100 protein-coding genes and 1 riboswitch are annotated in these 115,343 nt (G+C 53.4%); of the genes, 48 read left to right on the forward strand and 52 right to left on the reverse strand.

The features are described 5' to 3' along the window. Positions 1 to 106: 106 nt before the first annotated feature. Both ACKC9G_RS06440 and ACKC9G_RS06445 read right to left on the reverse strand, forming a co-directional pair. Positions 107 to 595, reverse strand: a complete 489-nt coding sequence (locus ACKC9G_RS06440) for a GNAT family N-acetyltransferase (RefSeq protein ID WP_411404113.1) — start codon at positions 593 to 595, stop codon at positions 107 to 109. A gap of 84 nt (positions 596 to 679) precedes the next feature. After that, the gene (locus ACKC9G_RS06445; RefSeq protein WP_411404114.1) at positions 680 to 1,096 is read right to left on the reverse strand and encodes an Lrp/AsnC family transcriptional regulator; all 417 of its coding nucleotides are present in this window, start codon (positions 1,094 to 1,096) and stop codon (positions 680 to 682) included. Positions 1,097 to 1,301: 205 nt separating this feature from the next. Between ACKC9G_RS06445 and yjeH the strand changes: the two genes are divergently transcribed. Continuing rightward, entirely contained in the window at positions 1,302 to 2,591 is a 1,290-nt protein-coding gene (yjeH, locus tag ACKC9G_RS06450; RefSeq protein ID WP_411404115.1) for an L-methionine/branched-chain amino acid transporter, read from the forward strand. 91 nt (positions 2,592 to 2,682) lie between these two features. Here yjeH and ACKC9G_RS06455 read toward each other — a convergent pair whose 3' ends face one another. Further along, a complete protein-coding gene (locus ACKC9G_RS06455) occupies positions 2,683 to 3,150 on the reverse strand; it encodes a YbjN domain-containing protein (RefSeq protein ID WP_411404116.1) in 468 nt (155 codons plus the stop codon). Between the two features lie 110 nt (positions 3,151 to 3,260). Beyond that, positions 3,261 to 5,579 carry a heavy metal translocating P-type ATPase gene (locus tag ACKC9G_RS06460; RefSeq protein WP_411404117.1) on the reverse strand — a complete coding sequence of 773 codons (2,319 nt, stop codon included), beginning with the start codon at positions 5,577 to 5,579 and terminating at the stop codon, positions 3,261 to 3,263. Between the two features lie 217 nt (positions 5,580 to 5,796). Here ACKC9G_RS06460 and cadR point away from each other — a divergent pair, with 217 nt between their 5' ends. Both cadR and ACKC9G_RS06470 read left to right on the forward strand, forming a co-directional pair. Beyond that, on the forward strand, positions 5,797 to 6,270 hold the full coding sequence (gene cadR, locus ACKC9G_RS06465) for a Cd(II)/Pb(II)-responsive transcriptional regulator (RefSeq protein ID WP_411404118.1): 474 nt from the start codon (positions 5,797 to 5,799) through the stop codon (positions 6,268 to 6,270). A 36-nt stretch (positions 6,271 to 6,306) separates the two neighbouring features. Beyond that, the gene (locus ACKC9G_RS06470; RefSeq protein ID WP_411404119.1) at positions 6,307 to 6,807 is read left to right on the forward strand and encodes a DUF3429 domain-containing protein; all 501 of its coding nucleotides are present in this window, start codon (positions 6,307 to 6,309) and stop codon (positions 6,805 to 6,807) included. Positions 6,808 to 6,867: 60 nt separating this feature from the next. Here the strand turns inward: ACKC9G_RS06470 and ACKC9G_RS06475 are convergent, their stop codons facing one another. From ACKC9G_RS06475 to ACKC9G_RS06490, 4 genes are all read right to left on the reverse strand, one after another. Next, the gene (locus ACKC9G_RS06475; RefSeq protein ID WP_411404120.1) at positions 6,868 to 7,407 is read right to left on the reverse strand and encodes a YchJ family protein; all 540 of its coding nucleotides are present in this window, start codon (positions 7,405 to 7,407) and stop codon (positions 6,868 to 6,870) included. A gap of 275 nt (positions 7,408 to 7,682) precedes the next feature. Then, positions 7,683 to 7,865, reverse strand: coding sequence for a hypothetical protein (locus ACKC9G_RS06480; RefSeq protein WP_411404121.1), 183 nt, complete (start codon positions 7,863 to 7,865; stop codon positions 7,683 to 7,685). Positions 7,866 to 8,300: 435 nt separating this feature from the next. Beyond that, positions 8,301 to 9,443, reverse strand: coding sequence for a GNAT family N-acetyltransferase (locus ACKC9G_RS06485; RefSeq protein WP_411404122.1), 1,143 nt, complete (start codon positions 9,441 to 9,443; stop codon positions 8,301 to 8,303). A 37-nt stretch (positions 9,444 to 9,480) separates the two neighbouring features. Next, on the reverse strand, positions 9,481 to 10,647 hold the full coding sequence (locus tag ACKC9G_RS06490) for an MBL fold metallo-hydrolase (protein ID WP_411404123.1): 1,167 nt from the start codon (positions 10,645 to 10,647) through the stop codon (positions 9,481 to 9,483). 437 nt (positions 10,648 to 11,084) lie between these two features. On the opposite strand from ACKC9G_RS06490, the gene ACKC9G_RS06495 reads away from it, so the two are divergent. Next, entirely contained in the window at positions 11,085 to 13,349 is a 2,265-nt protein-coding gene (locus tag ACKC9G_RS06495; RefSeq protein WP_411404124.1) for an Orn/Lys/Arg decarboxylase N-terminal domain-containing protein, read from the forward strand. 67 nt (positions 13,350 to 13,416) lie between these two features. Here the strand turns inward: ACKC9G_RS06495 and ACKC9G_RS06500 are convergent, their stop codons facing one another. Further along, on the reverse strand, positions 13,417 to 14,154 hold the full coding sequence (locus tag ACKC9G_RS06500) for a DUF2076 domain-containing protein (protein WP_411404125.1): 738 nt from the start codon (positions 14,152 to 14,154) through the stop codon (positions 13,417 to 13,419). Positions 14,155 to 14,398: 244 nt separating this feature from the next. On the opposite strand from ACKC9G_RS06500, the gene ACKC9G_RS06505 reads away from it, so the two are divergent. The 8 genes from ACKC9G_RS06505 (at position 14,399) to cyoE (ending at position 22,490) form a co-directional block, all read left to right on the forward strand. Beyond that, the gene (locus tag ACKC9G_RS06505; protein ID WP_411404126.1) at positions 14,399 to 15,487 is read left to right on the forward strand and encodes an amidohydrolase family protein; all 1,089 of its coding nucleotides are present in this window, start codon (positions 14,399 to 14,401) and stop codon (positions 15,485 to 15,487) included. A 23-nt stretch (positions 15,488 to 15,510) separates the two neighbouring features. After that, positions 15,511 to 16,551, forward strand: coding sequence for a CobW family GTP-binding protein (locus ACKC9G_RS06510; protein WP_411404127.1), 1,041 nt, complete (start codon positions 15,511 to 15,513; stop codon positions 16,549 to 16,551). A gap of 223 nt (positions 16,552 to 16,774) precedes the next feature. Further along, positions 16,775 to 16,900, forward strand: a complete 126-nt coding sequence (locus ACKC9G_RS06515) for a hypothetical protein (RefSeq protein WP_411404128.1) — start codon at positions 16,775 to 16,777, stop codon at positions 16,898 to 16,900. Positions 16,901 to 17,651: 751 nt separating this feature from the next. Further along, positions 17,652 to 18,578 carry a ubiquinol oxidase subunit II gene (gene cyoA / locus ACKC9G_RS06520; RefSeq protein ID WP_411404129.1) on the forward strand — a complete coding sequence of 309 codons (927 nt, stop codon included), beginning with the start codon at positions 17,652 to 17,654 and terminating at the stop codon, positions 18,576 to 18,578. Positions 18,579 to 18,580: 2 nt separating this feature from the next. After that, positions 18,581 to 20,584 (forward strand): cytochrome o ubiquinol oxidase subunit I, encoded by a 2,004-nt coding sequence (gene cyoB / locus ACKC9G_RS06525; protein WP_411404130.1) that lies wholly within the window; start codon positions 18,581 to 18,583, stop codon positions 20,582 to 20,584. A gap of 5 nt (positions 20,585 to 20,589) precedes the next feature. Beyond that, on the forward strand, positions 20,590 to 21,198 hold the full coding sequence (cyoC, locus tag ACKC9G_RS06530; RefSeq protein ID WP_411404131.1) for a cytochrome o ubiquinol oxidase subunit III: 609 nt from the start codon (positions 20,590 to 20,592) through the stop codon (positions 21,196 to 21,198). Then, on the forward strand, positions 21,198 to 21,530 hold the full coding sequence (gene cyoD / locus ACKC9G_RS06535; protein WP_411404132.1) for a cytochrome o ubiquinol oxidase subunit IV: 333 nt from the start codon (positions 21,198 to 21,200) through the stop codon (positions 21,528 to 21,530). Before cyoC ends, cyoD begins: the two co-directional genes overlap by 1 nt. Before the next feature lie 69 nt (positions 21,531 to 21,599). Next, on the forward strand, positions 21,600 to 22,490 hold the full coding sequence (cyoE, locus tag ACKC9G_RS06540; protein WP_411404133.1) for a heme o synthase: 891 nt from the start codon (positions 21,600 to 21,602) through the stop codon (positions 22,488 to 22,490). Between the two features lie 60 nt (positions 22,491 to 22,550). On the opposite strand, the gene ACKC9G_RS06545 is transcribed toward cyoE, so the two are convergent. The 4 genes from ACKC9G_RS06545 to rmuC all read right to left on the reverse strand — a co-directional run bounded on the left by ACKC9G_RS06545 (position 22,551) and on the right by rmuC (position 27,688). Next, positions 22,551 to 23,288 carry a sulfite exporter TauE/SafE family protein gene (locus tag ACKC9G_RS06545; protein ID WP_411404134.1) on the reverse strand — a complete coding sequence of 246 codons (738 nt, stop codon included), beginning with the start codon at positions 23,286 to 23,288 and terminating at the stop codon, positions 22,551 to 22,553. A gap of 40 nt (positions 23,289 to 23,328) precedes the next feature. After that, positions 23,329 to 24,087, reverse strand: coding sequence for a polysaccharide lyase (locus ACKC9G_RS06550; protein ID WP_411404135.1), 759 nt, complete (start codon positions 24,085 to 24,087; stop codon positions 23,329 to 23,331). 24 nt (positions 24,088 to 24,111) lie between these two features. Further along, a complete protein-coding gene (locus ACKC9G_RS06555) occupies positions 24,112 to 25,833 on the reverse strand; it encodes a potassium/proton antiporter (RefSeq protein WP_411404136.1) in 1,722 nt (573 codons plus the stop codon). 184 nt (positions 25,834 to 26,017) lie between these two features. Beyond that, the gene (rmuC, locus tag ACKC9G_RS06560; RefSeq protein ID WP_411404137.1) at positions 26,018 to 27,688 is read right to left on the reverse strand and encodes a DNA recombination protein RmuC; all 1,671 of its coding nucleotides are present in this window, start codon (positions 27,686 to 27,688) and stop codon (positions 26,018 to 26,020) included. Positions 27,689 to 27,930: 242 nt separating this feature from the next. Between rmuC and ACKC9G_RS06565 the strand changes: the two genes are divergently transcribed. From ACKC9G_RS06565 to ACKC9G_RS06585, 5 genes are all read left to right on the forward strand, one after another. Further along, positions 27,931 to 29,520, forward strand: a complete 1,590-nt coding sequence (locus ACKC9G_RS06565) for an ABC transporter substrate-binding protein (protein ID WP_411404138.1) — start codon at positions 27,931 to 27,933, stop codon at positions 29,518 to 29,520. A 186-nt stretch (positions 29,521 to 29,706) separates the two neighbouring features. Further along, positions 29,707 to 30,717 (forward strand): ABC transporter permease subunit, encoded by a 1,011-nt coding sequence (locus tag ACKC9G_RS06570; RefSeq protein ID WP_411404139.1) that lies wholly within the window; start codon positions 29,707 to 29,709, stop codon positions 30,715 to 30,717. 12 nt (positions 30,718 to 30,729) lie between these two features. Next, on the forward strand, positions 30,730 to 31,635 hold the full coding sequence (dppC, locus tag ACKC9G_RS06575; protein WP_411404140.1) for a dipeptide ABC transporter permease DppC: 906 nt from the start codon (positions 30,730 to 30,732) through the stop codon (positions 31,633 to 31,635). Positions 31,636 to 31,644: 9 nt separating this feature from the next. Continuing rightward, the gene (gene dppD / locus ACKC9G_RS06580; protein WP_411404141.1) at positions 31,645 to 32,631 is read left to right on the forward strand and encodes a dipeptide ABC transporter ATP-binding protein; all 987 of its coding nucleotides are present in this window, start codon (positions 31,645 to 31,647) and stop codon (positions 32,629 to 32,631) included. Further along, positions 32,628 to 33,605 (forward strand): peptide ABC transporter ATP-binding protein, encoded by a 978-nt coding sequence (locus tag ACKC9G_RS06585; protein WP_411404142.1) that lies wholly within the window; start codon positions 32,628 to 32,630, stop codon positions 33,603 to 33,605. The genes dppD and ACKC9G_RS06585 overlap by 4 nt, the downstream gene beginning before the upstream one ends. Positions 33,606 to 33,667: 62 nt before the next feature. On the opposite strand, the gene ACKC9G_RS06590 is transcribed toward ACKC9G_RS06585, so the two are convergent. After that, positions 33,668 to 34,525: an alpha/beta fold hydrolase gene (locus ACKC9G_RS06590; protein WP_411404143.1), complete on the reverse strand. Its 858-nt coding sequence runs from the start codon at positions 34,523 to 34,525 to the stop codon at positions 33,668 to 33,670. A gap of 319 nt (positions 34,526 to 34,844) precedes the next feature. Between ACKC9G_RS06590 and ACKC9G_RS06595 the strand changes: the two genes are divergently transcribed. The 9 genes from ACKC9G_RS06595 (at position 34,845) to ACKC9G_RS06635 (ending at position 47,263) form a co-directional block, all read left to right on the forward strand. Beyond that, positions 34,845 to 35,429 (forward strand): FMN-dependent NADH-azoreductase, encoded by a 585-nt coding sequence (locus ACKC9G_RS06595; protein ID WP_411404144.1) that lies wholly within the window; start codon positions 34,845 to 34,847, stop codon positions 35,427 to 35,429. Positions 35,430 to 35,600: 171 nt separating this feature from the next. Beyond that, the gene (locus ACKC9G_RS06600) at positions 35,601 to 36,533 is read left to right on the forward strand and encodes an AEC family transporter (protein ID WP_411404145.1); all 933 of its coding nucleotides are present in this window, start codon (positions 35,601 to 35,603) and stop codon (positions 36,531 to 36,533) included. Between the two features lie 173 nt (positions 36,534 to 36,706). Then, on the forward strand, positions 36,707 to 39,073 hold the full coding sequence (locus tag ACKC9G_RS06605; RefSeq protein ID WP_411404146.1) for a putative bifunctional diguanylate cyclase/phosphodiesterase: 2,367 nt from the start codon (positions 36,707 to 36,709) through the stop codon (positions 39,071 to 39,073). Between the two features lie 724 nt (positions 39,074 to 39,797). Further along, positions 39,798 to 41,429, forward strand: a complete 1,632-nt coding sequence (locus ACKC9G_RS06610; RefSeq protein ID WP_411404147.1) for an ABC transporter substrate-binding protein — start codon at positions 39,798 to 39,800, stop codon at positions 41,427 to 41,429. A 141-nt stretch (positions 41,430 to 41,570) separates the two neighbouring features. Then, positions 41,571 to 42,491, forward strand: coding sequence for an oligopeptide ABC transporter permease OppB (oppB, locus tag ACKC9G_RS06615; RefSeq protein WP_411404148.1), 921 nt, complete (start codon positions 41,571 to 41,573; stop codon positions 42,489 to 42,491). A 9-nt stretch (positions 42,492 to 42,500) separates the two neighbouring features. Further along, positions 42,501 to 43,421, forward strand: a complete 921-nt coding sequence (gene oppC / locus ACKC9G_RS06620; protein ID WP_411404149.1) for an oligopeptide ABC transporter permease OppC — start codon at positions 42,501 to 42,503, stop codon at positions 43,419 to 43,421. A gap of 30 nt (positions 43,422 to 43,451) precedes the next feature. Next, positions 43,452 to 44,423, forward strand: a complete 972-nt coding sequence (gene oppD / locus ACKC9G_RS06625) for an oligopeptide ABC transporter ATP-binding protein OppD (RefSeq protein ID WP_411404150.1) — start codon at positions 43,452 to 43,454, stop codon at positions 44,421 to 44,423. After that, positions 44,420 to 45,397, forward strand: coding sequence for a murein tripeptide/oligopeptide ABC transporter ATP binding protein OppF (oppF, locus tag ACKC9G_RS06630; protein ID WP_411404151.1), 978 nt, complete (start codon positions 44,420 to 44,422; stop codon positions 45,395 to 45,397). Before oppD ends, oppF begins: the two co-directional genes overlap by 4 nt. 282 nt (positions 45,398 to 45,679) lie before the next feature. Further along, the gene (locus tag ACKC9G_RS06635; protein ID WP_411404152.1) at positions 45,680 to 47,263 is read left to right on the forward strand and encodes an ABC transporter substrate-binding protein; all 1,584 of its coding nucleotides are present in this window, start codon (positions 45,680 to 45,682) and stop codon (positions 47,261 to 47,263) included. A 260-nt stretch (positions 47,264 to 47,523) separates the two neighbouring features. Here ACKC9G_RS06635 and ACKC9G_RS06640 read toward each other — a convergent pair whose 3' ends face one another. From ACKC9G_RS06640 to ACKC9G_RS06695, 12 genes are all read right to left on the reverse strand, one after another. After that, positions 47,524 to 48,096: a nuclear transport factor 2 family protein gene (locus ACKC9G_RS06640; protein ID WP_411404153.1), complete on the reverse strand. Its 573-nt coding sequence runs from the start codon at positions 48,094 to 48,096 to the stop codon at positions 47,524 to 47,526. Positions 48,097 to 48,294: 198 nt separating this feature from the next. Further along, a complete protein-coding gene (locus ACKC9G_RS06645; RefSeq protein ID WP_411404154.1) occupies positions 48,295 to 48,762 on the reverse strand; it encodes a molybdenum cofactor biosynthesis protein MoaE in 468 nt (155 codons plus the stop codon). A gap of 2 nt (positions 48,763 to 48,764) precedes the next feature. Then, positions 48,765 to 49,013: a molybdopterin converting factor subunit 1 gene (gene moaD, locus ACKC9G_RS06650; protein ID WP_411404155.1), complete on the reverse strand. Its 249-nt coding sequence runs from the start codon at positions 49,011 to 49,013 to the stop codon at positions 48,765 to 48,767. Between the two features lies 1 nt (position 49,014). Further along, positions 49,015 to 49,500: a cyclic pyranopterin monophosphate synthase MoaC gene (moaC, locus tag ACKC9G_RS06655; RefSeq protein WP_411404156.1), complete on the reverse strand. Its 486-nt coding sequence runs from the start codon at positions 49,498 to 49,500 to the stop codon at positions 49,015 to 49,017. Positions 49,501 to 49,541: 41 nt separating this feature from the next. Next, positions 49,542 to 50,777: a gephyrin-like molybdotransferase Glp gene (gene glp / locus ACKC9G_RS06660; protein WP_411404157.1), complete on the reverse strand. Its 1,236-nt coding sequence runs from the start codon at positions 50,775 to 50,777 to the stop codon at positions 49,542 to 49,544. An 18-nt stretch (positions 50,778 to 50,795) separates the two neighbouring features. After that, entirely contained in the window at positions 50,796 to 51,311 is a 516-nt protein-coding gene (moaB, locus tag ACKC9G_RS06665) for a molybdenum cofactor biosynthesis protein B (RefSeq protein ID WP_411404158.1), read from the reverse strand. Positions 51,312 to 51,478: 167 nt separating this feature from the next. Continuing rightward, positions 51,479 to 52,492, reverse strand: a complete 1,014-nt coding sequence (gene moaA, locus ACKC9G_RS06670) for a GTP 3',8-cyclase MoaA (RefSeq protein WP_411404159.1) — start codon at positions 52,490 to 52,492, stop codon at positions 51,479 to 51,481. A gap of 63 nt (positions 52,493 to 52,555) precedes the next feature. Next, on the reverse strand, positions 52,556 to 53,086 hold the full coding sequence (gene mobB / locus ACKC9G_RS06675) for a molybdopterin-guanine dinucleotide biosynthesis protein B (RefSeq protein ID WP_411404160.1): 531 nt from the start codon (positions 53,084 to 53,086) through the stop codon (positions 52,556 to 52,558). 38 nt (positions 53,087 to 53,124) lie between these two features. After that, the gene (locus ACKC9G_RS06680; RefSeq protein ID WP_411404161.1) at positions 53,125 to 53,667 is read right to left on the reverse strand and encodes an RBBP9/YdeN family alpha/beta hydrolase; all 543 of its coding nucleotides are present in this window, start codon (positions 53,665 to 53,667) and stop codon (positions 53,125 to 53,127) included. A gap of 209 nt (positions 53,668 to 53,876) precedes the next feature. Then, complete coding sequence (gene arfB / locus ACKC9G_RS06685; RefSeq protein ID WP_411404162.1) at positions 53,877 to 54,323, reverse strand: alternative ribosome rescue aminoacyl-tRNA hydrolase ArfB; 447 nt, start codon at positions 54,321 to 54,323, stop codon at positions 53,877 to 53,879. Beyond that, positions 54,316 to 54,651 (reverse strand): DUF2288 domain-containing protein, encoded by a 336-nt coding sequence (locus ACKC9G_RS06690; protein WP_411404163.1) that lies wholly within the window; start codon positions 54,649 to 54,651, stop codon positions 54,316 to 54,318. The genes arfB and ACKC9G_RS06690 overlap by 8 nt, the downstream gene beginning before the upstream one ends. Before the next feature lie 8 nt (positions 54,652 to 54,659). Beyond that, positions 54,660 to 55,367 carry a hypothetical protein gene (locus tag ACKC9G_RS06695; RefSeq protein WP_411404164.1) on the reverse strand — a complete coding sequence of 236 codons (708 nt, stop codon included), beginning with the start codon at positions 55,365 to 55,367 and terminating at the stop codon, positions 54,660 to 54,662. Between the two features lie 431 nt (positions 55,368 to 55,798). Between ACKC9G_RS06695 and ACKC9G_RS06700 the strand changes: the two genes are divergently transcribed. Beyond that, positions 55,799 to 57,106 (forward strand): SH3 domain-containing protein, encoded by a 1,308-nt coding sequence (locus tag ACKC9G_RS06700; protein WP_411404165.1) that lies wholly within the window; start codon positions 55,799 to 55,801, stop codon positions 57,104 to 57,106. A 382-nt stretch (positions 57,107 to 57,488) separates the two neighbouring features. Continuing rightward, a complete protein-coding gene (locus ACKC9G_RS06705) occupies positions 57,489 to 58,316 on the forward strand; it encodes an SH3 domain-containing protein (protein WP_411404166.1) in 828 nt (275 codons plus the stop codon). A gap of 139 nt (positions 58,317 to 58,455) precedes the next feature. Here ACKC9G_RS06705 and can read toward each other — a convergent pair whose 3' ends face one another. Continuing rightward, entirely contained in the window at positions 58,456 to 59,106 is a 651-nt protein-coding gene (can, locus tag ACKC9G_RS06710) for a carbonate dehydratase (protein WP_411404167.1), read from the reverse strand. Positions 59,107 to 59,228: 122 nt separating this feature from the next. On the opposite strand from can, the gene ACKC9G_RS06715 reads away from it, so the two are divergent. Next, the gene (locus ACKC9G_RS06715; RefSeq protein ID WP_411404168.1) at positions 59,229 to 59,999 is read left to right on the forward strand and encodes a molybdate ABC transporter substrate-binding protein; all 771 of its coding nucleotides are present in this window, start codon (positions 59,229 to 59,231) and stop codon (positions 59,997 to 59,999) included. On the opposite strand, the gene ACKC9G_RS06720 is transcribed toward ACKC9G_RS06715, so the two are convergent. After that, positions 59,996 to 60,433 (reverse strand): GNAT family N-acetyltransferase, encoded by a 438-nt coding sequence (locus ACKC9G_RS06720; RefSeq protein ID WP_411404169.1) that lies wholly within the window; start codon positions 60,431 to 60,433, stop codon positions 59,996 to 59,998. The two genes, ACKC9G_RS06715 and ACKC9G_RS06720, sit on opposite strands and share 4 nt — an antisense overlap. 230 nt (positions 60,434 to 60,663) lie before the next feature. Beyond that, positions 60,664 to 60,843, forward strand: a riboswitch (cobalamin riboswitch). A gap of 82 nt (positions 60,844 to 60,925) precedes the next feature. Between ACKC9G_RS06720 and ACKC9G_RS06725 the strand changes: the two genes are divergently transcribed. From ACKC9G_RS06725 to ACKC9G_RS06740, 4 genes are read left to right on the forward strand one after another with little or no spacing between them, the layout of a single operon-like run. After that, positions 60,926 to 62,812 (forward strand): TonB-dependent receptor plug domain-containing protein, encoded by a 1,887-nt coding sequence (locus ACKC9G_RS06725; protein WP_411404170.1) that lies wholly within the window; start codon positions 60,926 to 60,928, stop codon positions 62,810 to 62,812. After that, a complete protein-coding gene (locus ACKC9G_RS06730; protein WP_411404171.1) occupies positions 62,799 to 63,737 on the forward strand; it encodes an ABC transporter substrate-binding protein in 939 nt (312 codons plus the stop codon). The genes ACKC9G_RS06725 and ACKC9G_RS06730 overlap by 14 nt, the downstream gene beginning before the upstream one ends. After that, positions 63,734 to 64,723: a FecCD family ABC transporter permease gene (locus ACKC9G_RS06735; protein WP_411404172.1), complete on the forward strand. Its 990-nt coding sequence runs from the start codon at positions 63,734 to 63,736 to the stop codon at positions 64,721 to 64,723. The genes ACKC9G_RS06730 and ACKC9G_RS06735 overlap by 4 nt, the downstream gene beginning before the upstream one ends. After that, positions 64,720 to 65,478: an ABC transporter ATP-binding protein gene (locus ACKC9G_RS06740; protein ID WP_411404173.1), complete on the forward strand. Its 759-nt coding sequence runs from the start codon at positions 64,720 to 64,722 to the stop codon at positions 65,476 to 65,478. The genes ACKC9G_RS06735 and ACKC9G_RS06740 overlap by 4 nt, the downstream gene beginning before the upstream one ends. A gap of 16 nt (positions 65,479 to 65,494) precedes the next feature. On the opposite strand, the gene ACKC9G_RS06745 is transcribed toward ACKC9G_RS06740, so the two are convergent. The 3 genes from ACKC9G_RS06745 to ACKC9G_RS06755 all read right to left on the reverse strand — a co-directional run bounded on the left by ACKC9G_RS06745 (position 65,495) and on the right by ACKC9G_RS06755 (position 68,575). Beyond that, entirely contained in the window at positions 65,495 to 66,646 is a 1,152-nt protein-coding gene (locus tag ACKC9G_RS06745; RefSeq protein WP_411404174.1) for an enoyl-CoA hydratase/isomerase family protein, read from the reverse strand. Positions 66,647 to 66,717: 71 nt separating this feature from the next. After that, complete coding sequence (locus tag ACKC9G_RS06750; protein WP_411404175.1) at positions 66,718 to 67,239, reverse strand: nucleoside 2-deoxyribosyltransferase; 522 nt, start codon at positions 67,237 to 67,239, stop codon at positions 66,718 to 66,720. A 100-nt stretch (positions 67,240 to 67,339) separates the two neighbouring features. Beyond that, positions 67,340 to 68,575 carry a thiolase family protein gene (locus tag ACKC9G_RS06755; RefSeq protein WP_411404176.1) on the reverse strand — a complete coding sequence of 412 codons (1,236 nt, stop codon included), beginning with the start codon at positions 68,573 to 68,575 and terminating at the stop codon, positions 67,340 to 67,342. 917 nt (positions 68,576 to 69,492) lie between these two features. On the opposite strand from ACKC9G_RS06755, the gene ACKC9G_RS06760 reads away from it, so the two are divergent. The 9 genes from ACKC9G_RS06760 (at position 69,493) to ACKC9G_RS06800 (ending at position 78,221) form a co-directional block, all read left to right on the forward strand. After that, a complete protein-coding gene (locus ACKC9G_RS06760) occupies positions 69,493 to 69,945 on the forward strand; it encodes a MerR family transcriptional regulator (RefSeq protein ID WP_411404177.1) in 453 nt (150 codons plus the stop codon). Positions 69,946 to 70,019: 74 nt separating this feature from the next. Beyond that, positions 70,020 to 71,189 (forward strand): isovaleryl-CoA dehydrogenase, encoded by a 1,170-nt coding sequence (locus tag ACKC9G_RS06765; protein ID WP_411404178.1) that lies wholly within the window; start codon positions 70,020 to 70,022, stop codon positions 71,187 to 71,189. A gap of 14 nt (positions 71,190 to 71,203) precedes the next feature. After that, the gene (locus ACKC9G_RS06770; RefSeq protein WP_411404179.1) at positions 71,204 to 72,808 is read left to right on the forward strand and encodes a carboxyl transferase domain-containing protein; all 1,605 of its coding nucleotides are present in this window, start codon (positions 71,204 to 71,206) and stop codon (positions 72,806 to 72,808) included. A gap of 41 nt (positions 72,809 to 72,849) precedes the next feature. Then, entirely contained in the window at positions 72,850 to 73,653 is an 804-nt protein-coding gene (locus tag ACKC9G_RS06775; RefSeq protein WP_411404180.1) for an enoyl-CoA hydratase-related protein, read from the forward strand. Further along, positions 73,650 to 75,749, forward strand: coding sequence for an acetyl/propionyl/methylcrotonyl-CoA carboxylase subunit alpha (locus tag ACKC9G_RS06780; RefSeq protein ID WP_411404181.1), 2,100 nt, complete (start codon positions 73,650 to 73,652; stop codon positions 75,747 to 75,749). Before ACKC9G_RS06775 ends, ACKC9G_RS06780 begins: the two co-directional genes overlap by 4 nt. A 33-nt stretch (positions 75,750 to 75,782) precedes the next feature. Further along, positions 75,783 to 76,685 (forward strand): hydroxymethylglutaryl-CoA lyase, encoded by a 903-nt coding sequence (locus ACKC9G_RS06785; RefSeq protein WP_411404182.1) that lies wholly within the window; start codon positions 75,783 to 75,785, stop codon positions 76,683 to 76,685. A gap of 110 nt (positions 76,686 to 76,795) precedes the next feature. After that, positions 76,796 to 77,401: a hypothetical protein gene (locus tag ACKC9G_RS06790; protein WP_411404183.1), complete on the forward strand. Its 606-nt coding sequence runs from the start codon at positions 76,796 to 76,798 to the stop codon at positions 77,399 to 77,401. Positions 77,402 to 77,587: 186 nt separating this feature from the next. Next, positions 77,588 to 77,884, forward strand: coding sequence for a hypothetical protein (locus tag ACKC9G_RS06795; RefSeq protein WP_411404184.1), 297 nt, complete (start codon positions 77,588 to 77,590; stop codon positions 77,882 to 77,884). 130 nt (positions 77,885 to 78,014) lie between these two features. Beyond that, positions 78,015 to 78,221: a hypothetical protein gene (locus ACKC9G_RS06800; protein ID WP_411404185.1), complete on the forward strand. Its 207-nt coding sequence runs from the start codon at positions 78,015 to 78,017 to the stop codon at positions 78,219 to 78,221. Between the two features lie 82 nt (positions 78,222 to 78,303). On the opposite strand, the gene ACKC9G_RS06805 is transcribed toward ACKC9G_RS06800, so the two are convergent. Both ACKC9G_RS06805 and ylqF read right to left on the reverse strand, forming a co-directional pair. Beyond that, positions 78,304 to 78,882, reverse strand: a complete 579-nt coding sequence (locus tag ACKC9G_RS06805) for a hypothetical protein (RefSeq protein ID WP_411404186.1) — start codon at positions 78,880 to 78,882, stop codon at positions 78,304 to 78,306. Continuing rightward, positions 78,879 to 79,796, reverse strand: a complete 918-nt coding sequence (gene ylqF / locus ACKC9G_RS06810) for a ribosome biogenesis GTPase YlqF (RefSeq protein ID WP_411404187.1) — start codon at positions 79,794 to 79,796, stop codon at positions 78,879 to 78,881. Before ylqF ends, ACKC9G_RS06805 begins: the two co-directional genes overlap by 4 nt. Positions 79,797 to 79,992: 196 nt before the next feature. Between ylqF and ACKC9G_RS06815 the strand changes: the two genes are divergently transcribed. Next, positions 79,993 to 80,502, forward strand: a complete 510-nt coding sequence (locus ACKC9G_RS06815; protein ID WP_411404188.1) for a glycine cleavage system protein R — start codon at positions 79,993 to 79,995, stop codon at positions 80,500 to 80,502. A gap of 420 nt (positions 80,503 to 80,922) precedes the next feature. Here the strand turns inward: ACKC9G_RS06815 and ACKC9G_RS06820 are convergent, their stop codons facing one another. Then, the gene (locus tag ACKC9G_RS06820; RefSeq protein WP_411404189.1) at positions 80,923 to 82,191 is read right to left on the reverse strand and encodes a methyltransferase; all 1,269 of its coding nucleotides are present in this window, start codon (positions 82,189 to 82,191) and stop codon (positions 80,923 to 80,925) included. A 123-nt stretch (positions 82,192 to 82,314) separates the two neighbouring features. After that, a complete protein-coding gene (locus ACKC9G_RS06825; protein WP_411404190.1) occupies positions 82,315 to 82,551 on the reverse strand; it encodes a hypothetical protein in 237 nt (78 codons plus the stop codon). A gap of 264 nt (positions 82,552 to 82,815) precedes the next feature. Here ACKC9G_RS06825 and ACKC9G_RS06830 point away from each other — a divergent pair, with 264 nt between their 5' ends. Next, positions 82,816 to 84,048: a DUF484 family protein gene (locus tag ACKC9G_RS06830; RefSeq protein WP_411404191.1), complete on the forward strand. Its 1,233-nt coding sequence runs from the start codon at positions 82,816 to 82,818 to the stop codon at positions 84,046 to 84,048. A 67-nt stretch (positions 84,049 to 84,115) separates the two neighbouring features. Here ACKC9G_RS06830 and ACKC9G_RS06835 read toward each other — a convergent pair whose 3' ends face one another. After that, positions 84,116 to 85,549 (reverse strand): glyceraldehyde-3-phosphate dehydrogenase, encoded by a 1,434-nt coding sequence (locus ACKC9G_RS06835; RefSeq protein ID WP_411404192.1) that lies wholly within the window; start codon positions 85,547 to 85,549, stop codon positions 84,116 to 84,118. A gap of 398 nt (positions 85,550 to 85,947) precedes the next feature. Here ACKC9G_RS06835 and mfd point away from each other — a divergent pair, with 398 nt between their 5' ends. Beyond that, positions 85,948 to 89,403, forward strand: coding sequence for a transcription-repair coupling factor (mfd, locus tag ACKC9G_RS06840; RefSeq protein WP_411404193.1), 3,456 nt, complete (start codon positions 85,948 to 85,950; stop codon positions 89,401 to 89,403). Between the two features lie 72 nt (positions 89,404 to 89,475). Here mfd and ACKC9G_RS06845 read toward each other — a convergent pair whose 3' ends face one another. Both ACKC9G_RS06845 and upp read right to left on the reverse strand, forming a co-directional pair. Next, positions 89,476 to 91,485, reverse strand: coding sequence for an EAL domain-containing protein (locus tag ACKC9G_RS06845; RefSeq protein WP_411404194.1), 2,010 nt, complete (start codon positions 91,483 to 91,485; stop codon positions 89,476 to 89,478). 163 nt (positions 91,486 to 91,648) lie between these two features. Continuing rightward, complete coding sequence (upp, locus tag ACKC9G_RS06850) at positions 91,649 to 92,278, reverse strand: uracil phosphoribosyltransferase (RefSeq protein ID WP_411404195.1); 630 nt, start codon at positions 92,276 to 92,278, stop codon at positions 91,649 to 91,651. 239 nt (positions 92,279 to 92,517) lie between these two features. Between upp and ACKC9G_RS06855 the strand changes: the two genes are divergently transcribed. After that, positions 92,518 to 93,078, forward strand: coding sequence for a hypoxanthine-guanine phosphoribosyltransferase (locus ACKC9G_RS06855; RefSeq protein WP_411404196.1), 561 nt, complete (start codon positions 92,518 to 92,520; stop codon positions 93,076 to 93,078). Between the two features lie 152 nt (positions 93,079 to 93,230). Here ACKC9G_RS06855 and ACKC9G_RS06860 read toward each other — a convergent pair whose 3' ends face one another. Next, a complete protein-coding gene (locus ACKC9G_RS06860; RefSeq protein WP_411404197.1) occupies positions 93,231 to 93,812 on the reverse strand; it encodes an OmpA family protein in 582 nt (193 codons plus the stop codon). A 512-nt stretch (positions 93,813 to 94,324) separates the two neighbouring features. Then, positions 94,325 to 95,251, reverse strand: coding sequence for a DMT family transporter (locus ACKC9G_RS06865; RefSeq protein WP_411404198.1), 927 nt, complete (start codon positions 95,249 to 95,251; stop codon positions 94,325 to 94,327). Between the two features lie 156 nt (positions 95,252 to 95,407). Between ACKC9G_RS06865 and ACKC9G_RS06870 the strand changes: the two genes are divergently transcribed. Continuing rightward, complete coding sequence (locus tag ACKC9G_RS06870) at positions 95,408 to 96,265, forward strand: prephenate dehydratase (protein ID WP_411404199.1); 858 nt, start codon at positions 95,408 to 95,410, stop codon at positions 96,263 to 96,265. A 45-nt stretch (positions 96,266 to 96,310) separates the two neighbouring features. Here the strand turns inward: ACKC9G_RS06870 and ACKC9G_RS06875 are convergent, their stop codons facing one another. The 3 genes from ACKC9G_RS06875 to nudC all read right to left on the reverse strand — a co-directional run bounded on the left by ACKC9G_RS06875 (position 96,311) and on the right by nudC (position 101,299). Beyond that, positions 96,311 to 99,313, reverse strand: a complete 3,003-nt coding sequence (locus ACKC9G_RS06875; RefSeq protein ID WP_411404200.1) for a PAS domain S-box protein — start codon at positions 99,311 to 99,313, stop codon at positions 96,311 to 96,313. A gap of 43 nt (positions 99,314 to 99,356) precedes the next feature. Next, entirely contained in the window at positions 99,357 to 100,412 is a 1,056-nt protein-coding gene (gene sohB / locus ACKC9G_RS06880) for a protease SohB (protein WP_411404201.1), read from the reverse strand. A 77-nt stretch (positions 100,413 to 100,489) separates the two neighbouring features. Further along, the gene (gene nudC / locus ACKC9G_RS06885) at positions 100,490 to 101,299 is read right to left on the reverse strand and encodes an NAD(+) diphosphatase (RefSeq protein WP_411404202.1); all 810 of its coding nucleotides are present in this window, start codon (positions 101,297 to 101,299) and stop codon (positions 100,490 to 100,492) included. Positions 101,300 to 101,577: 278 nt separating this feature from the next. On the opposite strand from nudC, the gene nhaB reads away from it, so the two are divergent. Continuing rightward, positions 101,578 to 103,086: a sodium/proton antiporter NhaB gene (nhaB, locus tag ACKC9G_RS06890; protein WP_411404203.1), complete on the forward strand. Its 1,509-nt coding sequence runs from the start codon at positions 101,578 to 101,580 to the stop codon at positions 103,084 to 103,086. A gap of 110 nt (positions 103,087 to 103,196) precedes the next feature. Here nhaB and ACKC9G_RS06895 read toward each other — a convergent pair whose 3' ends face one another. From ACKC9G_RS06895 to ACKC9G_RS06935, 9 genes are all read right to left on the reverse strand, one after another. Further along, the gene (locus ACKC9G_RS06895) at positions 103,197 to 104,753 is read right to left on the reverse strand and encodes a DUF3369 domain-containing protein (protein ID WP_411404204.1); all 1,557 of its coding nucleotides are present in this window, start codon (positions 104,751 to 104,753) and stop codon (positions 103,197 to 103,199) included. Between the two features lie 13 nt (positions 104,754 to 104,766). Then, entirely contained in the window at positions 104,767 to 106,551 is a 1,785-nt protein-coding gene (locus ACKC9G_RS06900) for an ATP-binding protein (RefSeq protein WP_411404205.1), read from the reverse strand. 154 nt (positions 106,552 to 106,705) lie between these two features. Continuing rightward, complete coding sequence (locus tag ACKC9G_RS06905) at positions 106,706 to 107,500, reverse strand: electron transfer flavoprotein subunit beta (protein ID WP_411404206.1); 795 nt, start codon at positions 107,498 to 107,500, stop codon at positions 106,706 to 106,708. Further along, positions 107,487 to 108,731, reverse strand: a complete 1,245-nt coding sequence (locus ACKC9G_RS06910; RefSeq protein ID WP_411404207.1) for an electron transfer flavoprotein subunit alpha/FixB family protein — start codon at positions 108,729 to 108,731, stop codon at positions 107,487 to 107,489. Before ACKC9G_RS06910 ends, ACKC9G_RS06905 begins: the two co-directional genes overlap by 14 nt. Beyond that, positions 108,728 to 110,671: a (Fe-S)-binding protein gene (locus ACKC9G_RS06915; RefSeq protein WP_411404208.1), complete on the reverse strand. Its 1,944-nt coding sequence runs from the start codon at positions 110,669 to 110,671 to the stop codon at positions 108,728 to 108,730. The genes ACKC9G_RS06910 and ACKC9G_RS06915 overlap by 4 nt, the downstream gene beginning before the upstream one ends. 114 nt (positions 110,672 to 110,785) lie before the next feature. Further along, positions 110,786 to 112,858, reverse strand: a complete 2,073-nt coding sequence (dgcA, locus tag ACKC9G_RS06920) for a dimethylglycine demethylation protein DgcA (protein WP_411404209.1) — start codon at positions 112,856 to 112,858, stop codon at positions 110,786 to 110,788. A gap of 1 nt (position 112,859) precedes the next feature. Then, complete coding sequence (locus ACKC9G_RS06925; RefSeq protein WP_411404210.1) at positions 112,860 to 113,402, reverse strand: DUF5943 domain-containing protein; 543 nt, start codon at positions 113,400 to 113,402, stop codon at positions 112,860 to 112,862. Positions 113,403 to 113,516: 114 nt separating this feature from the next. Next, positions 113,517 to 114,494, reverse strand: coding sequence for a dipeptidase (locus ACKC9G_RS06930; protein ID WP_411404211.1), 978 nt, complete (start codon positions 114,492 to 114,494; stop codon positions 113,517 to 113,519). Between the two features lie 263 nt (positions 114,495 to 114,757). Further along, positions 114,758 to 115,342, reverse strand: coding sequence for an NMCC_0638 family (lipo)protein (locus ACKC9G_RS06935; RefSeq protein WP_411404212.1), 585 nt, complete (start codon positions 115,340 to 115,342; stop codon positions 114,758 to 114,760). Position 115,343: the final 1 nt, after the last annotated feature.

Genomic DNA, 115,343 nt, shown 5'->3' on the forward strand with positions numbered 1-115,343 from the left:
ACGATAGGTCGTCTCTCAACGATGGGCTGCATTATACTCAGCCACTTTATGGGCGCAAGTCCCGATAATATTTTTTTCGTTTTCAGCGACTTATGTGCATTCGGCCTTAGCTGGCGAGCTGCAACGTCATTAATCGTGCGCTATCACCGTAACTGTCGCAGAGACTGGCATTGTGCACTTCTTCAAAGCCCATTTTTTGCCAGTAGGTATGCGCTCCCTGAACAGCCACCAGCATAATGCGCGAGAAACCAGAAGCCTTCGCCACCTGCAAAAGCGCCGAAGAAAGCTTGCGCCCCACCCCTTCGCCCTGAGCCGATGCACTTACCGCCATATCATGGAGATAGAGAGTATCGGTGCCAGTCACAGGGCTGAGTGCCTGATATAACTTGGGCGGTTGTTCTCCCTGCCAGGGATGCGCCAACAGATAACCGAGCACATCCTGACGGGATGAACGATAAACAAAGCAGGTGTCCGGTGATGCCTGCCACTTACTTTGCAGCACATGCAACGCTTCTGATTCCAGATCCTGATAGGCTTCATCCTGTACCTGCAAAATGCCTTCCCAGGCTGCAGGTTCAATGGCAACAACAGACACTTTTCACTCCAACAGGATCAGGGCTTTGCCAGCGGGCAAAATACCTGAGCACCTGTACATCAATGATTTAATGAGCTGGCGAACTCAGACCAGCCACTCACGCATAATCACGTGAGTTTTCACCCGCTGCGTTCCAGGAAGCTTCTCAATCAGATTCCGGATTTCGATCAGCCTGGCCATATTCTTGACCTGCAGGAAAACCAGCAAATCCACATCCCCACTGATGCTGCTAAGCCGCTGAATCTCGGGTATGACCTTGAGCGCGGTGACAAAATCCTCGCAGCTCGACTCCCGGTGAATAATCTCAAGATAAGCACCCAACTCGGCGTCCGGTTCGATAATTCTGGCATGGTATCCACGAATGACGCCCTGCTCTTCCAACTGCCGGATACGCTCACTGACCGCCGTGCGTGACAGGCTTACTCGCCTTGCGACCTCCGTCACGCTCAGGCGCGCATCATCTCGCAGCAAACCAAGAATATGTCGATCAAATTTGTCCATGCCGTTTCTTAACGCCTTTTGGTCCGCAGGCTGGCTCCAGAGTTCGCCAGCATAAACGGATTTTTACTGAAGCTCACGGGGGTTCCGGCATTTTGCCATGAACTTACGACACTATGTCGTGCATTGACGGCAGTTTGCCAGCTCCCTTTTCAGCTCGCGCTTCTTATTCTGAATGCACCAGAAGTCACTCTTCGGAATAAAGCTCATGACAACGCTCAACAAGGATATCGGCCTGATTCAGGGTATCGGTTTGCTCGCCACCTCATTACTGGGCACCAGTGTCTTTGTGGTCCCCGCCATTGCAGTGAGTATTGCCGGCGAACAAAGCAGTATTGCCTGGTGGTGCATGCTGGCGCTGATTCTTCCGGTCGCCTTTATTTTTGCCAAATTAGGCCAGCAATTCCCCAGTGCCGGCGGAGCACCTTTCCTGATTGGTAAAGCGCTGGGCAAACCTGCTGAAGCAGCCTTTGGCATACTTTTTCTGGCTGCCATCCCTATTGGTTTGCCCGTTGCCCTCGACTTCGCCCTTGGCTTTCTTCAGGCGATCACTCCCCTGACACCCGGCCTTGTACTCGCGGTGAAGCTCGGCACTCTGGCGGTCATCTGGCTGATTTGCCGTCAGCCACCTCGCCTCAGTGGCAAGGTACAAACGCTGATCGCTATCGCTATTATTCTTTGCGTACTGCTTATGCGGGCATTAGTGGCAGGCGAAACGGTGACTAACGATACCATCGCGCACTCTTCAGCCACGGCAACGAACTGGGTCGCGCTAAGCGCAGCCATGGCGGTGATGATCTGGTGCTTTGCCGGGATCGAAGCCTTTATTCATATGAGTGAAGAGTTTAAAAATCCGCACCGTGATGTACCGCTGGCACTCATCGGCGGCGTGCTGGTTGCCACGCTTATTTACCTCTTTTGCTCCCAGAGCGTCTGGCAGGTGATGGGGGCAATTACTGAACGGCAGGCAGGCAGCGCCGTACCGCACATCATGGAGGAGTTTCTGGGTTCACCCGGACTCTGGCTCACCAGCTTGCTGGGGTTTCTCGCCTGCTTTGCCTCTATTAATGCCTACACTCAGGGCTTTAGCCGGTTATTGTGGAGCATTGCTCGTGACGGCTGGCTACCCGGAAGAATCGGCCAGCTAAATCAGCATGGCGTTCCCGGCAAGGCACTGAATACCGTTATTCTGATCTGCATGACAGCAACGACCCTGACCACCGCGACAGCGATGCCCGTGTCACAACTGCTGGAGTTTGCCAACGGCATTTTTGTCCTGCTTTATCTCACCACCATGATTGCCGGAGTGGTGTTGCTTCGCGGATTCTGGCGTGCCATTGCTATGGTTGCCAGTCTGTTGTGCGCTCTGCTTTGTCTGAGCCTGGGAGCAGAACTTCTGTATGCACTTTGCGGCTTAACGCTGGCATTTACGCTGGTGTACTGGCGCCGCAGTGCCCGGGCTCGCTATCTGGCGCTAGCAGAACAACCCGTTTTGTAAGAGTTCAGCGACCTCAAAAAGCAAAAAACCGAAGCCCTGGCTTCGGTTTTTCGTTATCAGCAGGATGCCTGTGGCAGGGCCTTTGATGCGCTTAGTGCATCATCTCCGGTTCGTCTTCCTCAAGCAGGAAGTAGCCCAGACGACCGCACTCCTCAATCACCAGCTGAATACCATTCAGGGTTTCCTGAACGAAGGTGATGAACTGTTCAAAGTTCATACCAGCTCGCCAGCTGATCGTATCGCCCATCACCAGATGAGGCATGGCGTTATCATTCAGATCGACAAAGATCTTGATGTTCGAGTACTCAATGTTCAGTCGCGCCATTTCGGCAACTGCTGGCAGAATCGCAGCAGGACGAATCTCGATTTCAGAGGTCATCAGCAGAGCGCCTTCCTCAAGGAAAAGACGACACTCCATCCCCTCAATCATGGCTTCCAGCTCAGCGAAGTGATACCCATCACAGTCGCCGCAACGCTCAGTGCGGATACCCGCCTGCTCAAGCCATTGCTCCAGTTGGTCAGGGGTCAGTTCTCTGACCAGTTTTTCTGCCTCGTGCATGGCAACCTCAATTCCTTCATCAGATAACGATAACCCTACGAGGGCCGCAAGGACGCTAACAGATAGGTCGTTCTCGCGCAATTCACAATGGAGCTAAGTAGCCCTGAAGCTCAGGAAGTTCCCTTTTTTGAACTAAAACCCAGCACACGCAAGCCATTACCAATGACCAGCAGGCTCGCGCCGACATCGGCAAAAACTGCCAGCCACAGATTCGTGTAACCCATAATTGCCAGAATCACGAACAGTACCTTGATGCCGATAGCCAGCACCAGATTCTGCAGCAGGACACTATAGGTAAAACGACAGAGCCGGATAAACCAGGGCAAGTGCATGAGCTTATCGTCAAGCAGCGCCACATCCGCCGTATCCAGTGCGGTGTCTGTCGCGCCTTTGCCCATAGCAAAGCTTACCGTGGCCTCGGCAAGCGCGGGGGCATCATTAATACCATCCCCTACCATTGCCACCGGGCGCGATGCTGACAAGGCTTTAATGCGCTGCCACTTATCATCGGGCAGACACTGGGCCTGAACCTCATCGACACCGGCCTCTTTGGCAATCTGACGGGCCACTTCCGGGTTATCACCCGTCAGCATCAGGGGTGAAAGCCCTAATGACTTGAGCGCATGCACTGCCTCCCTGGCATCTTCCCGAAGCGGATCTTGTACGGCAAAGATCATCACCACCTTATCAGCGATACTTAACAGGCTGACGCTACACCCCTGCTGCTGAAACGCCTTTACCTGACTCATCACTGCATCAGGCAAGGGAGTGGCTGCATCCGCAAAAAAACGCTCATTGACCAGATACACCGGTGCATCAGTCAGCGTCCCTTTTGGCGCCTCAAGCCCTATACCTTTGAGCTGTTTGGCAGATTGAGCAACAGCCTGCTTATCATCTGAGATACTGCTGCGCTCCTGCTCTAACCCTGCGGCAATGGCGCGCGCCACTGGATGGCGAGAGCCCGCCGCCAGCTGCCAGGCAAAATGGCGCGCTTGTGTTTCATCTTCACAGAGCGCGGTTGCCTGAGCCTGCATTAATACAGGTTCGCCCTGAGTCAGCGTACCGGTCTTATCCAGCGCAATCACTTCAAGCTGGCGTGCCTCTTCAATAAAGCGACCGCCTTTTACCACCACCCCCATTCGTGCGGCTCTGGTGATAGCGCTCATCAGTGTCACAGGCGTGGAGATCACCAGGGCACAGGGACAGGCAATAACCAGCAAAACGAGCGCACGGTAGAACCATTCAAGCCAGCCACCCAACCCGAACACAGGAGGCAATATCGCCACAGCGACCGCCATCAGAGTGATCGCCGGAGTGTAAATGCGTGCAAATCGCTCGATTAACAGCTGCGCAGGCGCCTGACTGGCCTGGGCCTCCTCAACCCGATGAAGGATCCGTGATAACACGGTGTCCCCCTTTGCATGGGTCACGTCTACAGTGAGCGTACCATCGCCATTAAGACTGCCTGCGAGCGCCTCATCGCCGGAGCTAACCGTGACCGGCAGACTTTCCCCCGTGAGAGCGGCCTGATTAAGACTGCTCTCACCTTCACAAATGACACCATCCAGAGGCACACGATCCCCCGGTTTAACCCGAATACGCTGGCCAATAGCAATCTTATCCAATGGAATCACCTGCCATTGACCGGATGCAGACTGCACTTCGGCTTCCTCCGGCAACATGTCAGTGAGGGAGCCAATCGCTGATTTGGCGCTAGCCAGCGTTCGAGCCTCAATCCACTCCCCCAGCACGTACAACGTCATGACCATGGCCGCTTCTGGCCACTGGCCAATCACTACCGCGCCGGTGACGGCAATGCTCATAAGACCATTGATACTGAGCTGACCATGCCACAGCGCCAGCAGTCCTTTTTTGTAGGTCCCGAGGCCACTCAACAAAATCGCTGCCAGCGCCAGTAGCGCGCTTACCCAAGAGAACCCCGCCAGCGCCCAGTGCGCGGCTTCAGCAGCGACTGCCAGCGCTAGCGCTGCGCCCAACTTGCCGATTCCCTGCCAGCGTGAAGCCGGAGCCCGTGCGGCATCGGCGTCCTCCTGAGATTCCACCTTTGCGGGTAATCCCATGTGCTTGAGCCGCTCCAGCAGTGCCTCTTCAATCGGTTTATCCGCATGGACTTTCAACCTGCCCGCAGGAGTGTTGAATACCAGCCGCAATACGCCGTCCATTTCCTGCAAACCATGGCGAATCTGAGATTCTTCATTGGCGCAGTCCAGCGCGGGAATATGCAGCGCATACTGGTATTGACCCGGAGCGCCTTTATCGATTTCCGGCTCAGGCACTGGGTGAGCATGCCCGCAGCAGCTGTGCTCGTGCTCGTGCTCGTGCTCGTGCTCGTGCTCGTGCTCGTGCTCGTGCTCGTGCTCGTGCTCGTGCTCGTGACGATCAGCGTCGTGCATTACCGAAGATTTCATGCAACCTCCTTGATGAAAACCGCTTCCCTGTCGCCGAGCAAAAATCAGTAAAGAAGAAACTTGCGACAGAAGACATTTGCCACCAAGTAAAAACCCTGTAGCAGCTACAGGGTCAAGCAGCACTTCAGGCTTGAATTTATCAGCCCTGGTTACTTAGGAAGCTTAGTCACTTGGAAGGATTGGCTACTTGGAAAACTTGGTTACCTGGGAAACAAGAATGAGCGTTCAGGAATATAAGATTGGCGAGCTGTCCAGCCTGACGGACTGCCCCGTTGAAACCATCCGCTATTACGAGAAGCAAGGGCTTTTACCTGCCCCGGGCCGTAATCAGGCCAACTATCGGGTGTACGGCCCCACTCATTTAAAGCGGCTGCAATTTATTCTGCATTGCCGGGCACTGGATATGGCACAAGAGGAAATCCGGCAACTGGTCGATCTGCAGGAAAGACCAGAAGCACCTTGTACAGAGGTAGACGCACTGTTGGATGAACATCTGACCCATGTGGAAGCACGTATTCAGCAGCTTTCACACTTACGCGATGTCTTGCGCGATCTTCGCCGACAGTGTGACAATCTTGGCCCCGTGAGTGAATGCGCCATACTGGATCAGCTGGAACAGAGGGATTTCAGTGAAGCGTCATCACAGCAGGATGCCCATCTTGGCCATGTGCATGGCAGCCACCACAACTGATCATTCATTCATCCGGACTTTTCCACTACAGAGGTAATGCCGTTGAACCCTGAAAACCCCATCACGAGTTCGCCTGAATCTCACAAGCCGAAAAGTACGGAAGTTGCCAGTGACCTGGCCTCACAGCTCGGCTACCTTGGCCTTTTACCTTTTCTGGGCAGTGTGCTGGCGACGCTGGTCGGAGTCGATATCAGCATGACTCTTCAGGCTTTTCTGGTTTACGGTGCGGTGATTCTGTCTTTTCTTGGAGGGATTCACTGGGGCTGGATGATGAACAAGTCGCTGCCCGAACCCCAGATTCGGTTAAAGCTTGCCATGGCGCCAAGCCTCCTCGGCTGGATTGCCTTGCTGCTGCCGCCACTGGCCGGCATCGCATTGCTGGCGCTGGGATTTATCGGCTGGTGGGCATACGAAAGCCGCCTTCCTGCTGAACGCTGGTATAGAGATTTGCGCAAGCGCCTGAGCTTTGTCGTTCTGGGCTGCCACCTGATCTGGTTCCTGATGCTATGGCGAGCGACGAATCTGGGCGATTTGTAAGCGCCTTAGCCTCAATAAAAAAACGGAGCCAAGGCTCCGTTTTTAATGTGTGAATCAGATTCACTGACCACAACACTTTTTGAATTTCTTGCCACTGCCACAAGGGCAAGGGTCATTCCTTCCAGCTTTACCCGTACTCATATCTTGCCCAGCAGCTCCCTCAGGCACTATTGCTGGCGAGGCTTTCCTGAGTTTTCCTGCATGAAAAATCTCGCCATCAATGTAGCGCCAGCGCCCTTCTTCACGACTAAAGCGGGAACGCTCATGCAGCAGATGTTCCTTACCTTTATTCAGCCAATAAGCTTTGAACTCCACCTCGCCAGCATCGCCCATTTCAACCGCATCGACGATCTCAAGCTTTTGCCATTGAGTGTCACGTGCGCCCATGGATTCAGCGCTGGTGGTTGGTCGCGTGGACGGATGCCAGGTCTCCAGCAGATACTCACCCAGCTTGCCGATAGCAAACGCAGCATATCGAGAGCGCATCAGCGCTTCAGGCGTTGACGCCAGTGACTCGCTTTTGTGCAGAGGCTCGCAGCACTCCGCATAGAGGCGACCACTGCCACAAGGACACTTATTGGTGCTGGATGAAAGCTCCACCTGCCGATACCTCAGACTCCAAAGTAAAGCCAGAATGATACTTGCCTTAAAGGATCATGACGAGAAAAGAGGTAATACAGGAGATCCTGGAAGGCAGCTTGGAAAAGGTGTGGTAATAAACCAACGCTTAGAGAAAAACAGCCGAACCAAAGAGAGCTGATAGAGAAGCTTTAATGTTGAGGGATTTTGCAGCTTCCCCCGATCGGGGTGACGCTCATTAAACTACAAATCGCCTGAAGAGACGGGAGGGGGAAATCCCCGGCCGAAGCCGGAGATTAACGGGAGAAGGAAGGTGCTTTACCGAAGAAAGGAGAAGTCAGGTTACGCATGAAACTGTTCATAGTGCGGAAAGTTTCATCACGATCACGCATGGCTTCAAGCTTTTTGCGGGTTTTTGGGCTGATATCAGCACGGCCTTCAAAGTTGGATTCAACGATTTCGCGTAAGTCTTTGTTCATGATGCTCACCTTGTTTAAGAGAGAATTTACTTAATCGATGTGTGCATGGTACGAACTGGGCAGAATTCACACAATTGATAAATTTTCGCATGAATGCTTAGATTTATTCACCGGTCGCAAAAGTCACACAGCGGGTAAATCAATCTTTGGTCTAACGCATCATTTTTTAAGATGTATGAAAAATTACTACATATCCGGTTTTAGCAGCAAAAACTCTCTTTCTCAGAAAATAACCCTTTAAATTCAGATAGTTAAACATAGAAAGCAGCACGGACCGCACTCCCGCATATAAAAAAGCGACCACTCCCGAAGGCAGTGATCGCTACAAAGTGAGGAATAAAACAACCCACAGCGCTCAGGCTAAAAACTCTCGATATGAATTAAAAAACCGGCCTGGTCACTCCTTCGTGAGTTTTCGTCATGATTCTGCGTGCGCTAGCTCGCCTCAGAACCTGCGTCGTCTTGCCGGTAAGGCAGGTAGGATTTTCCCTCTTCTGCGTAAGCAAGAATTGCCGGACTTTCGCGCTCCAGGAAGTCAGCGACGGCATCATGCAGACCCTGCTGCAAAAAGTGCCATGAATAGGTGATCTGAGGCTCAAAGCCACGAATGAGTTTGTGCTCGCCCTGGGCGCCGGCATCAAAGCAGGCAATCCCTTCACGTATACACAGCTCAATTCCCTGATAGAAGCAGGTTTCGAAGTGGAGCTTGTCATACTCCTCCAGACAGCCCCAATAGCGTCCATACAAGGTGTCACCACCCACAAGGAAAAAGGCTGCCGCCACATACTTTTCCTCATGCAGGGCAAAGACCATACGGATTGCAGCCGGCAGGCTTTCTGCAAGCCGGAGAAAAAAATCCAGACTGAGATAGGGCCTCTGGCCACGCTTGAGGTAAGTCGCCGCATAAAACTGATAAAAACGCTGCCAGAGCTCAGGCGTCATCTGTGCCGACGTCAGGCACTCAAAGCGAATACCCTGCTGCTGCACCTGCTGCCTTTCTTTGCGAAAGTTTTTACGCTTGCGTGAGTTGAGCGCCGTAAGGAAATCATCAAAGTGCTGATAGCCACGGTTATACCAATGATACTGACAGCCCAGCCTTTTAAGCCAACCCGAGGACTCAAAAAGTGTCGCCGCACTCTCTTTCGGGAAAAGCACATGAGCACCGGATATCCCCTGTTTGAGCACGGTACTTTTGAGGACTTCGAGAAGTGCAATCCCGCCTTCCGCAGAGCCCAGCAATCTTGGGCCAGTCACAGGACTAAAGGGCACCGCACAAAGCAGTTTGGGATAGTAGTGACCGCCAGCCTGCTCCCAGGCATCCGCCCATTGATAGTCAAAGACATATTCACCGCGAGAATGGTGCTTTTGATAGAGCACCATCGCTGCAGTGATTTGCCCGTCTTCGCGCCACAACAAATGCGATGGCACCCAGCCCGTCTCAGCACTGGCAGCACCTGAGTCCTCCAGCGCAGCAAGAAAGGCATGTTGCAGAAAGGGATAATGCTTGGCATCTGCCAGCAAGGCATTCCAGTCTTCTGCAGCAATCTCATGGATCGAGGACAGAACCTCTACAGTCATAGCCTGGGTCTCTGATCGGTAAATCAATCAAACGTGATTATTCAGCGTTTAAGTCATAGCTCGCAGGTTCATCATCACTCATCCAGCGCCACGTGGCACCGTGATGCAGCAATTTGAAGCGAGCAGGATCAAGCTGCGCATCGGCTAATGCCGCTTTTAAATCGATGATGGGTTGATCCAGCGGCTCATCCGTCAGCTCAAACGTACCCCAGTGGATGCCTACTGCCTTCGTTGCGTGCACATCATTAAAAATCTGCACAGCTTCCGCCGGATCCACATGCTGAGACTTCATAAACCAGCGAGGCTCATAAGCACCCACCGGAATTAGCGCCAAGTCAAAGGGCCCCAACTGCTTCCCGATCTCAGCAAAGTCTGCGGAATAGCCGCTATCCCCGGCAAAGTAGACCTTTTGCTGCTTCCCCTGAATAACCCAGCCACCCCAGAGGGTTTGATTGCGATCCCCCAAGCCCCGGGCTGTCCAGTGATGGGCAGGCACAAAGGTGAGCTTAAGACCAGAGACAGCGGAACTCGTTTCTTTAGCAAGCAAGGACTGATCCAATGTCGCGTCCTGCCACCAGTCCAGCTCCTGCACGTTGGTAATCCCAAGATCGGCAAACCAGGCTTTGACACCTAGCGGCACCAGAAACAGCGGGCTACCACCCGGCTGTCTGGCCAACTGCTGAATGCTGGCCTTATCAAGGTGGTCATAATGGTTGTGCGAGATCACCACCACATCGACAGAAGGCAACTCACTTAAAGGAAACGGGACTTTTACTTTACGCTCAGGACCAATAAAGCTGACGGGGGAAGCTCTGTCGGAGAACACGGGATCTGTCAGCACATTAAAACCATCAAGTTGCAGCAAAGCCGAGGCATGTCCAATCCAGGTCACCGAAGCCTGAGTATGATTTGCCCGCAGCCACGCGGTATCCGTTTTCTCAACCGGGAAGTCATAGCCTTGCACAACCGTCTGCGGTGGCTTCGGCACACCACTTCGCCATGCCTCCCAGCGCCAGCGCATCAGCTCAGAAAAAGGCTTATCCAATATCGAACCATCAGAGTTGGTAAAACCGTCCTCAGTCCGGTGCGGCTTTTTGGGGTCAGCATGTTCAAACTGATGGCTACAGCCGCCAATCAAGAGCACAAGCGAGGCCCACAGCGCCGCCAGGGGGCGCTTTTTTGTTGTTTTAGTCACAGAGGTCATTCTTCCTTCCCTAGTTTGGCTATTGCTATTCACTCAAAGACGGCACGCACTTATTTAGCACCTCCGCGAGGCACTGAAGCCTCTGATCAAGACCCTTTGTGCGCAGAAAGCTTGTCTGTGCTAGCGTTTACCCCTACAAAAACCTATCGGCCGAGACTCTGGCAAGAGCCAGCAGGCCTAAATCCAGTCAACAGATAATTCCATACTCACGCTCAGCGGCTGAAGGACCCCGTCTTTAATTGCATCGGTTGCACTACCGGCCAGAAACCCTCCGGTCAGGACAAAAACATTAGGTAATTGGCGACTTTGGTCGCACAATGCAACCGACGCAGACCGGCCCCCTCGCATCGCCGCTGAGCAAGGTTCTGCGCAGGCCATCCGCAGTCTTCAGACACAGGCTGCGGGTGACTCTCATCATCAAGGATATGGCGTTGCACATGAAATTTCGTTTCCCTGTTGTCATCATTGACGAAGATTTCCGCTCGGAAAACATCTCCGGTTCCGGCATCCGTGATCTGGCTGACGCTATTGGTCGTCAGGGTATGGAAACCATCGGTCTGACCAGTTACGGTGATTTGACCGCCTTTGCCCAACAAGCCAGTCGGGCTTCCTGTTTTATATTGTCGATTGACGATGAAGAATTTGGCGACGGTAGTGAAGAGGCGGTGAATAACGCCCTGCGCTCGGTGCGGGAATTTATTGCGGCTGTACGCCATCGTAATACCGATATTCCTGTTTTCCTCTATGGGGAAACTCGCACCTCACGCCACATTCCCAATGAAATTCTGCGTGAACTTCATGGCTTCATTCACATGTTTGAAGACACGCCCGAGTTTGTGGCCCGTCACATTATTCGTGAAGCGAACAAGTATCTGGACTCGCTGGCGCCACCTTTCTTTCAGGCACTCATGCATTATGCCAGCGACAGCTCCTACTCCTGGCACTGTCCCGGCCATTCAGGCGGCGTTGCTTTTCTTAAGAGCCCCGTTGGCCAGATGTTCCACCAGTTCTTTGGCGAGAATATGCTGCGTGCGGACGTCTGTAATGCGGTAGAAGAACTTGGCCAACTGCTGGATCACACAGGCCCGGTCAGCAAGAGCGAAAACAATGCCGCGCGCATTTTTGGCTGTGATCACCTGTTCTTCGTGACCAACGGCACATCAACTTCCAACAAGGTCGTCTGGCACTCCACCGTGGCTCCCGGCGATATTGTTGTTGTTGACCGTAATTGCCATAAGTCGATCCTGCACTCGATCATTATGACAGGGGCCATCCCCGTCTTCCTGATGCCGACGCGCAACCACTACGGCATCATCGGCCCGATTCCCAAGAGCGAGTTCTCACCGGAAACCATCGCCAAGAAGATCGAGGCAAACCCGTTTGCTCGTAATGCGGCTAATAAAAAGCCCCGCATCCTGACGATTACCCAGAGCACCTACGACGGCGTCCTGTATAACGTCGAAGAGATCAAGGATATTCTTGGCTCGACCATCGACACCCTGCATTTTGACGAAGCCTGGCTGCCTCATGCCGCCTTTCATGACTTCTACAAAAATATGCACGCCATTGGCAGCGGCCGCCCTCGCTCAGACGACACGCTGGTCTTCGCGACTCAGTCGACGCACAAGTTGCTGGCAGGCCTTTCTCAGGCTTCGCAAATTCTGGTGCAGGATTCCAACACACGGAAGCTGGATACTCACCGCTTCAATGAATCCTACCTGATGCACTCTTCGACCAGTCCTCAGTACGCCATCATTGCCTCCTGCGACGTAGCCGCTGCGATGATGGAGCCACCGGGTGGAACCGCACTGGTTGAGGAGTCATTGCTTGAAGCGCTCGACTTCCGTCGTGCCATGCGCAAAGTCGGTGGCGAATACGGTGATGACTGGTGGTTTAAGGTCTGGGGACCAGAAACTCTTGCCGATGAAGGCATGGGGGATCGTGAAGACTGGGTCATTCATACGGATGACAAATGGCACGGTTTTGGTCAGATCGAGTCCGGTTTCAACATGCTCGATCCGATTAAAGCGACCATCATCAACCCCGGTCTGGATATCAACGGCAGCTTCGCCGATGTCGGTATTCCCGCCGCCATCGTCAGCAAGTATCTGGCAGAACACGGCATCATCATCGAGAAAACGGGCCTGTATTCGTTCTTTATCATGTTTACCATCGGCATTACCAAAGGCCGCTGGAACTCCATGGTGACTGAGCTACAGCAGTTCAAGGATGATTATGACCAGAACCTGCCGCTCTGGCGCGTCATGCCTGAATTTGCAGCAGCGCATCCGCAATATGAGCGCGTAGGCCTGCGTGATCTCTGTACCGAGATTCACAATGTCTATAAAGAGTACGATCTGGCGAAGATTACGACAGAGATGTACCTCTCCAACATTGAGCCTGCGATGACACCTGCGGATGCCTGGTCGAAAATGGCCCACCGCAAGATTGAACGCGTTGCCATCGATGAGCTGGAAGGTCGTGTCACCGCCATGCTGGTGACCCCGTATCCTCCGGGCATTCCGCTACTGATTCCGGGCGAACGCTTCAACCGCACCATCGTCCGCTATCTGCAGTTTGTTCGTGATTTCAACTCACGCTTCCCTGGTTTCGAGACGGATTGTCACGGTCTGGTCCGGGAAGAAGTTAATGGCGAAAACCATTACTTTGTCGATGCGGTTCTGGTCGACGAAGTTAAATAACCGCCCGATCCACCAAATAAAAAAGCCAGAGGTAACTCTGGCTTTTTTATTGCCTGAGCTTCAACCCTTACGTCCAGTCATCATCTCCAAAATCAAAGCCACTACCGAAGTCATCATTCCCACCACCCAGACCATAATCGTCCTGAGAACCACTATAGTCTGAGGCATCAGCCCAGTTATTGCCGTTATCCGCAAAACTGCTGTCTGCATTACTCTCTTGCTGAGGAGCTTCGTTATACACATTGACGATTTCTTCATTCATCACACTGCCATGGTGACCAAAAAGCCCACCTAAGCTCTCTGCCAGCAACATCCCCCCTGCCACACCCGCGGCGGTCTGTAAGGCACCACCGAGAAAGCTGCCACCTGCACCTTTTCCAAATCCTCCACGACCAAAAGCGCTTTGACCGGCAGACTCTGCACCTGGCTGATAAGCAGGAGCCGGGGTTGGTCTCCCCCAGGCATTGCTTGATGCGTTTGCCGCGCCCTGCGAAGGACTCGCGGCATTCTGGCTTGCTGAAGGCTGCCCGGCATTCAAACCAAAGAGACCCGATAAAAACCCACCCTGCTCTTTGGGGCGCTCCTGCAGTTGCTGCTCCAGCTCCGCAATTTTGGCTTGCGCCTGCTTGAGCGTTTCTTCTTGCACCAGCAAGACTTGCGTCATGTAGTAGCCGGCATGCCCCTGTGATGAGAGATGCTGATTAATCTTCTGCTCGGCAGCATCGTCGCGGTAGGGAGATTGCTCTGAGGCTTTTTTCAGTCGCTCGAAAAGATGGTCAATCAGCTGTCGTTCCTGAGTATTCATAGAACCCCCTTGATAAGTATCCTCGGCAGCCTTTTAAGCATTGCCGTTAGCAATCAACATGGGGGAGATCACACCGGATTTAGGTTTCCAGTTGCATCGAATTCAGGCAACACGACATGAGCCATGTCACGAAGACGACGACCAGGCAAGAAACATGTACAAAAGCGCAGGCTGTTGCAGATATTGATCAGAGAAATCGACAGAATTCAGCGCACTATACTTTAGTCAGACCTCAAGATTGTCTATGGTAGCCACTTCATCTTTGGAAGACTCCAGCATGCAGGCTTCAGATTTTTCTCGGCGCACCCTGTCACAACATCAGAAACTCGCTCCAGGCAGCAAGACTCTCGCCACAGTTGCTTTATCCGTCTTACTGACGCTGTGTATTCCGAGCGCTGACGCCCGTACTTATCACTACACCGACAGCCATCTCCACTTTGTAGACTTTCTGCAACATAGTCAGGGCACCGCAGAGCTTCTTCGAGAAATGGATAATGCAGGCATAGATTACGCCATGCTGTCAGGTCTGCCGGTGACCAAGAAATGGGATGAGCATGCCCCAAAAAAACCCCTGTACATGATGGCTGATGACGCCAGACTGTACTGGTACAGCGCAACCGACGACATTGTCGGGCGAGCGCTCGAAGCTCTACCCAAAAAACAGCAGCAGCGTTTTTATCCCTTTATCAGCGGGTTCAATCCGTCGGATCGCAATGCCGTTGACCATATTGAACGTATGCTCAATTGGTACCCGGGGCTCTGGAAAGGCATTGGTGAAGTTCTGCTTCGCCATGATGATCTGACAGCGCTTACTTATGGTGAAACTCCACGAGCAAACAGTCTGGCTATGCAACGTGTTTATGATCTGGCAGCAAAACATCACCTGCCCGTTCTGCTTCATAGCAACATCACTGCAAACTATGAGAAAACCCCGATCTATCTGGGAGAGCTTGAAGCAGCATTAGCCCATAATCGTTCGACCAAAATTATCTGGGCACATGCAGGCACCAGTGATGCGATTAACCGACAACAGTATCTGCCCTACCTTGCTGGCACGCTGGACCAGCTTCTGGCAAAAAACACCAATCTTTATATCGATCTTTCCTGGACTGTTCTGCACCCCTATCTACTGGATAGCAATAATAAGCCACGCGCTGAGTGGGTTAAGCTGGTTAAAAAGTATCCCAGCCGATTTTTTATTGGCTCTGACCTCATCGGCTATTTCACCAGCCAGGGGCAAACCCTGCAAAGCTATAGCCCCTTTCTCGATGCATTACCTGATGGTGTGGCAAAAGGACTGGCCCGCGACAATTTCCTTAAGCTCTTTCAGTGAGCTAGCCATTTAAAGAGATTTTCATGTTGCACGATATTCCCACCTATTTAATCACAGGCTTTTTGGGCAGCGGCAAAACGACACTGATCAACCATCTGCTCAGCCAAAAGCCCGAGTCTGAGCGCTGGGCTATTATGGTGAATGAGTTTGGCGAGATGGGGGTGGATCAGGCTGCATTTTCCGCTGGAGAGGATATTGCGGTTAAGGAATTACCCGGCGGCTGTATGTGCTGTGCGATGGGAGCGGCATTTCGGACCGGGCTGGCTCAATTTCTCAAAATCGCCAAACCGGATCGACTGATCATAGAGCCCACAGGACTTGGCCATCCGGAAGGGATTGTCGACGTACTGAAATCGCCACCCTACGCCAAGGTTATCCGACTTGAGACGATTATCTGCCTGCTGGACCCACGCAACCTGGCGCGTGAAGAGGTGCTTTCACACCCCCTGTTCCAAGACCAGCTAGCGATTGCCGATACCGTAGTCATTAGTAAATGCGATACAGCCCCTGTGGATTTGATCGAACTTGCCGCAGAAAGTGTGGCCCAGATGTATCCCGCAAAAGCAAAAGTTCTTAGAAGCACCAAGCACGATATCAGTATCGCATCACTCAAGCTGCAGACCCCGCTGTCAGACCGCGCACCAGATCACATCACCATGCCTGCATTCACACCCATGATTGCTTCAGAGAAACCGCTGAATCGCACACCTGCCTTGGTAATGACTCACCAGACAACAGAAAGCCAGCCTCAGGAGATGAAACGTTACACCTCACAGGCAAATGGCTTTAGCTACCTTGGATGGCAATTTCCTGCGGACTCTGTGTTTGATTTTGAGAAGCTGGAAGCATGGCTTGGGGAACTTCACCACGCCGAGCGCGTCAAAGGAATCGTGCGTATTGGTAGCGCCTGGGTTTTCTTCAATCAGCTTCGTTCAGAATTGGACTATTTCAAACAAGCCTGGCGCCAAGACTCCCGGATTGAACTGATCAGCCAAGAAAAACTCGATACCGAGGAATTAACCAGAACACTCAATGACTGCATCGTGACCGGCATCATTAAGTGACTGGCTGGCGCCCAAATGGAAGAAGAAACATAAAACAACAAATAAATAACAAAAAACGCTTTTCAGCTCACAATTTACTACTTTGAGGGCATTGGCAAGCGATCATATTTTGCTAAGGTCACTTCAAGGAAGGAATTTATCGAGTAGAAACGCCACTCAAACTGAACTTAATGGAATAGCTCAGCCCTTGGTGGTTCACTGAAGTCGCGTGTAGGAGGTTGCCATGATTTATGCAGCATTGCTGATTGGCTCTCAAGTTGTTCTTGCTTTGATTATTGCATCTGCTTTCTTTGAGCCTGATGCCCATGAATATCGTCAGACACCTGCCAAGCCAGATTCACGATACTGATAACCGCAGTTTTCTGAGTAGCTTCACACTAAGCAAAATAAACTCACTGCAACCCCAATCTTGAATAACTCGCTAGCGAGTAATAGAACAAAGGCCCGCCAAAACGGGCCTTTTGTGTTTAAGATCTAACGCCCCCACCCAAAGATGTGCTTGGAAGCACTGATAAGCCAACACAGTTGGAGCACAGGCTTGCAGTCCGAATGCATATTTCGCTGAATTTATTTCAGCCATTCCGTCAGCGAAGGAACCCAAGGATAGAAACATTTTTCCTGACTCACTACTTTTTCGCAGAAACCTCAGGCTCATGCTAGAGCCTTGCTTTTATTGAAGTTACACCTGTGCGGGCTGAGCGTTCCTATTTATTAGCATTGAGATAGCAGCGAGCATGTAGCACGCACAAAAAACACCAAAATGTGTAAATATATAGGACAATTTAAGGATACTTTTTTCAATCCCTATAGAAAATATCAACTAGTTTCAGTCTTTCGAGTACTATATTGCCCATCGAAATATATGGATGGTGGAGCGTTCTAACCTCTCCTGGCTGTTCCCTCAGCTTCTGGCAAGGTTTCTCACTCCCAAGGTACCAACCTGGACTTGGTACGACACAAAAGTAGCGGGAGTGGCCTTATCTCAATCAATGCCAACTAGCAGCAACCGGGTCTACCATCTATAACCATAACCAGTTTCCAATCCCTAAACCCAAGTTCCAATTCTGACATTACATAATGTGAGGTAATGAGGCTGTGAGATGAAAAAAAAAATTTGTCTTAGCATGGTCAAGGCATTTGGCTTGATCGCTGCGCTGTTACTCAGCGGCTGCGACAAACTTGTGCTGATGAACCCCAAAGGCCCCATCGGCCATAGCGAGAAATCGCTCATTCTTACTGCCACATGGCTCATGCTGATTGTGGTCATCCCCGTTATTATTATGACCATCGCGTTCGCCTGGAAATACCGTGCCAGCAACAAGAACGCTACCTATGCTCCTAAGTGGTCTCACTCCAATGCCATCGAAGCCGTCGTATGGCTGGTTCCATGTATCATCATTGCCATCCTGGCAACGATCACCTGGAAAACCACACATGAGCTGGATCCCTACAAACCACTAGCCTCCAATAAAGAGCCTGTACGCGTGCAGGTTGTTTCAATGGATTGGAAGTGGTTGTTCATTTACCCGGACCTGCACATTGCAACCGTCAACAAACTGGCATTCCCTGTGGATACCCCTGTTGCGTTTGATGTGACTTCCTCCACGGTAATGAACGCCTTCTTCATCCCACAGCTTGGCAGCCAGATTTATTCCATGGCGGGCATGAACACCAAACTGCATCTGATGGCAGACGAGCCAGGTAACTACCTGGGTATTTCTGCCAACTACAGCGGTGGCGGTTTCTCCGGCATGCACTTTGATGCCGAAGCTATGACTGATGGAGACTTCAACGCTTGGGTTGAGAAAGTGAAAGCATCTTCTCAGGTTCTTGATCAGGCTACTTTTGAAGCCCTCGAAGAGCCTAGTGAAGATCACGCTGTGACGCTGTACTCCAACGTCAAACCCAACCTCTACACCCAAATCCTGACTTCTTTTGGTCATAGCCACAGTATCGGTGGTGAAGGTCACACTGCAGGACATGTAGAGGCATCAGAAGAAAAAGAAACTGCGGCTTCTGAGGAATAAACATGTTTGGAAAACTAACTCTAAACGACATTCCCTACCATGAACCCATCATTGTAGTGACTGTCAGCGTCATCATCCTTGCTGGTCTGGCGCTGGTTGCAGCCCTGACCAAGTTCAAAAAGTGGGGCTACCTGTGGACCGAATGGCTCACCAGCGTTGACCACAAGAAAATTGGTGTCATGTACATCGTTGTAGCGATGCTGATGCTTATCCGTGGCTTTGCCGATGCGATCATGATGCGAACCCAGCTAGCGGTCGCCCATGACGGAGCAACCGGCTATCTGCCACCTCACCACTACGATCAGATCTTCACCGCCCACGGTGTAATCATGATCATGTTCATGGCGATGCCATTCATGATTGGTCTGATGAACGTAGTTGTACCTTTGCAGATTGGTGCCCGTGACGTTGCCTTCCCCTTCCTGAACTCTGTGAGTTTCTGGTTGTTCGTGGTTGGTGTGGTCCTGGTTAACCTGTCTCTGGGTATTGGTGAATTCGCCAAGACTGGCTGGCTGGCCTACCCACCACTGTCCGAATCGACGTACAGTCCGGGGGTTGGTGTTGACTACTACATATGGGCACTTCAGATATCCGGTATCGGTACGACTTTGACCGGTATCAACTTCTTCGTGACCATTCTGAAAATGCGTGCTCCTGGCATGAAGATGATGCAGATGCCTGTCTTCACCTGGACTGCTTTCTGTACCAACATCATCATCATGGGTGCCTTCCCTATCCTGACCGTGGCACTGGCACTTCTGACTGCTGACCGTTACTTCGACATGCACTTCTTCACCAATACTGCTGGTGGGGATCCCATGTTGTACGTCAACCTGATCTGGGCCTGGGGTCACCCCGAGGTTTACATCCTGATTTTGCCTGCCTTCGGTATTTTCTCTGAAGTTATCTCAACCTTCTCCGGCAAACGTTTGTTCGGTTACACCTCCATGGTTTATGCGACCATGGCGATCGCCGTACTGTCCTTCGTCGTTTGGTTGCACCACTTCTTTACCATGGGTTCTGGCGCGAACGTCAACGCCTTCTTCGGTATCGCCACCATGATCATCTCTATCCCAACCGGGGTTAAGATCTTCAACTGGCTGTTTACCATGTATCGCGGCCGTGTTCAGTTTACCTCCCCAGTCATGTGGACTCTGGGCTTCATCATCACCTTCTCTATCGGTGGTATGACCGGCGTTCTGATGTCTGTGCCTGGTGCTGACTTCCTGCTGCATAACTCCCTGTTCCTGATTGCTCACTTCCATAACGTCATCATCGGCGGCGTGGTCTTCGGCTATCTGGCAGGTTTTGCTTACTGGTTCCCGAAAGCCTTTGGTTTCACCCTGAACGAAAAATGGGGCAAAGGCGCTTTCTGGTGCTGGCTGATCGGCTACTACGTTGCTTTCGTTCCACTGTACGTTCTGGGCTTCATGGGTATGACTCGTCGTCTTAACCATTACAACAACCCAGACTGGACTCCATGGCTGATGGTTGCAGCGGTTGGTGCCTTCATCATTCTGGCAGGTATCATTTGCCAGCTGGTACAGCTGTTTGTTTCCTTCCGTGATCGCAAGCAGAACCTGGATCTGACTGGTGATCCCTGGAATGCCCGTACTCTGGAATGGTCTATCTCTTCTCCACCTCCGTTCTACAACTTTGCTCACGATCCTAAAGTTGAAGATCTGGATGCCTACTGGGATATGAAAGAAAAAGGTCTGGCTCACAAGCGTCCTGCTTCTTTCGAGAAAATCCATATGCCTAAGAACACTGGTGCTGGCGTCGCTATCGGCGTATTCAGCCTGCTGTTTGGCTTTGGTCTCGTCTGGTACATCTGGTGGATGGTAGGACTGGGCCTGCTGGGCACCATTGCTTCCATGATCGTACGTTCTTTCAATGACGACATTGATTACTACGTTCCTGTTGAAGAAGTGGCGCGTATCGAGAATGCTCACCACGACCTGCTCGACAAGCATGGCCGTGACAACAATCTTGCAAGCCAGGTTTGATCTCTATGTCTAGTCAAGCAATGCATCACGACGCCCATGGAGACCATGGGCACCACGATGCCGGAGCGATGAAAGTCTTCGGCTTCTGGATCTACATCATGACTGACCTCATCATCTTCGCGACCCTGTTCGCGACGTATGCGGTCCTTCACACTCACGTTGCAGATGGTCCTGATGGCAAGGAAATCTTCGAACTGCCTTTCGTGCTGGTCGAAACCTTCCTGCTGCTGATCAGCTCCTTCACCAGCGGTCTGGCAATGCTGGCCATGCACAAAGGCAATAAAGCCGGCGTGGTGAATTGGCTAATCGTTACCGCACTGCTGGGTATGGGCTTCGTGGGTATGGAAGTTTATGAATTCCATCACCTGATCCTGGAAGGTTTTGGCCCTGACAAGAGCGCCTTCCTGTCGTCCTTCTTTACGCTAGTCGGCACCCACGGTCTGCACGTGACCTGCGGTATCCTCTGGATGCTGCTGCTGATCTTCCAGATCAGCAAAAAAGGTCTGACCGATACTAACAATACCCGTCTGCAGTGCCTGAGCTTGTTCTGGCACTTCCTGGATATTGTCTGGATCTGCGTATTTACCGTTGTTTACCTGATGGGAGCGATGTAATGAGCAATCATTCCAACCACACCGCAGCAGGTGAAAGTCATGGCAGCTTCAAGTCGTATTTGAACGGCTTTATTCTGTCTATCGTCCTGACCATCGTGCCGTTTGTTCTGGTGATGTATCCATCACTGGCGACTCCGGCAACAGCACTGGCGGTCATGTTGATTCTGGGTATTGCCCAGATTCTGGTTCAGCTGATTTGCTTCCTGCACATGGGTAGCTCTGAGGCCAGCTGGAACAACATGGCCTTCATCTTCACATTGCTGATTGTTGCCATCCTGATCGGTGGCACCGTATGGATCATGTACAACATGACCATCAACATGATGCTCTGATGAAACTCCGGAAAGCAGGGTTCCTGCCCTGCTTTCCGTTTTCTTACTTCCAACGATGTGAACTCTCCAATGATTAAGCGGTATCTCCTGGTTACCAAACCCGGCATTATTTTCGGGAACCTGATTTCCGTCGCCGGTGGCTTCTTCCTTGCCTCCAAGGGACATATCGACTTTCCCCTGTTTCTAGCAACGGTCATTGGCCTGTCTTTGATCGTCGCTTCCGGTTGTGCCATCAATAACTGCATCGACCGTGATATCGACTCCAAAATGGAGCGAACCCGTAACCGCGTGACGGTAACAGGCGCTATGTCCACCATGGCTGCGCTCACTCATGGTATCGTTCTTGGCCTGATTGGCTTTGCCTTGTTAATCGCCTTCACGAATCCTGTCACCGTTTTCTTTGCTGCTTTCGGCTTCTTTATCTACGTTGTCGTCTACAGCCTTTATATGAAACGCCGCTCTGTCTACGGCACGCTGGTAGGAAGTTTATCCGGCGCAGTCCCTCCTGTTGTGGGTTACTGTGCGGTTGCAGGTCAGTTTGACACTGGCGCAGCTATCCTGCTGCTGATGTTTGCGCTGTGGCAGATGCCCCACTCCTATGCCATCGCTATTTTCCGTTTTAAAGACTATGAAGCGGCTAATATCCCGGTTTTACCCGTGATCGAAGGCATTGTGAAAGCCAAGCTGCATATCGTCCTCTGGATTCTGGCTTTTGCATTGGCAACTTTGCTGCTGGCAATCAGCGGTTATGTAGGCTTTGGCTATCTGGTTGTAGCCTGCGCTACCAGCCTGTGGTGGCTGGGAATGGCCCTGACTGGTTACAAGGAAAGTGTTGATGACCGCGTCTGGGCACGTAAAGTGTTTGTGCTTTCAATTGTTACCATCACTGCCCTTAGCGTGATGATGGCTATCGACTTTGAGCCTAGTGCCCCAGTTGCAACGTTGGCGATGCTTGGTTAAGCAACGCCTCTCTATAAAAAAACCGCCTGATGGCGGTTTTTTTATATCTGTTAATTCTTTTTATAGCCCACCAATCCCCTGCCACAAAAGCCGTAACGCCAGAAGGGTAATCGCTGCCCTGAATAAAAATTGGAAGCGTTCGTTATTCATCTTAAGTAGCAGCCTAAGCCCCATCCAGGTTCCTAATGCCCCGGCGGCAATCATCGCCATAATCAATGGCAACCAAGCCTGTAGTGAGAAACCACCCAACTCAAAGCCAACGCCTTTACTCAAATGCTGAAGAACCATCGCTGAAGAAAAGGTAGCTACTGCGACTTGGCGCTCCAGATAACGCTTTTGGATAAATGCAGCCACCAATGGACCTGTTGCTCCGACAAGAAAGCTCAGAAAAGTGGTGACAGCAGCGCCTACGCTAACTCCCCAACCCGGCAGTTTTGCCATAGCCAGTTTAGGCCCCCAGCTCAGATAGAGAATGAAGCCCGCCAGCACAATCTGAAGCCACGAAACAGGTAAAGCCAGCGAAAGCCCCACCCCTAGTGCCGCTCCTGGAATCAGCCCTAACAGAAACCAGCGAATAACTGGCCAATCGACATGCTTTCTCAGCATCCAGGCACGGTTCGCATTGGAGCCTAGCTGCACCCACCCATGGACGGGAATAAGCACCTGAGGAGGAAGAAGATTCGCCATCACAGCGATAAGTAGCGTGCCGCCACCGATACCGACAGAGGCGCTAATGAAGGAGCCGAGGAACGAAAGCCCCACCAACACCCAGAAGATGGGATCCATCGTACTTTCCACGACCTAATCCTTATTGAGTATGAAACTCGATGAGAATGATCTACCAACCGCTACGCTGAAAACCTGTATGACAGACTTCGAGGGAGCGATCGAGTGCATGAGTGGTGTAAACACCAAACTTGAAATACCCCTGAGTCTGGTCTTTTTCATAGCCAACAGGGCCGTGATAATCGAGCACACGCTTGTCATTCCACCACACCTCAACACGCCCTTCATCGTTGGCACTCCATTGAATACGGTAACGCTGGTGCAGCCATTGGTCTTTCACCAGAGACTCTTTTAAGAGCACAACCCCGGGGCCATCCTGACCTTGCTCAGCCCAGATCTGATCATTCCAGAGAATCAGCCACAACTCGTTATCAACAACGCGCAGCGACAGAGGCGGACGCTGAGATGGCCGATCATTGGTTTTACGGTCATGCCACTGCGCAAGAACCGTTCGAGGCGCACCATCAAAGCCACTTTTAGAGGGAATATAAGTGCTGAAGTCATACTCAACACGCTCATTCTGATCAGCAACGTACAGGTCACGAAGTTCAGCCCGATGACCATCAGAAATTTTCTTATCATCAGGCGCCAACTGGAAGCATCCAGCCCAAGGCTCACCAGCAACATGCTCAACCAGCTCGAATGAGTCACCATTGGCCAGACGCTTTTGGCTCCATTGTCCAACCTTACCGTCCATAAAATTACCTGGTTGCTCTGCCGCAGGCGCCTGGCTACCGATAATTTCATCCTTCGCCCATGTATTCGACATACCCAATACCAGCAGTAATGAAAGAGGTGCAATACGTCGCATCGAAACTCCTTTACTTTTTATAGGCTAGTTTTTCAGTTTTATGCCGACCAGCTGAACATCTTTACCAGAGGCGCGTTTTACCACCAGCGTCAACGTCTCAAGCTCCAGCTTATCGCCCACCACCGGCTGGCCACGGCAATGATGCTTAAGACAGTCAGACAATGTCTGCTCAGGACTCTCGTCAGGAATCGTAACGCCGTAAGCCTGTTTGAGCTCTGCGACGGTCACATCGCCATTGAGTACGAACTCGCCAAAGAACCCGACATCCTGCAAATGCTCGGAGCGCTGCTCGACACTCAGGCGCTCACTGACTTGTTCAAGATCCGCGGGCAACATCACCAGAGAAACCACATCACGCTCTTTCAATGTCAGATTCGGTTCAGGTTGCATGAAGCTTCCTTCACGGAATACCCCGGTAACATTAACCCCTTTAATGCGCAGGATTTCCTGCAAATACACCGGCACTTGCCAACGTTTACCTTCAAGACGGTAAAGATAGAGTTCATGGTCACCAGCCCCCGCGACATCAAGAGGATAGGTGCGAAGTGGCCTCAAACTCACTGGCACCTCCAAGCCCAGGCGTCGGGCAACCCAGGCAAGTGAGCTGCCTTGTAAAATGAGTGAAAACAGCACAACAACAAAAGCGACATTGAAGATCAGATAGGCTTCGTTGATCCCCGCCATGAACGGAAATAACGCCAGCACGATGGGCACCGCGCCGCGAAGCCCCACCCAGGAGATAAAAAGCTGCTCTTTCCAGCGAAAACGAAAAGGCATCAGTGATAACCAGGTGGCTATCGGGCGAGCAACAAAGGTGAGAATCAGCGCAATTAACAGCGTCCCCGGAGCCACTATCAAAAGATTCGAGGGCGTCACCAGCATACCCAGCATCAGGAATAGCACCAGTTGCGCGAGCCAGGCCAAGCCATCATGTACCTGAAGGATATCGTTGAGCACCTTCAAACGACGATTGCCAACCACCACACCGGCCAGATAAATCGCCAGAAAGCCGCTGCCACCGAGTTCATTAGTGCCAGCAAAAACCATCAGCCCTCCGGCCGTCATCAGCAGGGGATAAAATGCCAGTGTCAGCGTTGATTTTCGAATGAGGGTGGAGAGTAATAAGCCGCCCAAGCCACCAGCAACCACACCGATGCCGAACTGCTTTACAAAAAGAAGAGCACCTTCAAGCCACATTCCATGGGCCTGATCGGCACTGCTGATCAATTGAATCAGCAAAAGCGTCAGAAAGATGGCCATGGGATCGTTGCTACCGGACTCAATTTCCAATGTCGCCGCGACACGTTCGTTGATATTGAGCCCTTTCCCCTGCAGCAAGGAAAACACAGCCGCCGCATCCGTTGACGCTACCATCGTACCGACCAGCAAGCCTGTCAGAAGATCGAGTCCAAAAACCCACATGGCAGCGATACCGGTGATAGCGGCTGTAATCGCAACGCCAAGCGTCGCAAGGGATAAGGCAGGTTTTAGCCCTACGCGAAACGTCCTCACACGGGTTCTCATACCACCATCCAGCAGAATGACTGCCAGCGCGAGGTTACCTATCAGGAACGCCATATCGACGTCATTGAACTGGATGCCACCAATGCCATCCTCACCGGCCAGCATACCTACGACCAGAAATATCAGCAGCACCGGCATGCCGATACGATTAGAGAGCGGACTGAGCAAAATGCTCAGTGAAATCAGCAATGCGCCAATAAACAGGAGTGAAAAAGTGGCCATGACGTCCTTGCAAAAGGCTTAAGAATAAAACTGATTAAAGTGCGAAATACCCGCTTAATCAGGTTATTTCGCGCCGGATAGGAAAGTTTTCAGGGAAGTAAAAATGTAGCACGTTCTAAATTTGAACGTATTTACAAACTATTACCCCACGTCCACTGAGAAAGCATTCTGACTGACTTTAATGTCAGGTATTTGCCGATATCTGCTCATCAGCAGGCTTATCTGATAATGAAGGATCACTGTCTTCCTCAACACTGTCTTCATTGAAAGCATCAAGTTCAGACTGTTCCAGCAAAGAAGTAGGCATTAGGCGGCTAGGCTTGGCTCCCAGAGTCACAAATCTTTGCGCACGAGAAACGATATTCCCCCTCCCTTCAGAGAATTTGTTCATGGCCCGGTGATAAGCCGCCTGCCCTTGCTCCAACTCCTGCCCGAGCCTGAGCATATCTTCAGCAAAGCCACGCAACTTGTCGTAGAGATCTGCCGCCTGAGCGGCAATAACCTGCGCATTGCGATTCTGTTTTTCGTATTGCCAGATGTGATTAATGGTCCGCAGAACCACAAGTAGATTCGTAGGGCTGACCAACAGAATATTGTGCTCAAGACCGTATTGGAAAATCTCAGGCTCCTGCTCGATGGCCACCATAAACGCGGATTCGATAGGGATGAACATCAGTACATAATCCAGCGTACGCAGACCTTCCAGATTCTGATACTGCTTGGCACTTAAGCCTTTGATGTGGTTTCGAAGCGCCTGACAGTGCCGCTTGAGCGCATCCGCCTTGACCAGCTCACTGTCCTGAGTGTGGTAGCGCTCGTAATCCATGAGCGACACCTTGGAGTCGATAATAATGTCTTTCTCATCCGGTAAATGCACAATCACATCCGGCTGATAGACCTTACCTTCCGCATTCTTAAGCGAGACCTGCGTGTGATACTCATGCCCTTCCCGCAGCCCGGACTCACTCAATACGCGGGAGAGAATCATCTCCCCCCAGTTACCCTGAAGCTTCTTATCGCCTTTGAGGGCCCGTGTCAGGTTGAGCGCCTCCTCACTCATGCGGGAATTAAGCTCCTTCAGCGCAGAAATTTCTGATTTCAGACTACGGCGCTCAACCGTTTCCTTTTCGTAGGTGTCCTGCACTTGTCGGCGGAAATCACTCAGTTGCTCCTTAAAAGGAGCCAACACCGAATCAAGCTGCGATTTATGCTGGACGCTGGCCTGCTCCTGACTGGCAGTGAAAATCTTCTGAGCCAGGTGTTCAAACTGCTGACTTAACCGTGCTTCGGTACGCTCAAGTAATTGAATCTTTTCCTGATACTGGCTTTCCTGTAGCTGCCTCGTCGCTTGCATCTCCTGAAAAGCTGCCTGCAAATGGGCATGTTCGGACTGCAAAACTTCATGATCCTCACGCAGCTTGTCTTGCTGAATTTCCAGCGCAGAAAGGTAACGTAATCGTTCAGTTGCCGTCGCCAGTTCAGAATTCAGATCAGACTGGCGACGCTGCAGCACCTCATGGTGATCCTTGTAATCCGCGACTTGCTCCCGGGCTTCATCCAGTGCATCAGCCAGCCGTTGCCTGTCGCTTTGCAACACCACAATCCGCTCACCTTTTTCGCGAAGTTCCCGTTGTACCTGCTCCCGATAGTCCTGAAGCACACGCTTTTCCTGCAGTAGCGTATCGGCCTGCTGGGCGGTATAGCTCGCCTGCTGCCGGGCCAGACCCACCTCGCTCTGCAGTGCATCGATTTCCTGACGGCGGCGATAGCGCTCCATACCCAAACCCAGCAAACCGCCGGTAATAAACAGACCCACCGCCAAAATAATCCAGGGCCAGGGAAGAGCTACTTGCATACCACCTCATTTCCAACTAAACCCACTAAGGGCATCAAACGATACTAAGCCGTCGTACCTGAACGTTTTTCGGTTAAGTGTTTACAAAACCCGATCACTCTGTCTAGTATCTTCAACCATCGTGATCTTATCCGCGACACTACAACAAGAAAAACGCATCCTGCTATCGGCATGCCTTAAGACTATAAAAACAGTTCTTACCCTACTAAAACAGCCATCCTGTTTGACCAAGGAGTATCACAATGAAGCGAGGTTTAGCCGTATTCGCAGCCACTGCTCTGGCTGCCGCCATGGCCTCAGCCGTTCAGGCTTCGACACTGGTTTACTGTTCTGAAGGTAGCCCCGAAGGTTTTAACCCACAGTTTTACACCTCCGGGACCACATTTGACGCTACTTCAAAGAACATCTTTGACAAACTGGTCGAATTCAAACGCGGAACCACCGAAATTGAACCCGGGCTCGCTGAAAGCTGGGACATCTCCGACGATGGCACGGTCTATACCTTCCACCTACGTAAAGGAGTGAAGTTCCAGTCCTCCAAGGACTTTAAACCCACCCGTGACTTTGACGCCGATGACGTCATCTTCTCTTTTGAGCGCCAGTGGAAGAAAGACAACCCCTACCATAGCGTTTCCAACGGTACTTACGAGTACTTCGACGCCATGGATATGGGTAACCTGCTGAAATCTATCGATAAAATCGATGATTACACCGTCAAGTTCACCCTAACACGTCCTGAAGCACCTTTCCTCGCTGATATTGCCATGGACTTCGCTTCCATCATGTCCAAAGAGTATGCGGACAAGATGATGAAAGCCGGAACTCCTGAGAAAGTGGACAGCAATCCGATCGGTACCGGCCCCTTCCAGATGGTTCAGTACCAGAAGGACTCCGTTATCCGCTACGTGGGTAACAAGGATTATTGGAAAGGTGCACCTCAGATCGACAAGCTGATTTTCTCTATCACTCCCGATGCCTCCGTGCGTTACGCCAAGTTGAAAGCGGGTGAATGTCAGGTGATGCCTTATCCAAACCCTGCGGATCTGGCAGCGATGAAAGACGACCCCAATATCAACCTGATGAGCAAGCCAGGTCTGAATGTTGGCTATCTGGGTTACAACACCAAGAAAGGTCCGCTACAGAAAACCGAAGTCCGTAAAGCACTGAATGCTGCGATTAACAAAGAAGCCATTATGGAAGCGGTTTATCAGGGTGCAGGTCAGGTCGCCAAGAACCCTATTCCGCCAACTATCTGGTCTTACAACGATGACGTGAAGGATGATCCTTACGATCCTGAACTGGCGAAGAAAATGCTGGCTGAAGCTGGCTATCCTGATGGTTTTGAAACCACTATCTGGGCAATGCCTGTTCAGCGCCCCTACAACCCGAACGCTCGCCGTATGGCTGAGATGATTCAGGCAGACTGGGCAAAAATCGGTGTTAAAGCGCAGATCGTCAGCTACGAATGGGGTGAATACCTCAAACGTACCAAAGACGGTGAGCAGGATGCCTTCATGCTGGGCTGGACCGGTGACAATGGTGACCCTGACAACTTCCTGAGCGTACTGCTTGGTTGTGCTGCTGTAGGCGGTTCCAACCGTTCACAGTGGTGTAACAAGGACTTTGATGATTTGATCAATCAGGCTAAACAGGTTTCTGATCAGTCCAAGCGTGCAGAGCTCTACAAACAGGCTCAGGTCGTCTTCAAGAAAGAAGCGCCTTGGGCAACCATCGCCCACTCCTTGGTTTTCGAGCCTATCCGTAAGGAAGTGAAAAACTACAAGATTGACCCATTCGGCGGTCACATCTTCTACGGCGTAAGCGTCGAGTAATTTCGATGCTTCAGGAAAGGCATGGCAGTTCTTGTCATGCCTTTCTGTTATCTAAAAAGACTGCTTTTGCGGCATCACCTGCCCGGCAGCCTTTCTCCAGGGATGAACACTGCACGACGGTATGACGTTACCCACGTTCTGTGCACTGATTAACGAACATCCACGCTATATCAGTCGGATAAACCTATGCTGCAATTTATCCTGAAGCGCCTGTTATTGGTGGTACCCACCTTTATCGGGATCACGCTTTTGACCTTTTCTCTGATCCACCTGATTCCCGGGGATCCCATCGAGCTGCTGGCAGGCGAACGCGGGGTTTCCCCGGAGCGCCATGCTGAATTGCTCGCCCAGCTTGGGCTGGATAAGCCTATTTATATCCAGTATCTGCATTACATCGTCGGTATCCTGCACGGCGATCTTGGCACTTCCATCAGCACCCGTGACTCGGTGCTGAACGAGTTTCTGACACTCTTCCCTGCGACCGTTGAACTGGCTCTTTGCGCCACGCTGTTCGCGATCATTATCGGCTTACCTGCCGGCATTCTTGCCGCAGTGAAACGCGGCTCGATCTTTGATCACAGCGTGATGACCATCTCACTGACAGGCTACTCCATGCCTATCTTCTGGTGGGCTCTGCTACTGATGCTTATTTTCTCTGTAGGCCTTGGCTGGACGCCCGTCTCCGGACGTATGGATGTCACCTACTGGGTCGATAACGTAACCGGTTTTATGCTGATCGACTCCTTGCTCAGTGATGAGAAAGGCGCCTTTCTCTCTGCGCTCAGCCACTTGATTCTGCCCAGCATTGTGCTTGGTACGATTCCCCTGGCGGTTATCGCTCGCATGACCCGCTCCGCCATGCTTGAGGTGCTGGGTGAAGACTATATCCGAACCGCCCGGGCAAAAGGCCTGGCACCCAAGCGGGTGATCTTCATTCATGCCCTGCGTAATGCGTTGATTCCGGTCATTACCGTTATCGGTCTGCAGATCGGCACCCTACTGGCGGGAGCCATTCTGACAGAAACCATTTTTGCCTGGCCGGGTGTGGGCAAATGGCTGATCGAAGCAATTCACCGACGCGACTACCCCGTGGTTCAGGGCGGGATTCTTATCGTCGCGACCCTGATCATTGTGGTGAACCTGCTTGTCGACATTCTTTATGGCGTGGTCAACCCGCGTATTCGTCATAACAAATAACGAGATCAGCTGATGAGTGAAACAACATTACCCTCGACCGAGGAAATGAATAATCAGCCGCCCTCGCCGCTTCGCGAGTTCTGGCAGTACTTTCGCACTAACAAAGGTGCGCTGGCCGGACTGATTTTCATTGCCCTGATAATTCTGCTGGCGATATTTGCCGAGCTGATTGCTCCGCACTCGCCTTTTGAGCAGTTCCGTGACGCCCTGCTGCAACCGCCTGCGTGGCAGGATGGAGGCAGCATGCGCTTTCTGCTGGGCACCGATGATGTTGGCCGCGATATTCTTTCGCGACTGATTTACGGCGCCCGCTTGTCCTTGCTGATCGGGATCTCTGCCGTAGCCATTTCATTGAGTCTGGGAATCGTACTTGGCCTTCTCGCCGCCTTTTTCCGGGGCGCGCTGGAAGTGGCTATCATGCGTCTGGTCGACATTATGCTGGCATTGCCCAGCCTGCTGCTGGCCATTGCCATCGTCGCTATTCTTGGCCCAAGCCTGTTTAACTCCGCGATTGCGATTTCTATCGTTGCGCTGCCCCACTATGTGCGACTTGCACGTGCTGCGGCACTCTCAGAAATGGGTCGTGACTACGTCACTTCTGCACGCGTCGTTGGCGCAGGTCCGATGCGGCTCATGTTCGTCACACTGCTACCTAACTGCCTGCCTCCACTGATCGTGCAGGCGACACTGGGTTTTTCCAGTGCCGTGCTTGATCTTGCTGCCCTTGGCTTTTTGGGCCTGGGCGCTCAACCACCCACACCAGAATGGGGTTCCATGCTGGCTGATGCTCTGCAGTTTGTGCAGCGCGCCTGGTGGGTGGTGACTTTCCCGGGTCTGATGATTCTGCTGACCGTACTGGCCTTCAACCTGATGGGTGATGGCCTGCGTGATGCACTTGATCCCAAGCTTAAGCAGTAAGGAGCGACCGTGGCATTACTTGAAATTGATAATCTGACGGTCACTTTCGGCGAGGGAGATAATCCCTTTCGCGCCGTGGACCGCATCAGCTACTCCGTCGATGAAGGCGAAGTATTAGGCATTGTGGGTGAGTCAGGCTCAGGCAAGAGCGTGAGCTCCCTGGCCCTCATGGGGTTAATTGATTTCCCCGGAAAAGTCAGCGCTGAGTCACTCAAATTCTCTGAACAGAAACTCCTGAAGCTGCCGGCAAAAGCCCGCCGCAAGATTACCGGTGATGAAATCGCCATGATCTTTCAGGATCCGATGACCTCCCTGAACCCCTGTTTCACGGTGGGCTATCAGATCGTTGAAGCGCTGAAGGTGCACACCAAAGACAGCAAAAAAGTACTCAAGGCTCGTGCGATTGAACTCCTGAAGCAGGTGGGTATTCCCGCACCCGAGAACCGTTTCGATAACTATCCGCACCAGCTCTCGGGCGGGATGAGCCAGCGTATGATGATCGCGATGGCCATTGCCTGTAATCCGCGACTGCTGATTGCCGATGAACCGACAACAGCACTGGATGTCACCATTCAGGCGCAGATTATCGACTTGCTCATCACCATCCAGAAAGAACGTGGTATGGGGCTTATCCTCATCACTCACGATTTGGCCCTGGTGGCGGAAGTCGCAAACAGGGTCGTGGTGATGTATGCCGGCCAGATCGTGGAAAGCGCTCCGGCAGATAAGCTTTTTGTCACACCCCGTCATCCTTATACCCAGGCGTTACTGCGTTCATTGCCTGAACACGCGTCGGACAGTGACCGTCTGCAGGCATTGCCTGGCACCGTTCCCGGTAAGTATGACCGCCCCAAAGGCTGTCTCCTGAATCCGCGTTGTCCTTATGCAACCGACCGCTGCCGGGAGGAGGAGCCGGTGCTTGAGTCCAAGGGCGAACTCGGACGCGAAGCGAAGTGTTTCTACCCACTTAATGATCAGGGGAGCCCAAGCCTATGAGCGAGCAAGTATTACTCGAAGCCCGGGATCTCAAGCGTCATTACGAAGTGAGTCTGGGCGCCTTTAAACCGAAGGGCACCGTCAAAGCCTTGGATGGCGTATCGTTCAGCGTTGCCCGCGGTAAAACGCTTGCGGTTGTGGGAGAGTCTGGCTGCGGCAAATCCACGCTGGCCAAGCTGCTGACGCTGATCGAGCAGCCTACCGATGGTGAACTATTATTGGATGGCCAGCCCGTTCAGGGAGCCACCAAGGCCGACATCGCCAAGCTGCGCCAGAAGATTCAGATTATTTTCCAGAACCCTTACGGGTCGTTGAATCCTCGCCAGAAAGTCGGCGCGATTCTGGAAGAACCCCTGGTGATCAATACCACGCTGTCCAAATCCGAGCGTCGGGAGAAAGCGCTGGCTATCATGCGCAAGGTCGGCCTCAAGGAAGAGCACTACAATCGCTATCCGCACATGTTTTCCGGCGGACAGCGTCAGCGTATCGCCATTGCTCGCGGCTTGATGATGAATCCAAGTCTGGTCGTCGCGGATGAGCCGGTCTCTGCACTCGATGTCTCTGTTCAGGCACAGGTGCTGAACCTCATGATGGACCTGCAGGAAGAGCTTGGGCTCAGCTATATCTTTATCTCACACGACTTGTCCGTGGTTGAACACATTGCCGATGAAGTCATGGTGATGTATCTGGGGCGGATCGTTGAGAAAGGCAGTAGCGAAACCCTGTTTGCAGACCCCCGCCATCCTTATACCCGCGCCTTGCTGAGTTCGACGCCACGCCTCGACCCCAGCAAGCGTATTGAGAAGGTCAAGCTGATCGGTGAACTCCCCTCGCCGCTAAACCCACCTTCCGGCTGCCCGTTCCATGGACGCTGCCAGTTTGCCAATGACCGCTGCACTACTGAAGTGCCGCCTCTGCAGACCCTTGAGGGGCGACTCATCGCCTGTCATGGCGTCGAAGAAGGTCGCCTCTGAACACAAGGTATGCCTGTAAAAAAGCCCTGCATTGCAGGGCTTTTTTGTTTATGGGGCATGCTTCAGGGCGATGTCCTTGCCTCATTGCGAATACGAAGAAGCTGCTCCACGAAGGCTTCCGAAAACTGGGCGGGAGCCGAAATCTGCGGAGAATGGTCCGCCTCGTCAAAAACGCGAGCCTGGGCCTGCGGCAACAACGCCTGTAAATAATCGACAACGCCAATGGGATAAAACTGACTCTTGCCGCCGTACAGTAAAGAAACAGGCAAAGTGACATTAGCGACAACATCCCGCCAGTCATGACTGGTCATATCCTGCCAAAGCTCAATCAGGGCTGGTGCATACAAGGTTTTAAGGTAGTTACGCAGCTGCCGAATCGGCTCGCTGTCAGCCTTATAAGCGGCGGTAATCACTTCATTTCTGCCACGGGCAGCTAGATGCAGCGCCGCCTCAGCAAAGTCCACATACATTTCTTCAGTCAGCTGCTGATTCATCTCCTCAGAGAAGTGACCGTAGATGCTGTAGGGCCAGTCGGGCTTTACCATCAAACAGGGTGACTGGTCGACCCAGAGCAGGCCGGAGAGATGATCTTGTCCGTAAAGCCGCAGATACTGCCAAGTCAGCATAGCCCCCATGGAGTGGCCGACCAGTATTGGCTTTTTGATATCGAGCATTTCCAGCATGGCGTGCAGATCATTAGCCAGCTGGGTCAGCGTCACTTCAGTGCCGGTATGGAGCGGTTCCGGTCGATGCCCGCGCGCGCGCCAGACGTACACCTTGAAGTGCTTGGCCAACTCATCACAAAACGGAAGCCAGATATGCGGGCCGGACGTCCAGCCATGAAGAAGAACAAGGGGCTGCCCCTGACCTTCAATATGCACATCAATGGGCTCACCATCGGGCAAAATCAGCTGCTGCATAAGGGCTCCTTCATGAGGCAGGACGATGAGAAAAATGCATGAGGACTCAGCTTTTAAGCAAACCGCCAAAGCGCTACTTCCCCACTCTTCTGATAACAAGATTAGTATTTTTGTGCAGTCGCTAAAGAGACAAGGCAAGTACAGACACTTTGATGAGATTCAGCACGGGCAATAAACATTGATCAAAAAATCTGAACAGGACTGGCAAAGTATTGCGCTATCAAGCTTTTCAGCTTCTTCGCACAATGGTTTCCATCAACACATGCTTTATCACTAAAGCAGTTCTACCCACTTCAGTAACAGGTTTAGGAGAGTAACTATGGCTAAGGTTCTGGCCCTCTACAGCAGCCTCATGGGCGATAACGGTAACTCCACTGCACTGGTTAACGAATTTCTGAAGAAGTTCGATGCCAGCGACGTCACCAAGCGTGACCTGGTGAACGATGCACTGCCCCACCTGACCCTGAGCGAAATGGGTGCGTGGATGACCCCTGCGGATCAGCACACTGACGAGCAGAAAGCACTGGCTGCCATCTCCAACAACCTGATCGAAGAACTGAAAGCTCACGACACTGTTGTGGTCGGCATGCCAATGTATAACTTCGGTATTCCTTCCCAGTTCAAAGCCTATATCGACCGTATTGCACGTGCTGGCATTACTTTCAAATACACCGAGACAGGCCCTGTTGGTCTGCTCGAAGGCAAAAAAGTCTACGTTCTGTGTGCACGCGGTGGCATTTATGCAGGTACACCAAACGACAGCCAGACTCCTTACCTGAAGTCCTTCTTCGGCTTTATCGGCCTGACCGACGTTGAGTTCGTTTACGCTGAAGGCCTGAACATGGGCGAAGAAAGCAAAGCAGCTGCTGTCGACAAAGCACACACTGCGATTGCAAACATCTGATTCCTGCCGGTATCAGCTGAAACTGCCGCGCTCGTGATGTGCGGCAAAGAAAAGACACCCTGTTGCGATCCTTAAGATCAGCTGTGCAACAGGGTGTTTTACATGGTGGGTTTTACCAGCGTGGGATCAACGCGAGCCTCCTGCTACACTGCTTTTTCGCAAGGAATGGCTATGACTCTGGTAAATACTCTTATCCCGGTTTTCGCGCTGATCGGCCTTGGCCTCTTTAGCCGACACATCAATCTTTTCAGGGCTGAAGCTGCAGCCAGCTTCAATACCTTTATTCTTTATATCTGTCTGCCGCCCCTGTTCTTCTGGTCGACAGCGTCGGTACGTCTCGAAGAAATTGCCAACTTTCGCTACATCAGCGTTATCCTGATTGGCGCACTTGTCACCGGCACTCTTGCCTGGTGGCTCATTGGCCGAATGCAGCAACAGATCCCCTCAGCAAATCGGCTACTGCTTTCCCTTAGCGCTCTTAACCCCAATACGATTTACATTGGCGTCCCGCTTTTTACGCTCCTGTTTGGCCCACAGGGTACGCTCCCCATCATCATTGCCTCCTTATGCTTTAATCTGTTGATGGGGATAGCCATGACCATTCTGGACATGCTCACCCAGTCGAGCCGCTTTTCCCTGGGTACGGTGTTATACCGGCTCTTCATTAAGAACCCTCTTTTTTTACCGCCACTCATTGGTATTGCTTGGAATATTCTGCAGCTGCCAGAGCCCAAGGCATTGGCAAGCACCATGACACTACTTTCCCAGGCTACCGCCCCGGTTGCGCTTTTTACCATGGGCCTGACACTGTACGGTCAGCGCGTGCGTGGGCAGATGAAACAACTGCTGCTACTGACAGGGCTCAAGCTTGCCGTTCAGCCCATCATCATTATCGGGCTTTGTACCTTTCTGCTGCCGTTGCCGGCGCCCTGGTATGAAAGTGCCATTCTGGCCAGCGCCATGCCCACAGCGGCCATGGTGAGCGTCTTTGCCCTTCGCTATGAAAAAGAAATTGCACCGATCTCATCCACCATTGTCATCAGCACCCTGCTGGCCATTCCCGCTCTAAGCCTTTGGATGCTTCTGTTACCGCATATCACCTGAGTTTTGCTCCGTTACGGCAATACATGGGACAACGCCCCGCGGTCGATAACCCTCGACACTGTATGAATATTTTTTGATCACATTACCGTCGTGACCAGACTTAGCTGTCTATACTCCACAAGAAGCATGATCCCTATGAGTTTCGGAACTTATCTCAAGGTGGCAGGTTTTCCATGGAGCGAACGAATTGCGCAGGCAGCAGTCCACACTTCTGGCAGATCCTACTGATCGGCATCGCCGCATTAATAAGCCCTGTTAGCGCGTTTGCAGAAAGCGCCGCCAGCTCGCAGGTGCTCGCCTCTGACTCACTGTTCACCTCCAGTGTTATCAGCTGCATTATCGGCTTTGGTGCCGCCTTATTGCTTGGCCTCTGGGTCACAATTCTGCGTTATCAGATCAGACACATTCGTGCCAAGCTCTCCAGCGAATACAAAACCCGGCTTCGTACCGAGCGCCATCTGGCCAACTTCGCCAAAACCCAGCACTGGATAACCAACTTCAGTAATGTCGGTATCTGGGTCTATGACTTCGATAGTGGTCAGCTGGAAATCAACGGCATTATGTCGGACACCCTCTCACTTAAAACCATGGCCCTGCGTATTCAGCTGGAGGAAATTCTGATTGCCCTGCGCGAGCAGGACCGACAGGCCATGAAGCTATATTTTGAGGAAAAGCTGAAAGACAACAACCATATCTGTGAATGTCTGGCCTCCCATAATTCGCAAAACCGGGTGCTGTTATTCCGCGGACGACAGGACACCAGCGAAGATCATCAGCCCCGTGCCGTCGGCATTATGCTGGACGTCACCACAATCCAGTCGATAGAGCGACAGCTTCGCCAGCGTGAGCGCAGCATGGAAGTACTGGTGGCCAATATTCCCGGGGCTGTCTTCCGTCTACAGGCGAATGCCTCGCTTGATGTTGCGTTCATCTCCGCAGGTATTCAGCACATTATTGGCGCGGAAACCCTGCCCGAATCGGGGATTAATGAAGCCCCCTCTCTCAAGAGCATTGTTCACCCGGCGGATTGGTTGCATGTCCGCGATACACTTCAGAAAGCAGCAGAGACTTCCTCGGCTTTCTCCTTCAGTCATCGCGTCATGGATGAATCCGGTGAGATTCGCTGGGTGCTGACTCAGGGTCAGGGCATGTGGGATCACGACACCCATGAGGGCTGGCTTGAAGGGGTGATCTTCGATGAGACAGATCAGATTCTTAACGCCCAGCGGCTCGACTATCTTGCTCATCGTGACCCACTAACAGGCCTCGCCAATCGCTATACCTTCCATCAGCGCTCAGAACAGGCCATTAGCGCCGCCAGCCGTAATCAGCATCAGATGGCCTTTATCCTGATGGACTTTGATAACTTCAAAGCCATCAATGACAGCCTCGGCCATCCCGTGGGTGATGAAGTACTGCAGCAACTCTCCACCCGCCTTGCCGACACCCTGCGCAATGAGGAAACCCTGTGCCGAATTGGCGGCGATGAGTTTGTCGTGGTGGTGCCGCAGGTTTATGGCTCCAAGCAGTTGGTACCGCTGTTACGACGCCTGATGGAAGCCTTAAGCTCGCCAATTCAGCTATCCAGTGGACCATTAAGCCTGACGACCAGTATTGGTGTTGCTGTCTTCCCGCAGGATGGTCTTCAGGTGGCCGATCTGCTGAAAAGCGCCGACACCGCGCTCTATCGCTCCAAGACTGTCGGTAAAAATACCTATACTTTCTTCACCGAAGAGATGGGCAAGCAGACAGAGCATCGCTTCTGGCTGGAGCGAGAACTTCGCCGGGCGCTGGATGAAGACCAGCTCAGTCTGGTCTATCAGCCCCAGTTCGAGATTGAGTCTCAGCGCCTGCATGGCATCGAGGTATTGGTGCGCTGGCATCACGCAGAGGCAGGCTTTATTTCTCCGGGGGACTTTATTCCCGTGGCAGAGAGTTCAGGCCTGATTCTGCCATTGGGCTCCTGGGTGCAAGAGCATGCCTTTGCCCAGATGCAGACCTGGCTGCAGCAGGGCTTTACCCCAGGCAAACTGTCAGTGAACGTTTCCGTGCATGAAATGGGCGATCCTAACTTCCATGTTCAGGTGATTGAGCGAATGAAGCGCTTCGAGCTAAAGCCTGAACACGTGATGCTGGAAGTGACCGAAAGCATCTTTGTGGATGATAACCCCTGCCTCAAATCCCAACTGGATGCGCTGGCCGACTATGGCATTAATCTCGCGATCGATGACTTTGGCAAAGGCTACTCTTCTCTTTCCTACATTAAGAAACTGCGCGCCAGTCTGCTCAAGATTGACCAGCATTTTGTTCAGGAGCTGGGCCACAGCGCCGAAGGCGATGCACTGGTGGTCGCAATGATCAGCATGGCCAAAGCCCTGGGGTTAGATGTGCTGGCGGAAGGCTGTGAAGAGCAATACACCCTGGAGAAACTGCGTGAGATGGAGTGCGATCTGGTGCAGGGCTACCTCTTTGCCAAACCGATGAAAGCACTGGAACTACAGGAGCGTTTTCTCAGTCACTCGCAGGCAGTAAATGGCTAACGGCAGTGGGTTGAACGCTCATTTTAATGTCAGAAAACGCCCACCAATGAGTGAAGCGGTAACGCTCGTTATGAGTGCGTTCTTCTCAAAATGAGTGAATTAGTGCCTTAAAACGGCAACATCACCCTCACTACCGCTTTGATTAAGTCGATTTCTTACCGAAGAATCCCGCCAGTTTGATAGTCATCGAGTGTACTTATTACGTCATTTGGTAAATCACACTCAGGAGTCTTGTAACGGCAAGTTAAGTAAAGAACCTATTCTCCCTATAAAGCCTGCGGTTATTAGTACAGATACTATAAAAGAATGTATTAGTTGGGCTTTTCCGGATTCAACCACTTCAATCTGAATGTTAAATATTTTCACCACTTATTATCTAACCAAGCGTATAAATTCCAAAAAAGCGTCTTTGTAACAGCGTTCAAACTCAGATTCTCAACAGCGTCCTTCTTTGTGAAAGAATTGAAATATGACTGTGAATGCTACGCATCACTCATACCCTATAAGAATTTCGCATACTCAAGACTCTCATTTACTGGCATATAATATGCTTCTCTCTGCGGCAACAATCCTGTTCGGTGGTAACAGCGATGGACAGGAGTGGCCCTGACAAGACTGATTTGTAACAAGATATTGAACACCCCAAGAATAAATTGGTACAAACGGTCAAGAATATAGAGCGATGAAGCGACAGCACTCCTGCTGCCTTCGAACGGAGAACTTTATGCGATTGAAAAAACACAGCCTGGCCATGGCCATTCTTCTCAGCGCAGGGATTAGCGGATCTGTTATGGCAGCTAACGTGCCCGCGGGAACCGAATTAGCCAAACAACAGGAAATGGTTTTCAACAATGGCTCTGAACCCGCATCGCTTGATCCCCAGAAAATTGAGGGCTCTCCTGAGTCCCGCATCGCCCGCCAGCTCTTCGAAGGTCTGGTCATTCAGGATGACAAAGGCAACATCCTGCCAGGCGTTGCCAAAAGCTGGGAAGTGAACGACAACAACACCGTTTTCACCTTCCACCTGCGCGATTCCAAATGGTCTAACGGTGATCCTGTCACCGCTGAGGATTTCGTTTATGCCTGGCAGCGCGCCGTCGACCCCAAAACTGCATCGCCCTATTCCTGGTATATCGAGATGACCACCATGAAGAATGCGGCAGACATCGTAAAAGGTGATAAAAAGCCGGATGAGCTGGGCGTGAAGGCAATTGACGACAAAACGCTTCAGGTGGTTCTGGAAAAACCCATCCCCTATTTCATTCGCATGCTGGGCCACACCACCATGGTGCCCGCGCCCAAGAAAGTGATCGAAGAATACGGTGACAAGTGGACCAGCCCGGACCACATGGTCTCTAACGGTGCTTACACGCTGAAAGACTGGGTCGTTAACGAGCGCATCGTACTTAAACGCAACCCGGAATATTGGGATAACAAGGACACCATCCTCAACGAAGTTACCGTTTTGCCGGTGGCCTCAGAGAATGCGGAACTGTCACGCTATCAGTCCGGGGAAGTGGATATGACCAACGGCAGCACGCCGCTGGCTATCGAGCATTACCGTCAGCTGAAGAAAGAGATTCCTGACCAGATTCATACCACCGGACAGGTTGGCACGTATTACTACTCTTTCAACAACCTGAAAAAACCCTTTGACGATGTCCGTGTTCGCAAGGCGCTGAGCTATGCCATCGACCGTGATGTCATCACCGATAAAGTGACCGGCCAGGGTGAGATTTCTGCCTACTCCTTCGTGCCTAACATCACTGCGGGCTTCACTCCGGTTGAACCGGCCTGGGCCAAACTCACCCAGAAAGAGCGTGTTGAAAAAGCCAAAGAGCTGATGAAAGAAGCCGGTTACGGTCCGGATCACCCGCTGAACTTTGAACTGCTCTACAACACTTCCGACAACCACAAGAAAATCGCTATTGCGATTGCCTCCATGTGGAAAAAGTCCCTGGGCGTGAACGTAAGCCTGGTGAACCAGGAGTGGAAAACCTATCTGGCGACAGAGCGTGCCGGTAACTTTGATGTGGCTCGTGCCGGTTGGGTGGGTGACTACAACGAAGCTTCCACCATGCTGGATCTGCTGACCACGGCTAACGGCAACAACTATGCGAAGTACTCCAATCCGGATTACGACAAGCTGATGGCCGACTCAAAAAGCATCGTCGATGAAGCCAAGCGTAATGAACTCTACGCCGAGGCTGATGCCATGCTGAGCCGTGACATGCCGGTCGCGCCGATCTATCAGTACTCCACCACTCGTCTGGTGAAGCCTTACGTGGGCGGCTACCCCGAAGCCAACCCCGAAGACATTTTCTACTTCAAGAACATGTATATCACCAAGCACTAAGTTAAGTGCCTGAAAACCCGGTCGGACTGGTGCCGGCCGGGTTTTGCTGTACTCACAGAGAACCGGAAAAGCCTGGGTTCAGACTCAGCTTTGATGGCTCCAACGCCCCGTCAGAGGGCAGACACTTCAGGTAAAATACCGATGATTCGCTTTGTGCTTAAACGCCTGTTGGAATCCATTCCAACCCTGCTCATTCTGATTACCGTGTCCTTCGTGCTGATGCATGCGGCCCCCGGTAGTCCTTTCACTGGCGAGCGTAACCTGCCGCCGGAAATCATGGCCAATATCGAGGCCAAATACGGCCTGGATCAGCCACTTTATGTTCAGTACTTCCACTATCTTGGCAATCTGGTTCAGGGCGATCTTGGCCCGTCTTTCAAATACAAGGATTTCACTGTTAACGAACTGGTGAGCCAGAGCTTCCCTGTGTCGGCCGAAATCGGCCTGTGGGCCTTCCTTACCGCCGTCATTCTTGGTGTGCTGTTCGGTATCATCGCCGCACTCAAGCAAAATACCTGGCTGGATTACGGCGTGATGTCGCTGGCGATGACAGGGGTGGTCATCCCGAGCTTTGTGCTGGCCCCATTACTAGTGCTGATCTTTGCTGTGCATTATCAATGGCTGCCTGCCGGTGGCTGGCAAGGCGGTAAATGGATGTTTCTGATTCTGCCGGTGATAGCGATGGCCGCGCATTATGTTTCCTCCATCGCCCGCATCATGCGTGGCAGCATGATTGAGATCATGCATTCCAATTTTATCCGCACCGCACGTGCCAAGGGCCTGCCATCACGCTACATCATCTGGCGCCATGCCCTGCGTCCTGCACTCTTGCCGGTTATTTCATATCTTGGCCCGGCATTCGTCGGCATCATCACCGGCTCCGTCGTCATTGAAACCATTTTTGGTCTGCCCGGCATTGGTCAGTTGTTTGTGAACGGTTCTCTCAACCGCGACTACTCCATGGTTCTCGGTATTACCGTGCTGATCGGTGCGCTGACCATCGCCTTCAATGCCATCGTCGATATTCTCTACGCCTATATCGACCCCAAGATCCGCTACTGAGTTCACTTTATGCTAAGCAAACAGCAAAACAGTCAGGCGGTCAGTCAATTCGCCGAGCAGCTGCACTCTCCCGAGGAAGTGGAAGGTCGCAGTCTCTGGCAGGATGCGCGCCGCCGCTTTATGCGCAACAAGGCGGCTATGACCAGCCTGATTCTCCTCAGCATCATCATCATTCTGTGCCTGTTCGGCAGTTCTCTGGCGGACTACACCTACGATGATGTCGACTGGAGCAACATGCAGATGCCTCCGGCGACCGATAACGGCCACTATTTTGGTACTGACTCTCTGGGTCGCGACCTGTTCGTAAGAACACTGGTGGGAGGTCAGATCTCCCTGATGGTGGGTGTTCTGGGTGCCTTGGTCGCCATTGTAATTGGCACATTGTACGGCGCCACCGCGGGTTACATCGGCGGTCGTGTCGACTCGGTCATGATGCGTACACTGGAGATTCTTAACTCCTTTCCTTTCATGTTCTTTGTCATCCTGCTGGTGACCTTCTTTGGCAGGAATATTCTGCTGATTTTTATCGCCATCGGCGCTGTGTCCTGGCTCGATATGGCAAGGATCGTTCGCGGTCAGACGCTGAGCCTTAAAAGCAAAGAGTTCATCGAGGCGGCTCATGTCTGTGGCGTCAGCACTCGCACGATTATCCTTCGGCATATCGTGCCGAATGTGCTGGGTATCGTCGTGGTCTATGCCACCTTGCTGGTGCCCAGCATGATTTTGTTTGAATCCTTCCTCAGTTACCTCGGTCTGGGAGTGCAGGAACCGATGACCAGTTGGGGCGCTCTTCTCAATGAAGGCTCCAAAACCATGGACGTCGCGCCCTGGCAGCTGCTGTTCCCCGCAGGTTTTCTGGTCACCACCCTCTTCTGCTTTAACTTTCTGGGTGACGGTCTGCGTGACGCCCTTGATCCAAAAGATCGCTGAGCACGCCACCGGTAAGGAGTACACAACACGATGAGTCTGTTAACGGTAAAAGACCTGGAAGTGCACTTCGCCACCCCTGAAGGCGAAGTGACTGCGGTCAATAAACTGAATTTTGCGTTGGAATCGGGCGAAACTCTGGGCATTGTCGGCGAGTCCGGCTCTGGCAAAAGCCAGACAGCCTTCTCTCTGATGGGCTTGCTGGCCAAGAACGGTATCGTTCGAGGTGAAGCCATCTTTGAAGGTCAGTCAATTCTTGGCCTTAACGAGAAAGCCCTGAACAAGATCCGCGCAGAAAAAATCGCCATGATCTTTCAGGACCCCATGACCTCGCTGAACCCCTACCTGCGGGTCGGTGAGCAATTGATGGAAGTATTGAAGCTGCACAAGGGCATGAGCCGCAAGGAAGCCTTTGAGGAATCCGTGCGTATGCTCGATGCGGTAAAAATGCCCGAAGCCCGCAAGCGCATGAAGATGTTCCCCCATGAGTTTTCCGGCGGGATGCGCCAGCGTGTGATGATCGCCATGGCCTTGCTTTGTCGTCCCAAGTTGCTGATCGCTGATGAACCCACCACGGCGCTGGATGTCACAGTGCAGGCGCAAATCATGACCCTTCTGGGTGAGCTAAAACGGGACTTTAATACTGCGATTATCATGATTACCCATGATCTCGGCGTGGTCGCCGGGGTGTGCGACAAGGTGCTGGTGATGTACGCAGGCAGGACGATGGAATACGGCACCGCCAGCCAGATTTTCTATCAGCCGACTCACCCCTACACCCAGGGCTTGCTGTCTGCCATCCCACGCCTGGATGCTGATAACGCTGAGGCATTGCCCACTATTCCCGGCAATCCGCCCAATCTGCTCAAACTCCCCACCGGCTGTCCCTTCCAGGAGCGCTGCCCCCACGTGATGGAGATCTGTCGTCGTGAAGAGCCTGCACTGCTCAGTCAGGATCAACGTCAGCGTGCCTGTCACTGGCTACCCGAGGAGCTAAGCGCATGAGCGAACCTATTCTGAAAATCCGTGATCTCAAGGTGCACTTTGATATCCATAGCGGCGGCATCTGGCCCTGGGCGAAAACTCAGGCGCTGCAAGCCGTGAATGATGTCAGCCTTGATCTGATGCCGGGCGAAACGCTGGGTGTCGTCGGTGAATCCGGTTGTGGCAAATCTACCTTTGCCCGCGCCATTATCGGACTGGTCAAATCCCGTGGCGGCAGTATCCAGTGGCAAGGCAAAGAGCTGATTGGTCTGGATAACAACGGCTGGCGCGAGATTCGTAAAGACATCCAGATGATCTTTCAGGACCCGCTGGCCTCCCTGAACCCACGTATGACCATTGGCGATATTATTGCCGAGCCGCTGAAAACCTTTTACCCGAAGCTGACCCGCAAGGAAGTGACGGACAAGGTCAAGGCCATGATGCTTAAAGTCGGTCTGCTGCCCAACGTCATCAACCGCTATCCCCATGAGTTTTCCGGCGGCCAGTGCCAGCGCATCGGTATTGCTCGTGCCCTGATTGTTGAACCCAAACTGGTGATCTGTGATGAGCCGGTTTCCGCACTGGATGTGTCCATTCAGGCTCAGGTGGTGAACCTGCTTAAGTCCCTGCAAAAAGAAATGGGGCTGTCCCTGATCTTTATTGCCCATGACCTGTCTGTGGTGAAACACATCAGTGATCGCGTCATGGTGATGTATCTGGGCAATCAGGTGGAGCTTGGTCACGGTAAAGAGCTGTATGCGGCACCTCGTCATCCGTACACCAAAGCACTCATGTCTGCGGTGCCTGTTCCCGATCCGGATGTCGAACGCAATAAAGAGATCCAGTTGCTGGAAGGTGATTTGCCCTCGCCCATCAGCCCACCCTCAGGGTGCGTGTTCCGAACCCGCTGTCCGCTGGCCAAGCCCTCCTGTGCCGAAAACAAGCCGCTTCTGCGCGGCGAAGAGCGACATCAGGTGGCTTGTACTTTGGTGTGAAGGACAGGCAATAACGATTTGATAAAAACTTGGGCAGCAAGATGGGCGGTCATGGTCTACACTCTGGCCGCCTTCTCGTTGCGCCCAATTCGGCCAGGAAGGCACGAAGATTCAATGGATGTGAAATAAACAGTGACCTCAATTTTATTCCGGCGCGCATTACGACACCGATCCCTGCGATACGCGCTTGTCAGCGTATTGCTGAGTAGCCTGCCGTTTGGTGCGCTGGCAACTGCCACAGCCACAGCCACAGCAAATGGGGCAGACGCCTCTGGGGCATCAGTGCAAGAGTCCCGGCTGTCAGATCCCAAGGCTCTACCCGCAGGAACCCAACTGGCTGAGCGCCAGATGCTGACGCGCAACAACGGTGCTGAACCGGCAACGCTGGACCCACAGCTGGCAGAAGGCACCCCCGAAGCCAATCTCACCCGGGACCTTTTTGAAGGTCTGGTCATTCAGGATGCCAAAGGCAATATTATTCCCGGCGTCGCGGAGCACTGGACGGTGCTGGATGGCGGCAAAACCTACCGTTTTGATTTGCGCGGGGATGCACGCTGGAGCAACAACCAACCGGTAACCGCACAGGATTTTGTCTATTCCTGGCGCCGCGCCGTGGATCCTGCCACGGCCTCGCCTTACGCCTGGTATCTGGAAAGCGCCTCTATCCTCAATGCAGGCCCAATCAGCCGTGGAGAAATGCCGCCGGATCTGCTGGGGGTTAAAGCGCTGGATAACCTCACGCTGGAAGTCAAACTTAACACCGCCATTCCCTACTTTCTGCGCATGCTGCCTCACGCCACCCTCATGCCGGTGCCGCGTGATGTCATCAAGCATTGGGGCAACGACTGGACGCAGCCCAGTCACATGGTAAGCAACGGTGCCTTTCGTCTGATGAGCTGGACCGTCAATGAGCGCATTATTCTTGGTCGCAACCCCTATTACTGGGATAACGCCCATACGCATCTGAATGAAGTGCAGTATCTGCCGGTATCCTCTGAAAACGCGGCGCTGGCCAGGTACAAAGCCGGTGAAATCGACCTGGGTGTCGGCGCTATTCCCATCGAGCACTTTAAAAGTCTCAAACGCGAAACGCCGGATCAGGTCCACATTACCGGGCGTATCGCCACCTATTTCTATGAATTCAATACCCGTCATCCTCCGCTGAATGATGCCCGGGTGCGGCAGGCACTCAACCTTGCCATTAACCGCCGTATTATCAGCGACAGGGTTCTCGGTCAGGGACAGATTCCGGCTTATACCCTGACGCCGAATAACATCGCGGGCTTCACGCCTCATAAGCCGGCCTGGGCTGCAATGCCTTATGAGCGACGGGTGGATGAGGCACGCAAGCTGCTGCAAGAAGCCGGTATCAGTGCAGAAAAGCCACTCAGCCTGAAGCTTCTCTATAACACCGGTGATAACCACAAGAAGATTGCTCTGGCGGTGGCGTCCATGTGGAAAAAGGAACTTGGCGTCCAGACCGAACTGGTCAACGAAGAATGGAAAAGTTTTCTCGAAAGCACGCGCCATGGTGACTTTGATGTCGCCCGGGCTGGCTGGATTGGTGACTACAACGAAGCCTCAAGCATGCTGGGGCTACTCACGTCCACTCATGGTGCCAATCACAGTGGATACCATAACCCTGCCTATGATGCCTTGCTGGAACATGCACAACGCGAAGCCGAACCGACTGTCAGAAACAGCTTCTACCAAAAAGCAGAAAACCTGATCGCCCGTGATGCGCCGATTGCGCCGCTCTATCAGTACGTCACCGCCAGACTGGTTAAACCCTGGGTCGGTGGTTATGCCGATGAGAATCCCGAAGACATGATCTACTCCAAGGATCTGTATATTCTGGCCCATTAAACACTGGCGGGTAGAGACTCCGGCACCATAACGAGTCCGGAAAGTCGGAGCCTTACCGGGACACGCCTTCACGCTTTTTATGTATCCTGATCCACATCTGGAGCTGGAGCATGAACACGTCATTGATGGTGAAGATAAAACCTTCCGTCTGACCAAAGACAGAGGCACTGCTTAGCTGACGTCATAAAAAAGCCCCGGCAATATCGCAACATTGCCGGGGCTCTTACTCGCTTTACTCAATACTGTGAAAGCGTTTTATCTTACAGCGAATCTTCTTTTTTGATCTTCCACTCGCCGTTTTCCTTCACCATCTCCAGCTCTTTCACTACTTTGTCTTCGTAGTTGTTAGCCTGATAGTGCTGATCAAAACGTACTATAGCGTGGCTATCGACAATGGCGACCTGAGGCTCACCCAGTTCAATTTTGATCCAGCTTGGACGTGCCAGGGCGGAGCGGCGGCCATTTTTCCAGGCATCCAGACTTTCACCGTCGGCGGGGGTGAAATCAGTAGCGTAGTAGCTCAGGTAGTTATCTGCATTCTGGGCAGACCAGGCGGTTTTCCAGCCATCGATGGTTTTCAGCAGTGACTGATAACTGTCTTCAATCGAGGCTTTCTGTGTGGTGCTGGCAGCACCTGTCTGCTGCGCTGCTGCAGTGGAAGTTGCACCGGGGGCCGCGACTTTTTCAGAAGCTGCCTGCTGTTGGCTTAGCTGGGCTTCAGCCACCGGCGTTGCATCCGGTGCGGCCATTACAACGTTGTTATCCTGCTTGGCCATCGGCTGCGCTTCTGGCTTGACCGCTTCGCTCTTCTCGGCAACCGCGGGGGGTTTCACATCCGGTTGCTGTGGTCGCATCAGATTGCATGCGGATAAACTTAGGGCCACAACCACAACGGCTGCTGGCTTCATAACAGAGGCCTTCTGGATCACTTTTCCTTTCCCCAACATGAGCAGAGATAACTCGAATTCTGCGCCAACGGTAACCAAGAACCGCCGCCGGTTAAACCAACCAAGGGGCCATTTTACAAAAATTTACGCATTTGTCTTGGCTGACCAACGTTCTTCGCGCTCGATATCGGACTGTCTCTGCTCTACCCAGTGGCTGCCTTCGGCGGTTTCTTCCTTCTTCCAGAAGGGAGCGCGGGTCTTGAGGATGTCCATCAGCCACTCGCAAGCAGCAAAGGCGTCTTTACGATGAGCAGAAGCGACCGCGACCAGCACAATCACTTCACCAGCGGTCATGCGCCCTACCCGATGGGCAATCACCACACGCTGAAGCGCCCAGCGGCTGCAGGCTTCCTCTTCGAGGTCATGCAGTACCTTCTCGGTCATCCCGGGATAATGTTCCAGCACCAGCGCCTGAACGCCACTGCGCTCGCTAAAGTCACGCACCAGCCCGGAAAACGTTACGATAGCGCCGGTATCGCCAGCATCGCTCTCATACCAGGACGCCAGCAGCGCCTGCTGATCGATAGTGCTTTCGCCAACCCAGACACTCATGGTCAGCCTCCGGAAACGGGGGGAAAGAAGGCGACTTCATCGCCATCGGTCAGGGTTTTGCTGCGTGCAGCCATTTCCTGATTCACCGCGGCGAGCAGACTGGGTGAGGCCAGCACATCATGCCAGGGCTGACCCTGACCCTGTAGCTGCTCAAGCAGCCCTTGCACATCCAGCCCTGACTGGTACGGCCACTCAAGATCATCAAGGCCGATACGCTCACGCAGACTGGCAAAAAACAATACTTTCAGCATCTCAGGCTCCCTGCTCAGCTTGCCAGTGGCCGGATTTGCCACCGAGCTTCTCCAGCAACTTGACCTCTTTAATCACCATACCTTTGTCCACGGCCTTGCACATGTCATAGAGCGTCAGCGCGGCAACACTGGCTGCGGTGAGCGCTTCCATTTCCACACCGGTTTTACCGGCCAGCTTGGCACGCGCCTGGATCACCACTTCGTTACGCTCAGGGTGCGCCTGAAGCTCGACCTTCACGGATGTGAGCATCAACGGATGACACAGGGGAATAAGTTCCCAGGTACGTTTAGCTGCCTGAATGCCGGCAATGCGTGCGACGGCAAACACATCTCCTTTGGGGTGTTGCCCATCAACCAGCATCTGCATACAGGCCGCAGACATCACCACACTGGCCTGCGCGACCGCCTCGCGGGCAGTTTCATCTTTATGGGTAACATCCACCATGCGGGCATGGCCCTGTGCATCGAGATGAGTAAATTCAGACATGAGAAACAGATTCCACAACTAAAAAATTCGAAGGACAGCGCTTAGTCCAGCACACCATGAAACGGCAAATAGGCGACCTTCTGCCCTTTGCTTAGCGTCGACCCTGCGGGCACTTCAGCCAGACCATCAGCTCGGGCAACCGCGGAGAGAATGCCTGAGCTTTGCCCACCTGCAGGCACCACTGTTAGCTCACCATCAACAAGACGAAGACTGACGCGAACAAACTCGGTCCGCTTACCCGCTTTGGCAACCTCAAAACCCGAGGTGACCTGATAACGCGGGCTGGCCACCTTAAACTGCCCCATAGAGCGATGCAGAAAGGGCCGTGCCAATAATGCAAAGGTCACCAGCGCTGACGCGGGATTACCCGGCAAGCCGATAAAGGGCGTACTGCCGACCTTGCCATAGGCAAAAGGTTTACCCGGCTTGATCGCCAGACGCCACATCAGCAGCTCGCCTAGAGACTCTACTGCTGCTTTGACATGATCCTCCTCTCCCACCGAAACACCACCAGTGGTCATGATCACATCTGCCGATGCTCTGGCATGTTTAAGCGCCTCGACGGTGGCTTCCAACTGATCAGGAATAATCCCCAGATTCACCACCTCACAGCCGAGTGTGCGCAGCAAGCCCTCCAGCATGAAGGCATTGGAGTTATAAATCTGCCCGGCGCCAAGCGGCTCTCCAGGCATCCTGAGCTCGTCGCCCGTCGAAAAAATCGCCACTTTCAGCTGGGCAAAAACATCCACTTCAGTAATACCAACAGAAGCCAGCACGCCAAGATGCGTAGCCCCCAGGCGCTCGCCCACTTCGAACAAACGGGAGCCATGGGTGATGTCTTGCCCCTGCCGACGAATATGCTGTCCGGCCTTGAGTGCAGCATCCGCAAAGCGCACTTCACCCGTATCAGGATTAACGCTGGCATCTTCCTGCATGATGACGGCATCCGCTCCTGCGGGAATTTCCGCGCCGGTAAAGATGCGCGCCACGCTGCCTGGTTTAAGTGCTTCAGGCGCACTACCAGCGGGAATACGTGCGGAAACGAGTAAGGATTTTCCCTCAGCAATATCGGCAATCCGCACCGCATAGCCATCCATTGCGCTGTTATCGGCAGGGGGAACATCGCAGGGGCTCATCACATCATGAGCCAGCACGTGGCCTAATGCCTGCGGCAGACTGACACGTTTCACTGGCGTTACCGGCTGCGCTTCGGCAAGCAGGATATCCAGCACTTCATCCAGACTTTTCAGCGGTTGGCGAACGCAGGGATCACTCACGCAGTTCACTCCTCGTGATTAATGAGTCGGTTTGACCATTTCAACAAAATTACAGGGACGATGACGGCTGTCCAGTTGCTCACGAATGATACGATTCCATGCGGTTTTGCAGGCGCCGGTCGAACCAGGAACGCAAAATATCAGCGTGCGGTTAGCCACACCGGCCAATGCCCGGGACTGAATCGTCGACGTGCCGATCTCATCAAAGGAAATCTGGCGAAACAACTCACCAAAGCCCTCAATGTGCTTGTCAAACAAAGGCGCCATCGCCTCCGGGGTGGAGTCTCGCGCAGTGAAGCCGGTGCCGCCGGTCAGCAATACCGCGTGAATACCGGCATCGGCAATCCATTGGGAAACCACGGCACGCAACTGGTACACATCATCCTTAACGATGGTTCGGGTCGCGAGCTGATGTCCCGCCTCTTCCAGCGCGGCCACCAGCGCATCGCCCGAGGTGTCGTTGGCTTCGGTGCGCGTATCAGAGACCGTCAGAACCGCGATGGACAGCGGCGTAAATTCTTTTGACGCAGACATGAAGTAACCCCTGCCTTAATTTGAACGGTTATCAATTCAGAGAACATCAGCGCCAGCATGCGGATAAACCACACCCGCCGCCGATGGAATAGTATTGCGCAAGTTCGCCTGAAAACGGCGTAAAGCCCAAGCCTGACAGGCGCGCCCGGCAAAAACGAAAACCGGGGTCAGCCCCCGGTCATATTCATAAAGCGCAGTACCTGGGGTTCTTCCGTAAGGGAAAAATGATGCCGCTCGGGCTTGAGCGCCATGGAATCAAGCAGCGCCTGACGCAGTTTCTCCGGCTCACCGGGATAGCGACGCAGAATCGCCTTAAGATCCATCGAGTGTTCATTACCCAGACACAGCAGCAATCGGCCTTCCACCGTCACGCGCACACGATTGCAGGTAGAGCAGAAGTTGTGGCTATGGGGTGAAATAAAGCCCACACGGGTGGCTTCCTCCGGGATGCGGTAATAGCGAGAAGGCCCGCCCGTCGCTTCAGCGGAAGGAATCAGGGTGTAACGCTCCTGCAAGCGTTCCAGCAGCGCATCATTACCAAGATAGGTGTGCGCCAGATCCCTTGTGCGCACTTCACCCAGAGGCATCTCTTCGATGTAGCTGATATCGATTTTTCGATCCCGGGCATAATCAAGGAGCGCTTCCAGCTCATCATCATTTCTGCCGCTTTGTACCACGGTGTTGAGTTTGATGCGCTCAAAGCCTGCAGCACAGGCAGCATCAATACCTTCCAGCACCTGTGAGAGCTTGTCACGGCGGGTCATCTCTTCAAAACGTGCGGGTTGCAGGGTATCCAGACTGACATTGAGGCGCCTGACTCCCGCTTCTTTCATTTCTTTGGCAAAGCGCGTGAGCTGGGAGCCATTGGTGGTCATGGTGAGTTCATCCAGCCCCTCGAGGGCGCCGATCTGGCGGATCAGCCACATCACATTGGGGCGAACCAGCGGTTCTCCGCCCGTCAGCCGGATGCGTTTGACGCCCAGACTGACAAACTGTCGGGCGACTTCATAAATCTCTTCAAGACTCAGGATCTGCTCACGCTTAAGAAAGGTTGTGTCTTCGTTCATACAATAGACACAGCGAAAATCACACCGATCCGTGACTGACAGCCGGACGTAATCCACCTGTCGACCAAAGTTGTCGATAAGGCGATTCGGCGTGGTTTGCGTGTGGGTGCTCATCAATTCTTCTCAGTGCGTGCGCATAACGGGGTCAACATCACCGACCCCGGACAGATAGTACCTTTAAGGCTGACTCTGTGCTTTCTGGTAGTCGGCGTACTGCTTTTCAACAAAACGGGCAATACTGGCAGCATCGTTGATATCGAGCTGCGGCAAAGTGATTTCATCACTCTGGCAATTCCAGGCCAGCGCTATCACCGCAGGGTCAGAGACAAACAGGAAAGGATGACCAAGCTCTGTGCGGTGCAGTTCGATCTTGGGCCAGTCGCTGTAGCGGTAACCCTCCACCAGTACCATGTCCAACTGCGCAGTATTAAGGAGCGCCAGCTGGGAGCGAAGATCATTATCCGCAAAAGGCTGTTCATGAAAAACAACAGAGCGTTGAGGGGTGACCAGAATACCCTGAACCGCTCCGGCCTTGCGCAGGCGATAGCTGTCCTTGCCGGGTTTATCCAGTTCCAGGTCATGGTGGGAGTGCTTGATCACCCCCACCCGATAGTTCGCTTGCGCCAGATGGCCAACCACTTGCTCAAGCAACGTGGTTTTACCTGTACCGCTGAAGGCGGCAAATACCAGGGTAAATGGCTGAGACACGGAAAGCTCCTGCGCATCCGAAGATTGAATAACAACGATCAGGGCGCGCTGTGGTTGAGCAAATCGTTGAGGTAGTTCATACCTTCCGGCCAGTCGCCCAAGCCACTTTCGCCATTGATATGACCCGCCTCACCCAGATCCACAAAACTGCTGCCCCAGGCCAGTGCCATTTCATTGGCAAACGCCATATCGCCCCAAGGATCGTTCTGGCTGGCGATGATAGTGGTCGGGAAGGGTAAAAGGCTATGAGGTAATGGGGAAAAGTCCGGTGCAATACGTTTAAGCGCCGGTAATTCAGGATCTGGTAAAGCCACCAGGAGTGCGCCCCGCAGCGGCCTACCAATGGTGACAGCCCAATGGGCCAGCGTCAGGCAGCCCAGACTATGGGCCACAACAATGGTATCCGAGGCATCCTCAGGCAGGCTGGCATCCAGCTGCTGTACCCAGACATCACGCTTGGGATGATCCCAGTCCTGCTGTTTTACTCGCACCCAGTCAGGATAAATGTCCAGCCAGCGACTTTGCCAGTGGGCCTTGTCAGAGTCTCCCAAACCGGGATGGATAAAAACCTCATGATGCACGGCACCCTCCTTTCATATCGTCATAAACTCAGCCAGTGATTACCTCACAGCGCACGCATCAGTATTTCGATACGGCTTAAATGGCAGGTAATTTGGCAAGGCGGTTATGCAACATATATGACCGGCGGGAACAAAATTGCAAGCCAATCAAGGACAAAGACTCAGGCGACGTAGCAGAAAAATCGAAAAAATGAAGCGAAAAACAACGACTAGCGCACCCGTCCTCGCATGGCCTTGGTATCACTTCGACGCTTTTTATTATCCAGTCGTTTGCGCTTCTGGCTGTTGCTTGGACGTGTCGCCCGACGAACGGGGGGCTTGTACAAAGCCTGACTCATCAACTCCTGAAGTCGCTCCAAGGCATCTTCCCGGTTCATGGCCTGACTTCGAAAACGCTGCGCCTTAATATGAACGATGCCATCCGCAGTGATACGCTCATCGGCGTACTTGAGAACACGTTCGAGGGCGAACTCAGGCCAACCCGCATGATGCAGATTGGCCCGAAGGTAGATCGCCGTGGACGTTTTATTGACGTGCTGACCGCCCGCCCCCTGGGCCCGAATCGCGCTGATATCAATGCAACTCATGGGCAAAACCAAACCAAGATTTACCGGAATGGCTTGTGCAGCAGACAGGGAAAAACGGGAATCACTCACCCTTGAACTGCACCAATACCCAGGGTTTCACAACCACAGCCCAGAGTTCTGCATTACTCTCGGCCCATTGCGCGGCTTCACTGTCCGGCAAGGCTTCCACCACCTTGGCGTCCATCCAGCCTTTTAACGTGGCAGCATCGTCCTGGCTCATGGCCAGAGCGACATCCACCAAATCGACACCCGAAGCGACCCGAATCAAATGGCCAGTGGCAAAAAAGCGTTCGACTTCTTTCCAGGCCAGTGATGCGGTTTCCAGATTGATCTTGTGGCGCAGCAGCTCTGGATCATTGGTTGCCAGTTCAGCGTCCAGCGATTGTTCAATACTCATAACAGTCCTTAACGTTTAGCCGGGGTAAAAGCATCCAGACTAAAGGTTGTGACGCCACCACTGGCGGTCATCAGCTGACGACGAATCAGTCCGACATTGCGGGCATAGTCATCATCACGCACTTCCTGAGGAGTCACCTGCAAGCTGTAGCTGACACAATCAAAGCTGCCAGCGCCCACCTTCACCGGTTGGGAGCAGCGTTCCGCCTGCATAAAGCCGCCCTCAGTAACATAGCGCTGACGATCAGAAGCAACCGGGCGCAGGAACTCCTGAGTACGTGGATTCACTTCTGTAATCGCCGACTGATCGTAATAATCCACCGCTTCAAGCAGGCGGTCATCATCCTGAGTCAGCCAGTGGATATGGCCATCAAAGGTATAGCGATACCAAGGAGTCCCTTCAATCACCTGAATGGCATCAACCTGTGCGGTGGCCACCCGGGCGGGATTGGTCACGGAATAAGTCCAGCGATTACCCACTGCCAATGGCAACCAGCCCTGCTGAGTCAGGGACAGTGTCGCCGGATCATTAAGTACAGGTTTAATGGGCGAGGAAGGAGTCCAGTGATCCTCTGGCGCGGCAGTAGTGCCAGACGTACCGGCTACAGCGGTTGAGGTCGAGGAAGACTGCCCCGGAAAGCCTGACAGCATATCTGACTTGAGGTTACACCCCGCCAGCAAAGTAATAACGCCCAACAGAGCGACGTGTTTATACATGGCATGCGCCTCGTTGCAGTGCGCTGAAATCCCAGCCCGAATAATGGGCAACTCTCAAAGGGCGCCATCTTAGCACAATCATGACTGATCTCAGCTTTTCCAATCAGCCCGTCGACCTCGGCTCAGCGCGGGAACCAGTCGCTGAAAAGCGCTACCTATAGATGCCTTAACAGGGTTTAACAGCGGCTGCCATGGATGGGTCAGCACACCGTTAGCTTGTCGCCATAGGAATCCTGACCGTCGCCATTACGAAACCGGCAAAAGTTAGAATTTCAAACGTTACCCAAGCCTCTTTATCAGGCCAACTTGAGCGGCATGACACATTACTCTACCCTGTCGCCACTTCATTGAGGCGGGTTCTGGAAGAAGGCCTCACGGCGGCAGTCGCGCATATCGGCCGCAAGCAGTAATAACAATGACAGGAATACAGCATGCTCAAGGGTTCGGTCTCGGGGATATCGATCGCAGGGGTGGTGTTACTCAGTCTGGTACTGGCCGGGTGTAAGGCGAACCCTCCCAAACCGACCGGTGACGCCAACAACGCCGATCTCGTCAATCATGATGAAGAAACCGGCCTCTCGACATTGCGTCGTCAGAACTATCCGGATGTCGCAGATACAGCGCCAGAGTTCGCGCCTTTTGTGCTCGGTAGCACCTATGGCCAGACCGCAGAGCTGACTCTGAACCTTCTCAATGCGGACTACCAGAAAGGCCGGCTGGGTGAGATTCTGGGCCAGAGCAGTTTTGCAGATCACTATTCCCTGTCGCTTAAAACGCTGCAGGTTCTGACGCAGAACAAACCTGCTTACTGGCAGAATGCCCGTAAAACCGCCAGCATTTCGATTGAGCATCTGTTGGATAAAAGCTATCCGGCCACCGCCACCCTTCGCTACGTGAAAAGTATTCAGCCCGTCAGCTCACTGATGATGGACAACATGCCCTACTGGGTTAAGTCCGCTGAAGGCGTTAACTTGCGCACCGCGCCTTCGCTGGACTCAAAAGTTATCTCCACACTACGTATGGGCACCAGCTTTGATGTGCTAGGGGAAACATCCGATAACTGGCTGGCCGTCAGCCGTCAGGGAGTGCTTCTCGGCTATGTGTCCGCAGACTTTGCCCAGCGCATGTATTACCCGATGTCAGGCTCCGAAACTGACCTTAATAGCCTTGGCGGCCCTCTCACGAAAACCCAGCGCAGTGCCTTTGAGCTGCAGCAAGGTGACATTCTTGAAACTGCGGTCAATCTGAATATTCGCTGCCAGTTACTGGAATATGGCATCAAGACCCCTACGGTGCGTCGCATTGACCACCTTCGCCTGTGCCAGAACGCCATGGGTGCCTGGCACATGCAGGAAATACCTGACACAGGCTCTACTGTTCAGGCAGACACCGCGTCTGTATCAACGCCCGCTATCGACTCAGCAACAACTGAAAAAGCGCCATCGATTAAAGCTGAGCCAAAGGAGAAACCCGCAGAGAGCAAAGCACCCGTAGCCACAGAAACCGCGAACTCAGCGGCAGACCTAACTGAGGCTCCCAAGGTTGAAGTGCAGGCAGCGCCCGAACCTGAATCAGACAAAACAACAGCCTCAGAGACTTCCACGACACCTCCTGAGACAACAGCGAGTACGCAAACAACCGAAGATGGCGTGTTGGCCCCCGAGGTGAAAACCAGGGTACTAAAGACGGATGATGCTTCAAAAACAGCCATGCCTTCCTCGACGGAGGAGTCGCGCTAGCTGGCTCGTTAACACTTGTTAAAAAATGCAGTTACACAGAAAGCCCGGCTAACGTCGGGCTTTCTTGCATCTATATCAAGGTGTTGCTGCCTTCAGGAGCTTAGACCCACCCCAAGGAGTCATTTGTTGCTTTGGAGCGTCAATCGAGGACAAATCCAACCTATTGAAGCTCTGCCATATCGCAAACGACTTTAAATCTCTGTCGCGATGTATTTCCAAAGCAGGAGTTTTTCTGACAAAGCTGTAACAAAATATTTACTTACAACTCCTTAAAGAAAATGCCGTTTTTGGTACAATTCGCGCTCAATTTTTAACAGAACGCATTAAGTGGTCTGTTTTTTCGCTCATCACCTGAAGCGCCTACATCACAAAGGAGTGGTTGATGTCTCTTCGCACCGTCTCGATCGTCGCCCTTTCAACTCTTGCTCTCGCTGGCTGTCAAAATGGACGTCCTCAGAAGGACGAAGCAGCAGCAGCGGCAGAAGCTGCCAGCCACGTAGTTGGTCAGGAGTTTGAAGGCAATGCCTCTCATAACGTAAACAGCCTGAGCCACGTTCTGGCTTCCGGTAGCCTGAGCGCCCTGCTCTCTGATACCGATTCCGATGACCTGAACGAACTGGCTGCTGACGTTCAGAGCAGCATTTATGAAGGTAACAAAACTTCATGGCGCTCTTCTGATCGCAAAACTCGTATCAAAGTAACCGCTATGACTCAGAACTCGACTTCTCTGGCTGAGAAAGTCACCATTCTGAACAGCGTTACTGCCCCTGAATCCCTGGAACTGCTGAACGTTCCTTACTGGATCAAGTCCAAGAGCGGTGTACGTATCCGTACCGCTCCCAACACCGACTCCGCAATTCAGGACACTTTCGTACTGGGCACCACCTTTGATGCGATCGGCAAAACTTCCAATGACTGGGTTGCCATCGGTCGTAAAGGCGTTCTGGTTGGTTACATCTACTCCCCGCTGGTTGCTCTGACTCCTTACAAGGAAACCGAGAACGGCACTGACCTGAACAACTTTGCCGGCACCCTGGAAAGCAAATCCGGTTCTGTTTTCGACTTCACTGAAGAAAACACCACTACTCTGCCTCTGACTGTGACTCGTAGCTGTGCAATGCTGAATTACACCGTTACTTCCAACAAAGGCAATGCAGATCTGTCTGACGACGTATGTCAGCAGGAAGACGGTAGCTGGGCGCTGAAATAAGCGACACCTGCCTGATCTCTTCACAGAGATCTGAATGAAGAAACCCGGTGCTTGCATCGGGTTTTTTTATGCGCGGGATTCAGCCCACAAAAAAACCCGCTAATACGGGCTTTTTAACAACGAGCTTCACCAGGAAGAATCAGTCTTCGCGGGTAAAGGCGGTTGGATTCAGACTGTAGATGTCAGACACATCATCCAGAGAACTGCGGGTAACCTGCAGGTCACGCAGCAGACCATCCTCGATACCGTAGATCCAGCCATGGATAGACAGTTCCTGACCGTTGGCCCAAGCATTCTGTACTACTTTTGTGTGGCTGATGTGATGCACCTGTTCAACAACATTCAGCTCGCACAGGCGGCTCAGGCGATCTTTAACAGGCAGTGAATTCACTTCTTTCTGGTTGTGGTGGTAAGTGTCCTTGATGTGGCGCAGCCAGTTATCGATCAGACCCAGATCACCATTTTCCATGGCCGCTTTTACACCACCACAGCCATAGTGACCGCCGACGATGATGTGCTTCACCTTTAGAACGCGAACAGCAAAGTGCAGTACAGAAATGCAGTTCAGGTCGGAGTGAATTACCTGGTTGGCGATATTACGGTGAACAAAAACCTCACCAGGCAGCAGACCCAGCAGTTCGTTGGCAGGAACTCGGCTGTCAGAGCAACCGATCCAGAGGTATTCAGGGGCTTGCTGGTAAGACAGCTTTTTAAAGAAACCGGGGTTTTTACGCTCGGTTTCGGCGGCCCAATCAGCGTTATTTTTTAACAGATCCTGGATACTAGGCATTTAACAAGGCTCCTATCACTTGTGACTATCTGCAACAGCTGTCATTGCCAGCTGCCACTGCAAATACCTTTGAGATTGGTTAGGCTGTTTGCATCCAGCCCGTTAAAGCGAGTGATGCAAACATGAAAAAACTCATATTGCTGCTGATGACATTGCTCGTCATGAGCAACTCCGTTCAGGCGGCATCGGCTTCCTCGCAGGAAGCAACACAAAGTAAAGCACCCGAACTCCACATTCTTGCCTCGGATGAAATGGAGCGCCTGTTAAGCCCTCTATCCCAGTCCTTTGAAAACGAGCATCAGGTCTCTTTGGTTTTTGAAACCGCGAGTCCGCTTTCCGTCTTCAGCGATTCCCCCGGGATTAGTCACGCAGACTTGCTCCTCGGTTTTTCTGCTAAAAGCTGGATTAACCTGTTAAACCAGCAACTTGTCTTGGCAAATAGCCAGACAGTGATTGCCCATGGCCAGCTTTCCTACTGGAATCCCACCAGTCGTCACCCCAACCGACGCACCCTCAGCCAGACCAGTGTATTGGCCGTACCGAGCACGCAAGAAGACCCCTACGCCAGCGCAGCAGAAGATTTGCTCAAACGCTACGGCATGCAGCCTTTCAAGGGTCGTCTGTTCCAGCCTTTTACAGCCCTGGGAACCTATCAGCTTATTCAAACCGGCCATGTGGAAGGCGGGATAACCTCCACCGCCTTGCTGCGCTCCCATGCCACGGATCCCCGCCAATACTGGCGTATCCCCCCTGAGCTCTATCCGCCCATTGCCATTTATGGGGCAATCACTACGCAGGCGGCGCAACCTGCACTGGCGACCCGCTACCTTTCCTGGCTGACCAGCGCACCGATTCAGGAACACCTGCAAAAAGCCGGAAATCTGCTGCCTTAGGAAGCCGCTGTCTTGCGCATATCCACGTGAGGAATGCCGTCTTCAAGGTATTCCTCAGACTCTTCCACAAAACCAAAGCGGCCGTAGAATCCCACCAGATGGGCCTGGGCACTGAGCACCTGATCCTGCTCAGGAAAACGCTCTTCACACAGACGCACCACCTCCGCCATCAACTTGCCGGCCAGACCGGTGCCACGCGCGCTTTCTCGCAACACCACACGACCAATACGCGCCTGATCCGGCTCAGGAATGACACGAATATAGCCATCCAGCTGCCCGTCGGTTTCCCACAGGCAATGCAGGGATTCAGGATCAATACCATCGATATCAGGATAGAGGCACTGCTGCTCAAGGATGAATACATCCTGACGCAGCTTCAGAAGGTGATAGAGCTGAGAAGTGGTTAGTTCAGAGAAAGGGACCAGAGTCGGCACAGAGCCTCCGTCAGTAGATACCGGCTGATTAGCAGGAATAGCCGCTTGATAGCGTCATATCCTGACTTCATCAACCTCAAGTTGCGGGGCATATCATACCCGTTTACCGCCACTGCTTCATCCTTCAAGCCGTTTCAAAAAGATAGGACAGCGGAAATATGAGCAAAAGTCCTCGCTCTCTTTAGGGGTTTTCATGGCCATTTTAAGTGCGTTTTTTGTATCAATATATTAAAGTGCGCTCGTTCGTAGGTTTTGCTGGAAATACCAGTGAAGTAAACGGGAATGGGGTGTAAATCCCCGGCTGCCCCCGCAACTGTGAAGGGAAGCTGATTCGAAGACCACTGCCAGCGCGGGAAGGTGAATCAGCGTTGAACCGAGCCAGGATACCTGCCTGCGAGACGTGTCTTGTCGACGTTCGGGGTGTGATGTTGACCGATGAAACCCATCGCTGACGCGTACGTTTTCCTGATTCTGTTTTTTGGAGACTACGCCTTGAAATCCTTGTCTGTCCCCCTCGGGACGGCGCGCCGCCGTTCGTTCGCTACTCCCTTTGCCCTTTCTGCACTGACCCTGCTGATTTCCTCAACGGCCCATGCCCTGACGCTGGATGAACTGGTCATTAGCGCCAGTCGTGCACCTCAGGATGAAAACGCCGTTGGCAGCTCCGTTACCGTACTGACTCGTGAAGAGCTCGAGCGCCGCCAGATTACCCGTGTGGCAGACGCCCTCAAGGCCCTGCCCGGCGTCAATGTGATCCAGCAGTCCACTCCCGGCTCGCTGACCAACGTTCGCCTTCGCGGCCTGAGCCAGCGATTTGTGCAGATTGTTGTTGATGGCGTGCCGATTAATGACCCCTCGACCACAGACGGTAGCGCTGATATCGGCAGCCTGCTGGTGAATGATATTGAGCGCATCGAGATTGTCCGTGGTCCGCAAAGTGCTCTCTGGGGAAGCGATACTATCGGCGGTGTGGTGCACATCATTACGCGCTCTGGCGGAAAAAATCAGACTCATCTGCGTGCAGAAGTTGGTGATAACCATACCCAGACCCTGGGCATTTCAGGTCAGGGCACCTCCGGAAACGGCCGGGTGGAATACGGCTATGGCTTATCCGGTATCAATGCCCACCCATTTTCCTCGCTGGATTCCGACATGGGGAATCACGAACGTGACGGCCAGACCGGGCGTCAGGCCAGTGGCCGACTGAAATTCAACATGACAGACGACTGGGACCTGCGCCTGAACCTAAGTCATAACTTCAGCCGCCTGGACTACGATGGCTATGATCCGGTCACCTTTACCCAGACTGATAATGGTGATCGCGCGGATTCCGAAATCAACTCTGCCCGCCTGGAAACTAATTTCAGTGCGCTGGGTGGCGATCTGGAAAACCGTATCGGCTTCAGTCACTCAACCACCCTGCGTAACTACCTGAATGCTTCCGGTGATTACGACTATGATGGCTCAACCAACCAGCTGGACTATCAGGGCCAGTACCATTTTGGCATCAGCGCCCTGCCCTCACTGGATAACAGCGTCATTGTCGCACTCGAGCACAAAAGTGCAGATTTTGAGAGCACCTACAGTGATCATCAGGAAGATGACAGCGACTCCTGGGTGGCGGAATACCGTGCGGATATCGGCGATGACATTAACCTGAGCCTCAGCCACCGCGAAGACGATAACCACAACTTCAACAACACCCGCACCTCACGCGTGGCAGCGTCCTGGAACCTGTTGCCCGACACGCGTCTTCACACCAGCTATGGCACCGGCGTCAAGAATCCCAGCCTGTATCAGTTATTTGATGCCTATTCGGGTAACTCTGAGCTGACGGCACAGAAAAGTCAGGGTGGGGACATCGGTCTTGAGCAGAAGCTGGGTGACTGGGTCGTGGATGCCACCTGGTTTAGTAACCGCGTCAAAAACCAGATTGATTACAGCTACACGACCTATCGCTACTACAATGCCGATGGCATTACCCGCAGCTCAGGTCTGGAGCTGTCGGCGAAAGGCAAGGTGACCGATCAACTGGATCTTAACCTTTCCTATACCTATACCGATGTGGATAACGATCAGGACCGCAGTGCACTGCTGCGTCAGCCATGGCATGAAGCCTCTCTCTATGCTGACTATCGTTTCTCCGGTATGCCACTGGCGGTGAATACCGGCATTACTTATCGCGGCAGCCGTGAAGACACGGGAGATCACAACATGCCCGCCTACACACTGGTAAATGTTGCCGGTCGTTATGACCTGGACGACACCTGGCAGCTAACGGCCCGTGTCGAGAACCTGTTCAACCACGAGTATGAAGAACTCTACGGTTACGGTACCCAGGACCGGGCGTTCTATCTGGGCATCAATGCCAACTTCTGATGAGGTAACGCGCCGGGCGGTGACAGGGAAAGCAGCCCTGACTCATCGCTTTCGCGCCATTCCAGCCTGCGGGCTGATGCTGCTGGCCGCCCTTGACCCGGCACTGGCCAGCAGCGCTCCTTCAGCCACTCGTGCCCCCTTCACGCGAGTGGCTTCCCTGAATCTCTGCACCGATATTCTGGCCAGTCAGTGGCAGCCCGACAGTCTGATTTCACTTTCTCCTCTGGCGGGTGATCGCGCGCTTTTTTCTGGCATCAGACCTCCTCAGGCGCTCATCAGCGCAACGGATGCAGAATCTATCGCGGCACTCAAACCCGATCTGCTGATCGCCGATAGCTTTGGTCAGGCACAAAGTCTCAACGCACTACAAGGATTGGGTTATGAGCTCTATCGGCTGCCAGCCCTCACGGACTTTGCCTCGGCACTCCATCGGCAGGCAGCACTGGCGACAACCCTTGGCATCACCCGCGGGGAAGTTAAGCAGAGGCTGGCGCCCATTGAGCAACAACTTCAGTCGCTCATACCTCAGGGGCAGCAGCGTCGCGCTATCGTGCTCCAAAACGGTGGCTGGATTCCCGGCACAGGCGGCCTTGAGGATGACTTGCTCAGGCGTACGGGACTGGTGGATGCCCGTCCTGCAGACAGCCGGGGATGGCAGAAAGCCGACGCTGAACGCATTATCAGCCTCAGCCCTGAGGTGTTGATTCTTCTTACTTCACCGGAGAGCGGCCCCGGGCTTGGGCAGTCGTGGCTTAAGCAGGACTGGATTCGTCGCGGCCACTGGCAACAGATTCCCCTGAATGAGGCCGGCCTTGGCTGTGGCGACCAGCGTGCCTTTGATACCCTGTGGCGCCTGAATCATATTCTCGGTGAGTCACTCCAACACCAACCCATAGCTGAAACCACCGGAAATTCTTCTCCATGAAATGGCCCTTGTCAGACCAGACTCTGAACCTGAGATCACAGCGGTTACTACTCGCTGTGGTACTGCTGGTGTTATCGCTGGTCTCATTAATGATGGCACCGGGCGGTCAATTGGCCGTGCCAACGTCAGACACCCTGTCGATCGTGCAGGAGCTGCGCCTGCCGCGTCTGCTTCTGACGATTCTTTGCGGTGGCAGCCTCGGACTGGCGGGCGCTGCACTTCAGGGTTACAGCCATAACCCGTTGGCAGATGCAGGGCTGCTGGGGATCAATAGCTGGGCCGCTCTTGGGGCGGTGATTGCCTTTTATTTTGGCCCGGTGGCGGTACTGGCCTGGTGGATGCCTTTGGGCGGAATGATCGGTGCCGGTGTTGGATTGCTCGCCCTTGCCCTGATTGGTCGACGCCAGCTGTCGATGACTTCCTTTATTTTGACCGGCGTGGCATTGACCGCGCTGGCATCCTCCCTCACCTCCCTGGCGTTAAACCTTGCCCCCAATCCCTTCGCGGCCATGGAGCTCATCTACTGGCTGATGGGTTCAACGACGGACAAGGGCTTATCCCAGGTACTGCTGATTACCCCTTTCGTGCTGGTGGGTTGGATTATTCTCCTGAGTACAGGCAAGGCACTGCATGCCTGGAGCCTGGGCCAGAGTGTGGCCCGCACGCTGGGGGTGAAGCCGGCCACACTCCACAGAAAATTATTGCTCGGCTGCGGTTTATGCGTGGGTGCCTCCATCGCCATGACCGGCGCCATCGCCTTTGTCGGGCTGGCCGTCCCGCACCTGCTGCGCCCCTGGGTTCGCGGGCGGGCTGATCACTTGCTGTGGCACTCGACACTCGGCGGGGCTCTCTTGCTGGTCGCCGCCGACCTGATCTGCAAAATAGCCAGCAGTACCACAGAACTTCGCCTCGGCGTCGTGACCGCCCTGCTCGGCAGCCCCTTTCTCTTTATGCTGCTTTACCGCCAGCGCGGAGGCCTGCAATGACAACAACAGCCTCGCCGGTACTGTCGATCTCTGATTTATGCACACCCCCAAGCACGGGCTTCGCCCTCAAGCATATTCAACTGACGGCTCACGCCGGAGAACTGGTGGTTTTGCTGGGTGCCAATGGCGCAGGAAAGTCGACTCTGTTGCGGACTATCGTTGGCGAAATGGAAGCAACGACCCATCACTTTGTCCGTCCTGAACAGATCAGCTATCTGCCACAGGAACGTTTTTGCGCCTGGCCTTTACCAGTGAGAGAAGTCGTCGCCTTAGGATTATTGCCAGCCCAGTCACCCAACAGTCATCACCCGCGGGTCGATGCAGCTCTTCAGCGTTGCGACTGCCTGCCACTGGCCGACAAGCCTATTAATGCACTTTCTGGTGGGGAACAGGCGCGAGCACTTCTGGCCCGCGCACTGGCCAGTGAAGCGCCACTACTTTTGGCGGATGAACCTTTAGCGGCGCTGGACCCTGCCCACCAGCTGGAAATGCTTGAGCGATTACAGGTGGAAGCCCATCAGCACCAGCGAGCAGTCATCGTTGTGCTGCATGATCTCGCACTGACCGCACGTTTTGCCGATACCGTCGTATTGCTTCATCAAGGTGAAGTGCTCGCTCAGGGCAGCGTTGAAGAGGTGATGACACCGGCATTACTGGCACAGGCCTATCAGGCGGAGTTTGAGGTTGAACTTACCAGCACGCCACCGCGTGTGCAGATCCTGCGGGCAAAAAAGAGTCGCGAAGAAGAAGGCTAAAAGTCGTTACCCACCTTCAGGCATCGGCAGGAATGGAAAAGCGCAACGGGTCTTCATGCTTCTGCCAAGGCACAGAGAAGTGACCGTCAACCCAGCCTTCAGGCACCGCTTCAAGGGTGGAAAACTGCCAGGCGGGCTGTTTGTCCTTATCAATCAAGAGTGCACGCACTCCTTCCTGAAACTCACCCAACCGACAGCAATTCACTGAAAGCGCCAGCTCCTGTCGAAAGGCCTGAGCCAGTGACCAGTGACGGCCTCGTGCATGGATGGCAAATACCAGTGCCGCCGTCCCCGGACAACCTTTTCGGGCAGTCTCCAGCGACTGACTCCACCACTGCTGCAACGACGTATCGAAGGTCTCAGATAATGCAGGCGCATCCAGTAATGCTTGCCACTGTTGCTGCTGACCTGGTTGATCCAACACCGAGTTAATTGCCTGAGCCAACGCAAAGAGTGGCGAAGGCTCTTGGGAATAATCCAGAGACAACCCCAGCAGGCAATCTTTGGCCTGAGCCAGATGCTCAGCGGGATTCTCACTCCAGGCAATGGCGGCCAGCGCCTCAAGCAAGACCTGAGGTTGCTGTTGACCCATAAAGCGATCCGCCAGCCCGGCCTTGATTGCATCTGCGGCACTGATACGCGCACCGGTCAGTGCCATAAAAAGCCCAAGCTTTCCGGGAACTCTTGGCAAAAACCAGCTTGCTCCCACATCAGGATAGAGACCAATGCTGATTTCCGGCATCGCCAGCAGTGAATCCGTTGTCACCAGGCGAATCGCAGCACCGGCGAAAAGCCCAAAGCCGCCGCCCATAACGATGCCGCGACCAAAGCACACCAGCGGTTTTTTGTAGGTATGAATCAGGTAGTCGAGCTGATATTCCTGCGCGAAAAAGTGCTCCGCGTAGGCATTACGCGTCCCCGTACTGGCGACCATCGACTCATAGAGTTTGACGATATCGCCTCCTGCACAGAAGGCTTTCTCCCCCTCGCCCTGAATCCACACCAGACGAATTTCCGGGTCATGCTGCCATGCCCGCAAACTGTGCTCGATTTGCTCAGACATGCTCAGGCTCAATGCATTGAGCTTTCGTGGCACCGCCAACGTGATGACGCCAATCGCACTACCATCCTCACAAGGCAGTCGCTCAAAACGGACCTCTGAAGTCATGGCATCCCTCCACTATCCAGATCAACTCTCGGATAAGCACCAGCAATAAAGAGCAAACGGCTCAACATCATTTACTGACGAATCGAAGCCAGCACCTGTTTAAAGGCTTCAAGGTGGGCAGGAACACTCATGGGGTCTGCCGGGACAATGACCACCGGCGCCTCAAGCGCTCCCACCATCATAAGGTTGTCCACCATCTCAAAACCTTCGACAGCCATGCCATCGGCATCTCGCCCGGCGTTCGCTGTATTCGCGCGAGCCTCATAGAGCGCTTCACACAGGGTATAACCGAAAAGGCGCGCTCCCCGGGCTTGCATATAACCCATCTCAAAGGCAGTGCCATTGTCCATGCCGATACCTCTGAAAGGTGTCATATTGGCAATCATGAGCTGGCAACCTTCCATCAAATGACAATTCCCCTGGTAGATGGCAACGCCTTCACGAAAGCTATTCTCGCCGGTAATTTCAACGCCATTATCGAAGGGGAAAACCCCCTCAAAACCAAACTCAGCACATAAGGCTTTTTTGCCTTCGCCAAGCTGCTGCGCTTGCGGATGAAAGACATCAGGTCCGGCGATGTATAGGCGCATCATGGCAGGCTTCCTTATCTAAAGGATTCCAAAAGGTAGCGGCAATCCTAACCTTCAGCATAGAAGCCTGCATTGAACTGAATCAATCCTCTCGGCCGGGCAATTAGTCGCACTGACGTTCAATAGCGATAGCAGTCGCCTCTCCGCCGCCAATGCACACAGCAGCGATACCTTTACTCACATTCTGGCGCTCCATAGCATGCAGCAAGGTCACAATAATGCGCGCCCCTGAGGCACCAATCGGATGACCCAGAGCACAGGCTCCACCGTGGATGTTTACTTTACTGCTCTCCAGCCCCAGCTGACGCATAGCCAGAATCGGCACCAGCGCGAAAGCCTCATTGATCTCGAAAAGTTCAACCTCACCAAGAGACCAGCCAGCACGCTCTACAACCTGGCGAATGGCACCAACCGGCGCATGGCAAAAGTCACCAGGGGTTCCTGCAGACGTCGCATGAGCGACAACTCTCGCACGCACGGGAAAATCGAGGGCTTTGGCTTCACGATACCGACCAAGAATGAGAGCGGCTGCACCATCAGAGATACTGCTGGCGTTACCGGCAGTAATGGCGCCGCCTTCGGCAAAAGCCGCTGTAAGCTGGGGAATCTTTTCAACGGAGGCCTTACCAGGTTGCTCATCGCTGATATAAAAATGCTCTCCCCCGCTATCCCGAGGCACTGGCGCAATCTCGGCACTAAATAGCTCATTGCTTACCGCATGCTGCGCCCGGCGCAAAGATTCAATGGCATAGGCATCCATAGCTTCACGGGGCACACTGCTTTCATCCGCAGTTTTTTCCGCGTGAACTCCCATGGACTTACCGTCATAGGCATCTTCAAGACCATCCAGAAACATATGATCCAGCACTTTTTGATGCCCCATACGCAAGCCTTTGCGTGCCTTGGGCAAGAGATAGGGGGACTGGGTCATGGACTCCATACCGCCGCTGGCGATAAAAGAGGCGTAGCCACTTCGAATCCCGTCCACACCCAGCATCACCGCTTTCATACCGGAGCCGCACATTTTATTGACTGTCGTACAACCCACTTCACGCGGAATACCCGCCAGTAACGAGGCCTGACGTGCCGGCGCCTGACCTAAACCCGCGCTCAACACACAGCCCATATAGACTTCACTGAGCAACTCCCCCGTCAGCCGGGAATCCTTAAGCGCCGCCTGCAAGGCAATACTGCCAAGCTCCGGCGCAGCATGGGCACTCAAGGTGCCCTGAAAGCTGCCCATCGGCGTGCGCCTGGCGCTCAGAATAACAACATCGGTATCCGCAAAATCCAGTGACGTTGCCGGTGCATGGGAAGCGTTATTTTTCGAATGACTCATCACACCCTCCTTAACAGGGCCTACGCACTGTTTTCAGGCTATTTGAGCAGTCCTTTATCGCTGAACCTCAAGGAAGACAACTCCCTGAAGTTCACAGTAAGGGTTTGAAACAGCGAAGAAAGTTGTCAGATGGCATGTCATGCCCCCAGAAAGCAAAAAACCCAGAAGCAATGAATGCTCTGGGTTCTTGGCAAGTGGACAGCCAGGAGGTTTGCCGTACTCGCCTATGGGCCACTGATCTGCGGGATTTTATTTTTATTTTTTCCGCATTAATTCTTAGTCTTTATCTTACGCTTACGTTTCCGTAAACGCTCAGCGGTATGGAAGTCACTATGCCTTGCCGCTTGCGTCACGTTAACTAGACATTAGTCTAAAACGCACTTTTACCGATACTTTATTGCAATCAATCCCAACCTAAAAACCTCGAAGACACGGGACTTTTCGCAGCGTTCAGGATTATCAAAAGAGTTTTTTAAAAAATTGAGCGACCTCCGGAGAGCCTGTCTCAGAGGCTGCTTTTACATCAGAGACAATTCAGACAGTCATCTGGATAAATAGAGCAATACAAGATTCCACGCGGGTTTGCGAACCCCAGATAGCAAAAAACCCAGAGGACTTGCATCTCAAGTTCTCTGGGTTCTCAGCACATGTGTGCTTACTTGGCCTACTGTTTCCGGATTTTATTTTTATTTTCCCGGCTGAGCATTTCTTGCTTTTATTCTTCGTTTACGCGCTCGTAAACGACCAGCGGCTTGGAAGTAACTATGCCTACCTGCGCGGATGCTTTTAATTAGACGATAGTATACTGTTAGCGCTAACCTGGCGTTTTTGAAACAATTTAAACGCCCTTTCAGATTTACGTTTACGTTAACATCACCCATAACACTTTCATGTCATCACTCAAGACCAGCACTTCTATGAACAAAACCACCTGGAGCATCAGCGAACTGACTCAAGAGTTTGGGATTACTCCTCGCAGTATTCGCTTTTACGAAGATCAGGGCCTGCTCACCCCGACCCGACAGGGACAAACCCGTATTTACTCCCGTCAGGATCGCGTCCGCCTCAAACTCACCCTGCGCGGTAAGCGTCTGGGCTTTTCTCTGGCTGAGATTCGCGAGCTGTTCTCTTTCTACGATGACACTGCACATAACAACGACAAACAGTTAGAGGTCATGATTCACAAGGTGCATGACAAGCTGAAAACCCTGGAGTTGCAGCTGGAGGATCTGCGCATTGTGCAGTCCGAGCTGAAACTGGCGGAACAACGCTGCTGGGAGTCCATGTCTGAAGAAGGCAGGCGTCAACTGGAAGACAACCTGGGCTATGCCTTCGAGGACAGTATGGAGGGGAGCACCACTCCCGCCTGAGTCATGCACTCAATGACCTGACGCTCACAACAACAATAAGACAGCCTGAAAGGCGGTCTACAAGGAGTTGTCAGATGACGATGCCAAGCCCCGGCTTGAGCTTTGGCCTGGATGAGGATTTATCCTTACTCCAGAGCCAAGTTCAGCGCTTTTGTCAGTCAGAAATTGCCCCCCGTGCCGCCGACATTGATCGGCAGAACGCCTTTCCCGCCGACCTCTGGCCGCAACTGGGCGAGATGGGTCTGCTAGGTATAACCGCTGATGAAACTTATGGCGGCACAGGGATGGGCTATCTGGCGCATATCCTCATCATGGAAGAAATCAGCCGCGCCAGCGCTTCTGTTGCCCTCTCCTATGGCGCCCATTCCAATCTTTGCGTCAATCAGATCAACCGCCACGGAACCGATGAGCAAAAGGCCCGCTATCTTCCGCCGCTGATTAGCGGTGAGCATATCGGCGCGCTGGCCATGAGCGAGCCTAACGCGGGTTCCGATGTTGTCAGCATGAGCCTCACCGCACGGCGTGACGGCGACCAGTTTTTGCTTAACGGCAACAAGATGTGGATTACCAACGGCCCGGATGCCCAAACCTTTGTGGTCTACGCCAAGACCACGCCCGAAGCCGGGGCGAAAGGCATCAGCGCTTTTATCGTTGAACATGACTTCCCCGGTTTTAGCCGCGCCCAGAAACTCGACAAGCTGGGGATGCGCGGCTCCAACACCTGTGAGCTGGTGTTTCAGAACTGTCCGGTTCCGGCAGCTAACCTGCTTGGCCCTTTGAATGAAGGTGTGAAAGTCCTGATGAGTGGCCTTGATTACGAACGCGCCGTACTGGCTGCGGGTCCCCTCGGCATCATGCAGGCCTGTCTGGATACCGTCTTGCCCTATGTGCATGAGCGTGAGCAGTTTGGTCAACCCATTGGCGAGTTCCAGCTGATTCAGGGCAAGCTTGCCGACATGTACACCCGCCTGAGTGCCTGCCGTGCCTATGTGTACGCGGTGGGCGCCGCCTGTGATCGAGGAGCCCCGGTGCGTAAGGATGCCGCAGGCGCCATTCTTTTTGCCGCAGAAAGCGCCACGCAGATGGCGCTGGATTGCATTCAGCTGCTAGGAGGCAACGGCTATATCAATGAGTATCCCGCTGGCCGCCTGCTTCGCGACGCCAAACTGTATGAGATCGGTGCGGGCACTTCAGAGATTCGCCGCATGCTGATCGGTCGTGAATTATTCCGGGAAACCCGCTGAAACGGAGGTGCACCATGACGCAGCTTCAGACCCGTGTTAACCGGCAGGACCCTCAGTTTGCAATCAATCAGGAAAGCCTTGCCGCAGCAGTCAACGAGCTGAACGATGCTCTTGCCAAAGTTCGTTTAGGTGGAGGCGAAGCGGCGCAGGCCCGCCACCAGTCCCGCGGCAAACTGCTGGCTCGGGAGCGAATTCGACTGCTACTGGATGATGCCAGCCCCTTTCTGGAAATTGGCCAGTTGGCGGCCTGGCAAGTGTATGAAGAAAACGTAGCGAGTGCGGGTGTCATCGCCGGTATCGGCCTGATTCATGACCGCCTCTGCATGGTGATTGCCAATGATGCCACGGTAAAAGGCGGCACCTACTTTCCTCTGACAGTGAAGAAACACCTGCGCGCTCAGGCCATCGCCGAGCGCTTGCGCCTGCCCTGCCTCTACCTGGTCGATTCCGGTGGCGCCAACCTGCCGCGACAGGATGAAGTCTTTCCCGACCGGGATCACTTCGGTCGCATTTTTTATAACCAGGCGCAAATGTCGGCCAAAGGCATTCCCCAGATTGCGGTGGTCATGGGGCTTTGCACAGCGGGAGGCGCCTATGTGCCCGCGATGTCCGACGAAGCCATTATGGTCCGCCAGCAAGGCACGATTTTCCTGGCTGGGCCACCGCTGGTAAAAGCCGCCACTGGCGAGGAAATCTCGGCAGAAGCGCTTGGTGGCACTGAGGTACACACCCGTATCAGTGGTGTGGCCGACAGTGCCGCAGAGGATGACTATCACGCCCTCTATCTTGCCCGCCAGAGCGTACTCAGGCTCAACGCGCGCCCTGTCACCACGCTACCGGATGCGGTCAAACCACCTCGCCTCAATCCTGAGGATCTTTACGGCATTGTCGGCACGGATCTTAAAAAACCCTTCGATGTGCATGAGGTGATTGGCCGACTGGTGGATGACTCTGACTTCGATGAGTTCAAACCGGACTATGGCAGCAGTCTGGTGACCGGCTTTGCCCGACTGTACGGCTTTCCCGTTGGCATCATCGCCAATAACGGCATCCTTTTTAGCGAGTCGGCGCTTAAAGGGGCGCACTTTATTGAACTCTGCGCCCAGCGCAAAACCCCCCTGCTTTTTTTGCAGAACATCACAGGGTTTATGGTCGGCAGCAAATATGAAGCCGAAGGGATCGCCAAACACGGCGCCAAGCTGGTGATGGCGGTAAGCACGGCAGTAGTGCCGAAGATTACCCTCATCATCGGCGGCAGTTACGGCGCCGGTAATTACGGTATGTGCGGACGCGCTTACGAACCGGACTTTCTCTTTATGTGGCCCAATGCCCGCATCTCGGTCATGGGCGGTGAGCAGGCCGCGAATGTGTTAGCCCAGGTTCATGAAGACAGCCTCAGGCATAAAAATCAGCAATGGCCGGTGCAAGAACAGGATCAGTTCAAAGCAGGGATCCGTTCGCAATACGAAAGCCAGGGGCACCCGTTCTATGCCAGTGCGCGGCTCTGGGATGACGGCATTATCGACCCGCTGCAGTCACGTGATGTGCTGGCTCTGGCGCTGGCCGCCTGTCATAACCGCCCGATTGCCGAGAGCCATTTCGGCGTTTTCCGCATGTAGCACTCAGGGCTTTAGCCCTTTTGCAGAAAAGGAGTCGCCACATGAGCGAACTACTGATGGACATTCAGGCATCCGGTATCGCCACTCTGACGCTTAACCGCCCGGAAAAGCGTAACGCCCTGAATGCCAGCCTGATTAGCGCGCTGAACACTGCTCTTACTGAACTGGCAGATAACTCCAGCCTGCGGGTGCTTGTGCTGAAAAGTAGCGGTGAGCATTTTAGTGCTGGCGCGGATCTGCAATGGATGAAAGCCTCACTGCACTATTCCCATGAACAGAATCTTAAAGAAGCCCGGGCGCTGGCAGAGTTACTGCACCGGCTGGACACCTTTCCCACACCTACGATGGCGCTGGTACATGGCGCTGCGATGGGCGGCGCAGTAGGACTGATCAGCTGCTGCGATCTTTGTCTGGCGCAAAGCACGGCACGCTTTGCCTTAAGCGAGGTGAAACTGGGCCTGACACCCGCCACGATTTCACCTTATGTCATCCGTGCCATCGGAGAACGTCAGGCGCGGCGCTATATGCTGACCGCTGAAATACTGGATGCCCAACAAGCGCTGCAGCTTGGTCTTTGTCATCGCCTCTGTGAGCCAGACCAGCTTGAGGACTCGGCAAAAGCATGGCTAAGCACGCTACTGGCGAACGGCCCTGCTGCGTTGAGCATCACCAAGACGCTGATTCGCCGCGTCAGCACTCAGCCTATCGATGAGTCATTGCGTGAGGAAACCGCAGCACTGATCGCTGATATCCGCACCACTCATGAGGCACAGGAAGGCATGCAGGCTTTCTTTGACAAACGTGCGCCCCACTGGCTCCACTCCGACAAGGAGGGTTCATTATGACATCCCGCCATGACCACAACGCAGATCTCAGCCTCGACACCCTGCGCTATGGCAAACCTCTTCGCCGCCTGCTGATTGCCAATCGTGGCGAAATTGCCTGTCGCATCATCCGCACAGCAAGATCCCTCGGCATCACCAGTATTGCCATCTATTCCGAAGCGGACAAAGACGCATTGCATGTGGCTCAGGCCGATGAGGCTTATGCCCTTGGCGGTCTCACCAGTCAGGAGTCCTATCTCAATATCCGCAGGATTATGGATCAGGCGATACGAGCAGGTGCCGACGCACTGCATCCGGGCTACGGATTTCTCTCAGAAAACCCCGCACTTGCCCGCGCCTGTAATGAAGCGGGCATCATTTTTGTCGGCCCTTCGCCTGCCGCAATCGAAGCCATGGGCGCCAAGGATGAGGCCAAACGGCTGATGGCAAATGCAGGGATTCCGCTGATTCCGGGTTATCACGGCAAAGACCAGACGCCTGCGGTGTTGCTCGCCGAAGCCGAAAAGCTTGGCTATCCCGTGCTGGTCAAGGCCAGTGCCGGCGGCGGTGGAAAAGGCATGCGGGTAGTCCACCGAGCGGCCGATTTTGATGAGGCACTTGCCAGCGCTCAGCGAGAAGCCAGAAGCTCCTTCGGCAATGACCACATGCTGATCGAACGCTACGTGCAGGCACCACGTCACATAGAGATTCAGGTATTTATGGATCGTCAGGGCAACGGGGTGTATCTCGGGGACCGCGACTGCTCCATTCAGCGCCGGCACCAGAAAATTATCGAGGAGGCCCCAGCGCCAGGTCTTTCTGATGAGCTGCGCCAGCGCATGGGCCAGGCCGCAGTGAATGCCGCCAGCGCCATTGGCTATGAAGGAGCGGGAACCGTGGAGTTTCTGCTGGATGCCAGCGGCGAATTCTATTTTATGGAAATGAATACACGCCTGCAGGTCGAGCACCCGGTGACCGAGTTTATTACCGGCCAGGATCTGGTCGCATGGCAGCTCAGCATTGCCGAAGGTTTACCTCTTCCTCTCACACAAGCCGAGGTCTGTATTCAGGGTCATGCGGTTGAAGTGCGGATTTATGCAGAGGACCCGGCGCAGGGTTTTATGCCTTCCTGCGGCAGGGTGACCTTCCTCCGGGAGCCGGTGCTCAGCGAGGGCGTGCGGCTGGATACCGGCATTCGCGCTGGCGATGAAGTCACTCCCTACTATGACCCGATGATCGCCAAGCTGATCGCCGGTGGGAATAACCGCCCGCAAGCAATCTATCGGCTGGAGCGCGCACTGGCAGGCTTCGCCATTGGCGGAATCACTACCAACATTGGCTATCTGCAGGCCCTGCTTGAACAACCTGACTTTTATCGCGGCGAAGTAACGACCGACTTTATCGCAACTCATGAGGCTCAGCTGGATCTCCACCGCCCCCCTTCATTCGAGGAATGGAGTATCGCCGCCTGGATGATGAGCGGTTTTGCACCCACGAAAAAAATGGCTTCCTCCAGCCCCTGGCACCAGCTGGCTCACTGGCAGCTTAACCAGCCAGCCCAGACACGATTCTCACTGAGTTGCGAGGCAGCCTCACACGAGGAAATCCCCTTCACTCTGGAAGCCTTACTCACTCAAACTGACGGAGCAATTGAAATCGCGCTCAGAGACCAGCAGCACATCCTCTATCAGGGCTTTATCCATAAGCCGTGCTGGCAGGATGAATCGGTGAGCATGGAGCTGGATGGCAAGCGCTATAGCTACCCTGCCCATCTCCTGAGCGATGGCGAGCAACAGCAACTCATCCTTTTCAGTGGCAGAACACCACTGCATTTCAGTCGCGAAAACCGGGTACGGCCCGTTATGTCAGAGGCAGAGGTTCAGGGCGCTTTGCATGCACCGATGAACAGTACCGTCGTGGATATTCTGGTCAGTGAAGGTCAGCAGGTCGAAGCACAAACCGCGCTGGTGATTGTCGAGGCGATGAAGATGGAGCACGTTATTCGAAGCCCCTCTGCGGGAATGGTGTCCGCTATTCGATGCGCACAGGGTGATCGTGTCAGTGAGGGACAAGCCCTGATAGACTTTGAAGCGCCGGACCGTGAAACAGATTCCTAGCCCCTTCCTCACCAGAAAAGATCAGCAGGTATCATGACTTCTGATAATCAGGTACAGATCGTAGAAGTAGGCCCACGTGATGGGCTACAAAACGAAAAAGCGCTGTTGCCGCTGGAGGTTCGCCGTCAGCTGATCGAGCGTCTGGTGGATGCGGGTCTAACGCGTATCGAAGTGGGCAGCTTCGTCTCCCCGCGCTGGGTGCCACAGATGCAGCAAAGTGGCGAGCTGCTTAGGCAACTCTCCCACACCAAGGGCACGCGCTACGCTGCCTTGACGCCGAATCTTAAAGGTCTGGAGGAAGCCATAGCATCAGGTGCCAGTGAGGTGGCTGTATTTGCCGCCGCGTCTGAAAGCTTCAGCCAGAAAAATATCAACTGCAGCATTGCACAAAGTATCGAGCGTTTCCGCCCTGTGATGGAGCGAGCCCGTGAAGTGAGGCTGCCCGTTCGTGGCTATATTTCCTGCATCGTCGGCTGCCCCTATGAAGGTACTATCTCACCTGCCGCCGTGATGGAGGTAGCCTCGCAACTGAAAGAACTCGGCTGCTACGAGCTGAGCCTGGGAGACACCATCGGCGTTGCCACACCCCGACAGGTAAACTCCCTGCTGAATACCCTCTTTACTGAGCTTGATCCGGCTGAGCTGGCAGTTCATTTCCATGACACCTACGGCATGGCCATTGCCAATATCTGCGAGGCACTGAACCTCGATATTCGCATCGTCGATAGCGCTGTTGGCGGACTGGGCGGCTGCCCTTATGCCACAGGAGCGAGCGGCAATGTCGCTACGGAAGATGTGGTCTACTTACTGGAAGGCCTGGGAATGAGTTGCGGTGCAGATCTGCAACAACTGGCCGCTGCCGGCAGCTGGATTTCTGACCTCCTCAAGCGCCCCTATTTATCCCGCGTTGGCCAGGCTCTAAGCCCAAAGTCTTGATCTGACAGGGTTGTTTCCTGAAAAAACGCCTGTCACAGTCATGCAGATGCAATAAAACTACACTAGTCTATTGCCGTCTTTCAGAGCCTTCATGGACGTAAATTTTGAGCATGGCCTATCAACTCTGGCATAACACTGCTGCTGAACAGCCCAGACTCTGGCATCCGACAGAGCCTGACCGACTGATCTTTGAGCGCTATTTTCTGCCCTCAAACCCAGCACACAATTCCGGATACTACTTTGACACCGCTTACTGGAGCGCTATTGCCCGGGTAGTTCACCTGCAGCCTCACCAGCGTGCGCTACTGCTTTGTCCGGTCACGACCGAACAAACCCTCAGCCAGTGCGACACCATGCTCGGCTATGCCCGCCGTCACCTCCAGGCTCATTGGTCATTTCTTCGTTATGATCAGGCCCGTGTCGAACGCCTGATCGCTGATGAAGGCCCCGCTTGCCGTCAGGAGCTGCCACGCCTGCAAGACTTGCTGATCACCGCAACGCCGGTGCAAACGCCCAGCGAATTAACCCAGCTTGGCAAGAATGTTCGCCTGATGCTGAAGCCATTCGGACTCTGGCTTGTGATCGCAGAACGCGAGATGGGTGAAGCGCTTCAGGCAGCACTGCCTGGATTTTCACTGCTCATGGAAGAAGCCGTCAGCAAGACCAGCACTGAGCCTGATGCGGCCTGTGTTTACGTCTTTACCCATGCGGGCTGACATTCCAAAGCCGATACAATCCCACTCTGGCGCGATTACTCGCATTTCCTGTAGCAATGGTGAATTTGGACTCAGCATTCGCCTTGCGATAGCGTCATATTGGAGTACCATTCAGTAACACGTCTGTTTTGCTGACAATTCCGTGCAAAGCAGGCTTTCAGCCACCATCACTGACGCCCTGGCATCATGAGCATTCTCTTCAGCAACCTTCTGGGTATCGGACAGTCAAACACTGTTCAGGCAACTCAGGCACTGAGTCAGGCGACCCAAGCGCCTCAGGTCGTTGCTCAACCCAATGCCATGGAGTCTCGCCCTTCCACGGTGGTCTCTATTTCTCAGGCAGGCTATGAAGCTCTTGCCAAAGAACAGACTCAGCAAGTGCTGTCGCCACAGGCAAATGACGCGGCCACTTCTGCGCAAAGCTCCCAGATGGTTCAGCTAAAACAGCTGCCCGCGTATCTGTTTCAGGTAAATGAAACCTGAGGCCGTAATCCGGTTCCTCCGTGTCATCCTCCTCCTTTTAACAGGCCTTGTCTGCCTGCTGGAAACACAACCAGCACTGGCCTATCCGCGTTTTTGCGATAGGGACACCTCGATCAAGGCAGCTGAAAAAGTGGCAATGAACTATGTCAGTCACACCCCGGCGCAGCGTCAGTTTGTCACGATTTTCAGAGGCACCAAGGTGCAGAAACTGCACCTGGACGGTTACCGCGAGCTGGCAACCTATGTGAAGTTTAGGGATTACCACTACACCATCTATGTCGAAATAGACCCGGTGTGCCAAGCCAAAGTGACCAAGCGCACCAACGCCCGTCCCTGATTCCTTCGTACCTTTGGCAGATAAAAATTGCAGACACAAAAAAAGGACCTTAACGGTCCTTTTTCTACTTCGGGCTTACCTGTCAGCGGCGATTACCGCGCTCGAAGGCATCCCAGAGATCATCGCTGCTGTCATTTTCATCGCCTTCATCGACCCAGCTCACCTCGCCTTCATGGGCAAGAATCACATCATCGAAGTAGGCCAGCTCATCTTCAGAGATCGCTTTACCTGCATTCATTCGCTTCAGGATCGACATCAGGCGCTGATCCTTATCCGCACCCGGGAATGGCAGCTCGATTGGAACCACCACAGTTTCCTTGGGCTTATTGATCTGTTTGGGCTTCGGCGCATTCAGAGGCTGCTGATTAACCGGCAGCATGCGGTCGCCGCGACCAAGACGTGCCAGGTTCTCAAGTACCCGCTGCTGGCGGGCGCCCAGTACTTGGCTCTGTTCTTTCTTGTCCTTATCAGCATCCGCCTCATCAACGGCTTTCTGATAGACAGACTTCACGCGTTTGTGTTTTTCAAGCCAGCGCTGCTTGAACACTTTTTTCTGTTCCGGGTCCGCATCACGGCGACGCGGTGCCTTGACGCCTTCTTTCTTGGTGGTTTTTTCGCGCTCTACCCGATGGGTACCGCGTGCTTTCTTTTGACGTGTCATTGCGAGGAGTCCTCCTCAGAATTCGATGCTTCAATTTCTGCCGCCAGTGCAGCAGCTTCTGCTTCTAGACGAAGCTTTTCTTCCCACTCGTCGACCCGATCCAGAGTAATCAGGCCCAGTTGGCCATGACGCAGTTCCTGAATCAGGATTTCCGAGGCCTGATGCATTTCGACAATGCCTCCGGCCCGCAGACAGCCGCGCTTACGACCAATGGTTTCGACGATATCATGTTCTGTATCCGGCATGGACTTCAGCTTGTAGCGTGACATCAGGGCTTCCGGATAACGGTCGCGCAGAATACCCGCCACATAAAGCGCCACTTCCTCATAGTGCATAGCGGTATCCCGCACGGCACCTGTCGCCGCCAGCCGGAAGGAGGCGTCGACATCTTCAATTTTAGGCCAGAGCATTCCCGGCGTATCGGAAAGCGCCATACCGCCTTCGATCAGCACGCGTTGCTGTGCTTTTGTCACTGCCGGTTCATTGCCGGTCTTGGCAATCTTGCGGCCAGCCAGAGTATTGATCAGAGTGGATTTTCCAACGTTCGGAATCCCCATAATCATGGCGCGAACATCACGACCAGCCTTGACGCGTGCAGGTGCCAGCTCTTTACACAGCTGCGGCAAACGCTTGATCTGCCCAGGCTGATCCATACGTACGGCGAGCGCGTTGGTGTTTTCCTGCGCTCGGAACCATTCCACCCACTCTTTCGTGAGTTCCGGATCGGATAAGTCGCTTTTATTCAGCAACTTGATCATGGGCTTGCCGTGGCTCAGCTTGCGCACCAGAGGGTTCGAGCTGGAATAAGGCAGCCTGGCATCCACAACCTCGATGACCACATCGATGTCAGGAATAACTTTGGCAATTTCCTTGCGGGCCTTGTGCATATGGCCTGGAAACCACTGGATGCTCACGGCAGTACCTCATATTTCGGGACGAGAATAATCACGCCCGGTTAAAAAACCGAACATTATACCGATTTGCGAACCCTTGCGGGAAGCCATTGCACCACCTTTTGCTGACATGACAGCCTGCGACTTCCCCGCTAGAGTAAAAGCGGTGAGTTGACCCGCTTTGGCGGGAGAATCCCTCTCAGCTAAGGAGCAGAATATGGAGTGGATACTAAGTGTGATGGCCAATGACCGTCCCGGACTGGTCGAACGTATTGCGCGGGAAGTGCGTCAGTACGGCGGCAACTGGGAAGAAAGCAGTCTGTCACGACTGGCGGGTCGTTTTGCCGGAATTATCCGTATTACGCTCAAGGATGATCGCGCTACCGAGTTGCAAAGCGCGCTGGAAAACCTCGCCGTGGATGGGCTCACGGTTTCCATGATTGCCGGGGACAATGCTCAGTCAGGTGCTGACCTTCGCGCCGTCACCCTGGAACTGGTGGGTCATGACAAGGCAGGCATTATCAGCGAGATCAGCACGGTGCTGGCATCGCTACAGATCAACGTCGACAAGCTGACCACGCAGGTGGAAAGCAGCTCAATGACGGCCGAGCCGCTCTTCCGCGCCTTTGCCCAGCTGCAGGTGCCAGTGGCTGTTGATGAAGACACGCTGCAACAACGCCTTGAAGCCATCGCCAATGATCTGATGGTCGATATCAACGTCGCCTGACCTGCATCTCGAAACTAAAACGCTCTTCAGGCAAAACGGCAGCTCTTCAAGGCTGCCGTTTCTCTATTCTCCGCACCACGAAATGGGCCACTGAAACGGACTCCCCCTTCCTGGAACTCCCGACACAACCAACCCTGACAACCTCAACTCCATCCACGAAGGCAGCTCAATGAAGACACATTCTGGCTGGAATTTGATCAATTCATCCCCAAACTACAAAGGATGTTCGCTTCACCATGCAGGAGGTGCCGTGCGATGTTGCAACAGATTCTGCAGGGACTACGTCAGCTGATTCGGCTGCCATGGCTGGAAGCCTATCGTCATGATCCCACCCACTATTACGGGCGTGTGTTTACCACCCGGCATCAACGTAAGGTAGGGATTGTCCGCCAGCTCTGGATTGGCGGAGGAATCATAATGCTAATTATTGCGAGCCTTCCGGCGATTCTGGCGCTGGCGCTGCTGTTGACCTGCCTTTCTTTCATGGTGCTTGACGAGACTCCCTGAGAGCCTTCCTGGCTCGCTCCGGGTTTTCACACTCTCAAGCACAACAAACTTAGGATCCGCCGCCAGAGTTCTGCAATTACCGAACAAACTGTGCAGATGACGGTGATAACCCAGATGCCGGTTACCCACGACCACCAGCCTGCCATCCAGTTTTAGTGCCGCGAAGCTCTGCAGGAACATACGGGTGGCGATATGATCGCCGACCCCTTGCTGCTGATGAAATGGCGGGTTATTCAGGATGAGATTAAAGCGTCCGGCAAACTGCTCACCATCCAGCCCGTCATTCACCATCCACTCACATCGAGTCGCGCCTGCACCCAGATTCACCTGAGCGGCAGACTGCGCACTGGCAACGGCCATGAAAGACTCATCCACACCGGTCAGGCTGATATCCGCATAGGCTTTGGCGAAATAGATGCCCAGTAACCCGTTACCGCATCCCAGATCCGCAAGCGCGTCATGCTCACTCACGGCAATCTTGTCGAACTGCTGTAACAGGAAGCGGCTGCCAATATCCAGATGCCCTTTGGAGAAGACGTTGGCGTACTCCGTAAAAGTGAGATTAACGTCATCACTTAACCACTCGCTTCGCTGCGCAGCGGGCAAGTGCCGGCGGCGTTCTTCCTCAGGCGTCACTTCCACCACACGGGCTTTTTTTACCGCCAGCCCGAGCCCAACCTCGCCCAGTTTGGCCAGGGTTTTGAAATGCCCATTGGCTAAATGCTTAACCATACCGCCAGCGAAAACGCGAGTTTTCGCACTGATATGCGGGGCAATGCGCTGAAGCTGATCCTCCATGTAGGCCAGGCTTTTGGGCACACGCCAAAGCACCACATCAAAGTGGCCTTCAAGGGGAGACAATATTGAGTCGGTATCCACAGGCAGGCTAAGTATTTCACCATTGTCCCGCGCGCCTTTAAGCGCCAGCCAGGAATCTGTTCTGCTGACGGGAACAATGCCCAGTCTTGAGGTGATCGCCAGACTCAGGGCGCCGAACTGGTCATTCAGAATAAGCACCCGAAGCTCAGACAGCGCCGATGCTGACAACCCTTCCAGACAGCGCTGGAAACTGTCGAGCAAATAAGCGTCCGCCGCATCAAAGGCTTGCCAATCGCTGCCATCGTCTTTGGGGTAACGTGAAAGCTTCACCTCATCGAGAAAGGGAGAAAACGTATTTATCATGCAGGCCCGTTACCCAATCCGTTAACATTGATCATTACTCGCACGAGTAATAGAGCCCGGCATTCTAGTGCAGCGGCCGTCTGAGACCAACTCCCAGTCAGTATACCCAAGGGTCACACCAGCTCAGCCCCAGGCTTCGCGATCCTCCAGATAGGTATGATCTTCCGCCGCCTCTTCGACGGCTTCATCAAAGAGTGCTGCAGCTTCCTTGTGAAAATGCGGGTTGAGGTTCACCAGCTCTGCCAGCATCGAATGCAACACTTCTTCAGGATCAACCCCTTTTTGCTGGCAACGTTCAACGAACTTCTTGGGCACACGAACATCCAGGTTCACAGGCGTATCGTTAATTACAGTCATCATCACATCCTCCTTTTTCAGGCTACTGACGCTGTCCGAAGCGGATTTCAAGCCACGACTCAGTCTTCGAATCGCAGCGAATGCCTCCTTTGGCGCCATAAATCCACCTTTTACACCCATTCCTGACCTTACGGTTTATTTTCATCTGAAGAATGCCACCCAGAGGCCGTTAACTTTCACAACAAGTGTGGTTATGGACGGCGCCGCTACACGCCCAGAGAAAGCAACACCTACCGTTTTTTAAGAGGTAACGGTTTTTAGCTGCTTATGACAAATAACCCCGACACTCCCGTTTTTTTGGCGGCAGCCATAGGCCGTATGGCAGAGTACAGCTCTGCCAGGGATGAACCGTCGACAGACGCCTCCCTTGAGCGCCGATATCGGGATCTGCTTGATGATGCGCATCGTTTTGAAAAGTCCCTGCGGCAATTTCGAAGCGCTGAGCTTCTATTGCTTCGCGCAAGCACACTGGTGGATGTCATTCGCACCCTGCTCGGCCAAATGCCGCGACTGTTTGAGCTCGATGAAGCCCGGCTCTATCTCGTCGATGCTGACGGACGTCTCAGCGACTTTCTGGGCCCGGAGAAAGCTCTGCTCTGCCAGAGTGGTCTGGCGTGTTATCACACTCGCCGCCCATTAGAGACACTCTTTAGCAACTCCGTGGAAGTGAGCCTGGAAACAGAGTTGACACTGGATGACAGCCCCATTCGCTCACGCGCCATATTGCCGCTTCGCCGCCATAACCAACTGCTCGGAATCCTGAGTTTTGGCAGCCTCGATCCCGAACGATTCCGCCCGGAATACGGCCTTGATCTGCTTGAGCATTTCGCCTCGGTTGTCTCGGTCTGCTTTGAGAACAGCCTGACCCATGAAGAATTACGCCTGCTGAGCCTGCGTGACCCACTGACCAAACTCTGGAACCGTCGTTATCTGGATGAGAGCCTGAACACAGCCTGTCGCCGGCTATGCGATTCCCCTGCACCGCTGACTTTAATGCTGGTCGACATTGACCACTTCAAAAAGATCAACGATAGCTTCGGTCACCCCATCGGCGACAAGGCTCTGGTACAACTTGCGCGCCTGCTGCGCCGCGCCAGTCAGGAGCGAGGAACGCTGGCACGGTACGGCGGAGAAGAGTTTGCGATTCTCTTTCCTAACTGCGACGCCACAGAAGCTGCACGACTGGCAGAGAAATTTCGCCGACTTTGCGCCCAGACGCCTCTCAAAGTGGCTACGGGCAAGACCCACACCATGACCTTATCGATCGGTGTTAAAACCTGGCTACCTGATAACGACCCGCCGATCAGTGCTGATCAACTGCTTGAGGCTGCCGACAAGGCGCTGTATCAGGCCAAACAGCGGGGCCGAAACCGGGTGGTGATGGTGGCTCAGAGCAGAGCATCGGTCATGGCACATCAACAAAATCGCCCAGTGCATAGCAAACCCGCGCGAGAGAAGCGCCCGGCTCAAACCCTCTCCCTGCCGAGTTTGTTTGAGTAAGCAAACTCATCATGCAGACAACAAAAAAGGAGCCCAAGGCTCCTTTTCTTAACGATGGCTTCCGGTCTTATTCGATCGGGAAGACAGCCAGTGTGCTGCCGGTCAGGTACTGCATGATACGAACGACCTGGCAGGAATAGCCAAACTCATTGTCATACCATACGTAAAGTACGCTGCGCTTGCCGCTGGAGATAGTCGCAAGGCCATCGACGATACCGGCAGAGCGACTACCGGTGAAGTCTGAAGAAACGGCTTCTGGCGATGTGGAGAAACCCACCTGCTTCTGCATTGGGGAATGCAGCGAGATCCAGCTAAGATAATCATTCAGCTCATCCTTACTGACTTCGGTTTCCAGCGTCAGGTTCAGAATCGCCATGGACACGTTGGGAGTCGGTACACGAATCGCATTACCGGTCAGTTTGCCGTCCAGCTCAGGCAGCGCCTTGGCAACCGCTTTAGCCGCACCTGTTTCGGTGATGACCATGTTCAGAGGCGCAGCGCGACCACGACGATCCGCCTTGTGGTAGTTGTCGATCAGGTTCTGATCGTTGGTATAGGAGTGAACCGTTTCCACGTGGCCGTACTCGATACCGAACTCATCCTGCAACGCCTTTAGCACGGGCACGATAGCATTGGTGGTACAGGAGGCTGCAGAAAGAATACGCTGATCCGCAGTGATGGTTTCGTGGTTCACGCCCATCACGATGTTAGGAATTTCACCCTTACCTGGCGCAGTCAGGAGCACGCGCTCCGCGCCGTTGGCACGCAAATGCAGTGACAGACCATCGACATCACGCCATTTACCCGTGTTATCGACGATCAGGGCATGGCTGATGCCATAGCTGGTGTAATCAATATTATCGGGAGCATCGGCGTAGATAACCTGAATCACATTACCGTTCGCAGTAATGGTATTGGCCTCTTCATCGATGGTGATGGTGCCGCGGAAGGAGCCATGCACAGAGTCACGACGCAGCAGACTGGCGCGCTTGGCCAGATCATCCTTGCCACCTTTGCGAACCACGATGGCACGCAGGCGCATCGCCTGACCACCGCCGGTTTTCTCAATCAGTAGCCGCGCCAGCAGACGGCCGATACGTCCAAAGCCATACAGAACAATGTCAGTGGCTTTTTCGTCATGACCATTACGTGGGGCCTTTTCCAGCTCCTGCGCGACAAAGGCAGCAAGATCAGTGCCTTCAGGTTGGGTCGAATACATTTCCCAGAGTTTGCCAATGTCGACATGGCTACGGGTCACACCCAGCGCATCAACAGCTTGCAGTACAGGGAAGGTATCCATCACAGACAGCTCAGTGCCGGTGATCTGACGGGCAAAACGATGGGCTTTGATAATATCGATGACAGCGCGATTAACGATCACTTTGCCATAGACCGAGATTTCGACATTGCGCTCCCGGTACATGCGGCCGATGAGAGGAATCATCGCCTCAGCAATAGCTTCACGATCTTTCCATTCGCTAAAGACTTTCTCTTGACTCACGGGTCTATCCTTCAGTTCGGGTAGTGCGTGACTCAACAGCTATGGAAAGACCCCTGCAGCGTCGATGCTGCAGCACGTCATGCATCACCCCGTCAGGAAAAAAGTCCTGAGCAGAACAGCACATGGCAGGCACAAGGAATCAAACGCATAGTCATCAAGACACGCCAGAGGGTAGATAGGGTTTTCGGGTGCGCAGATTATAGCCTTCTTTGCCCTGCGAATGCCAAGTTCAGCCTTACGACTTTTGATGCCTGCCTTCGCGGTTTCGGCAATTGTACTGGCTGAGTTCAACCCCATATTGGAGTACCATGTGCCCTCGCCTGTGGCGACACGGAACAGATCCCCATTTCTGCGATGCCACTTGCTCTGGTATCCACTCCGGTATGACAAGGTAAAACGTGACAATACTTGCGCAATCCCTGGAGCTTCCCGCCAAGGCCGGCGAGCTTCGCTATTATGGAGAACTCAAAGGCTCGGCAATGGCGCTGCTGTGTGCGCAAAGTGCTGAGCAGTTTGATGGCGTCCTGATGGTCGTTACCAATACACCGGGGGAAACCCAGCAGCTTGAAGAAGAGTTGCGCTATTTGCTGGCCGACCGGCAGGACTGCCCGGTCCTGACCTTCCCGGACTGGGAAACACTGCCCTACGACCGCTTTTCTCCCCATCAGGATATTGTCTCGCAGCGTCTGGATGCCCTGCACCGGCTGCCCGGTCTCAAAAAGGGCGTGCTGATTCTCCCCTTGGGTACACTGTTGCAGCGCCTGGCGCCCGTCAGCTACCTCGATGGCTACAGCCTGACACTCAAAGTGGGTCAGCGTTTTGATTTTCAGGATTACCGCCAGCGCCTTGAACAGGCTGGCTACCGCGCCACCGATACGGTCTATGAGCATGGTGAGTACGCTATTCGCGGCGCCATCATGGATGTCTTCCCCATGGGCAGCCCATTACCACTTCGTGTCGAGCTCTTTGATGATGAAATCGACACCCTGCGAACTTTTGACCCGCAGACTCAACGCACCTTATCGCCGCTGAATGACATCAGCCTGCTACCTGCTCGCGAATGTCCGCTGGATGAAAAAAGCATCAGCCGCTTTCGCAGCCGCTGGCGTGAACGCTTCGATGTCGACCCACGCCAATGCAGTGTTTATGAAGATGTAAGCCATGGCCTGGCACCACCAGGGATTGAGTACTATCTGCCGCTCTTTTTTGAGAGCACCAGCCATCTCTTCGACTACCTGCCAGAGAGCGTCATGCTCTGCCGCCTTGCCGGTGTGCAGGAGCGCCTGAACCAGACCTGGCAGGATATCGAACATCGTTATGAAGACCTGCGTCATGATGTACGCCATCCGATTTTGACGCCTGGCGAAATCTATCTGGCACCGGATCAATTCAACCAGTTCATGAACCAGTATCCGGGACTTGAGTTTCATGGCGAATCATTACCAGCCAAGGCAGGTCGCTTTAACATAGGCAGCGAAAACCCTCCGGAACTGACGATTAACGCTCGTGCCGAGTATCCCTATCAGCTTCTGAACAGCTATCTGCAACAGCATAGCGACTGGCGCATTTTGATTTCGGCCGAAAGCGCAGGACGACGCGAAGCACTGCAAGAACATTTGCAGCGCGCCGGACGCAAGGCCGAGTTGCTGGAACATTGGCACGACTTTACTCAGATAGGCGCAGGCCTCTATCTGACCGTGGCGCCACTTCAATATGGGCTGCATTTACCCGCAGCCAAACTGGCCATTATTAGTGAGTCGCAGCTTTTTGGCATGCAGGTACGACAGGCTCGTCGCCGCCAGAAAGACAAGGATGATGCCGATCAGGTGATTCTCAGCCTCACCGAGCTCACCATTGGTGCGCCGATTGTGCATATTGATCATGGTGTCGGTCGTTACAAAGGGCTAACGACGTTAGAGATTGAAGGCCAGCAGGCCGAGTTTCTGATGCTGGAATATGCCAGTGAAGCCAAACTCTATGTACCCGTCTCATCACTGCATCTGATAAGCCGCTACACTGGCGCCAGTGAAGAGCTGGCGCCACTCAATAAGCTCGGCAGCGACCAATGGCAAAAAGTTCGCCAGAAAGCGGCCGAAAAAGTACGGGATACCGCAGCAGAGCTGCTTGATGTCTATGCCCGTCGTGCCGCCCGCAAAGGCTTCAGTTTTGATCTTGCCGAGACCGAGTACGCCCAGTTCTCTGCCAGCTTCCCCTTCGAGGAAACGCCGGATCAGCAGCAGGCCATCGCCGCCGTGCGTGAGGATATGCACAATGCCAAGCCCATGGATCGCCTCGTTTGTGGCGATGTGGGCTTCGGTAAAACGGAAGTCGCTATGCGCGCCGCGTTTATTGCCACTCAGGCAGGTAAACAGGTGGCTGTGCTGGTACCGACCACCCTACTCGCTCAACAACATTATGAAAGCTTCCGCGACCGCTTTGCCGACTGGCCAATTCGTATTGAAGTGCTGTCACGCTTTCGATCCAGCAAGGAAGTGGATACCACACTGCAAGCCGTCGCCGAAGGCAAAGTCGATATTCTGGTGGGCACTCATAAGATCCTGCAGCAGGACATTCGCTACGCCGATCTGGGCTTATTGATCATTGATGAAGAACATCGTTTCGGTGTGCAGCAAAAAGAGAAATTGAAAGCGCTGCGTGCCAATGTGGATATTCTGACACTCACCGCCACACCGATTCCGCGAACCCTGAATATGGCAATGTCCGGGCTACGCGATCTTTCCATCATTGCGACGCCTCCGGCCCGCCGGTTATCCATCAAGACCTTTGTCCGTGAAACCGATGAGCGCATGCTGCGTGAAGCCATTCTTCGTGAGCTGCTGCGTGGCGGTCAGGTGTACTACCTGCACAATGAAGTGAAATCGATTGAGAAAGTCGCCCAGGAAGTTCGCGATATGATTCCTGAGGCACGTGTTGCCGTTGGCCACGGCCAGATGCGCGAACGCGAGCTGGAACAGGTCATGTCGGACTTCTACCACCGTCGCTTCAATGTTCTGGTGTGCACCACCATTATTGAAACCGGTATCGATGTGCCGAATGCCAATACCATTATTATTGATCGGGCTGATCGCTTCGGCCTGGCGCAGCTGCACCAGCTTCGTGGCCGTGTCGGGCGCTCCCACCATCAGGCTTATGCCTATTTGCTAACGCCGCCCTGGCGAGCCATGACTCCTGATGCACAGAAGCGCCTGGAAGCGATCAGTAGTGCTGATCACCTTGGTGCAGGCTTCACGCTGGCGACTCACGACCTTGAAATTCGAGGTGCAGGCGAGCTGCTGGGCGAGGAACAAAGTGGCCAGATTCAGAGCATCGGCTTTAGCCTGTATATGGATATGCTGGACCGTGCGGTGAAAGCCATTCGTCAGGGTAAGCAGTTTGACCTGGATAAACCGCTGAATATGGATGCGGACATTAATCTGCGCCTACCGGCATTAATCCCCGAAGACTATCTCCCCGATGTTAATACACGCTTGATGCTGTATAAGCGAATCAGCAGCGCCCACAGTGAGGATCAATTGCGTGAGCTGCAGGTCGAGATGATTGATCGCTTTGGCCTGTTGCCAGAGCAGGTGAAAAGCCTGTTCCGCCAGACCGAGCTCAAGCTTCGCGCGACGGAGCTGGGCATCGTTAAGCTGGAAGCCAACCAGGAAAGCGGGCTGCTGGAATTTGCCCAGGATACCAGGGTGGATCCGTTCAAGCTGATTCAGCTGGTGCAGCGCCAGCCTAACCGTTACAAACTCCAGGGTGGCCAGAAGATTCGCTTCACCTTGCCAATGAAAACCCCAGAGCAGCGATTCGCCGCGATCGAAGGGTTATTCGATACCCTGGCCAGCTAAGCAGTAACCTCAATCAACCATGAAAAAAGCCCCGATAACGGGGCTTTTTCGTTTCTCAGACAAGAGGCGACGTTATTCGTCAGCCAACTGAGGGGCATTGGCAGCCCACTCCACCATTTTTGAGGCAGGTAACGCACGCGAAAAGCGATAGCCTTGCAGCTGATCGCAATCCATTTCCTTGAGGTAGCGCCACTGACTATCACGCTCAACACCCTCAGCCACGACTACCATCGACAGTGCATGAGCCATCTCTATCATGGCGTGTACAAGCACGCGGCTACGGGGCCGCTTTTCGATACCATCAACAAAGCTTTTATCCAGCTTGACTGTGCTGAACTCATAATTGCCCAGGCACTCAAAGGAGGCATAACCTGTACCAAAATCATCCAGCACGACTTTCACACCCAGCATGGAAAGCTCAGCAATAATTGAGGTTGCTCTCAGCGGGTCCAGCAGCTGGCTCTCAGTAATTTCGACCTGAAGGGCATCTGCCTGTAAACCACGCTCACTCAGCGCAAAACCGATCGCCTGTACCAGACCCTCATCCGCCAACTGAGTCGGCGAAATGTTCACCGCCACATGCAGGTCATTACTACCGGTTTCTTCTCGCCACTGCTTGAGTGCATCCAGAGCCCGATGAATCACCCAACGGCCGATGGACATGATTAGCCCGGATTCCTCTGCCAGCGTGACAAAAATATCGGGTTGAACTTCACCCAGGACAGGATGATACCAACGCAATAATGCTTCAGCGCCCACCCAGCGGCCGTCGTGCGCACTTACTTTCGGCTGGAACAATAATTCAAACTCTTCCCGCTCAAGAGCCCGGTGCAGATCGCTCCAAAGACGTAAACGCTCACGTGCCCCGTGCATAAGGCCCGAATCAAACATAATGAGCGGGCCAGCTTCGTACTGCTTCGCGTAGGAAAGCGCAGTTTCCGCTTCCTGAATCAGCTCGACCGGGCTTCGCGTTTCACCAAAACTCAAACCGCCACGAAGCGCAATAAAGAGCTCACCACCGCTCAGGTCATAAGGCCCGCGCAAGGTTTCTAACCAATGATCAACCGTACTACGCAGATCATCGACATTAGTAATCGAAGGGAAGTACACGCTGAAGTGGTCCGTCCCAATACGGCCAAGTCCTTGTTCTTTGGCAAGCAGCGACTTTAAACGCTCCCCCAGAAATACCAACAACTGGTCTGCAACGGTATGCCCAAGACTCTGGTTAATATGGCGAAAGTTAACAATATCCAGCACCAGAACCGCTTGAGAATCGCCCTTATTTGCGGCTTCAGCAGAGGCAACAAAAGCCTGGCGGTTGTTGAGCCCCGTCAATAAGTCCGTGCGCAGTTGTGTTTCAACACGCTGCTGCAAGGTTTGGTCACGCAATCTTAGGGTGTAAAAGAAAGGTTCACCGCCTTGGTCCTCAACACTTCGAAGAGAAAGCGCAAAGCATCGTAACTCACCATCAGGTTGCGAGAGCCAGTGATCAGCACTCCACTGCCCCCGCTCTGCCACACTGTGCTCAATGAGATGTTGATCAAGGCTTGGCTCGACTTCAAACAGTGTCCGGCCAATCACATCTTCGAGCTCTATCTGACGTGCCTCCAAATAACCCGCATTGGCAGACTGAACCTGCCAGCGATGGTTAAGAATCAGCATGGCATCATCACTTTGCACATAGGCAGACTGACCCATGCGACGCAATCGCTGCTGATCAATCCAGGAGAAGGCATCCTCCAACACTCCCAACAGCTCTTCACGCTTCCAAGGCTTAGGGATAAATTTGAAGAGCACGCCGGAGTTAATGGCCTCGGTCAGCCCTGAAAAATCGGTGTAGGCGGAAATCAGAATGCAGAGAATTTCAGGATCGTACTTTTTGATCTCATGCATCAGTTCCGAGCCTTGCATGCCCGGCATGCGCTGGTCACTGAGCACAACCCGAATGTGGTGACGCTGGATCAGACTGATAGCCTGATGAGGATCGGTACAAGGGATACCCTCATATCCGCGGCGACGTAATAGCCGGACGATGGCGTTAACATTATTTAGCTCATCATCAACCACTAATACCCGCTTCATGCCAAGCTCCCTCGGGCGGCTGGCGATACAGCCATTAATTGAATACTGCGATGATCGCAGCCTTAGCTTATAAAAGGGAAAGCCGTGCAGGCTTTCCCAGGAAGTGATTGTAACGACAGCCGGGAGCAAAAATCCACGGAATCACCCCAAAGTGGTGCATCTGTTACTTGGTGCCGAAGATTTTATCGCCAGCATCGCCCAGACCAGGAAGAATGTAGCCTTTCTCGTTCAGGCGCTCATCAACAGATGCAACATAAATATCGACATCAGGATGAGCCGCTTCAAGCCGGGCGATTCCCTCAGGACAAGCCACAAGGAAAAGTCCAAGAATGTGTTTGCAACCTGCCTTCTTAAGCATGTCGATAGTAGCGACCAGCGTACCACCTGTCGCCAGCATGGGGTCCAGAATTAAGGCGGTGCGATCTTCAATATCACAGACAATTTTCTCGAAGTAAGGAACCGGCTCGAGAGTTTCCTCATTGCGATAAAGACCTACCACAGAGACTTTAGCATTCGGTACTAGCTGTAAAACGCCATCCAACATCCCAAGCCCTGCCCGAAGAATTGGCACCACCGTAATTTTTTTGCCCTTGATGTGCTCAATACGGATAGGCTCGCCCGACCAGCCAGTCACTTCAACCTGCTCAGTCGTGAGATGGCGTGTTGCCTCGTAGGTCAGGAGTGTTCCAATTTCACTGCATAGCTCACGAAAGTGCTTGGTGCTGATACCCTGCTCGCGCATCAGGCCAATTTTATGTCTTACCAATGGATGACGAATCTCGTGAACTGCCATGAAAGCTCCTTATTCAGTGGATAGGATCGGCATAAAGGTACAAAATCACATACTCAGATAACAGCAATATATAGACCACAACCTATGATTTGCTTCACGCTATCTCTGGATAGACACTGACCTCATGGCATCACAGCCTTTGGTATGGCACTGGTCTGAGGCTTTGGCTAGAATTGCCGACTTTATTTTTTTCAAACCGTCCGGACAAGAAAAATCAGGACTCGACATAGGTAAGTATCATGACCGCATCTTCAGCAGAAATTGCCTCCATACTGGATCGCTCAGATTGTCTCGTTGATGAGGCCACCATTGCTCAAGCCTATGACAGCATGGCAAATGCCATCACCGAAGATCTTGCAGACAAGGTGCCGCTGGTATTGTGTGTCATGCGAGGTGGATTGATTCCTGCAGGGCAGCTACTGGCAAGACTGAGCTTTCCTTTGGAAGTGGACTATATTCATGCCACGCGTTATGGCATGGAAACCAAAGGCGCCCAACTTGAGTGGAAGGTTCGTCCTGGTAGCGAGGTTAAGGACCGCCATATTTTGATCATTGATGACATCTTTGATGAAGGCCATACCTTAGTCGCCATAATGCAGGAACTAACCTCGCTACAGGCCGCCAGCGTAAGAACGGCAACACTGATTAACAAGCTGCATGACAGAAAGGTTAAGGGATACACCCCTGACTATATCGGTGCTGACGTTGAGGATCGTTTTCTTTTTGGATGCGGGATGGACTACCAGAACTTTTACCGCAACCTGAATGCAATCTACGCGGTGAAACCTGAAGCGCTCTAAGCAAGCTTGCTTACATGCCCAGAGTACAAAAGGGGAGCCTCTCGCTCCCCTTTTGTATTTACTTCGTCATGTTCAGATCGCAATTTCTATATGTGCCCAAAACACAGACACAAAAAAAGGGAGCAAAGCTCCCTTTTTTTATTTAAACAGGATTACTGAACCTGTTTCTGACCGGTAACGTCGATAACAACACGACGGCTACGCTCTTGGTCTTCTTTACCGTTAGCAGTGTAAACCAGATCGGTTTCACCGTAAGAGTTAACGGTAGCGTTGCGAACGCCCAGTTTGTTCAGCTCGCTAACAACGTTGTTTGCACGACGCTGAGACAGACGCATGTTGTAACCATCGCTACCAGGGGAGCTAGCGTGGCCAGAAACCATAACGCCGCTTACGTCTTTCATGGTGCTGTTCATGTTACCAGCGAACTCAGCCAGACGAGCCTGGTTAGCTGCAGATACTTTAGCAACATCGTTAGGGAAGTAGACAGTCAGAGACTGCTCTACGTTCTGGTACATAGGAGCAGGAGCAGGAGCTGCAGCTACAGGCTCAGCAACTTTCTCACCAGTACAGATGTACTCGTCTTCTGCTTTCCAGTTAACAGTTTTGACGCAACCGCCAAAGCCATCCTTAACTACGTGGCCATTGCTGGATACCCAGTAAGAAGTGGGTTCAGTGTTTGCAAACGCGCCACCAGCGACAAGAGCCAGAGTCAGTGCAGTCACGGTCTTTTTCATGGCTAACCTCATTTAGTTCCTTGAATCAAAATTCTACCGCCACATTTGCGCCGTACTTCTACTTGGTTCCACTAGAGAAATACGACAATTGTCCGGAAGTATACAACAGATTTTCCATTTCAAGGAGCCAAGCTTCCTACTAGCTGCAAAAGCAGGGGTCCTGAGAGGAAATTCCCGGTGTAGCGCCTCCGAGGTACAGTATTACTGTGATGGTCAGAGATTGTAATTTCAACGGAGAGGAGTATTTCATTTTCTTTCCCCTCACCGTGAAGACGATGTTATCGGAATAATCGCGTAAAACTTTACCCGCCACTATCCCACCAATTCCTTCCACATTCCCCTCAAGCACTTTCACCCGTTAAAACTTAGAAAATACGAGGGTTACCGTTCCGTCGATTGGTGTAACGGTATTAATCAATACCCACACCAAGGATTGCAGCGCAGCAATTATATTTCAACTTTGACTAAATTGCGCAACCGAAACACCTTGATACAGCAGTATATTTCTTTCGTCAGTTTCCTTCCACTAGAGGAACTGCCTTTCGTGACAATCTCACCTGACTCGTTATAACCCCTATCAGCACCAGCGCTGATGCACAGGTCTGGATAAAGGACAAAGTTTCACCCAACAATGCCCAGGCTAATATCAGGGTAAACACGGGAATCAAGTTGATAAAGGCTGTCGCTTTTGCAGCTTCTACCTTGCTCACCCCGTAATTGTACAAACCATAAGCGCCGAGTGTAACCATCGTTCCTAAATAAATAATCGCGAATGTCGGTAATGACTGCCACTGCGTCGGCCAGCCAGCATCTCTGAATAGAACAAATGGCAGAAAGAAAACCGTTCCACAAAAAGCCTGCATTGCCGTCAGAAAGAAAGATGAATAGCGTTTGGTTAAGTGCTTAAGCACCAGTACATAGCCGGTAGCACACAACATGGCTAGAAACTCAAAGAAGTTACCTAAAATAGGGTTAGGCGCTCCCTCTTCAGGTGTGCCCGCCAGACTCAGCCAGACTGAACCCAAGAGCGCCACAGCAAATCCGGCATAAGCCTGTCTGGACATCCGCTCACCAAGGAAGAATGCGGCTCCTGCGGCTACCAGAACAGGCAGCATGGCAGTAATCATTCCGGCCTGGGAAGCGGTTGTGTTCTGCAGCGCCATAGCCTCAAAAATAAAATAGAGGCAGGGCTCAAACAGGCTCATCCCAATAAGATATTTCCAGTCACCGCGCTGGTAGTGACAGCCTTTGAACACCCACGGAGCGAGCAAAAGAAAACAAAGGCTGGCGACAGCCATACGCCCCCAAATCACAAAAAATGGATCAAAGCTGGCAAAAGCATACTTCAGAGCAATAAAGGAACTCGACCACAACCACATGGCAATGAACAAGGCCAGCGTAGCCCGTGTTTTAACCTGTGAGTCTTCCACCTGCGCCATTCGTCGCACTCCGTACCGACTTTCTTTACAATCGAACGACCATTGGCCGCCCCAAAATTTCCGGCAGCGTATCACAGCGATTCGGGCGCCATGAGTAAGTTTTCATAAAGCCGGATAAAAAATTTAAATGCCCATCCAGACACTCAGGTTAACGTCATGACCACTGCTCTCATTGCTTATCAGGGACACGAAGGTGCTTACTCTCATCTGGCTTGCAGGCAGGTGTTTGAAAACCTGCCTACACTGGCCTGCGAGTCTTTTGCACAAGCAATCAGCAAGGTTGAGAATCAGGAAGCGGCGCTGGCAATGATTCCGGTTGAGAACTCGACCGCTGGACGCGTTGAGGAAATCTACCGTCAACTTCCGAAAACCTCTCTGCACATCATTGGCGAGCATTTTGAGCCGGTAAATCACTGCCTTCTGGGGATCAAGGGCTCACGGATTGAAGATCTGAAGCAGGTACACTCTCACCCGCAGGCATTAGCCCAATGCGATACTCACCTGCGAGAGCTGAACATCGCTCCCGTGGCGGGTCTTGATACTGCAGGCTCAGCACTGAATATCAGTCAGCATCACGATGTTACTCAGGGTGCGATTGCCAGTAGTTTGGCCGCAGAGCTTTATGGTCTGGAGATACTGCGGGAAAACTTTCAGGACATGGAAGGTAACACCACCCGTTTTTTGATCCTCTCTCGCGATGCTCGCGTACCCGTGTTTGAGTCACAAAAGCGCTATATCACCTCTCTAATGTTTCAGGTTCGTCACTTGCCAGCGGCCCTCTATAAAGCTTTAGGCGGCTTTGCTACTAACGGTATTAACCTGATCAAGCTGGAGAGTTACATGACGGGGGGAACACTGGAAGTGAGTCAGTTCCATATTGATATTGCTGCTCACATTGATGCCGAGCCGATGAAGCGCGCACTTGAAGAGCTCAGCTTTTTCGCCAAGGAATATCGCGTGCTGGGTACTTACGAAGCACATCCACTTCGTCGCACCCGCGCAATGATTGACTGACAATGAGACAAGCATTTCCAGACCTGACAAAGAGCGTTATCTATGTCAGGTTCGGGAAGTAGCAGCACGCTCAAGGTGCCGCGCGAGTACATCCCGCAACTGGTCATACTTGACTGGCTTGGGCAGGAAATCATCCATACCGGCTTCAATACAGACTTGCCGGTCCTCAACCGAGCTATTGGCAGTAAGGGCAATAATCGTTGTACGTGCCCCTTCGGTTTCCTGCTCGCGAATAGTACGCGTGGCGGTGAGACCATCCATCACCGGCATTCGCCAGTCCATCAGAATCAGATCATAGTCCGTGTTTTTCCAGGCAGTCACTGCAGCATCACCGTTATCGACCATATCCGCCTGAAGCTTCATCTTCTCCAGCATACGCAGAATGACCGCCTGGTTAACCTGATTATCCTCAGCAACCAGAATGCGATAGGCATGTTGGAAACCCGAATTATCCTCAGGAGTCAGCAGTTTGCTCTGGTGGGTTTCTTTCACCGGTAGCGGGATTTCAAACCAGAAATTACTGCCCTCGCCCGGCACACTATCGACATCAATATAACCGCCCATCTGACTGACAAGACGTCGACAGATCGCAAGCCCCAGACCTGTGCCACCGTAGCGACGAGTCGTTGAGGTATCCGCCTGAGCAAAGCGGGTGAAGAGCGAAGGTTTGAACGCAGGATCAATACCTATGCCTGAGTCTTCAACATTGAAACGATACCAGGCCACCTGACCCAGCTTACGCATCTGCATAACGCCCACACGAACATGGCCTTTCTCGGTAAACTTGACGGCGTTACCCAGCAGGTTCACGAGAATCTGTCGACAACGCTGCAAGTCTCCAATCACCCAGTCCTCACCACACTGATGAAGAATCATCTCGCATTCGAGGCCTTTCTGATTGGCTTGCCCCTTGATAACCTGAACAGAGGAAGCCATAAGCTCACCGATGTTGAAAGATTCCTGCGCCAGTTGCAGCTTGCCAGCATCCAGTTTGGAGAAGTCCAACACGTCATTCACAATTGACAATAACAGCTCGCCAGAAGAGCGGATGATATCGACCAGCTGCTCTTCATCCTCACCAAGCTCCGCATCCGCAAGAATATCGGCCACACCGATAATACCGTTCATCGGCGTTCTGATTTCATGGCTCATGCTGGCAAGGAAGTCGGATTTCGCCTGGTTTGCCTGTTCCGCTTCAAGCACCGCTTGTAACAGTTTCGCGTGAGCCTGCTTGGTCTGGCTGATATCACGTAAAACCACCAGCGCCCCTATATGGCCGCCACTATTGCTATAGAGAGGTTTGGCGTTAATCGAAATATAGGAAGTGTGGCCCTGACGTTCGAGACGGTATTCCTTATCCCAGATCACATGCTCCTGCAGTGCCTGAATGATAGGCTCGCCCTCATCATAACGCTCCCCGTTCTCAACGATAAAGCGCCCGCTTTTCCATTGATGAATACTCTCGGCATCTGGAGAAAGTCCCAGCACCCGGTAGACATGAAGGTTGGCCTGAAGAATCTTGCCGTTGAGATCAAGTACCAGCACACCGTCATTGAGATTATCGAGAATGTTCCGCAGCAATCGGTTCTGGTTCCCGATTTCAGTTTCCTGATTAATCAGCACCGAGACATCACTGAAAACCGCAATGTAGTTCGTGACTTCATCACGGTGATTACGAATTTCACTGATCGACAGCCACTCTGGGAACAGTCTGCCGTCCTTGTTCTGGTTCCAGATCTGGCCTTGCCAGCTGCCTTTACTGGTGAGTGAATCCCACATTTCACGGTAAAAATCCTGGCCGTGAATGCCTGAACTCAGCACATCCGGGAACAAGCCGCCGGGGAAAAGCCCTTCGATCTCATCTGAGGAGTAACCGGTAATATCAGTGAAAGCCTTGTTGACCGCCAATACGCGACTTTGTACGTCGGTGATCATGATGCCTTCCTGCGTACTTTCAAATACCTGCGCTGTCAGGCTCAAACGCTCTCGGGTTTCCAGCTGCTCTGTGATATCGCGGCAACAAAGAATGCCGGCTTCCGATGAAGTCACCACATCAAATGGCTGATAATGACAGGCAACGACCCGGGGTTTTCCGCGACCGACATGCAAAAGCAGCTCGTCATAACGGAAAGATTCACCTCGAACCAGCGCATCATGGATATCGCGCTGCAGGAAGCCCTCATCAAAATAATGACCTTCTCGGGGCGATAACCATTGTGTCAGAGATTGTGTGCGCAGAAGCTCACTGTTTTCGATCCCAACCAACTGTCTGCCTGCCTGATTCGAACGCTGGCAGTAGCCCGCAGTATCAAGAACAAACATGGCTTCAGTCGTTGTTTCGAAGTAATCCTCCAGGCGGTTCTGTAGACGCTTACTAAGCTCTACCAGCGTCAGCAGACGCTCACCGGAAATCAGATAGTTGCCTTTAGGTTGAATACTAAAGCCGCTGGGGTCTTCCGCACCGGTGATAACCGCCAGCGTATGCTCCTGTTCCTGGCGAACCAGTGTGCGCCAGATCCGCAGCAATAAAGGACCGAGCAGCAACGCCAGGAGGCCAAGTAGTAAATAACTACCCCGAAGCCAGTTATTGGTCTCAATAATGGCCTGAGTTTCCATACCGATATTAATGGTCCCAAGACGCTTGCCCTGATCCACAATATCGACTTTACCCCAGTACAAAGAAGGATCATCCGCCGCCAGTTCAAGCTCGTCATCACGCAGATAATGACTGGATGACAGATCGCCAAGGCTCAAAATTTCACGGCCGTAGGTGCTGACAATATTCAGCGTACGAATACCCGAATCCTGCTTTTGCACCAGCGGTAATAAAAGCTCACGAAGCTTGAGGGTATCGCCCGCCGCCAGCGGTTGGGCAATCAAGGGAGGGAGAATCAGTTCGAGGCGATTAACCTCAGCGGCGAAGTGAGCTTCGCGCTCTTTATGAAGGGAGGAATAGGAAACAATGACGTACAGGGAGAGCAGTGCCAGTGCCAACACCCCTACTCCCAATAAGCTCATCTCAAAGCGTGTCAGTCGAAGACGCAACATACTTCCGTTTCCTTCACCTCAGGCTGACACGCCTGCACCCAGCTTAACGATGGAAACGGCTTGAATTGAGCCACTGATCCACTTTATCGAGTGTCTGGGTACTGATTGCGCCAAAGATATTACCAATTCGTTCTTGCAGACCTTTTCTGGCAGCATAGTGCATCCAGTATACATCTGCGCGCTCACAGGCCTGCATGATCCATTGATCACTGGTCATAAGCTCATCAACCATGCCGATGTCGATAGCCTGTTTGCCATACCAAACCTCGCCGGTCGCCACCTTGGCAATGTCCATCTCGGTGCGGTAGCTACTCACCATATCCTTAAACAAGGTGTGAGTCTCTTCAAGATCATGCTTGAACTTCTCGCGTGCCTTGTCGGTGTTCTCGCCCAGCATGGTCAGGGTTCGCTTGTACTCACCGGCCGTAAGAATTTCGACATCAACATCGTTTTTCTTGAGCAGACGGTGAATGTTAGGCACCTGAGCAACCACACCAATAGAGCCCATCACCGCAAAGGGAGCGGCAATGATGCGGTCCGCGATACAAGCCATCATATAACCACCGCTGGCGGCGACCTTGTCAACACAGACCGTCAGGCGAACACCCGCACTACGGATTCGCTCCAGTTGAGATGCTGCCAGGCCATAGCCGTGAACCATACCGCCAGGGCTTTCAAGGCGAAGCATCACTTCATCTTTTTCAGGATTCACCAGCGTCAGAATCGCGGTGATTTCCTCGCGCAGATGTTCAACACCCGAAGCCTTAATATCGCCGTCGAAATCCAACACATAAATCCGACCTTTTTCTACTGTCTCTTCAGGGTCAGCTTTTTTGCTTTCTTTCGCCTTACGCTTCTCTTCTTTTTTCTTTTCTTTCAGCTCTTTTTTCAGTAGCTGCTTATCCCAGATTTCGTGCTTAAGAGAGTCTTTCATCTCATCCAGCCATTCGTTCATATGACGAACTTCCAGATGCCCCTCTTTACGCTCCTTGCCCCCTTTACCGGCAACTATCAGCATGAGTAATCCGCCGATGATCAACACGATCAGGGTGAGGCTTTTGGCCAGAAACAGCCCGTAATTGGCCAGAAATTCCAACATGAAAACTCCTTATAAATCGCACGCTGTCGCGCATCATAGCAAGGCAGAGTAAAAGCCTACCAGCATTGTCATTGCTTTTAGCGGGAGACTTGTGCCAGCCAGCGATCAATCAGCTCACGGGCGATAGAAACGGAAGGCGGCATATCCGGTAACTCATCGGCTGACCACCAGCGCGCATCCTCGATTTCGCCGGGCTGACACAGAATATCGCCACTCTCATACTCAGCCTCAAAACCCAGCATGAGTGAATGGGGAAATGGCCAGGACTGACTACTGACATAACGCACGTTTTTAACGCGGATAGCGGTTTCCTCAAAAACCTCACGATGTACCGCCTGCTCGGCGGTTTCACCCGCTTCAATAAAGCCGGCAAGCGTTGAGTAACGTCCGGCAGGAAAATGCGGTGCCTTGGCCAGCAAGGCACGCTCCCCCTGGCGTACCAGCACAATAATGCAGGGTGATAAACGCGGATAAGCACGATGATGACATGCTGGGCACACCTGAGCGACCTCGCCTTGCAATGGCTCAGTCTTATGACCACAGCGGCCACAGAAACGATGGTCACGCCACCAGGTATTAAGCTCCGCCGCACGGGCAAGCACTACAAAATTATCAGCTCCGGCATCCAATAACGCTGCTCGAAGCCCTACTAGCGTATAGCTATCGAGGTGTTCAACCTCCGCCGTCCAGAGCTTGAAGCGATCACCGGAATCCAGGGTCATCTCGCCCACTGGATGAAAGACAGAATCACTGACTATTTCCGCCAGTCTGTCCCAGGAAAGCAGCCATTGCCCCGCTGAGGTTACCCAAACCTGACCGTCATACATGAGCAGTAGTTGGTCATTGCCGCCGGGTTCTCCATTCACAGGAACAATGTCAAAATTCATTGCAGATACCTATTCTTTATGACAAAAAGGGCTTATGACAAAACGGACGCGATTACCGTTGTTTGTATAACCAGAATCATTACGACAAAAAGACCCTAGCTGTCCTGATCCCGTCATCTACACTTAGGGCACCCATTACGCATCGCCGATAACATCTCAGCTATGCCGGTGTTTGGACAGTAGAATAACCCAAATGAATCCATGATCGCGGAGACAGACACGCTGTGTCTCAAACTGCATGGGAATCGAGCAACGTTGAGAGTACATAGGATTGGATCATGGCCGGAAATCTAAGCCAGGCTTTTTTCAGAAACTTCCTGGGGAACTCCCCCATTTGGTACAAAAAAACTGTCATCGCATTTCTGATCGCTAACCCGATCTTGCTGATGAGCGTCGGACCCGTCGTCACCGGCTGGATTCTGATTTTTGAATTTATCTTCACTTTGGCTCTGGCACTCAAGTGCTATCCACTGCAGCCAGGAGGTCTTCTGGCATTGGAAGCCGTTGCTATTGGCCTAACCAGCCCGGATGCGGTTTACCATGAGGTCAGTAATAACCTCGCTGTTATCCTGCTGCTGATGTTTATGGTGGCTGGCATCTACTTTATGAAGAGCATGCTGTTGACCGTTTTCACCCGAATACTGCTCGGGGTGAAATCCAAGACCAAGCTTGCCCTGCTCTTCTCGCTTTCCTCTGCTTTTCTTTCAGCCTTTCTCGATGCGCTTACAGTCACTGCGGTTCTGATCAGTGTTTGCGTTGGCTTTTACGCGGTCTATCACCGGGTTGCCTCTGGCAAAGTGCTGCATCACCCTGATGATCACGATCACTCTGATGATGTCAGCGTGGGCGATACCCATCAGACCGACCTGGATAAATTTCGTGGTTTCCTGCGCAGCCTGCTTATGCATGGCGCTATTGGTACGGCATTAGGTGGCGTATGTACGCTGGTAGGTGAGCCTCAAAACCTGCTGATCGCCGATAAGGCCGGCTGGCACTTTATTGAGTTCTTCGTCCACATGGCTCCGATTACCATGCCGGTTCTGGTAGCCGGACTGGTCACCTGCCTGTTCCTGGAGAAGTTTCGTATCTTTGGCTACGGCGACCGCCTGCCTGATAGTGTGCGTCTGATTCTGAAAGAGTTTGCCGCCATCGAAGATGCCAAACGCACGGATCGTGAGCGCATTATTCTGATCATTCAGTGTGTTGTTGGCGTTCTGCTGATTCTCGGTCTGGCATTCCATATGGCAGAAGTTGGCCTGATCGGTCTGATGGTGATTATCCTGTTGACCGCGTTTAATGGCGTAACAGATGAGCACCAGATTGGCCATGCCTTTGAAGAAGCCATGCCCTTCACCGCATTGCTGGTAGTGTTTTTCTCTATCGTGGCGATGATCCATGACCAGCATCTGTTCCAACCCATTATTCACTGGGTGCTGCTGCAGGATCCGGTGGCCCAGCCAGCCATTTTCTTCATTGCCAACGGCGTACTGTCTGCCATCAGTGATAACGTCTTCGTTGCCACGGTCTATATCAATGAAGTTCAGGCTGCATTGCAGGCAGGAGAAATCACCGTCGAGCATTTCAACAAGCTTGCCGTGGCGATCAACACCGGCACCAACATCCCAAGCGTTGCAACGCCCAACGGTCAGGCGGCATTTCTGTTCCTGCTGACCTCAGCGGTTGCTCCGCTGGTAAGGCTTTCCTATGGCCGCATGGTGCTGATGGCCCTGCCCTACACTATCATCATGTCATTTGTCGGACTCATTGCCGTGACTCTGGCGCTTTAAGCGGCGTTAGGTCAGCGGTCTAATAAAAAATCCCCTGCCAAATGACAGGGGATTTTTTTATCCTTTCGCCCGTAAGAAAAACAACAGGCCTTAATATTTCAGGCTCTGAATTAATGTTTCAGATCCTGAGAAGAGGATTCTTCATCCAGATAATGCAGACGAACAGCCTCCAAAGCATCGATCTGCTGCATAAACACCGCCACCAGCTCCGGATCAAAGTGCTTGCCCTTTTCGCTTTCAATATGGGCCAGGGTTTTCTCCAGTGACCAGGGCTCCTTATAGCAACGCGGCGAACACACAGCATCAAACACATCCGCCAGCGCAACAATGCGGGCATACAGATGAATTTCCTCACCACGCTTTCCAGATGGATAACCTGAGCCATCCCACTTTTCATGATGCTCAAGGGCAATCACTGCCGCGGCATTAAGAATTGGTCGCTGTGAGTGCCTTAGAAGCTCGTACCCCTGAGAGGAATGCGCTCGCATGACCTCACGCTCCTGATCGGTATGTACACCCTCCTTATAAAGAATGTGATCAGGCACGCTGATTTTTCCCAAGTCATGTAAGGGTGCGGCATAACGCAGAGTCTGCGCCTGCTCTTCACTCAACCCATAGGCCTTGGCCAGAATGTAGCAATATTCTGCCACCCGCTTCACATGCTGGCCGGTCTCATGGCTGCGCGACTCCACCGTTTCCCCCAGCAGATACACAATCTCGCGCTGGGTTTCCTCCACCTCATCACGCAGACGAAGGTTATCAAAGGCAATTGCCACATTGGTCATGAACAGCTCAAGCAGATTACGATCCAGCTGGCTGATCAGGCCGCCGCCTTCCAGATAGAAAACCAGCGCCTGATCATGACCGTGATGACATACCAGCACTGCGGTTTCCTGCGTAAACAGATGCTGCTCCATGGCCATCGCCTGCATAATCAGGGTTCTGTCGGTAAAGGACAGCGCTTCTGAGTCATTCATCGTAGTACGGCGATTGGCATCAATAGCGACCAGGACTTCCAGCCCTTCATCTTTTGCAAGCGCCAGATATTGCCGGTGCACACGAATCAGCACACCTTTATCGAGATGCAGAAGTCCGGTGAGCTGCTCGACCACGCCTTCAAGCAGAGTCATTAAGGATTGGCGCTGAAAAATATTGGCAGAGGCTTCAATCACCTGCACCAACCCACGACGATTGCCATCAATGGTCATGATGTCCCGGTAACTGCGAAGGCTGGCATACATCAAGGTCGACAGTTTCTGGGCGGTAAGTTCGGTTTTAGCTTTGTAGTCGTTAATGTCGTAATCAACGATGACGCGCTGCTCAGGCGCCTGACCAGGCTGCCCGGTGCGTAACACCAGGCGCATGAAGTGGTTATTGAGCTCGCTGCGAATATAGTCGACCAATGCCAGGCCAGCATCATCTGACTCCATCACCACATCAAGTAGCGCCATGGCAATATCACGATGACGCTCACGCAGGAGTTTGCGAGCCTCAGAGCCGGAATAGGCATTTAAAAATACCAGTGGACGGCCATCAAAATTGAAGTGTTTAAGCGCCAGCTGGGTAATCTGGTGTACCTCAGGCTCATCATCGACGACCAGCACATACCACGGCGGACGCGTCGATTCCGGCCTGTGGCGCTCAGGTGCAAAAAGGTCATCCAACATGAAAAATCTCCAGCTAACTAACGCCCTGATCAGGAAAGCACATGACCAGGGTCAGCCCTTCATTGGGTGCAGACTGTGCGTAAATTCGCCCTTTCAGGCTTTGAGTTACTAAATTATAGACCAGATGCAAACCTAGCCCGGTGCCGCCATCACCCCGACGGGTGGTATAAAAAGGCTCAAAAAGTCTCGGTAGCGCCTCTACATCAACACCACGACCATTATCGGAAAACACCAGCATGATCTCCCGCTGCGCCTCGGGTGACTCAACCTCACTGATCTCCAGCGTAATTTGCCGTTGCTGCTGGTTCTCAGTAAATGCATGCAAGAGGACATTCATTACCAGATTAGTAATGATTTGCGCCATGGGTCCTGGAAATGTAGTACATGCCAATTGTAAATTTCCAGTCAACTTCACCTCTACCTGGTGCTTTCGAAGATTAGGTTTGAGGGTCAACAGCAGCTCATTAAGGTACTCACCCAACACCATCTGTCGCAGTTCATGGACGGATTGATCCACTGCCATTCGCTTAAAACTCTGCACTAAATCAGCAGCACGACTGAGATTGCCATTCAGGATCTGCACACTCTCACGCGTGGTTTCCAAAAACTCCTCAAGATCACTTCGCGCCATTTCCCCTGCACGATAGCTCTTATCGAGAAACGCCAGTTGCTCATCCAGTAATGAAGCACTGGTGACGGCAATCCCCAACGGCGTGTTGATCTCATGAGCGACCCCTGCGACCAGACCACCCAATGCGGACATTTTCTCCGCTTCAACGAGCTGCTGTTGCATGTCCTGCAGCTGGTTCAGGTTATCCTCCAGCTTCAGGCGAGAGTCCATTAATGCCGAGTTACTGTTCTCCAGCGCCAATGTGCGAGAGCGAACCATCACATCCAGATTCCGATTCATTTCGGATAACCGATCGTTGGTATCTGCCAACTGCTCTGTACGCTTGAAGACCAGGTGATTCAGATAGCGACTAAGCAGGATCAAACCCACCAGCAGTAGAATGACAGCCACCACGATAAATACGATCGAGGCAGACTGCATGCGCTCTTCAAAGCTGGTGCCCAGATAACGATCCATTGTGCGGTAATAAATGGAGGACTGATTGGACTTGTAGCGCAGAAGAATTTGCTCAAGACCGGGTTTCAGCACCGAAGCATCATCGCTCAGCTCCAGCGTTCTGGCTTGAGGTGTAAGCAGCAGCGGAGAAGGAATCAGGTCATAAAAACTGGCCTGATAATTCCCGTAAAGATGCGAAATCAGAATGGAGTCAACCTGCCCCGCCAGCAGAGCAGCAACCAGCGCAGGATAGGTCGGGAAATCCTGCCATTGTATTTCCATACCCGCCATACCGAGCTGTAGCTGCGCCAGCTGACCAAATTTCTCGGTATTCAGACGACCTATTCTGCGATGGTTGAGCTCAGTAATTGAGTTGGCCGGAACCTTGCCGGGAGCGACATAGAGTTCACCCCAGTCCTGCAGTAACGGTACATCCACATAGTGATGCTCCTCACCGTTCGTGTTACGCACGACGCCCGGCAAAATATCAATTTCGTTACTTTGCAGCGCCTTGCGCAATTCATAGAGGGTGCCGGAGCGATATGCGATGCGCCAATTTTTTTCCCGGGCAATGGACTGCAGGATATCGATAACAAAGCCGCTGGCACGGCCATCCTTAATACTTAGCAGAGGTGGGTAATCGTAAACGCCGACAATAACGTCACGCGGCTCCGCCGCCCAAAGAGGACGCGCCAGCAGGACAAGCAACAGGAGGGAAAGAATCCGTACCATGAAACTCCTCGGCCAGGACAAAAAGTACCTTTTAGTCTTTCAGCACTTTTTAGACGTTATAGCATGAGTTTTGGCAGGTAAACACGTTACTGTTCATACGCGGTTGAATAAAAAATGCCGGCCACACACGAGGCTGACCGGCTCTGTCAAAGGATTAACCCTGGCGCAGAACGCCTTCTTCTTTCAGCATGGCAAGAATCGCTGCAGCGCCCTCTTCCGGAGTTTTAGGCGTGATGACTTTGCCGCCACCGCCCGACTGTTTGGCAGTCGCCGCCTTAAAGCGATCGGCTGCTGAGGTCGCTTTCACCACCTTCAGGCGCTTGGCACGTTTACGCGCGGGAGCTTTATCCCAACTGCTTGCCACTTCATCCATGACGATATCTGCCGATGCGGTCGCGACGTCGCCGCGCATGGCCAGACCATAAGCGCTCTGGCGAGCGGCTGGGCCTGCTTCATCCACACAGAGCAGGCAGGGTAATTTCACTGAGAGCTTGCGACGCTGGCCGCGAGGCAGCGCCTGTAATACCACGACCTCATTACCTGCGCGCGACTCAATCGCCGCTACACGTGGCACAACAGACCAGCCGAGGGATTCAGCCACAAGGTAAGGCACCATGCCGGAGGATTCGCCCTGCTCCGCTCGGCCACCGCACAGTACCAGATTGCTTTTACTTTGCCGAAGCGCAGACACCAGCGCAGGTACTGCATCTGCCCCTTCTGGCAACTCTATCGCCGTGAGGCTATCGCACCCCATGCCGAGGTACTGACGAAGTGCATGCTCATCACTGTTCCCCGCATGCAAGGCGTTGACCTTGCCCGCGTTGAGCGACAGCGCCAGTTCGAGGGCACGCGCATCCTGATCAGAGCGGCGCGGGCGCGCGGTTTTCGGATGAGCACCAACGGACACCAACACCTGAATATCGGCAGAGTTTTGCTCAGGCTGCATCATGATTCTGCTCTCCTGTAACGCTACCCACCCCGTCGATCAGGGCGTTAAGAATCGCGTCGGCATCACCGATCACGGAAAGATCAGCACGTTTGACCATATCGCAACCCGGATCCGTATTAATGGCGATAACTTTGTCGCATTGACCGATGCCCTGAAGATGCTGAACCGCACCGGAAATCCCCACAGCCACATAGACTCGTGCGGTTACCCAGGTGCCGGTCGCGCCCACCTGACGAAAACGCGGCATATCGCCATTGTCCACCGCCACACGGGAAGCCCCTTCAGTGGCACGCAGCGCCGTGGCGGCTTTATGGAAGACGGTAAAATCGGCAATACCATTACCTGCCGAGAGAATAAATTCCGCTTCGCCCAGAGGAACGGCACTTGGGTCTACGGCGACCTGACCACGATCATCAATACGCGGCATAGGCGTTGGCCATTGCATCTCGCTGTGACCATCCGCAGACAGGTCCAGCACTTCATGGCGCGTATCACTGACGGGCTCGGCGCATTCGTTCGCCAGTAGCAAGAGCTTGCTTAGAGGACGCGTCCAGTCCTGACGCTGTCCATCGGCACGAGAAGTAGCCCGTTGCTCCTGAACCTGCCACACCTGTGTCGCCGGGCGCTCGCCCAACCTTGCCGCCAGTCGACGGCCCAGATCACCACCACCCTCCAGCGAGTCGGGCAGTAGCCAATGCCGGACCGGCAGCGCACGCGCAAGCGTCGTGAGCACGGTCAACCGTGCTTCCGGGGCAAAACCTGAGTAGCACTCCTCGTCCAGATGCAGTAACCGGTCAACACCGGCCGTGTCAAAGCCCGTTTCCTTATGAGCGCCAAAGACCACCGCCAGCACCGCGCCGGCGTTGTCAGCGCCAGTGGCAAGCTGATGGGCAAGCCCGAGCACGTCCTTGTCATGGCTGGTGAGGCGACCACCGACCATATCAGGGACGACCACCACATAGAATGCAGGATTACTCACCTGATGCAGCGGCAGTATTTTCTCAGCCGCCGCGCTGCGACGCTGCCCGCCTTCACCGGTTTGCGAGCCTGTCCGGTCAATACGCTTGATCCCGTTAGGGCCAATAAAGCCGACGGCGTGGGGGTTCTTACGCACCACTCCATTCGGCCCCATCCATTGATCCTGAGGCGTCAGCAGACTGGCATGCAGGGGATGCAGACGGTTACGCAGAATCCACTCACGCCGGGGGTCACGACGAATGATATCGGTCATGCGGCGACTCCTTGCGCAACTGGGGTTGGTTTTTTCACCGGCGTTTCCTCAATGACCAGCGCATCGGCCAGCAGTTCTGCCAGATCCTTCACTTCAGGCCGTGGCCCGACCACACCTTCCAGCATCGCCGTACATTGCGGGCAACCTACGGCGACGATCTCTGCGCCGGTCTGTTTCACATCGTCCATGCGCATATCGGGAATACGCTGCTTGCCAGGAATATCCGTGATGGGCGCACCACCGCCACCGCCACAGCAACGTGAACGAAAACCTGAGCGCTCCATTTCTTTCACTTCGATTCCCAGTGACTTCAGCAACTGACGCGGCGCTTCGTACTCGCCGTTATAACGTCCAAGGTAGCAAGGATCGTGATAGGTAACCGATGTCAGCGGTGTTTTCTCGACCTTGAAGCGACCCGCCTGCAGCAGTTCATTCAGATAGGTGGTGTGGTGCTTCACCTGATACTGACCGCCAAGGGCTGGATACTCATTCTTCAGCACATGGAAGCTATGAGGGTCGCAGGTAACGATGGTTTTAAAGCGATAGCTGTTCAGCACGGCGATGTTACGCTTGGCAAGCCATTGGAAGGTGGCTTCATCGCCCAGACGACGGGCAACGTCGCCGCTGTCGCGCTCTTCATCCGCCAGCACGGCCATGTTAACGCCCGCCGCCTTGAGCAGCTTGACGAAACTGCGCAGCGTGCGCTGGTTACGCATATCAAAGCCACCATCGCCCACCCAGAAGAGAACGTCGGCTTCTTTCACATCCGCCATGATCGGCAGACTCAAATCAGCGGCCCAGTGCATACGAGAACCAGGCTCAAAACCGCCGGGGTTATCGGTGGCGATCAGATTTTCCAGCACTTCCGGGCCTTTGTTGGGCGTGGCGCCTTTTTCAAGGGTCAGGAAGCGACGCATATCGACGATGGCATCCACGTGCTCAATCATCATCGGGCACTCTTCGACACACGCCCGGCAGGTGGTGCACGACCACAGGGTTTCAGCTTCAACCAGACCATTAACAATAGGCTGATGTGCACTGCCGCCGTGATGGCCCACCTCAATACCGGGATAGGGGCTACCGGCATACTTGGCATCAGTGCCGCCCGCCATGCCGACGACCATATCCTGAATCAGCTTTTTCGGGTTGAGTGGCTGGCCAGCGGCGAAGGCCGGGCAAGCCGCCTCACAACGACCACACTGAACACAGGCATCAAAACCCAGGAGCTGATTCCATTTAAAATCCGCGGGCTTCTCAACACCCAGTTTGGCGGCCGTCAGGTCCAGCAATTTGAGACCAGTGGAGCGCCCTTCGCCATCGGTGAAGCGCTCGGCGCGACGGTGAAACGCCAAATGCATGGCCCCGGCGAAGGCGTGTTTCATTGGCCCGCCCCAGGTCATACCGAAGAACAGCTCACCCATGCCCCAGACCACGCCCAGCAACAGCACGGTAGCCAGCAGCCATGAGCCGGTATTCTCAGGCAATACGCCCGCAGCAGGCAGCGTCAGGATAAAAAACGATACCGCGAACGCCAGCAGGCTTTTGGGTAAACGCATCCAGGGGCCTTTCGACAGGCGGCTTGGTGGGTTCAGGCGACGGCGAAAGACAAAGGTCGCACCAACAAACATGACCGCCAGCGTTACCAGCAAGGCACCGGAAAGGATCGCATTGTTAACACCAAAGAGATGCACCAGCACGATCAACGCCGCCGAGGCCACAAAGCCCCCCGCCGTCGCTACGTGGGTGTGAGACATGGCTTTATCACGCGCGACCACATGGTGAAGATCCACCAGATAGCGGCGTGGCATTTTCGCAAGGCCCGCCAGAAGGTTGACCGAGTCGGCCTGGCCCTGGCGCCACAAACGAATTCGCCGCCAGGCACCGATGACCAGAAGCACCAGTGCGGCCGCAATCAGAATTCGAAGGAGGTTATCAAGCATGGCGTCCTCCGCCAGCGGGAAAGGAAACAACTCCCCGACGCAGCGAACTGGCCGGGGCACCTGAACAGGATCACCTTGCGCTAAGCCCTGAAAGACCCGAGCGCAGGGCGTCGTTTAGAAGTCCTTGCAAAGACGCAGGGCATCGTAGATCGCCGCGTGAGTATTACGCTGAGCGACACAATCACCGATGCGGAACAGCAGGTAACTGCCGTCGGCTTTGCCTTCCAGCGCCTGCAGACAGGGCTGAGGCTCAATGCCAAAAAGCTTCTCGACGTTGATCTGTCCTTTGTTGAGGGAGCCATCTTTCAGGGCGTAATAGAGGGTTTCGTTCGGGCGAACGCCGTTCTCGATCACCACCTGATCCACCACGCGCTCCTCTTTCGCACCGGTGTACTCGTTCTCGAGCACCGCCACGACCTTGTCACCTTCGCGATAGACTTTCTCCAGCATAAGGTCACCGGTCATGATGACTTCTTTCGGGTACAGGCTGCGGTAGTAAGTCGGGAAGGTCGTACCGCCGATCGCCACGCCGGGCTTGATATCATCGGTGACGATTTCCACTTTGGAGCCTTTGTCCGCGAGGTAATCCGCGACGGACATCCCGGAAAATTCGCAGATGGTGTCGTACACCAGTACGTTTTTACCGGGCTCAACTTTACCGCTCAGAATATCCCAGCTGCTGACAGACAAACCTTCTGCGGCACCCCACTCATGCACCTGCTCGGTGAACGGATGACCGCCGTTCGCCAGTACCACGATATCGGGTTTGCAATCTTTGATGGTGGCTTCATCCGCAGGCGTCCCAAGCCGAAGATCCACATTCAGTCGCGCCAGCTCCAGCTGGAACCAACGCGTGATACCGGCAATCTGGTCACGCTGCGGTGCTTTGGAGGCCAGAGTAATCTGACCACCCAGCTGATCCTGCTTCTCAAACAGGGTGACATCATGACCACGCTCGGCCGCCACACGGGCCGCTTCCATACCCGCGGGACCACCACCGACCACCACGACTTTACGTTTCGGGCCCGTCGATTTCTCGATAATGTGCGGAACCCCCATGTATTCGCGGGAGGTCGCGGCGTTCTGGATACAGAGCACATCCAGACCCTGATACTGACGGTCGATACAGTAGTTGGCGCCAACGCACTGACGAATCTGATCAACCTGATTCATCTTGATCTTGGCGATGAAGTGCGGATCGGCAATATGGGCACGGGTCATACCGACCATATCCACATAGCCGCCTTCCAGAATACGCGTCGCCTGGTTCGGGTCTTTGATGTTCTGGGCGTGCAGCACAGGCACGGTGACCACTTCCTTGATGCCGGCTGCCAGATGCAGGAAAGGCTCAGGTGGGTACGTCATGTTGGGGATAACGTTAGCCAGGGTGTTGTGCGTGTCGCAGCCGGAGCCGACCACGCCAAAGAAGTCCACCAGTCCGGTATCGTTGTAGTACTTGGCGATCTGCTTCATATCGTCATGTGACAGGCCATCGGGATGGAACTCATCACCACAGATACGCATGCCGACGCAGAAATCCGGACCGACTTCCGCTCGCACGGCTTTCAGCACTTCCATACCGAAACGCATACGGTTCTCGAAGCTGCCGCCCCACTCGTCCGTACGTTTGTTGACGCGAGGAGACCAGAACTGGTCGATCATATGCTGGTGCACGGCCGACAGCTCAACACCGTCCAGACCACCTTCTTTTGCACGGCGAGCGGCCTGAGCGAAGTCACCAATCACACGCTGAATTTCTTCAGGTTCAATGGTTTTACAGGTCGCACGGTGAACCGGCTCTCGGATGCCGGAGGGCGACATCAGCGTAGGCCAATGCTCGCCATCCCAGCGGGAACGACGACCCATGTGGGTAATCTGAATCATGATCTTGGCGCCGTGCTTGTGCATGGCATCAGCAAGATTCTGGAAGTGTGGGATGATCTTGTCGGTGGAGAGATTAACGGATTTCCACCAGCCCTGAGGGCTGTCAATCGCCACCACGGAAGAGCCGCCGCAAATGGCCATACCAATGCCGCCCTTGGCTTTTTCCTCGTAGTACTTCACATAACGCTCGGTCGTCATCCCCCCGTCAGTGGCATACACCTCAGCGTGTGCGGTACTCAGCACGCGGTTGCGGATGGTCAGCTTGCCGATCTGAATCGGCTGAAACATTGCTTCAAATGCCATTTCAGACCTCAGCGTTCAGCGGTTTGACAACAAACAGACCGTGATCACGACCTTCCTCAGCTTCGCAATACTCTTGCTCGGCCACGGTACGCAGGCTTGAGCCACGCGCTTGCAGGATCTGATCAATCGCACCGGCAAACCAACCTGTGAACATGTAATCCACTTTGCGGTTCACCTTGCCGTATACATAGACAAACGCAGAGTGATCCAGACGAACACGCGCGGTGCCTTTGTCCAGATCCAGTTCTTCAATCTTGAAAAGACCCCAGCCGCGCTGAGACAGACGATTCATGTAATGAGCAAATACCGCTTCGCCTTCGATACCGTGGCACTCAGCTTCTTTTTCACACCAGTGCCAGGCGGATTTGTAACCCGCCTTGTAGAGAATCTCGGCGTAACGCTCAGCACCCAGCTCTTCCTCAATTCCCATGTGGTTATTGACGAAAAAGTGACGGGGAACGTAGAGCATAGGCAGCGCATCGGTGGTCCAAACGCCAGTTTCGCTGTCCACTTCGATGGGAAGTTCTGGGGCGTGCTTGCTCATTTCAACTCCTTAAGCGGTGCTTTTGAGCACCTTAAAACCAAATCACGGATGCGACCTGTCTACCCTGGCCGCAGCCAGGGGCAGGAAATGCTTATTCAGAAAAAGGGATCGGGCTTATTCGCCCCAGACGTCAGCCAGGGTGCGCACCCAGTTTTCGCCCATGATTTTGCGTACCTGACGCTCGGTGAAACCGTGTTTCAGCAGCGCTTCAGTCAGGTTCGGGAACTCGCCCAAGGTACGGATACCCAGTGGATTCACGATCTTGCCGAAGTTGGTCAGGCGGCGGGCATAACCCTTGTCGTGGGTTAGCCACTCGAAGAAGTCGTGACCATGGCCCTGGGTGAAGTCAGTACCGATACCGATGGCATCTTCACCGACGATGTTCATCACATACGCAATGGCTTCAACGTAATCATCGATGGTGGAGTCGATACCCTTGGCAAGGAATGGCGCGAACATAGTGACGCCAACAAAGCCGCCGTGGTCCGCAATGAACTTGAGCTCTTCATCGGACTTGTTGCGAGGGTGAGCTTTCAGGCCGTAAGGCAGGCAGTGGGAATAGCACACGGGCTTTTTGGATTCGAGAATGACTTCTTCAGAGGTTTTGCCGCCGACGTGAGAGAGGTCACACATCACCCCCACACGGTTCATCTCCGCCACGATCTCACGACCAAAACCGGACAGGCCGCCATCACGCTCGTAGCAGCCAGTGCCAACGAGGTTCTGGGTGTTGTAGCACATCTGCACGATACCAACGCCGAGCTTCTTGAAGACTTCGACATAACCGATCTGGTCTTCAAAGGCGTGGGCATTCTGGAAGCCGTAGATAATGCCGGTTTTGCCTTCTTCCTTCGCACGGCTGATATCACGCGTGGTCAGTACCGGGCGCAGCAGATCGCTGTTGGCGTCCATCATCTGGTTAAACTTGACGATGTTATCCACGGTTGCCTGAAAGCCTTCCCATACGGAGACGGTACAGTTGGCAGCCGTCAGACCACCCTTGCGCATATCTTCAAACAGATCGCGATCCCACTTGGCGATCACCAGACCGTCGATAACGATGGAATCTTCGTGCAACTCGGCAGCATTCATGACGCGGCTCCCCTCCTTTCGATGATGACTGGCAACGACTGCAAACCGCAGTGATGCCAGCAGATAAAGCCAGTCTATCCCTGTGATTCAGCGGGAAATGCGTCAAAAGCGACATAGGGGAAGCGGGAATGCGACACCTGACAAGTGACGGAAGGAATCACTAAGTTAAGGTCGCCGCAAAGACGCAGAAACCGTGCAAACAAGGCGCAAGCACGGTTCCTGAAAGAAGTACGCTGAAGTGCTAAGCAGGTTAGCCCGCGGGGTTATTCATCGCTCACGATCGCCAGCGACATCATGCCCTGAATATCGGCATCGGCGCCCACCGCCGTCGTTAAGGTCAGCATGGCCTTGCGGGTCACCTTGGGAATGGTCCAGGTGTAGATCACGGTGTGCATGCCACGTCCTGGTTCCTGACGGGCTTCATCGCGGATCTTCTCCGCCGTACTGCCTTCTGCGGTATTGGTCGCAATCGCAGTAAAGCGTTTTTCCATAGTGGCGACATCCGCCTCATGTACGAACACAGAGCAGATACCATCCGTACGCAGCGCTACCACATAGCGGCCAATCTTGTTCGGGATCGCAAAAGCAACGCCCTCTCCCCCTCCCAGAAACGCACCGTTCAGGTTCGCCGGAATCTGTCTTGTGGAACTTTGCAGCTTCTCCAGCAGACCTGGCACATCACCAAAATGCGCCATACAGGTATTCACAAACAGTTGGGCAAAATCATTGGCCTGACGAACATCCAAGGAAGGCTGCGCATCAGCGGCGCGTGCGCCACCCGCAACACTCCACGCCATGGAACCCAGCAGTAACGCCAATGCGCCGACGCTTTTGCAGTTACGCATCATT

The organism is Pokkaliibacter sp. CJK22405, assembly GCF_046614695.1.
In the GTDB taxonomy this organism is placed as follows: Bacteria; Pseudomonadota; Gammaproteobacteria; order Pseudomonadales; family Balneatricaceae; genus Pokkaliibacter.

Excerpts from the sequence above, each read along its gene's own strand:
- ACKC9G_RS06505 (WP_411404126.1), top strand. The coding sequence starts at position 14,399 with ATGGTAGCCACTTCATCTTTGGAAGACTCCAGCATGCAGGCTTCAGAT.
- ACKC9G_RS06865 (WP_411404198.1), bottom strand. The coding sequence starts at position 95,251 with ATGGCGCAGGTGGAAGACTCACAGGTTAAAACACGGGCTACGCTGGCC.
- moaC (WP_411404156.1), bottom strand. The coding sequence starts at position 49,500 with ATGTCTGAATTTACTCATCTCGATGCACAGGGCCATGCCCGCATGGTG.
- ACKC9G_RS06705 (WP_411404166.1), top strand. The coding sequence starts at position 57,489 with ATGTCTCTTCGCACCGTCTCGATCGTCGCCCTTTCAACTCTTGCTCTC.
- oppD (WP_411404150.1), top strand. The coding sequence starts at position 43,452 with ATGAGTCTGTTAACGGTAAAAGACCTGGAAGTGCACTTCGCCACCCCT.
- ACKC9G_RS06690 (WP_411404163.1), bottom strand. The coding sequence starts at position 54,651 with ATGAGTATTGAACAATCGCTGGACGCTGAACTGGCAACCAATGATCCA.
- yjeH (WP_411404115.1), top strand. The coding sequence starts at position 1,302 with ATGACAACGCTCAACAAGGATATCGGCCTGATTCAGGGTATCGGTTTG.
- nudC (WP_411404202.1), bottom strand. The coding sequence starts at position 101,299 with ATGAATTTTGACATTGTTCCTGTGAATGGAGAACCCGGCGGCAATGAC.
- ACKC9G_RS06740 (WP_411404173.1), top strand. The coding sequence starts at position 64,720 with ATGACAACAACAGCCTCGCCGGTACTGTCGATCTCTGATTTATGCACA.
- oppF (WP_411404151.1), top strand. The coding sequence starts at position 44,420 with ATGAGCGAACCTATTCTGAAAATCCGTGATCTCAAGGTGCACTTTGAT.
- ACKC9G_RS06830 (WP_411404191.1), top strand. The coding sequence starts at position 82,816 with ATGACAAATAACCCCGACACTCCCGTTTTTTTGGCGGCAGCCATAGGC.
- ACKC9G_RS06485 (WP_411404122.1), bottom strand. The coding sequence starts at position 9,443 with ATGACTGTAGAGGTTCTGTCCTCGATCCATGAGATTGCTGCAGAAGAC.
- ACKC9G_RS06445 (WP_411404114.1), bottom strand. The coding sequence starts at position 1,096 with ATGGACAAATTTGATCGACATATTCTTGGTTTGCTGCGAGATGATGCG.
- oppC (WP_411404149.1), top strand. The coding sequence starts at position 42,501 with ATGCTAAGCAAACAGCAAAACAGTCAGGCGGTCAGTCAATTCGCCGAG.
- ACKC9G_RS06785 (WP_411404182.1), top strand. The coding sequence starts at position 75,783 with ATGACTTCTGATAATCAGGTACAGATCGTAGAAGTAGGCCCACGTGAT.
- ACKC9G_RS06805 (WP_411404186.1), bottom strand. The coding sequence starts at position 78,882 with ATGACACGTCAAAAGAAAGCACGCGGTACCCATCGGGTAGAGCGCGAA.
- ACKC9G_RS06605 (WP_411404146.1), top strand. The coding sequence starts at position 36,707 with ATGGAGCGAACGAATTGCGCAGGCAGCAGTCCACACTTCTGGCAGATC.
- oppB (WP_411404148.1), top strand. The coding sequence starts at position 41,571 with ATGATTCGCTTTGTGCTTAAACGCCTGTTGGAATCCATTCCAACCCTG.
- ACKC9G_RS06490 (WP_411404123.1), bottom strand. The coding sequence starts at position 10,647 with ATGACCTCTGTGACTAAAACAACAAAAAAGCGCCCCCTGGCGGCGCTG.
- ACKC9G_RS06595 (WP_411404144.1), top strand. The coding sequence starts at position 34,845 with ATGGCTAAGGTTCTGGCCCTCTACAGCAGCCTCATGGGCGATAACGGT.
- ACKC9G_RS06870 (WP_411404199.1), top strand. The coding sequence starts at position 95,408 with ATGACCACTGCTCTCATTGCTTATCAGGGACACGAAGGTGCTTACTCT.
- ACKC9G_RS06700 (WP_411404165.1), top strand. The coding sequence starts at position 55,799 with ATGCTCAAGGGTTCGGTCTCGGGGATATCGATCGCAGGGGTGGTGTTA.
- rmuC (WP_411404137.1), bottom strand. The coding sequence starts at position 27,688 with ATGCAAGTAGCTCTTCCCTGGCCCTGGATTATTTTGGCGGTGGGTCTG.
- can (WP_411404167.1), bottom strand. The coding sequence starts at position 59,106 with ATGCCTAGTATCCAGGATCTGTTAAAAAATAACGCTGATTGGGCCGCC.
- ACKC9G_RS06910 (WP_411404207.1), bottom strand. The coding sequence starts at position 108,731 with ATGACCGATATCATTCGTCGTGACCCCCGGCGTGAGTGGATTCTGCGT.
- ACKC9G_RS06770 (WP_411404179.1), top strand. The coding sequence starts at position 71,204 with ATGACGCAGCTTCAGACCCGTGTTAACCGGCAGGACCCTCAGTTTGCA.
- cadR (WP_411404118.1), top strand. The coding sequence starts at position 5,797 with ATGAGCGTTCAGGAATATAAGATTGGCGAGCTGTCCAGCCTGACGGAC.
- ACKC9G_RS06735 (WP_411404172.1), top strand. The coding sequence starts at position 63,734 with ATGAAATGGCCCTTGTCAGACCAGACTCTGAACCTGAGATCACAGCGG.
- ACKC9G_RS06820 (WP_411404189.1), bottom strand. The coding sequence starts at position 82,191 with ATGATAAATACGTTTTCTCCCTTTCTCGATGAGGTGAAGCTTTCACGT.
- ACKC9G_RS06565 (WP_411404138.1), top strand. The coding sequence starts at position 27,931 with ATGAAGCGAGGTTTAGCCGTATTCGCAGCCACTGCTCTGGCTGCCGCC.
- ACKC9G_RS06845 (WP_411404194.1), bottom strand. The coding sequence starts at position 91,485 with ATGAAGCGGGTATTAGTGGTTGATGATGAGCTAAATAATGTTAACGCC.
- ACKC9G_RS06750 (WP_411404175.1), bottom strand. The coding sequence starts at position 67,239 with ATGATGCGCCTATACATCGCCGGACCTGATGTCTTTCATCCGCAAGCG.
- ACKC9G_RS06775 (WP_411404180.1), top strand. The coding sequence starts at position 72,850 with ATGAGCGAACTACTGATGGACATTCAGGCATCCGGTATCGCCACTCTG.
- ACKC9G_RS06695 (WP_411404164.1), bottom strand. The coding sequence starts at position 55,367 with ATGTATAAACACGTCGCTCTGTTGGGCGTTATTACTTTGCTGGCGGGG.
- ACKC9G_RS06895 (WP_411404204.1), bottom strand. The coding sequence starts at position 104,753 with ATGTTGGATGACCTTTTTGCACCTGAGCGCCACAGGCCGGAATCGACG.
- ACKC9G_RS06570 (WP_411404139.1), top strand. The coding sequence starts at position 29,707 with ATGCTGCAATTTATCCTGAAGCGCCTGTTATTGGTGGTACCCACCTTT.
- ACKC9G_RS06930 (WP_411404211.1), bottom strand. The coding sequence starts at position 114,494 with ATGAATGCTGCCGAGTTGCACGAAGATTCCATCGTTATCGACGGTCTG.
- ACKC9G_RS06610 (WP_411404147.1), top strand. The coding sequence starts at position 39,798 with ATGCGATTGAAAAAACACAGCCTGGCCATGGCCATTCTTCTCAGCGCA.
- cyoE (WP_411404133.1), top strand. The coding sequence starts at position 21,600 with ATGATTAAGCGGTATCTCCTGGTTACCAAACCCGGCATTATTTTCGGG.
- ACKC9G_RS06645 (WP_411404154.1), bottom strand. The coding sequence starts at position 48,762 with ATGAGTGTCTGGGTTGGCGAAAGCACTATCGATCAGCAGGCGCTGCTG.
- nhaB (WP_411404203.1), top strand. The coding sequence starts at position 101,578 with ATGGCCGGAAATCTAAGCCAGGCTTTTTTCAGAAACTTCCTGGGGAAC.
- ACKC9G_RS06585 (WP_411404142.1), top strand. The coding sequence starts at position 32,628 with ATGAGCGAGCAAGTATTACTCGAAGCCCGGGATCTCAAGCGTCATTAC.
- ACKC9G_RS06935 (WP_411404212.1), bottom strand. The coding sequence starts at position 115,342 with ATGATGCGTAACTGCAAAAGCGTCGGCGCATTGGCGTTACTGCTGGGT.
- ACKC9G_RS06790 (WP_411404183.1), top strand. The coding sequence starts at position 76,796 with ATGGCCTATCAACTCTGGCATAACACTGCTGCTGAACAGCCCAGACTC.
- ACKC9G_RS06715 (WP_411404168.1), top strand. The coding sequence starts at position 59,229 with ATGAAAAAACTCATATTGCTGCTGATGACATTGCTCGTCATGAGCAAC.
- ACKC9G_RS06860 (WP_411404197.1), bottom strand. The coding sequence starts at position 93,812 with ATGAAAAAGACCGTGACTGCACTGACTCTGGCTCTTGTCGCTGGTGGC.
- ACKC9G_RS06900 (WP_411404205.1), bottom strand. The coding sequence starts at position 106,551 with ATGGTACGGATTCTTTCCCTCCTGTTGCTTGTCCTGCTGGCGCGTCCT.
- ACKC9G_RS06925 (WP_411404210.1), bottom strand. The coding sequence starts at position 113,402 with ATGAGCAAGCACGCCCCAGAACTTCCCATCGAAGTGGACAGCGAAACT.
- ACKC9G_RS06760 (WP_411404177.1), top strand. The coding sequence starts at position 69,493 with ATGAACAAAACCACCTGGAGCATCAGCGAACTGACTCAAGAGTTTGGG.
- ACKC9G_RS06745 (WP_411404174.1), bottom strand. The coding sequence starts at position 66,646 with ATGACTTCAGAGGTCCGTTTTGAGCGACTGCCTTGTGAGGATGGTAGT.
- ACKC9G_RS06480 (WP_411404121.1), bottom strand. The coding sequence starts at position 7,865 with ATGAACAAAGACTTACGCGAAATCGTTGAATCCAACTTTGAAGGCCGT.
- cyoD (WP_411404132.1), top strand. The coding sequence starts at position 21,198 with ATGAGCAATCATTCCAACCACACCGCAGCAGGTGAAAGTCATGGCAGC.
- moaA (WP_411404159.1), bottom strand. The coding sequence starts at position 52,492 with ATGAGCACCCACACGCAAACCACGCCGAATCGCCTTATCGACAACTTT.
- ACKC9G_RS06905 (WP_411404206.1), bottom strand. The coding sequence starts at position 107,500 with ATGATGCAGCCTGAGCAAAACTCTGCCGATATTCAGGTGTTGGTGTCC.
- sohB (WP_411404201.1), bottom strand. The coding sequence starts at position 100,412 with ATGTTGGAATTTCTGGCCAATTACGGGCTGTTTCTGGCCAAAAGCCTC.
- dgcA (WP_411404209.1), bottom strand. The coding sequence starts at position 112,858 with ATGGCATTTGAAGCAATGTTTCAGCCGATTCAGATCGGCAAGCTGACC.
- ACKC9G_RS06515 (WP_411404128.1), top strand. The coding sequence starts at position 16,775 with ATGATTTATGCAGCATTGCTGATTGGCTCTCAAGTTGTTCTTGCTTTG.
- ACKC9G_RS06875 (WP_411404200.1), bottom strand. The coding sequence starts at position 99,313 with ATGTTGCGTCTTCGACTGACACGCTTTGAGATGAGCTTATTGGGAGTA.
- ACKC9G_RS06460 (WP_411404117.1), bottom strand. The coding sequence starts at position 5,579 with ATGAAATCTTCGGTAATGCACGACGCTGATCGTCACGAGCACGAGCAC.
- moaD (WP_411404155.1), bottom strand. The coding sequence starts at position 49,013 with ATGCTGAAAGTATTGTTTTTTGCCAGTCTGCGTGAGCGTATCGGCCTT.
- upp (WP_411404195.1), bottom strand. The coding sequence starts at position 92,278 with ATGGCAGTTCACGAGATTCGTCATCCATTGGTAAGACATAAAATTGGC.
- ACKC9G_RS06855 (WP_411404196.1), top strand. The coding sequence starts at position 92,518 with ATGACCGCATCTTCAGCAGAAATTGCCTCCATACTGGATCGCTCAGAT.
- ACKC9G_RS06470 (WP_411404119.1), top strand. The coding sequence starts at position 6,307 with ATGCCGTTGAACCCTGAAAACCCCATCACGAGTTCGCCTGAATCTCAC.
- ACKC9G_RS06555 (WP_411404136.1), bottom strand. The coding sequence starts at position 25,833 with ATGGCCACTTTTTCACTCCTGTTTATTGGCGCATTGCTGATTTCACTG.
- ACKC9G_RS06590 (WP_411404143.1), bottom strand. The coding sequence starts at position 34,525 with ATGCAGCAGCTGATTTTGCCCGATGGTGAGCCCATTGATGTGCATATT.
- ACKC9G_RS06600 (WP_411404145.1), top strand. The coding sequence starts at position 35,601 with ATGACTCTGGTAAATACTCTTATCCCGGTTTTCGCGCTGATCGGCCTT.
- ACKC9G_RS06550 (WP_411404135.1), bottom strand. The coding sequence starts at position 24,087 with ATGCGACGTATTGCACCTCTTTCATTACTGCTGGTATTGGGTATGTCG.
- ACKC9G_RS06510 (WP_411404127.1), top strand. The coding sequence starts at position 15,511 with ATGTTGCACGATATTCCCACCTATTTAATCACAGGCTTTTTGGGCAGC.
- cyoA (WP_411404129.1), top strand. The coding sequence starts at position 17,652 with ATGAAAAAAAAAATTTGTCTTAGCATGGTCAAGGCATTTGGCTTGATC.
- ACKC9G_RS06915 (WP_411404208.1), bottom strand. The coding sequence starts at position 110,671 with ATGCTTGATAACCTCCTTCGAATTCTGATTGCGGCCGCACTGGTGCTT.
- cyoB (WP_411404130.1), top strand. The coding sequence starts at position 18,581 with ATGTTTGGAAAACTAACTCTAAACGACATTCCCTACCATGAACCCATC.
- ACKC9G_RS06495 (WP_411404124.1), top strand. The coding sequence starts at position 11,085 with ATGAAATTTCGTTTCCCTGTTGTCATCATTGACGAAGATTTCCGCTCG.
- dppC (WP_411404140.1), top strand. The coding sequence starts at position 30,730 with ATGAGTGAAACAACATTACCCTCGACCGAGGAAATGAATAATCAGCCG.
- cyoC (WP_411404131.1), top strand. The coding sequence starts at position 20,590 with ATGTCTAGTCAAGCAATGCATCACGACGCCCATGGAGACCATGGGCAC.
- ACKC9G_RS06780 (WP_411404181.1), top strand. The coding sequence starts at position 73,650 with ATGACATCCCGCCATGACCACAACGCAGATCTCAGCCTCGACACCCTG.
- ACKC9G_RS06755 (WP_411404176.1), bottom strand. The coding sequence starts at position 68,575 with ATGAGTCATTCGAAAAATAACGCTTCCCATGCACCGGCAACGTCACTG.
- ACKC9G_RS06500 (WP_411404125.1), bottom strand. The coding sequence starts at position 14,154 with ATGAATACTCAGGAACGACAGCTGATTGACCATCTTTTCGAGCGACTG.
- ACKC9G_RS06825 (WP_411404190.1), bottom strand. The coding sequence starts at position 82,551 with ATGATGACTGTAATTAACGATACGCCTGTGAACCTGGATGTTCGTGTG.
- ACKC9G_RS06455 (WP_411404116.1), bottom strand. The coding sequence starts at position 3,150 with ATGCACGAGGCAGAAAAACTGGTCAGAGAACTGACCCCTGACCAACTG.
- ACKC9G_RS06795 (WP_411404184.1), top strand. The coding sequence starts at position 77,588 with ATGAGCATTCTCTTCAGCAACCTTCTGGGTATCGGACAGTCAAACACT.
- ACKC9G_RS06765 (WP_411404178.1), top strand. The coding sequence starts at position 70,020 with ATGACGATGCCAAGCCCCGGCTTGAGCTTTGGCCTGGATGAGGATTTA.
- ACKC9G_RS06815 (WP_411404188.1), top strand. The coding sequence starts at position 79,993 with ATGGAGTGGATACTAAGTGTGATGGCCAATGACCGTCCCGGACTGGTC.
- ACKC9G_RS06730 (WP_411404171.1), top strand. The coding sequence starts at position 62,799 with ATGCCAACTTCTGATGAGGTAACGCGCCGGGCGGTGACAGGGAAAGCA.
- moaB (WP_411404158.1), bottom strand. The coding sequence starts at position 51,311 with ATGTCTGCGTCAAAAGAATTTACGCCGCTGTCCATCGCGGTTCTGACG.